General features: G+C 63.8%; 107 protein-coding genes, 1 tRNA gene and 1 pseudogene (2 of these 109 only partly in view). 42 read left to right on the forward strand and 67 right to left on the reverse strand.

Annotation, left to right across the window (positions count from 1 at the left end; translation table 11 throughout):
- The 3 genes in view from ASF04_RS03190 to ASF04_RS03200 are tightly spaced (at most 29 nt apart) and all read right to left on the reverse strand, a layout consistent with a single transcriptional unit that may run on beyond the window.
- On the reverse strand, positions 1-210 hold the 5' portion of the coding sequence (locus ASF04_RS03190) for an aspartate aminotransferase family protein (protein WP_056138051.1). It extends 1,203 nt beyond the left edge of the window; only the first 210 of its 1,413 coding nucleotides appear in the window; its start codon is at positions 208-210; the stop codon falls past the left edge of the window.
- 29 nt (positions 211-239) lie between these two features.
- Positions 240-1,610, reverse strand: a complete 1,371-nt coding sequence (locus tag ASF04_RS03195; RefSeq protein ID WP_056138053.1) for a glutamine synthetase family protein — start codon at positions 1,608-1,610, stop codon at positions 240-242.
- Positions 1,611-1,628: 18 nt separating this feature from the next.
- Positions 1,629-2,387, reverse strand: a complete 759-nt coding sequence (locus ASF04_RS03200) for a gamma-glutamyl-gamma-aminobutyrate hydrolase family protein (RefSeq protein ID WP_056138055.1) — start codon at positions 2,385-2,387, stop codon at positions 1,629-1,631.
- Between the two features lie 111 nt (positions 2,388-2,498).
- Between ASF04_RS03200 and ASF04_RS03205 the strand changes: the two genes are divergently transcribed.
- Entirely contained in the window at positions 2,499-3,638 is a 1,140-nt protein-coding gene (locus ASF04_RS03205) for an MFS transporter (RefSeq protein WP_056138057.1), read from the forward strand.
- A gap of 32 nt (positions 3,639-3,670) precedes the next feature.
- Here ASF04_RS03205 and ASF04_RS03210 read toward each other — a convergent pair whose 3' ends face one another.
- From ASF04_RS03210 to ASF04_RS27890, 16 genes are all read right to left on the reverse strand, one after another.
- Entirely contained in the window at positions 3,671-4,516 is an 846-nt protein-coding gene (locus ASF04_RS03210; RefSeq protein ID WP_019923761.1) for an ABC transporter permease, read from the reverse strand.
- A complete protein-coding gene (locus ASF04_RS03215; RefSeq protein ID WP_056138059.1) occupies positions 4,513-5,406 on the reverse strand; it encodes an ABC transporter permease subunit in 894 nt (297 codons plus the stop codon). Before ASF04_RS03215 ends, ASF04_RS03210 begins: the two co-directional genes overlap by 4 nt.
- 9 nt (positions 5,407-5,415) lie before the next feature.
- Positions 5,416-6,543: an ABC transporter ATP-binding protein gene (locus ASF04_RS03220; protein WP_056138061.1), complete on the reverse strand. Its 1,128-nt coding sequence runs from the start codon at positions 6,541-6,543 to the stop codon at positions 5,416-5,418.
- Between the two features lie 94 nt (positions 6,544-6,637).
- Positions 6,638-8,008, reverse strand: a complete 1,371-nt coding sequence (locus tag ASF04_RS03225) for a glutamine synthetase family protein (RefSeq protein ID WP_056138063.1) — start codon at positions 8,006-8,008, stop codon at positions 6,638-6,640.
- Positions 8,009-8,083: 75 nt separating this feature from the next.
- Positions 8,084-10,828 carry a nitrate reductase gene (locus tag ASF04_RS03230; protein ID WP_056138064.1) on the reverse strand — a complete coding sequence of 915 codons (2,745 nt, stop codon included), beginning with the start codon at positions 10,826-10,828 and terminating at the stop codon, positions 8,084-8,086.
- Positions 10,829-10,856: 28 nt separating this feature from the next.
- Positions 10,857-12,095, reverse strand: a complete 1,239-nt coding sequence (locus tag ASF04_RS03235; protein ID WP_056138065.1) for an NAD(P)/FAD-dependent oxidoreductase — start codon at positions 12,093-12,095, stop codon at positions 10,857-10,859.
- A complete protein-coding gene (nirD, locus tag ASF04_RS03240; protein WP_056138066.1) occupies positions 12,092-12,439 on the reverse strand; it encodes a nitrite reductase small subunit NirD in 348 nt (115 codons plus the stop codon). Before nirD ends, ASF04_RS03235 begins: the two co-directional genes overlap by 4 nt.
- Before the next feature lie 10 nt (positions 12,440-12,449).
- On the reverse strand, positions 12,450-14,978 hold the full coding sequence (nirB, locus tag ASF04_RS03245) for a nitrite reductase large subunit NirB (RefSeq protein ID WP_056138067.1): 2,529 nt from the start codon (positions 14,976-14,978) through the stop codon (positions 12,450-12,452).
- A 23-nt stretch (positions 14,979-15,001) separates the two neighbouring features.
- A complete protein-coding gene (locus tag ASF04_RS03250; RefSeq protein WP_056138069.1) occupies positions 15,002-16,306 on the reverse strand; it encodes an MFS transporter in 1,305 nt (434 codons plus the stop codon).
- Positions 16,307-16,610: 304 nt separating this feature from the next.
- On the reverse strand, positions 16,611-17,381 hold the full coding sequence (gene cobA, locus ASF04_RS03255; RefSeq protein WP_056138071.1) for a uroporphyrinogen-III C-methyltransferase: 771 nt from the start codon (positions 17,379-17,381) through the stop codon (positions 16,611-16,613).
- 11 nt (positions 17,382-17,392) lie between these two features.
- Positions 17,393-18,061 carry a methyl-accepting chemotaxis protein gene (locus ASF04_RS03260; RefSeq protein ID WP_056138072.1) on the reverse strand — a complete coding sequence of 223 codons (669 nt, stop codon included), beginning with the start codon at positions 18,059-18,061 and terminating at the stop codon, positions 17,393-17,395.
- Positions 18,061-18,867 (reverse strand): ABC transporter ATP-binding protein, encoded by an 807-nt coding sequence (locus tag ASF04_RS03265; RefSeq protein ID WP_056138073.1) that lies wholly within the window; start codon positions 18,865-18,867, stop codon positions 18,061-18,063. Before ASF04_RS03265 ends, ASF04_RS03260 begins: the two co-directional genes overlap by 1 nt.
- An 11-nt stretch (positions 18,868-18,878) precedes the next feature.
- Positions 18,879-19,781 (reverse strand): nitrate ABC transporter permease, encoded by a 903-nt coding sequence (gene ntrB, locus ASF04_RS03270; protein WP_056138074.1) that lies wholly within the window; start codon positions 19,779-19,781, stop codon positions 18,879-18,881.
- 39 nt (positions 19,782-19,820) lie between these two features.
- Positions 19,821-20,993, reverse strand: a complete 1,173-nt coding sequence (locus tag ASF04_RS03275) for a CmpA/NrtA family ABC transporter substrate-binding protein (RefSeq protein WP_056138075.1) — start codon at positions 20,991-20,993, stop codon at positions 19,821-19,823.
- Positions 20,994-21,377: 384 nt separating this feature from the next.
- Positions 21,378-22,007, reverse strand: coding sequence for an ANTAR domain-containing response regulator (locus ASF04_RS03280; RefSeq protein WP_056138076.1), 630 nt, complete (start codon positions 22,005-22,007; stop codon positions 21,378-21,380).
- A 156-nt stretch (positions 22,008-22,163) separates the two neighbouring features.
- Positions 22,164-22,955: a TauD/TfdA family dioxygenase gene (locus ASF04_RS27890; protein ID WP_373922116.1), complete on the reverse strand. Its 792-nt coding sequence runs from the start codon at positions 22,953-22,955 to the stop codon at positions 22,164-22,166.
- Between the two features lie 277 nt (positions 22,956-23,232).
- Between ASF04_RS27890 and ASF04_RS28615 the strand changes: the two genes are divergently transcribed.
- Positions 23,233-23,391 carry a type II toxin-antitoxin system RelE/ParE family toxin gene (locus tag ASF04_RS28615; protein ID WP_307139206.1) on the forward strand — a complete coding sequence of 53 codons (159 nt, stop codon included), beginning with the start codon at positions 23,233-23,235 and terminating at the stop codon, positions 23,389-23,391.
- A 59-nt stretch (positions 23,392-23,450) separates the two neighbouring features.
- Here the strand turns inward: ASF04_RS28615 and can are convergent, their stop codons facing one another.
- From can to ASF04_RS03325, 7 genes are all read right to left on the reverse strand, one after another.
- Positions 23,451-24,128 carry a carbonate dehydratase gene (can, locus tag ASF04_RS03295; protein WP_056138078.1) on the reverse strand — a complete coding sequence of 226 codons (678 nt, stop codon included), beginning with the start codon at positions 24,126-24,128 and terminating at the stop codon, positions 23,451-23,453.
- A 98-nt stretch (positions 24,129-24,226) separates the two neighbouring features.
- On the reverse strand, positions 24,227-25,354 hold the full coding sequence (gene dnaJ / locus ASF04_RS03300; protein ID WP_019923741.1) for a molecular chaperone DnaJ: 1,128 nt from the start codon (positions 25,352-25,354) through the stop codon (positions 24,227-24,229).
- A gap of 142 nt (positions 25,355-25,496) precedes the next feature.
- A complete protein-coding gene (gene dnaK / locus ASF04_RS03305) occupies positions 25,497-27,446 on the reverse strand; it encodes a molecular chaperone DnaK (RefSeq protein WP_026637619.1) in 1,950 nt (649 codons plus the stop codon).
- A gap of 68 nt (positions 27,447-27,514) precedes the next feature.
- Entirely contained in the window at positions 27,515-28,054 is a 540-nt protein-coding gene (gene grpE / locus ASF04_RS03310) for a nucleotide exchange factor GrpE (protein ID WP_019923739.1), read from the reverse strand.
- A 277-nt stretch (positions 28,055-28,331) separates the two neighbouring features.
- The gene (gene hemH / locus ASF04_RS03315; protein ID WP_056138080.1) at positions 28,332-29,441 is read right to left on the reverse strand and encodes a ferrochelatase; all 1,110 of its coding nucleotides are present in this window, start codon (positions 29,439-29,441) and stop codon (positions 28,332-28,334) included.
- Between the two features lie 78 nt (positions 29,442-29,519).
- Positions 29,520-31,166, reverse strand: coding sequence for a DNA repair protein RecN (gene recN, locus ASF04_RS03320; RefSeq protein WP_056138081.1), 1,647 nt, complete (start codon positions 31,164-31,166; stop codon positions 29,520-29,522).
- A 19-nt stretch (positions 31,167-31,185) separates the two neighbouring features.
- Entirely contained in the window at positions 31,186-32,094 is a 909-nt protein-coding gene (locus ASF04_RS03325) for an NAD kinase (RefSeq protein WP_056138083.1), read from the reverse strand.
- Positions 32,095-32,352: 258 nt separating this feature from the next.
- On the opposite strand from ASF04_RS03325, the gene ASF04_RS03330 reads away from it, so the two are divergent.
- The 4 genes from ASF04_RS03330 to gloA all read left to right on the forward strand — a co-directional run bounded on the left by ASF04_RS03330 (position 32,353) and on the right by gloA (position 35,025).
- The gene (locus ASF04_RS03330; RefSeq protein WP_056138085.1) at positions 32,353-32,607 is read left to right on the forward strand and encodes a hypothetical protein; all 255 of its coding nucleotides are present in this window, start codon (positions 32,353-32,355) and stop codon (positions 32,605-32,607) included.
- A 26-nt stretch (positions 32,608-32,633) separates the two neighbouring features.
- On the forward strand, positions 32,634-33,998 hold the full coding sequence (locus ASF04_RS03335) for a sorbosone dehydrogenase family protein (protein ID WP_156368516.1): 1,365 nt from the start codon (positions 32,634-32,636) through the stop codon (positions 33,996-33,998).
- Between the two features lie 23 nt (positions 33,999-34,021).
- Positions 34,022-34,453, forward strand: a complete 432-nt coding sequence (locus ASF04_RS03340) for an OsmC family protein (protein WP_056138087.1) — start codon at positions 34,022-34,024, stop codon at positions 34,451-34,453.
- Positions 34,454-34,617: 164 nt separating this feature from the next.
- Entirely contained in the window at positions 34,618-35,025 is a 408-nt protein-coding gene (gene gloA / locus ASF04_RS03345) for a lactoylglutathione lyase (protein ID WP_026637618.1), read from the forward strand.
- A 146-nt stretch (positions 35,026-35,171) separates the two neighbouring features.
- On the opposite strand, the gene ASF04_RS03350 is transcribed toward gloA, so the two are convergent.
- The 5 genes from ASF04_RS03350 to ASF04_RS03370 all read right to left on the reverse strand — a co-directional run bounded on the left by ASF04_RS03350 (position 35,172) and on the right by ASF04_RS03370 (position 40,237).
- Complete coding sequence (locus tag ASF04_RS03350; RefSeq protein ID WP_056138089.1) at positions 35,172-36,830, reverse strand: DUF4394 domain-containing protein; 1,659 nt, start codon at positions 36,828-36,830, stop codon at positions 35,172-35,174.
- Between the two features lie 136 nt (positions 36,831-36,966).
- Positions 36,967-38,319 (reverse strand): TolC family outer membrane protein, encoded by a 1,353-nt coding sequence (locus tag ASF04_RS03355; RefSeq protein WP_056138091.1) that lies wholly within the window; start codon positions 38,317-38,319, stop codon positions 36,967-36,969.
- Positions 38,320-38,426: 107 nt separating this feature from the next.
- On the reverse strand, positions 38,427-38,750 hold the full coding sequence (locus ASF04_RS03360) for a rhodanese-like domain-containing protein (protein WP_056138094.1): 324 nt from the start codon (positions 38,748-38,750) through the stop codon (positions 38,427-38,429).
- 11 nt (positions 38,751-38,761) lie between these two features.
- Positions 38,762-39,415 carry a protein-L-isoaspartate O-methyltransferase gene (locus ASF04_RS03365; RefSeq protein WP_056138096.1) on the reverse strand — a complete coding sequence of 218 codons (654 nt, stop codon included), beginning with the start codon at positions 39,413-39,415 and terminating at the stop codon, positions 38,762-38,764.
- A gap of 177 nt (positions 39,416-39,592) precedes the next feature.
- Entirely contained in the window at positions 39,593-40,237 is a 645-nt protein-coding gene (locus ASF04_RS03370) for a TetR/AcrR family transcriptional regulator (protein ID WP_056138098.1), read from the reverse strand.
- Positions 40,238-40,367: 130 nt separating this feature from the next.
- Between ASF04_RS03370 and ASF04_RS03375 the strand changes: the two genes are divergently transcribed.
- Complete coding sequence (locus ASF04_RS03375) at positions 40,368-40,931, forward strand: sugar O-acetyltransferase (RefSeq protein ID WP_056138100.1); 564 nt, start codon at positions 40,368-40,370, stop codon at positions 40,929-40,931.
- A 329-nt stretch (positions 40,932-41,260) separates the two neighbouring features.
- The gene (locus ASF04_RS03380) at positions 41,261-42,991 is read left to right on the forward strand and encodes a methyl-accepting chemotaxis protein (RefSeq protein ID WP_229204894.1); all 1,731 of its coding nucleotides are present in this window, start codon (positions 41,261-41,263) and stop codon (positions 42,989-42,991) included.
- Positions 42,992-42,993: 2 nt separating this feature from the next.
- Here the strand turns inward: ASF04_RS03380 and ASF04_RS03385 are convergent, their stop codons facing one another.
- The 5 genes from ASF04_RS03385 to ASF04_RS03405 form a co-directional block, all read right to left on the reverse strand.
- Positions 42,994-44,085, reverse strand: a complete 1,092-nt coding sequence (locus tag ASF04_RS03385) for an SGNH/GDSL hydrolase family protein (RefSeq protein WP_082488516.1) — start codon at positions 44,083-44,085, stop codon at positions 42,994-42,996.
- Positions 44,086-44,087: 2 nt separating this feature from the next.
- Positions 44,088-44,525: a PaaI family thioesterase gene (locus tag ASF04_RS03390; protein WP_019923722.1), complete on the reverse strand. Its 438-nt coding sequence runs from the start codon at positions 44,523-44,525 to the stop codon at positions 44,088-44,090.
- Positions 44,526-44,659: 134 nt separating this feature from the next.
- Complete coding sequence (locus ASF04_RS03395; RefSeq protein ID WP_229204895.1) at positions 44,660-46,084, reverse strand: glycoside hydrolase family 105 protein; 1,425 nt, start codon at positions 46,082-46,084, stop codon at positions 44,660-44,662.
- A 72-nt stretch (positions 46,085-46,156) separates the two neighbouring features.
- On the reverse strand, positions 46,157-46,954 hold the full coding sequence (locus ASF04_RS03400) for a DUF2145 domain-containing protein (protein ID WP_056138104.1): 798 nt from the start codon (positions 46,952-46,954) through the stop codon (positions 46,157-46,159).
- A complete protein-coding gene (locus ASF04_RS03405) occupies positions 46,951-47,421 on the reverse strand; it encodes a hypothetical protein (RefSeq protein ID WP_056138106.1) in 471 nt (156 codons plus the stop codon). Before ASF04_RS03405 ends, ASF04_RS03400 begins: the two co-directional genes overlap by 4 nt.
- Positions 47,422-47,579: 158 nt before the next feature.
- On the opposite strand from ASF04_RS03405, the gene ASF04_RS03410 reads away from it, so the two are divergent.
- From ASF04_RS03410 to recQ, 6 genes are all read left to right on the forward strand, one after another.
- Positions 47,580-48,596 carry a M14 family zinc carboxypeptidase gene (locus ASF04_RS03410; RefSeq protein WP_056138107.1) on the forward strand — a complete coding sequence of 339 codons (1,017 nt, stop codon included), beginning with the start codon at positions 47,580-47,582 and terminating at the stop codon, positions 48,594-48,596.
- A gap of 4 nt (positions 48,597-48,600) precedes the next feature.
- Complete coding sequence (locus ASF04_RS03415) at positions 48,601-49,377, forward strand: alpha/beta fold hydrolase (RefSeq protein ID WP_056138109.1); 777 nt, start codon at positions 48,601-48,603, stop codon at positions 49,375-49,377.
- Between the two features lie 12 nt (positions 49,378-49,389).
- Positions 49,390-49,683 (forward strand): YkgJ family cysteine cluster protein, encoded by a 294-nt coding sequence (locus ASF04_RS03420; RefSeq protein WP_056138111.1) that lies wholly within the window; start codon positions 49,390-49,392, stop codon positions 49,681-49,683.
- 61 nt (positions 49,684-49,744) lie between these two features.
- Positions 49,745-50,467 (forward strand): ABC transporter substrate-binding protein, encoded by a 723-nt coding sequence (locus tag ASF04_RS03425; protein ID WP_056138112.1) that lies wholly within the window; start codon positions 49,745-49,747, stop codon positions 50,465-50,467.
- Between the two features lie 214 nt (positions 50,468-50,681).
- Complete coding sequence (locus tag ASF04_RS03430) at positions 50,682-51,524, forward strand: undecaprenyl-diphosphate phosphatase (protein WP_056138113.1); 843 nt, start codon at positions 50,682-50,684, stop codon at positions 51,522-51,524.
- A gap of 42 nt (positions 51,525-51,566) precedes the next feature.
- Positions 51,567-53,384 (forward strand): DNA helicase RecQ, encoded by a 1,818-nt coding sequence (gene recQ / locus ASF04_RS03435; protein ID WP_056138114.1) that lies wholly within the window; start codon positions 51,567-51,569, stop codon positions 53,382-53,384.
- A gap of 3 nt (positions 53,385-53,387) precedes the next feature.
- Here recQ and ASF04_RS03440 read toward each other — a convergent pair whose 3' ends face one another.
- Positions 53,388-54,329: an AraC family transcriptional regulator gene (locus tag ASF04_RS03440; protein ID WP_082488517.1), complete on the reverse strand. Its 942-nt coding sequence runs from the start codon at positions 54,327-54,329 to the stop codon at positions 53,388-53,390.
- A gap of 101 nt (positions 54,330-54,430) precedes the next feature.
- Between ASF04_RS03440 and ASF04_RS03445 the strand changes: the two genes are divergently transcribed.
- Genes ASF04_RS03445 through ASF04_RS03455 form a run of 3 tightly spaced genes read left to right on the forward strand, consistent with a single transcriptional unit; the run spans position 54,431 to position 57,704 of the window.
- The gene (locus tag ASF04_RS03445) at positions 54,431-55,327 is read left to right on the forward strand and encodes a DMT family transporter (RefSeq protein ID WP_056138432.1); all 897 of its coding nucleotides are present in this window, start codon (positions 54,431-54,433) and stop codon (positions 55,325-55,327) included.
- Between the two features lie 14 nt (positions 55,328-55,341).
- Positions 55,342-57,150 carry an amidohydrolase gene (locus tag ASF04_RS03450; protein WP_056138115.1) on the forward strand — a complete coding sequence of 603 codons (1,809 nt, stop codon included), beginning with the start codon at positions 55,342-55,344 and terminating at the stop codon, positions 57,148-57,150.
- Positions 57,151-57,191: 41 nt separating this feature from the next.
- A complete protein-coding gene (locus tag ASF04_RS03455) occupies positions 57,192-57,704 on the forward strand; it encodes a hypothetical protein (RefSeq protein ID WP_056138117.1) in 513 nt (170 codons plus the stop codon).
- An 11-nt stretch (positions 57,705-57,715) separates the two neighbouring features.
- On the opposite strand, the gene trmB is transcribed toward ASF04_RS03455, so the two are convergent.
- A complete protein-coding gene (gene trmB, locus ASF04_RS03460; protein ID WP_056138119.1) occupies positions 57,716-58,393 on the reverse strand; it encodes a tRNA (guanosine(46)-N7)-methyltransferase TrmB in 678 nt (225 codons plus the stop codon).
- A gap of 267 nt (positions 58,394-58,660) precedes the next feature.
- Here trmB and ASF04_RS03465 point away from each other — a divergent pair, with 267 nt between their 5' ends.
- Both ASF04_RS03465 and ASF04_RS03470 read left to right on the forward strand, forming a co-directional pair.
- Entirely contained in the window at positions 58,661-60,016 is a 1,356-nt protein-coding gene (locus ASF04_RS03465) for a GH1 family beta-glucosidase (RefSeq protein WP_056138122.1), read from the forward strand.
- 117 nt (positions 60,017-60,133) lie between these two features.
- A complete protein-coding gene (locus tag ASF04_RS03470; protein WP_229204896.1) occupies positions 60,134-61,510 on the forward strand; it encodes an MFS transporter in 1,377 nt (458 codons plus the stop codon).
- Here ASF04_RS03470 and ASF04_RS03475 read toward each other — a convergent pair.
- Complete coding sequence (locus ASF04_RS03475; protein ID WP_056138124.1) at positions 61,498-61,743, reverse strand: hypothetical protein; 246 nt, start codon at positions 61,741-61,743, stop codon at positions 61,498-61,500. The genes ASF04_RS03470 and ASF04_RS03475 overlap by 13 nt on opposite strands.
- A gap of 76 nt (positions 61,744-61,819) precedes the next feature.
- Complete coding sequence (locus ASF04_RS03480; RefSeq protein WP_056138126.1) at positions 61,820-62,611, reverse strand: ABC transporter substrate-binding protein; 792 nt, start codon at positions 62,609-62,611, stop codon at positions 61,820-61,822.
- Between the two features lie 246 nt (positions 62,612-62,857).
- On the opposite strand from ASF04_RS03480, the gene ASF04_RS03485 reads away from it, so the two are divergent.
- The 5 genes from ASF04_RS03485 to crtB are packed head-to-tail and all read left to right on the forward strand — an operon-like array spanning position 62,858 to position 69,078.
- Positions 62,858-63,799 (forward strand): polyprenyl synthetase family protein, encoded by a 942-nt coding sequence (locus tag ASF04_RS03485; protein WP_056138127.1) that lies wholly within the window; start codon positions 62,858-62,860, stop codon positions 63,797-63,799.
- A complete protein-coding gene (locus ASF04_RS03490) occupies positions 63,796-65,391 on the forward strand; it encodes a glycosyltransferase (RefSeq protein WP_229204897.1) in 1,596 nt (531 codons plus the stop codon). Before ASF04_RS03485 ends, ASF04_RS03490 begins: the two co-directional genes overlap by 4 nt.
- Entirely contained in the window at positions 65,388-66,590 is a 1,203-nt protein-coding gene (crtY, locus tag ASF04_RS03495; protein WP_056138130.1) for a lycopene beta-cyclase CrtY, read from the forward strand. Before ASF04_RS03490 ends, crtY begins: the two co-directional genes overlap by 4 nt.
- Positions 66,587-68,086, forward strand: coding sequence for a phytoene desaturase (locus ASF04_RS03500; RefSeq protein WP_056138132.1), 1,500 nt, complete (start codon positions 66,587-66,589; stop codon positions 68,084-68,086). The genes crtY and ASF04_RS03500 overlap by 4 nt, the downstream gene beginning before the upstream one ends.
- Positions 68,083-69,078, forward strand: a complete 996-nt coding sequence (crtB, locus tag ASF04_RS03505) for a 15-cis-phytoene synthase CrtB (RefSeq protein WP_056138135.1) — start codon at positions 68,083-68,085, stop codon at positions 69,076-69,078. The genes ASF04_RS03500 and crtB overlap by 4 nt, the downstream gene beginning before the upstream one ends.
- 40 nt (positions 69,079-69,118) lie before the next feature.
- Here crtB and ASF04_RS28005 read toward each other — a convergent pair.
- Positions 69,119-69,556, reverse strand: a pseudogene (locus tag ASF04_RS28005) (sterol desaturase family protein); the annotation flags it as partial.
- Between ASF04_RS28005 and ASF04_RS03510 the strand changes: the two are divergent.
- Positions 69,555-69,989 (forward strand): DUF2141 domain-containing protein, encoded by a 435-nt coding sequence (locus ASF04_RS03510; protein WP_056138136.1) that lies wholly within the window; start codon positions 69,555-69,557, stop codon positions 69,987-69,989. The pseudogene ASF04_RS28005 and the gene ASF04_RS03510 overlap by 2 nt on opposite strands.
- A 146-nt stretch (positions 69,990-70,135) precedes the next feature.
- Here ASF04_RS03510 and ASF04_RS03515 read toward each other — a convergent pair whose 3' ends face one another.
- Positions 70,136-71,275 (reverse strand): MFS transporter, encoded by a 1,140-nt coding sequence (locus ASF04_RS03515; RefSeq protein WP_056138138.1) that lies wholly within the window; start codon positions 71,273-71,275, stop codon positions 70,136-70,138.
- 269 nt (positions 71,276-71,544) lie between these two features.
- Here ASF04_RS03515 and ASF04_RS03520 point away from each other — a divergent pair, with 269 nt between their 5' ends.
- The 6 genes from ASF04_RS03520 to ASF04_RS03545 all read left to right on the forward strand — a co-directional run bounded on the left by ASF04_RS03520 (position 71,545) and on the right by ASF04_RS03545 (position 75,792).
- Positions 71,545-72,279 carry an SDR family oxidoreductase gene (locus tag ASF04_RS03520; RefSeq protein WP_056138140.1) on the forward strand — a complete coding sequence of 245 codons (735 nt, stop codon included), beginning with the start codon at positions 71,545-71,547 and terminating at the stop codon, positions 72,277-72,279.
- 84 nt (positions 72,280-72,363) lie between these two features.
- The gene (locus ASF04_RS03525; RefSeq protein WP_229204898.1) at positions 72,364-73,305 is read left to right on the forward strand and encodes an NAD(P)-dependent alcohol dehydrogenase; all 942 of its coding nucleotides are present in this window, start codon (positions 72,364-72,366) and stop codon (positions 73,303-73,305) included.
- Positions 73,302-74,000 carry a YafY family protein gene (locus ASF04_RS03530; RefSeq protein ID WP_056138142.1) on the forward strand — a complete coding sequence of 233 codons (699 nt, stop codon included), beginning with the start codon at positions 73,302-73,304 and terminating at the stop codon, positions 73,998-74,000. The genes ASF04_RS03525 and ASF04_RS03530 overlap by 4 nt, the downstream gene beginning before the upstream one ends.
- A 108-nt stretch (positions 74,001-74,108) precedes the next feature.
- Positions 74,109-75,005 (forward strand): hypothetical protein, encoded by an 897-nt coding sequence (locus ASF04_RS03535; protein WP_056138144.1) that lies wholly within the window; start codon positions 74,109-74,111, stop codon positions 75,003-75,005.
- Between the two features lie 218 nt (positions 75,006-75,223).
- Positions 75,224-75,514: a CopG family ribbon-helix-helix protein gene (locus ASF04_RS03540; protein ID WP_056138440.1), complete on the forward strand. Its 291-nt coding sequence runs from the start codon at positions 75,224-75,226 to the stop codon at positions 75,512-75,514.
- Positions 75,502-75,792 carry a type II toxin-antitoxin system RelE/ParE family toxin gene (locus ASF04_RS03545; protein ID WP_056138146.1) on the forward strand — a complete coding sequence of 97 codons (291 nt, stop codon included), beginning with the start codon at positions 75,502-75,504 and terminating at the stop codon, positions 75,790-75,792. The genes ASF04_RS03540 and ASF04_RS03545 overlap by 13 nt, the downstream gene beginning before the upstream one ends.
- Positions 75,793-75,798: 6 nt before the next feature.
- Here the strand turns inward: ASF04_RS03545 and ASF04_RS03550 are convergent.
- Positions 75,799-75,872, reverse strand: a tRNA-Gly gene (locus tag ASF04_RS03550).
- Positions 75,873-76,008: 136 nt separating this feature from the next.
- On the opposite strand from ASF04_RS03550, the gene ASF04_RS03555 reads away from it, so the two are divergent.
- Complete coding sequence (locus ASF04_RS03555) at positions 76,009-77,136, forward strand: glycosyl hydrolase (RefSeq protein WP_056138148.1); 1,128 nt, start codon at positions 76,009-76,011, stop codon at positions 77,134-77,136.
- On the opposite strand, the gene ASF04_RS03560 is transcribed toward ASF04_RS03555, so the two are convergent.
- Positions 77,124-77,840 (reverse strand): LysR substrate-binding domain-containing protein, encoded by a 717-nt coding sequence (locus ASF04_RS03560; RefSeq protein WP_229204899.1) that lies wholly within the window; start codon positions 77,838-77,840, stop codon positions 77,124-77,126. The two genes, ASF04_RS03555 and ASF04_RS03560, sit on opposite strands and share 13 nt — an antisense overlap.
- Positions 77,841-77,855: 15 nt before the next feature.
- On the opposite strand from ASF04_RS03560, the gene ASF04_RS03565 reads away from it, so the two are divergent.
- Both ASF04_RS03565 and ASF04_RS03570 read left to right on the forward strand, forming a co-directional pair.
- A complete protein-coding gene (locus tag ASF04_RS03565) occupies positions 77,856-78,167 on the forward strand; it encodes a tautomerase family protein (RefSeq protein WP_229204900.1) in 312 nt (103 codons plus the stop codon).
- A gap of 80 nt (positions 78,168-78,247) precedes the next feature.
- The gene (locus ASF04_RS03570; protein ID WP_056138150.1) at positions 78,248-79,531 is read left to right on the forward strand and encodes a M28 family peptidase; all 1,284 of its coding nucleotides are present in this window, start codon (positions 78,248-78,250) and stop codon (positions 79,529-79,531) included.
- Between the two features lie 2 nt (positions 79,532-79,533).
- Here the strand turns inward: ASF04_RS03570 and ASF04_RS03575 are convergent, their stop codons facing one another.
- The 11 genes from ASF04_RS03575 to leuS form a co-directional block, all read right to left on the reverse strand.
- Positions 79,534-80,553 (reverse strand): TraB/GumN family protein, encoded by a 1,020-nt coding sequence (locus tag ASF04_RS03575; RefSeq protein ID WP_156368517.1) that lies wholly within the window; start codon positions 80,551-80,553, stop codon positions 79,534-79,536.
- 146 nt (positions 80,554-80,699) lie between these two features.
- Complete coding sequence (locus tag ASF04_RS03580) at positions 80,700-82,313, reverse strand: tetratricopeptide repeat protein (RefSeq protein WP_056138154.1); 1,614 nt, start codon at positions 82,311-82,313, stop codon at positions 80,700-80,702.
- A 10-nt stretch (positions 82,314-82,323) separates the two neighbouring features.
- Positions 82,324-84,564, reverse strand: coding sequence for an EAL domain-containing protein (locus ASF04_RS03585; protein WP_056138155.1), 2,241 nt, complete (start codon positions 84,562-84,564; stop codon positions 82,324-82,326).
- 4 nt (positions 84,565-84,568) lie between these two features.
- On the reverse strand, positions 84,569-86,770 hold the full coding sequence (locus ASF04_RS03590; protein WP_056138443.1) for an HDOD domain-containing protein: 2,202 nt from the start codon (positions 86,768-86,770) through the stop codon (positions 84,569-84,571).
- Between the two features lie 138 nt (positions 86,771-86,908).
- Positions 86,909-88,189, reverse strand: a complete 1,281-nt coding sequence (locus ASF04_RS03595) for a multidrug effflux MFS transporter (protein WP_152884950.1) — start codon at positions 88,187-88,189, stop codon at positions 86,909-86,911.
- Between the two features lie 62 nt (positions 88,190-88,251).
- Positions 88,252-89,454, reverse strand: a complete 1,203-nt coding sequence (locus ASF04_RS03600) for a class I SAM-dependent RNA methyltransferase (RefSeq protein WP_373922117.1) — start codon at positions 89,452-89,454, stop codon at positions 88,252-88,254.
- Between the two features lie 40 nt (positions 89,455-89,494).
- A complete protein-coding gene (locus ASF04_RS03605) occupies positions 89,495-89,911 on the reverse strand; it encodes a CopD family protein (protein ID WP_056138157.1) in 417 nt (138 codons plus the stop codon).
- A gap of 18 nt (positions 89,912-89,929) precedes the next feature.
- Positions 89,930-91,195 carry a glutamate-5-semialdehyde dehydrogenase gene (locus tag ASF04_RS03610; protein WP_056138444.1) on the reverse strand — a complete coding sequence of 422 codons (1,266 nt, stop codon included), beginning with the start codon at positions 91,193-91,195 and terminating at the stop codon, positions 89,930-89,932.
- Between the two features lie 39 nt (positions 91,196-91,234).
- The gene (gene holA / locus ASF04_RS03615) at positions 91,235-92,251 is read right to left on the reverse strand and encodes a DNA polymerase III subunit delta (RefSeq protein ID WP_019923676.1); all 1,017 of its coding nucleotides are present in this window, start codon (positions 92,249-92,251) and stop codon (positions 91,235-91,237) included.
- A 9-nt stretch (positions 92,252-92,260) separates the two neighbouring features.
- Positions 92,261-92,875 carry an LPS assembly lipoprotein LptE gene (gene lptE / locus ASF04_RS03620; protein WP_056138159.1) on the reverse strand — a complete coding sequence of 205 codons (615 nt, stop codon included), beginning with the start codon at positions 92,873-92,875 and terminating at the stop codon, positions 92,261-92,263.
- A 9-nt stretch (positions 92,876-92,884) separates the two neighbouring features.
- A complete protein-coding gene (gene leuS, locus ASF04_RS03625; RefSeq protein ID WP_056138161.1) occupies positions 92,885-95,512 on the reverse strand; it encodes a leucine--tRNA ligase in 2,628 nt (875 codons plus the stop codon).
- A gap of 263 nt (positions 95,513-95,775) precedes the next feature.
- Here leuS and ASF04_RS03630 point away from each other — a divergent pair, with 263 nt between their 5' ends.
- A complete protein-coding gene (locus ASF04_RS03630) occupies positions 95,776-96,852 on the forward strand; it encodes a Fic family protein (protein ID WP_056138163.1) in 1,077 nt (358 codons plus the stop codon).
- A gap of 119 nt (positions 96,853-96,971) precedes the next feature.
- Here ASF04_RS03630 and ASF04_RS03635 read toward each other — a convergent pair whose 3' ends face one another.
- A complete protein-coding gene (locus tag ASF04_RS03635) occupies positions 96,972-97,385 on the reverse strand; it encodes a helix-turn-helix domain-containing protein (protein ID WP_056138165.1) in 414 nt (137 codons plus the stop codon).
- Positions 97,386-97,491: 106 nt separating this feature from the next.
- Between ASF04_RS03635 and ASF04_RS03640 the strand changes: the two genes are divergently transcribed.
- From ASF04_RS03640 to map, 3 genes are all read left to right on the forward strand, one after another.
- Positions 97,492-98,235, forward strand: a complete 744-nt coding sequence (locus ASF04_RS03640; protein WP_056138167.1) for an SDR family oxidoreductase — start codon at positions 97,492-97,494, stop codon at positions 98,233-98,235.
- A 79-nt stretch (positions 98,236-98,314) separates the two neighbouring features.
- Complete coding sequence (locus ASF04_RS03645) at positions 98,315-98,686, forward strand: VOC family protein (protein WP_056138168.1); 372 nt, start codon at positions 98,315-98,317, stop codon at positions 98,684-98,686.
- Between the two features lie 58 nt (positions 98,687-98,744).
- Positions 98,745-99,554, forward strand: a complete 810-nt coding sequence (gene map / locus ASF04_RS03650) for a type I methionyl aminopeptidase (protein ID WP_056138170.1) — start codon at positions 98,745-98,747, stop codon at positions 99,552-99,554.
- A gap of 82 nt (positions 99,555-99,636) precedes the next feature.
- Here the strand turns inward: map and ASF04_RS03655 are convergent, their stop codons facing one another.
- Genes ASF04_RS03655 through ASF04_RS03675 form a run of 5 tightly spaced genes read right to left on the reverse strand, consistent with a single transcriptional unit; the run spans position 99,637 to position 102,529 of the window.
- The gene (locus ASF04_RS03655) at positions 99,637-99,963 is read right to left on the reverse strand and encodes a barstar family protein (protein WP_019923669.1); all 327 of its coding nucleotides are present in this window, start codon (positions 99,961-99,963) and stop codon (positions 99,637-99,639) included.
- Complete coding sequence (locus ASF04_RS03660; RefSeq protein WP_056138172.1) at positions 99,963-100,394, reverse strand: biopolymer transporter ExbD; 432 nt, start codon at positions 100,392-100,394, stop codon at positions 99,963-99,965. The genes ASF04_RS03655 and ASF04_RS03660 overlap by 1 nt, the downstream gene beginning before the upstream one ends.
- Complete coding sequence (locus ASF04_RS03665; protein WP_056138175.1) at positions 100,391-101,050, reverse strand: MotA/TolQ/ExbB proton channel family protein; 660 nt, start codon at positions 101,048-101,050, stop codon at positions 100,391-100,393. The genes ASF04_RS03660 and ASF04_RS03665 overlap by 4 nt, the downstream gene beginning before the upstream one ends.
- 14 nt (positions 101,051-101,064) lie before the next feature.
- Complete coding sequence (gene dapB, locus ASF04_RS03670; protein WP_056138176.1) at positions 101,065-101,874, reverse strand: 4-hydroxy-tetrahydrodipicolinate reductase; 810 nt, start codon at positions 101,872-101,874, stop codon at positions 101,065-101,067.
- A gap of 13 nt (positions 101,875-101,887) precedes the next feature.
- Positions 101,888-102,529, reverse strand: coding sequence for an outer membrane protein assembly factor BamE (locus tag ASF04_RS03675; protein ID WP_056138179.1), 642 nt, complete (start codon positions 102,527-102,529; stop codon positions 101,888-101,890).
- A gap of 216 nt (positions 102,530-102,745) precedes the next feature.
- Between ASF04_RS03675 and fur the strand changes: the two genes are divergently transcribed.
- Positions 102,746-103,177, forward strand: coding sequence for a ferric iron uptake transcriptional regulator (fur, locus tag ASF04_RS03680; RefSeq protein ID WP_056138182.1), 432 nt, complete (start codon positions 102,746-102,748; stop codon positions 103,175-103,177).
- Here fur and hrcA read toward each other — a convergent pair whose 3' ends face one another.
- Together hrcA and ASF04_RS03690 are read right to left on the reverse strand one after the other, a co-directional pair.
- Positions 103,178-104,194 carry a heat-inducible transcriptional repressor HrcA gene (gene hrcA, locus ASF04_RS03685; RefSeq protein ID WP_200931061.1) on the reverse strand — a complete coding sequence of 339 codons (1,017 nt, stop codon included), beginning with the start codon at positions 104,192-104,194 and terminating at the stop codon, positions 103,178-103,180.
- Positions 104,195-104,205: 11 nt separating this feature from the next.
- Entirely contained in the window at positions 104,206-104,940 is a 735-nt protein-coding gene (locus tag ASF04_RS03690; protein ID WP_056138186.1) for an HAD family hydrolase, read from the reverse strand.
- A 217-nt stretch (positions 104,941-105,157) separates the two neighbouring features.
- On the opposite strand from ASF04_RS03690, the gene ASF04_RS03695 reads away from it, so the two are divergent.
- Positions 105,158-105,778 (forward strand): hypothetical protein, encoded by a 621-nt coding sequence (locus ASF04_RS03695; RefSeq protein WP_056138187.1) that lies wholly within the window; start codon positions 105,158-105,160, stop codon positions 105,776-105,778.
- A gap of 42 nt (positions 105,779-105,820) precedes the next feature.
- On the forward strand, positions 105,821-106,459 hold the full coding sequence (locus ASF04_RS03700; RefSeq protein WP_056138190.1) for a hypothetical protein: 639 nt from the start codon (positions 105,821-105,823) through the stop codon (positions 106,457-106,459).
- Positions 106,460-106,623: 164 nt separating this feature from the next.
- On the opposite strand, the gene rsmA is transcribed toward ASF04_RS03700, so the two are convergent.
- The 4 genes from rsmA to ASF04_RS03720 all read right to left on the reverse strand — a co-directional run bounded on the left by rsmA (position 106,624) and on the right by ASF04_RS03720 (position 112,432).
- Positions 106,624-107,400, reverse strand: a complete 777-nt coding sequence (rsmA, locus tag ASF04_RS03705) for a 16S rRNA (adenine(1518)-N(6)/adenine(1519)-N(6))-dimethyltransferase RsmA (protein ID WP_056138192.1) — start codon at positions 107,398-107,400, stop codon at positions 106,624-106,626.
- A gap of 12 nt (positions 107,401-107,412) precedes the next feature.
- The gene (gene pdxA / locus ASF04_RS03710; protein WP_056138446.1) at positions 107,413-108,507 is read right to left on the reverse strand and encodes a 4-hydroxythreonine-4-phosphate dehydrogenase PdxA; all 1,095 of its coding nucleotides are present in this window, start codon (positions 108,505-108,507) and stop codon (positions 107,413-107,415) included.
- Between the two features lie 62 nt (positions 108,508-108,569).
- On the reverse strand, positions 108,570-110,009 hold the full coding sequence (locus ASF04_RS03715; RefSeq protein ID WP_056138447.1) for a peptidylprolyl isomerase: 1,440 nt from the start codon (positions 110,007-110,009) through the stop codon (positions 108,570-108,572).
- A 143-nt stretch (positions 110,010-110,152) separates the two neighbouring features.
- Positions 110,153-112,432 (reverse strand): LPS-assembly protein LptD, encoded by a 2,280-nt coding sequence (locus ASF04_RS03720; RefSeq protein ID WP_056138194.1) that lies wholly within the window; start codon positions 112,430-112,432, stop codon positions 110,153-110,155.
- A 99-nt stretch (positions 112,433-112,531) separates the two neighbouring features.
- Here ASF04_RS03720 and ASF04_RS03725 point away from each other — a divergent pair, with 99 nt between their 5' ends.
- A protein-coding gene (locus ASF04_RS03725) for an aminoglycoside phosphotransferase family protein (protein WP_056138196.1) crosses the window boundary here: on the forward strand, positions 112,532-113,160 show its 5' portion. Its footprint extends 415 nt past the window's final position; only the first 629 of its 1,044 coding nucleotides appear in the window; it begins with the start codon at positions 112,532-112,534; the stop codon falls past the right edge of the window.

The following is a 113,160-nucleotide window of genomic DNA, read 5'->3' on the forward strand; positions in this document are numbered from 1 at the left end:
GTAACCGACATTCACGCACCACAGCCCCGACATGCCGTCGAGGATCTTGTTGCCTTCCGAGTCCCACAGGTAGATGCCCTCGCCGCGCACCATCACGCGCGCACCTTTTGCGCCAAGCGCCTTGTGGTCGGTGAACGGGTGCATATAGTGCGCCGTGTCGAGCTTCTGGATGGCAGCGGTGTCGTACAGTTCTTTGAGCTGGATGGTCATGTTCTGGTCTCCGTGTGTCTGTTACTGGGTCAGACGTGCAGCAGCAGGTGCTCGCGCTCCCATGGGCTGATGACGGTCATGAATTCCTGGTGTTCGAGATCCTTGATGGCGGCATAGACATCGATGAAGCGCTCACCGAGCACGGTGCGCAGCCGGTCTTCGCGGCGCAGCAGTTGCAGCGCCTCGGGCAGTCCCTGCGGCAGTTCCACGTCAAGGTCGTAGGCGCTGTCGGTGGTCATGGCCGTGGGCTCGATCTGATCGATCATGCCCAGGTAGCCGCAGGCCAGCGTGACGGCCAGCGCCAAATAGGGGTTGGCGTCGGCGCCGATGATGCGGTTTTCCACGCGGCGATCGTTCACGCCCGATTCCGGCACGCGGAAGCCGACGGTGCGGTTGTCCATGCCCCACTGGATGTTGATCGGTGCGGCCGTGTGGCGCACGATGCGGCGGTACGAATTGACGTACGGCGCCACGATCGCCATCGCCGACGGCATGTAGCGCTGCAGGCCGCCGATGTAGTGCTTGAAAATCGGCGCGGCGGAACCGTCGTCGGCGCTGAAGATGTTTTTGCCGGTCTTGATATCGACCACGCTCTGGTGCACGTGCATGGCCGATCCCGGTTCTCCGGCCATCGGTTTGGCCATGAAGGTGGCGTACATATCGTGCTTGAGGGCCGCCTCGCGCAAGGTGCGCTTGAAGAAGAACACTTTGTCGGCCAGGCCCAGCGGATCGCCATGCAGGAAGTTGATTTCCATTTGCCCTGCGCCGATTTCGTGGATCAACGTATCGACGTCGAGATTCATCGTTTCGCAGTAATCGTAGATGTCCTCGAACAGCGGATCGAACTCGTTGACGGCGTCGATGCTGTACACCTGGCGGCTGGTCTCGGCGCGGCCGCTGCGGCCGATCGGCGGGCGCAAGGGCAGATCGGGATCGGTGTTCTTGGCGGTGAGGTAGAACTCCAGCTCGGGCGCCACCACCGGCTTCCAGCCCCGGTCCGCGTACAGCTTGAGCACGCGGCGCAGCACCGAGCGCGGGGCGAAGTCCACCAGGCGGCCGTCGGCGAAATAGCAGTCGTGGATCACCTGCGCGGTAGGGTCGCTGGCCCACGGCACCATGGTAATCGTGGTGGGATCGGCCTTGAGGATCATGTCGCGGTCGGTGCTGGAAATGGCGCGGTCGTAGGCTGCATCATCGACCGGGTAGTTGCCGGTGACGGTCATGCCCAGCACTGCTTCCGGGATGCGCATGCCGCGCTCCTGGGTGAATTTTCCGCGCGGGAGGATCTTCCCGCGCGCCACGCCGGTCAGGTCGGGCACCAGGCATTCGATTTCGGTGACGTGCTTTTCGTTGAGCCACACGTCCATGTCGGTGTAGGTGAAGTTTTCGCGTATCGCCATCAAATCTCTCCGGTGATGTTACGTTGTTCTGGTGTTTTTATAGTGGCGGCAGGCGTCACCGAACGCTTGCAGCAGTCTCAGGGAATCAGGGTTGTCCATCAGCTTCCATTCTGGGTGCCACTGTACCGCGAGCGTGAATCCGGTGGCGTCCTGCACGCGGTAGGCTTCGACCAGGCCGTCGTCGGCGCGGGCCTCGATCGCCAGCCCTGGCGCCAGCCGATCGAGGCCCTGGCCGTGCAGCGAGTTGACCATGATCTGCTCCACGCCACCCAGTGTGCGCGCCAGTACGCCGCCCGGTTCCACCAGCACGCGGTGGATTGGCGCGTACTGCTCTTCCATCGTATGGCCCTTGTGTTCGCGATGGTCGCTCATGCCGGCCACGCTGTGCACCAACTGGTGCAGCGTGCCGCCCAGCGCCACGTTCACCTCCTGGAAGCCGCGGCAAATCGCCAGCAGCGGAATGCCGCGCGCGATGGCGGCGCGGATCAGGGGCAAGGTGGTGGCGTCGCGCGCGGCGTCGAGCGGCAGCGCCGGATCGAGCACCGCCTGGCCGTACAGGCCCGCGTGGACATTCGATGGAGAGCCGGTGAGCAGGATGCCGTCGGCCAGATCGAGCAGCGCGTCGAAATCGGTGGCATCCCCCAGCGCCGGCATGATCAGCGGCGCGCAGCGGGCGCCATCGGCAACGGCAGCCACGTACTTGAACTGCGCGGTATGGGCCGCATGGGCGCCAACCGGATTGACGCAGGCGGGAACGAGAACGATGGGGCTGCGCATATTGCTCTGTGAAATATGAAGCAGATTTGATCATAAGCCTAATTTGGTATGATTGCCATTACTGCTACTTGACCCAGGTTAAAACCTGCCGCGCATGACCTTCTTCACCCCATGAAAAACCTGCCGTGGCGCGACTTCATCGCGCTCGTTGCCAGCATCGGCGTGGTCGGGCTGGGACTCGGCGCAACCATTCCGCTGACCGCCCTGCGGCTCGACCAGCGCGGCATCGGCACCGACATCATCGGCATGGTCACGGCAGTGAGCGCGCTGGGCATCCTGGCCGTCACGCCGTTCGTCTCGCGCTGGGTGGCGCGGTATGGCGCGCGCGCTTGCATGATCGCGGCAATCGTCGTCGGCGGCCTGTCCACCGCGCTGATGGAAGCCACTGACAATCTGCTGGTGTGGGGCTTGCTGCGCTTTATCTTCGGTGCCTGCATGGGCGTGCTGTTTACCGTGGGCGAAGCCTGGGTCAACCACCTGGCGCCGGGCAACGCGCGCGGGCGCGTGGTGGCCATGTACACCACTGCGTTTACGCTGTTCCAGCTGGTCGGTCCCGCGCTGGTGGCGGCGGTGGAAGATCAGATCAGCTGGGCCTTTGCCGCTGCCGGCGCGCTGTTCTTGCTCGCCCTGCCCGGCATGGCGCTGATACGCGGTGGCGCACAAAACGCCGACGATGAAGCACAGGCGCCGTGGCGCCTGGTGCTGCCGCAGATGCCGATGATCGCCATGGGCGCGGCATTCTTCGCGCTGTTCGATACGCTGGCTTTGAGCCTGTTGCCCTTGTACGCGATCCGCCAGGGCATCGCCACCGAACTGGCGCTGCTGTCGGCCACGGTGGTGCTGGTGGGCGACACGCTGCTGCAATTTCCGTTCGGCTGGCTGGCCGACCGGTTCGGGCGCCGCCGCGTGCATACCGGCTGCGGCATCGCCGTGTGCGTGCTGCTGCCGGTGCTGCCGTCTGCTGCAGGCACGCCGTGGCTGTGGTGGACGGTGCTCCTGATGCTGGGCGCGGCGGCGGGGGCGATCTACATGCTGTCGATCGTGGCCTGCGGCCAGCGTTTTACGGGCGCACGGCTGGTGGCGGCCAGCGCCATTCTCAATGCCAGCTGGGGCATCACCAGCAGCGGCGGGCCGCTATTGACCGGAGTGCTGATGCACTCGGTGGGGATCAACGCGCTGCCGGCAGTGATGTGGTGCGGCGCGGCGGCGTTTGTCGCCTGCGCCTGGTGGGAGTATCGCCGGCGCCCTTAATTCGCCAAGAGCGCCTGCCGAGGCAGTTGCTGTTAATCCTTGCCGGCTGAGGAGATTTGCTTCTGTCTTAAACGTTCGGCACGAGCGATGTACAGGCTCGAGGCGATCACACCGATGGTCACGACCAGGATGGTCAGCGCGGCCACCGCATTGACGCGGGGATCGAGCCCCAGCCGTGCGCGCGAGAAGATCACGATCGGCATGGTCGATGAACCGGGACCGGACAGGAACGCCGACAGCACCACGTCGTCGAGCGACAGCGTGAACGTCAGCAGCCACGCGGAGCCCAATGCCTGCTTGATGTTGGGCAGCGTGACCAGGAAGAACACCTGGTACGGCCGGCAGCCGAGGTCCATCGCCGCTTCTTCCAGCGACTTGCTCATCTCCTGCAAGCGCGATTGCACCACCACTGCCGCATAGGCCATGCCCAGCAAGGTGTGGCCGATCCAGATCGTGGTCAGTCCCCGCTCGGGAAAACCGAACGCCTTTTGCACCGACACCAGCATCAGCAGCAGCGACAGGCCGATGATCACCTCGGGCATGACCAGCGGCGCGCTGACCATGCCGGCAAAGATCGTGCGGCCGGTAAAGCGCCGGTAGCGATCGAGCACGAACGCGGCAAAGGTACCCAGCACCACCGAGGCGAACGCCGTCATCACGGCGATGCGCAAGGAGAGCCCCAGGCCGTTGATGATTTCCGTGTCCTGCATCAGCGCCGCGTACCATTGCAGCGAAAAACCGCTCCACACCATGTCCTGGCGCGAGCTGTTAAACGAAAACACCACCAGCACCACGATGGGCAGGTACAGGAACAGGTATCCCAGCGACAGCCAGCCGCGCCCGAACCAGCGCTGCATGAAACTCGTATTGGTTTTCATCGGCCGTCCTCCTGTTCCGACTTGTACTTGTTGAAGATCGCCATCGGCACGAGGATCAGCATGATCACAACCACCGTCACGGCGGAGGCCAGCGGCCAGTCGTTATTGGTGAAGAATTCGTCCCACAGCTGGCGGCCGATCATCAGCGTGTCCGGGCCGCCCAGCAGCTCGGGTATCACGTACTCGCCCACCGATGGAATGAACACCAGCATCGAGCCGGCGATGATGCCGGATTTCGATAGCGGCACCGTCACGCGCCAGAATGCCTGGAACGGCGTGGCGCCCAGGTCGGCCGCCGCTTCCAGGAAGCGCACGTCCATCTTGACCAGGTTGGCGTACAGCGGCAGGATCATGAACGGCAGATACGCGTATGTCATGCCGATGATCAGCGAGAACTGGGTGTTCATCAGTTGCAGCGGCTCGGTAATCGCCCCGATCCCGATCAAGAAGTTATTCAGGATGCCGTTGTTGGCCAGGATGCCCTTCCACGCGTAGATACGCAGCAGGAACGAGGTCCAGAACGGCATCATCACCAGCATCAGCAGCACCGGGCGGATCGACGGTTTGGCGCGCGCCATGAAGTAGGCGAACGGGTAGCCGATGAACAGGCACAGCGCGGTGGTAATCGCTGCGAACTTGAGCGAGCTGAGATACGTCAGCACGTACAGGTCGTCCTGCAGGATGAACAGGTAGTTCGAGATCTTGACCTTGAGCGTCATCACGCCATCGGCCACCGTGACCAGGGTGCCGAACGGATCGCCGACATCGGCTTCCGCAAAGCTGATGCGCAGCACGATCAGGAACGGCACCAGGAAGGCGAACGTGAGCCACAGCGACGGCACGGCGATGACGAAGCGGCGTCCCGTGAAAAAGTTCTTGAGGAAGTTCATGGCCGCGCCCTAGCTGGTAAGCACCACGACATCGGCGCCGTCCCACCATGCATACACGCGCTGGTCGCGCTTGAGCGCGGCGGCGTCGTGGCGGGCGGCGTTGGTGCGCGAGACCTTGATGCTCATGCCGGTATCGAGCTGCACGTGATACAGCGTCTCGTTGCCGAAATACGCCAGCGCGGTAATCGTGCCCTGCACACAGTTGTAGCCATGCTCGCTGGCGTTGGCGCGCTGCTCGAGGGTCGGTGCCTCTGCCTGCACCGCGATTTTTTCGGGGCGCACGGCCACCGCCACCGGCATGCCCAGCGTGCCGGTGATGCCGTGGGTGATGTAGTGCCGCCCTTCCGGCGAATCGATGATCACGTGATCGGGTTCGTCCTCGGTCACGCTGCCGTTGAACAGATTGACGCTGCCGATGAAGTCCGCGACAAAACGGCAATTGGGCGTCTCGTAGATTTCGTCGGGGGCGCCCACTTGCAGGATGCGGCCGGCGCTCATGACGGCGATGCGGGTGGCCATGCTCATAGCTTCGTCCTGGTCGTGGGTGACCATCACGCAGGTCACGCCCACTTCCTCGATGATGGACACGAGCTCCATCTGGGTGCGTTCGCGCAGCTTTTTATCGAGCGCGCCGAGCGGCTCGTCGAGCAGCAGCAACTGCGGCCGCTTGGCCAGGCTGCGCGCCAGCGCCACGCGCTGCTGCTGGCCGCCGGACAGCTGGTGCGGCTTGCGTTGGCCGTATTCGGACAGCTGCACCAGCGCCAGCATTTTCTCCACTCGGACGGCGATTTCGTCTTTTGGCAAACCGTCGCGGCGCAGGCCGAAGGCGATGTTGTCCCACACCGACAGGTGCGGGAACAGCGCGTACGACTGGAACATCATGTTGATGGGCCGCTGGTACGGCGGCACGCCGACGATGTCCTGGCCGGCCAGGATGATCTCGCCGGCGGTGGGCGCTTCGAAACCGGCCAGCATGCGCAGCAGCGTCGATTTGCCGCAGCCGGAGCTGCCGAGCAGCGCGAAGATCTCGCCCTTGTTGATCGCCACGGAGACATCATTGACGGCGCGTACGCCATCGAAGTCCTTGACCAGGTTGCGGATCAGGAGAAAAGGTTCAGCAGCTCGCTCTGGGGTCATATTGTAAAAATATAAATGGATGGATGAAAGCGACGACGGCTGGCCGCTGCGCCGTCATCGTTTTTTTCGAACCCGTGATTATAAATGCAGCGCTTCAAACATGTAGCAACAAGTGTTCCCGCTCCCACGGGCTGATCACGGTCATGAACTCCTGGTGCTCGAGTTCCTTGATCGCCGTGTACACGTCGATGAAGCGTTCGCCCAGGATGTCGCGCAGCCGGTCTTCGCGGCGCAGCCCCTCGAGCGCCTGCGGCAGGCCTTGCGGCAGTTCGTGGTCGTGGTCGTAGGCGCTGCCCGTGATCATCGGCGACGGGTCGATCTGGTCCACCATGCCCAGGTAGCCGCACGCCAGCGTAACGGCCATGGCCAGGTACGGGTTGGCGTCGGCGCCGATGATGCGGTTTTCCACGCGCCGCTGGCCGGTGCCGGAAATCGGAATGCGAAAGCCCACGGTGCGGTTGTCGATGCCCCACTGGACGTTGATCGGTGCGGCCGTGTGGCGCACCATGCGCCGGTACGAATTGACATACGGCGCCAGGATCGCCATCGCCGCCGGCGTGTAGCGTTGCAGGCCGCCGATGTAGTGGCGGAAGTGCTGCGACGACGCGCCGTCGGCATCGGTAAAGATGTTGCGGCCGGTGGCCAGGTCGTTCACGCTCTGGTGCACGTGCATGGCCGATCCGGGCTCGCCGGCCATCGGCTTGGCCATGAAGGTGGCGTACATGGAGTGCTTGAGCGCCGCCTCGCGCAAAGTGCGCTTGAAGTAGAACAGGTTGTCGGCCAGGGCCAGCGCGTCGCCGTGCTGGAAGTTGATGCCCATCTGGCCGGCGCCTGTCTCGTGGATCAGCGTATCGACATCGAGGTTCATCAGCGCGCAGTAGTCGTAAATGTCCTCGAACAGCGGGTCGAACTCGTTGACGGCGTCGATGCTGTAGACCTGGCGGCTGGTTTCGGCGCGGCCGCTGCGCCCCACCGGCGCGCGCAGCGGCAGGTCGGGGTCGATGTTTTTCTCGGTGAGGTAGAACTCGAGTTCCGGCCCCACCACGGCCTGCCAGCCGCGGTCGGCGTACAGCTTGAGCACGCGGCGCAGCACCGAGCGCGGCGCGTAATCGACCAGGGTGCCGTCGGAAAAATAGCAGTCGTGGATCACCTGCGCGGTGGGGTCCTGCGCCCACGGCACGGTGGTGATGCTGCCGGGGTCCGCGCGCAGGATCATGTCGCGGTCGGTGGCGGAGATGGCGCGGTCGTAGGCGGCGTTGGCGGTGGGGTAGTTGCCGGTGACGGTCATGCCCAGCACCGCTTCGGGGATGCGCATGCCGCGGTCTTGCGTGAATTTCGCGCGCGGCAGGATTTTGCCACGCGCCACACCAGTCAAATCAGGTACCAGGCATTCGATTTCAGTGACGCGGTTCTCGTTGAGCCACGCGTCCATATCGGCATCGGAGAAGTTTTCACGGATTGACATGTTCGCTCTCTGGTGGTGATCAAGCGATCGGTGATCTAATTTACCATATTTGGTAAATAGTTAAACCCCGCCTGGTCAACCAGCAGCCAGCTCCGCCCTCGTGTGCACGAGGATCTTCTTGATCTCGGGGACGCACGAACCGCAGTTGCCCCCCGCCTTCAGGCACGCCGTCACCTGCGCCACTGTCTCCAGGTTCTGCTCGACAATGGCGTTGCAGATGGTATTGCGGCCCACGCCAAAGCACGAGCACACGGTCGGACCGGTGTCGGCGCCCTTCTCCACCGGCATGCCCACCAACAGGCCCACGCGGTCGATCTCGCTCAGTTGATCCTTGGCGAACAGGCTGGCCAGCCATGCGCGCGACGGCATGTCCTGGCGCGGCGACAGAAAAATGCACTGCTCGATGCGATCGTCCACCACGTGCACGGCGCGATAGACGCCGGCGGTTTTGTCTTCGTATTCGAGCCAGTCGGCATCGAGGTCCGCCACGCCCAGCAGCGCGCGCGCCCAGGCGCCGAAGTCGCCGATGTTGTTGCGGCCCGCCAGCTCGTAGCGCGCAAACGCCTTGCCCTGGATGCGGGTCCAGTGCGCCACGCTGTCGAGATTCACTTCGGTACGGCTCAGAATAAAACTGTGCCAGTTGACGCGGAACTGGTCGATGCGCACCGGCGTGTGCTTGAACTCCGGCTCGCCCGACACCGGATCGACCACCGGGTTGACCAGGGCGCCCACGCGCGCGTCCGACGACGTCTGGCCGTTCCAGTGGATCGGGATGAACACGCTGCCACGGGCGATGCCGCCGCCGTGCTGCACGCGCGCCACCATGGCGCCCCAGGCAGAGCTGATGCGCGCCAGTTCACCCTCGCGCACGCCGTGCAGCAGTGCGTCCTGCGGGTGGATATCGACAAACGATTCCGAGATGTGGTCGGCCAGCGTGTGCGACTTGCCAGTGCGCGTCATGGTGTGCCACTGGTCGCGCACGCGGCCCGTGTTGAGCGTGAGCGGATAGTCTTCGCACACGGCATTGGCCGGCGCCCGGGTAGCGGTAGCGATGAAGCGCGCCTTGCCGTCGCCGTGGGCGAAGCGGCGGTCGGCAAACAGCCGCGCTTCGCTCTGGATGGCACCGGCGGCATCGCGCCGCGCCGGCCACTGCACCGGTTCCAGTTCCTGGTACGCGTCGCGCGACAGGCCGGCAAGACCGGACATGTCGAACGCGCGCGGGATAGCTTCGGCGTGGTTGCGGAAACCGCTCAGGCGTGCGTGCTCGTCGAACACGGCAGCGGCGTCAGGAAAGTCGAAACCGGCGTAACCCATGCGCTGCGCGAACAGCGAGATGATCTTCCAGTCGCCCAGCGCCTCGCCCGGCGCCGGCAAAAAGGCACGCTGGCGCGAGATGCGGCGCTCGGAGTTGGTGACCGTGCCGTCCTTCTCGCCCCAGCCCAGCGCCGGCAGCAGCACGTGGGCGTACGCATTGGTGTCGGTGTTCTGCATGATGTCGGATGCCACCACCAGCTCGCACTTGGCCAGGGCGCGGCGGGCCTGGTCGGCGTCGGGCAGACTGACGATCGGATTGGTCGCCATCACCCACACTGCCTTGACCTTGCCGTCTTCGATGGCCTGGAACAGGTCGACGGCTTTCAGGCCGCCCTTGTCGGCCATGGCCGGCGAGTCCCAGAAGGTCTGCACCACGTCGCGGTGGTCGGCGCGCTCGAGGTCCATGTGCGCGGCCAGCATATTGGCCAGGCCACCGACTTCACGCCCGCCCATGGCGTTGGGCTGGCCCGTAATCGAGAACGGCCCCATGCCCGGCTGGCCGATGCGGCCACCGATCAGGTGGCAATTGATGATGGCGTTGACCTTGTCGGTGCCGGCAGACGACTGGTTGACGCCCATAGAGTACGCGGTGATGGTCCTGGCGGTCGCTGCAAAGGCTTCATAGAATTCGAGGAGCAAAGCCGGATCGATGCGGCATACCTTGGCGACAGCTGCCGGATCGGCGCAGTCGATGTTGGCGGCGGCCAGCGCGGCATCGAAGCCGTTGGTGTGCTCAAGGACGAAATTGGGAGCGACCGCGCCGATGCGCGACAGGTAGCTCAACAAGCCATTGAACAGCCAGACGTCGGTGCCGGACTTGATCGGCAGGTGCAGGTCAGCCAGCTCGCAGGTGGCGGTGCGGCGCGGGTCGATCACGACCAGCTTCATGTCCGGGCGCGCCTCCTTCGCCTTCAAAATGCGCTGGAACAGGATCGGGTGGCACCACGCGGTGTTCGACCCCACCAGCACCACCATGTCGGCCAGTTCCAGGTCGTCGTAGCACAGCGGCACCAGGTCTTCGCCAAACGCGCGCTTGTAGCCCGCCACCGCCGACGACATGCACAGGCGCGAGTTGGTGTCGATATTGGCGCTGCCCACGTACCCCTTCATCAACTTGTTGGCGACGTAGTAGTCTTCGGTGAGCAGCTGGCCCGAAACGTACAGCGCCACCGCATCCGGTCCATGCTCGTCGATGACGGCGCGCCACTTGGCGGCCATCTGGTCCAGCGCCGCGTCCCACGACACACGGCGCAGGCCATCAGCCTCGCGCACCTGCGGATACAGCAGGCGGCCGTCGAGGCTCACCGTCTCGCCCAGTGCCGAGCCCTTGACGCACAGGCGTCCCAGGTTGGCGGGATGGAGCTTGTCGCCGGCAATGGCGACCGTGCCGTCGGCCTGCGGCGTGGCGCTCACGCCGCAGCCCACGCCGCAATAGGCGCAGGTGGTGCGGACGGTACCCACCGGCGAGATCGGGCGGATGGCAAGATGGTCTTGGGACAGGTTCAAGGTTGGCTCGCTATCTGGAAAAGTTTTGCTACGCGGCCCTGGCGCTGAGCGCCTCGCCGAACAACAGGTTTTGGCGGATGGCGCTGATGTCGGTGCGGTTCTGGATCAGGCCGAAATACCACGGACCGTCTTTCACATCGCCATACAGCACGGCGCCGGTCACGCGATTGTCCTTCAATACCAGCCGCTTGTACACGCCGCGGCGGGCATCGCGCAGCACCAGGTCTTCGCTGCCCTCGCCGCCGATGAAGTCGCCGACCGAGTACAGGTCCACGCCGGTCACTTTCAGGCGCGTGGGCGAGGTTTGCTGCACGTAGCGGCGCACGCCGGCGCCAGCCAGGTGGGCGCCGCACACGCGCGCCTGGTCCCAGATCGGCGCGACGAGGCCAAACGTGGCGCTGCGATGCTGCACGCATTCGCCCACGGCATAAATGCGCGGATCATAGGTTTGCAGGGTGTCATCGACCACGATAGCGCGGTCGCAATGCAGGCCAGCCGCCTTGGCCAGCTCGATATTGGGACGCACGCCGGCGGTCATCACTACCAGGTCGGCCGGGATCTCGGTGCCGTCCTTGAAGCGCACGCCGGTCACGCGGTCGGTGCCGGTGATTTCGGCGGTATGGGCGTTCATCAGAAATTGTAAGCCCTTGGCTTCCAGCGCCTTTTGCAGCAGCAGCGCAGCGGGCTTGTCGAGCTGCTGGTTCATCAACGCGTCGCCCACGTGCACCACCGTGACCGACATTCCCTGGCGTTGCAGGCCGTTGGCCGCTTCCAGTCCCAGCAAGCCGCCGCCGATCACGACCGCGTGGCGGTGGTTGCGGGCCATGGCCAGCATGGTTTCCACGTCCTGAATGTCGCGGAAGGCCAGTACGCCGTGCAGCTGGTGGCCGGGCACGGGAATGATGAACGGTTTGGAGCCGGTGGCGATCAGCAGGCGGTCGTAGCGCACCTCCAGGCCCGAGCGCGCGCGCACGATGCGCTTCTTGCGGTCGATGTGCAGGACCGGGTCGCCGGCGTGCAGCGTGATGCCATGCTGGACATACCATTCGCGCGTGTTGAGCATGATGTCGTCCATGCTCTTTTCGCCGGCCAGCACCGGCGAGAGCAGGATGCGGTTGTAATTGCCATGCGGCTCGGCGCCGAACACGGTGATGTCGTACAGGTCAGGCGCCAGCTTGTGCAGCTCCTCGACCGTGCGCATGCCGGCCATGCCGTTGCCGATGACGACCAGCGCCTGCCTGGCGGCGGGGGCCTCGGACGTATTCACAGGCCTACCCACACTGTGCCGTCGGCGATGCGCGCCGGGTACGTGACCACCGAGTGCGCCGGCGATTCCAGGCATTCGCCGGTCTGCAAATCGAAATGCTGCTTGTAGATCGGCGACGCGACCACGATGCGTTCGCCCACGCTGCCCACCAGGCCGCGCGAGAGCACCGAGGCTTCCGAGTTGGGATCGTAGTTCTCGATGGCGAACACACGTGAGTCGCCGTCATCGACGTGGAACACGGCTACCTGGGCGCCGTTCAGCAAGGCGCACACGCCCGTGTTGGGGACGATGTCGTCCAGTTGGCAGACGGCGATCCAGTGGTCGGTTTGAATATCGCGATGCATGGCATTCTCCTCAGGCGGTAACGGCAATCGGAATCACGCGCTTGCGTTCTTCCACGGTGGCTGGGCGGATCTGGCCGCGTTCTTCCATGAACAGCACGTTCTCGTCGCCCTTGTCGCTGTTGACGAAATGGCGGAAGCGCTTGCGCGTCTCCGGGTTTTCCACGGCTTCCTTCCACTCGCACGCGTAGGTGTTCACCACGTGCTGCATGTCCGCCTCCAGGTCCGCCGCGATGCCCAGCTTGTCGTGCACCACGACCTGTTTCAGGTAATCGAGGCCGCCTTCTAGGTTTTCGCGCCAGGTGCTGGTGCGTTGCAGGCGGTCGCCGGTGCGGGTGTAGAACATCAGGAACCGGTCGATGTACTGCACCAGCGTGGCTTTATCTAGGTCGGTGGCCAGCAGCTCGGCGTGGCGCGGCTTCATGCCGCCGTTGCCGGCCACGTACAGGTTCCAGCCCTTCTCGGTGGCGATGATGCCCACGTCCTTGCCCTGCGCTTCCGCGCACTCGCGGGTGCAACCCGAGACGCCGAACTTGATCTTGTGCGGCGTGCGCAAGCCCTTGTAGCGGTTTTCCAGTTCGATGGCCAGGCCAATCGAATCGTCGACGCCATACCGGCACCAGGTGGAACCCACGCACGATTTGACGGTGCGCAGCGACTTGCCGTACGCATGGCCCGATTCGAAGCCGGCCGCGATCAGCTCTTCCCAGATCAGCGGCAACTGGTCCACGCGCGCGCCAAACAGGTCGACGCGGGCGCCGCCCGTGATCTTGGTGTACAGGCCGTACTTCTTGGCCACCATGCCGACCGCGATCAGGCCGTCGGCCGTCACCTCGCCACCCGGCATGCGCGGCACGACCGAATACGTGCCATCCTTCTGGATATTGCCGAGGAAGTAGTCGTTGGTATCCTGCAGGCTGGCGTGCTCCTTTTTCAGCACGAAGTCGTTCCACACCGACGCCAGGATGCTGGCGGCCAGCGGTTTGCAGACGTCGCAACCGAGGCCCTTGCCATGTTTGGCCAGCAGGTCGCCGAACGATTTGATCTGACCGACCTTGATCAGGTGGAACAGCTCCTGGCGCGAGTAGGCGAAGTGTTCGCACACGTGGTTGTTGACCGCCATGCCGAGCTTTTTCATTTCGGCCTTCATCACCTGCGTCACCAGCGGCACGCAGCCGCCGCACGACGTGCCGGCATTGGTACAGCTTTTGACATCGCCGATGGTGGTGGCGCCGCCGGCCACGGCCGCGCAGATCGCACCTTTCGACACGTCGTTGCACGAGCAGATTTGCGCGCCTTCCGGCAGCGCATCGACACCGAGGCCCGGCTTGGCCGCACCATCGGACTGCGGCAGGATCAGGAACTCCGGCGACTCGGGCAGCTCGATCTTGTTGAGCATCATTTGCAGCAGCGTGCCGTATTCGGCCGCGTCGCCCACCATCACGCCGCCCAAAAGGTACTTGCCGCAGTCGGAGACCACGATCTTCTTGTAAATCTGTTTGCGCTCGTCGGTGAACTGGTACGAGCGGCTGCCTGCCACGTTGCCGTGCGGGTCGCCGATGCTGGCCACGTCCACGCCCATCAGTTTGAGTTTGGTGCTCATGTCGGCGCCGGCGAACTCGCCCGCTTCGCCCAGCATGTGCTTGGCCGCCACGCGGGCCATCTCGTAGCCCGGCGCCACCAGGCCGAAAATCAGGCCGCCCCACAATGCGCATTCGCCGATCGCATACACGTCCGGGTCGGACGTCACGCAATTGTTGTTGATCTCGATGCCGCCGCGTGGCCCCACCGTCAGGCCGCACTCGCGCGCCAGCATGTCGCGCGGGCGGATGCCGGCCGAGAACACGATCATGTCGGCATCGAGGTGGCCGCCGTCGGCGAATTCCATCCGGTGGGTGCCATCGACACCGTCAACGATGGCCGTGGTGTTCTTGCCGGTATGGACGGTCACGCCCAGTTCTTCGATTTTCCGGCGCAGCACGCGCGCGCCGCCTTCATCGACCTGCACCGCCATCAGGCGCGGCGAGAATTCCACCACGTGGGTTTCGAGCTTTAAATCGCGCAGCGCCTTGGCGCATTCCAGGCCCAGCAGGCCGCCGCCGATGACCACGCCGGTCTTCGAGCGCGCGCCGCATTCGAGCATCGCTTCCAGGTCCTCGATGGTGCGGTACACGAAGCAGTCCTTGCGGTCCTTGCCCGGCAGCGGCGGCACGAACGGGAAAGAGCCGGTGGCGATCACCAGCTTGTCGTACGGGAGCACATCGCCGTCGCCGGTGGTCACGGTTTTATTGGCGCGGTCGATGGCGGTGGCGCGGGTGTTCAGGCGCAGCACCATGTCGTCGCGCTCGAAGAAGCCCGGTTTGACCAGCGAGAGATCCTCCGCCGTTTTACCGGAGAAGAATTCCGACAGGTGCACGCGGTCGTAGGCGGGACGCACCTCTTCGCACAGCACGGTCACTTGCAGGTTCGGGGCGCCGCCAGTGGCCAGCGACTCGAGGAATTTGTGGCCGACCATGCCGTGGCCGATGACGATGATTTTCATATTTTTCTTCCTTGACGTTGTAACTACGCTGCCAGCTTGGAGGCGATGACGTTTTCTTCGATGGTGCTGCTGGAGAAGCGCGCCGCCAGTGCGCACAGGGCGGTGGCTGCCACCACGATGCCGAGGATGGAGAGCGTCTGCTGGACGTCGCCCATTCCCTTCATCAGGAAGCCTGCGGCCACCGCGCCGACGTTGCCGCCGGCGCCGATGATGCCGGCCACGCCACCGAGCGCGCGTTTATCGACGAACGGCACCACGGCGTAGGTCGCGCCGCAGGCCATGTGGGTGAACAGGCCGAAGATCAGCATGGCGCCAATCGCCAGGACGGCAGTGCTGGCGTGGGCGAACATCAAGAGGCCCGCACCTTCGCCAAGCATCAGCACGAACAGCAGCGTGACGCGATGATTGAGGTTGCCGCGTGCGGCGAATTTGTCCGAAGCCCAGCCGCCCAGGGCGCGGGCAAACAGCGCCAGCAAACCGAAGCTGCCGGCGGCCATGCCGGCCTGGCCCAGCGTGAGATTGAAATGATCGACGTAGTAAATGGCGGCGATGTTGTGGATGAAGATTTCGATACCGAAGCAGGCGCCGTAGGTGATGAACAGCAGCCACACGCGGTAGTTGGCGGCAGCCAGCTTGAAGCTCTCCCAGCCGCCCTTCTTGCCGCCGTCGATGGCAATCCCGGCGGCGCGCAGCTCGCTGAAATTACCCTGCGGGCAGTCCTGCGTGTAGCGATAATAAACAAAGGCCATGACGATCATCAGCACGCCCGGCACGATCAGCGCAGCGCGCCAGCCGAAGGTGTCGGACACGCCCAGCATGATCATCGCCGTCATCAACAGCGGCATCACGGCTTGCGCCACGCCACCGCCCGCGTTACCCCAGCCGGCAGCTGCCGCGTTGGCGGTGCCCACCACTTTCGGGCCGAACATGACGGAGGTGTGGTACTGGGTGATGACAAAGCTGGCGCCAGCCGCGCCGATCCCCAGGCGGAAGAACAAAAAGCTTTCGTAGCTCTGGGCAAAGGCGACGCCGATGACCGGGATGGAACCGAGCAGCAGCAGGCCGGTGTAAGTCTTGCGCGGGCCGAAGTGGTCGCACAGCGGGCCGACGATCAGGCGCACCAGGATCGTGATGGCGACGGCAGCGATATTGATGTTGGCGATCTGCGCGCCGGAGAGGTTGAACTCCCCCTTGATGACGGGCATCAGCGGCGCGCAGGCGAACCACGCGAAGAAGCAGACGAAGAACGCCATCCAGGTCAGGTGGAACGCCCGCATCTGCGGCGTTGAAATCGAGAGGAGCTTGATGCTGTTAGCTTTGCTGGCCATTTTTTATCCCGTTCAGAAAACAAAAAGGCGCCCGCGCAACCGGGCCATAAAGACCGGGTTGGGCGGACGCCGTTGTCCTGCCAGTCCGTCTTTGGACCGGCTATGTATTCGTGTGCTGCAGGGAGATCGCCGTTGACCTCTTGCTTTAGCTATTGCAAGAGGCGTGCCAGATGGGGTTTTGAGGGCGCTACAGAGGGAGAATGCGGCTTTGCGGGGAATTGGTGCGCAGATGACAATACCAGCTGGTGCGAGCTGGCGGTGCATGGCGCACGGTATCAGTGCGCCATGGCGGTGCAGCCAGCCGTCAGGCGCTGGCCTGCAGCGGTGCGGCCGCTGCCAGGTCCTGCCAGTCGTCGGCGCAGCGCACCACGTCACCGACCACGATGATGCTCGGGCTACCGAGGCCGCTCTCGCGCAGCGCGACGGGCAGCTCGCCCAGGGTGGTGAGCAGCTTGCGCTGGTTGTCGCGCGTGGCTGCCTGCACCACCGCCACCGGCGTGTCCCGCGCTGCGCCACCGCCCAGCAGGCCGGCCACGATGGACTCGACGCGCGCCACGCCCATGTAGATTACCAGTGTCAGCCGGCTTTGCGCCAGGGCCTGCCAGTTCGGCTCCGATGCCGCATCCTTGCCGTGGCCGGTGACGAACGTGGCGCCCTGGCTCCACGACCGGTGCGTGACCGGCACGCCGATGCTGGTCGGCGCGGCCAGGCCGCTGCTGATGCCGGGGATGACGTCCACCGCGATGCCCTGCGCGCGCAGGGTGGCGCGTTCCTCGCCGCCGCGCCCGAACATGTACGGGTCGCCGCCCTTGAGGCGCACCACGTGGCGGCCGGCGCGCGCTTCGGCCACCATCAGCCGCTCGATGAATTCCTGCGGCGTCGATGCGCAGCCGCCGCGTTTCCCTACCTGGACCACGCGGGCACTCGCCGGTGCGTAGTCCAGCACCTGCGGGTTGACCAGGTCGTCGATCAGCAGCACGTCGGCGCGTTCGATGGCGCGCACGGCCTTGATGGTCAACAGTTCCGGGTCGCCGGGTCCGGCGCCCACCAGGGTGACACTGCCTTGGGTAGTCATCATTTATTCCTTCAAGCTGCCGCGGCCAGCGCGGTATTGACCATCTGGTCGATTTCATCGGTGATCCCGGACAGCACGCCCGCCACCACCGCAAATTCGCGCCCGGCCTGGCCGGCGCGCGCTGCCACCACGCGCGCATTGAAAGCCACCATGCGCGCCTGCTTGTTGATCTTCTCGATATCGGTGATCACGCCGCGCAGCTGCTTTTTCATCAGCCGCGCATGCAATTTCGCCTGTTCCTCATAGACGCTGGTGATCTGGTTGAGGATCGCCAGCGTGGGCGTGGTCAGGCGCACCAGTTCGGCCAGCAGGCCGGCGGCCGCGCCCTTGTCGTGCGGGCTGGCGATGGCCGCCAGCGTGCGGTCGGCCTGCTCGGCAAAGGCGACGATCTCGCGGTCGCCGGCCAGCTTGCCGAAATAGGCTTCGCGCAGTTCGGCGCAGAACACGCCGGGCAAGCCGTCGGCGTCCGCCAGCAGCGCCTTGTGGGCGCCCCGGAACAGGGCCAGCGCCTCGCGGGCGATGGCCTCGGCCCCGTCCTGCCCCTGCGACGCCAGCACCGCGTACAGCACGATGCGCTGCGACGTGAAGCGGCGCCGGCCCGACAGGTTGATCATGGCGCCGAACACTTCGCCCGACAGCGCCTTGGCCTCGCTTTCCAGGTGGCGGGTGTTCATGTCCATCAGGCGGCATCCTTGGCCGGATGCGCCTGTTTGCGGTACAGGAACTCCAGCACGGCCGTGCGGTATTCCATGTAGCGCGCATCCTGCGCCAGCGCCACGCGGTCACGCGGACGGTCCAGCTGCACCGCGACGATTTCGCCGATGGTGGCGGCCGGGCCGTTGGTCAGCATGACGATGCGGTCCGACAGCAGCACCGCCTCATCGACGTCGTGGGTCACCATCACCACGGTGGACTTGGTGGCCGCGACGATCTTGAGCAGCTCGTCCTGCAGGTGGGCGCGGGTCAGCGCGTCGAGCGCGCCGAACGGTTCGTCCATCAGCAACACTTTCGGTTCCATCGCCAGCGCCCGGGCGATGCCCACGCGCTGCTTCATGCCGCCCGAGATTTCGTTGGGACGCTTGGTTTCGGCCGCTGTCAAGCCGACCAGCGCCAGCGCCGCCATGGTGCGCTCGCGCAACTGCGCTTTCGATTCGGTCTTGCCGAACACGCGTTCGACGCCCAGGTAGATGTTCTCGTAACAGGTGAGCCACGGCAGCAGCGAGTGGTTCTGGAACACCACCGAGCGCTCGGGCGATGGCCCGGCGATCTCGCGGTTGGCGCACAGCAGCACGCCGTCGGTGGGCTTGGTCAAGCCGGCGATCAGGTTGAGCAGGGTCGATTTGCCGCAGCCCGAGTGACCGATCAGGGTGATGAACTCGCCCTTGGCGACGGTGAGGTCGATCTCGCGCAGCGCGTGGAATACACCCTTCTTGGTGTGGAAGACCATCTCCACGCCCTCGATGTCGATGAATTTCGATTCGTCCATGGCCATGCTCCTTAGTTCGACACTTGTTCGTAGGTGAAGGCACGGGCCAGCGCCATCAGGGCTTGTTCCAGCAGCAGGCCCACGAAGCCGATGGCCACGATGGCGATGATGATGTGCGGGACATTCAAATTGTTCCACTCGTCCCACACCCAGAAGCCGATGCCCACGCCGCCGGTCAGCATTTCGGCCGCGACGATCACCAGCCACGCAGTGCCGATCGACAGGCGCACGCCGGTCAGCACATACGGCAAGGCCGATGGCAGCAGGATCTTGGTCAGGATCTTCCACTCCGACAGGTTCAGTACGCGCGCCACGTTCATATAATCCTGCGGCACGCGCTGCACGCCCACGGCGGTGTTGATGATCATCGGCCAGATCGAGCAGATGAAGATCGACCAGATCGCGGCGGGGTTGGCCGACTGGAACACCAGCAAACCAATCGGCAGCCAGGCCAGCGGCGACACCGGTTTCAGCAAGCTGATAATGGGGCTGAACATGGCACTGACAAACTTCACGCGACCGATCACGAAGCCGAGCGGGATGCCGACCAGCGCGGCCAGACCGAAGCCCACCGCTACCCGCTGCAACGAGGCCAGCAGGTTCCAGCCGATGCCCTGGTCATTCGGGCTATTGCGGTAAAACGGATCGGAGAACATTTTCACCGCTTCGTGAAACGTCACCAGCGGTGTCGGGAAGGTGGCGTTCTTGATGGTGATCAGCTGCCAGATCAGCACCAGCAAGGCGGCGCCCACCAACGGCGCGACGATTTTCATGGCGGTGGCCGAAAGCTGCTGGCGCACGCGCGCGCTGGAATTGGCGGCCAGCGCGCGGCGCGGGCGGCGCGCCGGCTTTTCAGCTTCGAGGACTTCGGTATTGAGCGGCTTGGCGCTGTCGGGTTGGAGCATGGCGTTCATGGCTTTCCTTCAAAGGACGATGAATCGGACTACTGCAACTTAAGCGCGGATCTTGAACGAGGCAGCAAACGCTTTCGGATTCGAGCCATCCCACACTGCGCCGTCCACCAACTTGGACGTGCGCAGCGGGCTTTTGGGCACCGGTGTCTTGGTCATTGCCGCCGCATCCTTGTACAGGTCGATCTGGTTGACCGACTTGGCCACGGCCAGGTAGTCCGGGTCGTCCTTGAGCAGGCCCCAGCGGCGGTGCTGGGTCATGAACCACATGCCGTCCGACAGGTAGGGGAAGTTCACCAGGCCGTCGTTGTAGAACTTCATGTGATTGGCGTCGTCCCAGGTCTTGCCCAGGCCATTCTGGTAACGGCCCATGATGCGCTGGTCGATGGCGTCCTTGCTGGTGTTGACGTACGACTTGTCGGCGATCACTTCGGCCATCTTGTTCTTGTTGGCCAGCGAGGCGTCGATCCATTTGCCCGCATCCAGAATGGCGGCCATCATCGCGCGGCAGGTGTTCGGATATTTTTTGGCAAATTCCAGGGTGGAGCCCAGCACTTTTTCCGGGTGGTCCTTCCAGATGTCCTGGGTGGTCGTCGCGGTGATGCCGATGCCGTCCATGATGGCGCGGTGGTTCCACGGTTCGCCCACGCAGAAGCCGTCCATATTACCCACGCGCATATTGGCCACCATCTGCGGCGGCGGCACCGTGATCACTTTCGCGTCCTTCATCGGGTTGATACCGTTGGCCGCCATCCAGTAGTACAGCCACATGGCGTGGGTGCCGGTCGGGAAGGTCTGGGCAAACGTGTACTCGCGCTTGTCGGTGCGCATCAGCTTGGCCAGGCTGGCGCCATCGACGGCGCCCTTGTCGGCCAGCTTTTTCGACAGCGTGATGGCCTGACCGTTGTTGTTCAGGCCCATCAGCACCGCCATGTCCTTCTTCTGGCCGCCAATGCCCATCTGCACGCCGTACAGCAGGCCGTACAGCACGTGGGCGGCATCGAGGTCGCCATTGGACAGCTTGTCGCGCACGCCGGCCCACGAGGCCTCCTTGCTCAGCACAAACTTGACGCCGTATTTCTTGTCGAAGCCCAGCACCGACGCCATCACCACCGACGCGCAGTCGGTCAGTGGAATGAAGCCGATCTTGACTTCTTCCTTCTCCGGTTTATCGGAACCTGCCGCCCACGCACCACCACTTGCCAAACCCAACATGCTTCCTCCTGCGACCAGACTTGCGCCATGAATGATTTTCCTGCGCGTGACATTAACGTCGGCCGGGGTCGGTGGCAAGGCGTTGTCGGCGATATTTGGTGTTTCTTTCATGGCGTTCCCTTAGTAGTCAGCAAAACCGTTGGACCAAAAAAAACGCCTACCCCCGCGAACGCATTCGCGTGATGGTAGACGTCGTTGTCTTGTGACCCTCACCGCCGTTGGCGAGGTTCAGCAGCGCAGCGTTGCGCTTGGTTTAAGACTATGCAATGTCTGTGCCAGCGAGCTGTCACAGGAGGAAGGTAAGGGAATTGACGGCAACGCACCGCACCCGCGCACCGTTGGTGAGCACGCGCCTCATTTTGGACGCGAAAAACAAAATAAAGATTATCCGAGCAAGTCTTCCACATCCAGAATACGCTGCGCGACTTCCGAGAGCTTGAGGTTCTTGCTCATGGCCATGCTGCGCAGCTTCTGGTACGCCTGCTCTTCGCTGAAATGTTGGCGCTCCATCAAGAGCCCCTTGGCGCGTTCGATGATCTTGCGCTCGGCCAGTTTGCTCTTGGTGTCGGACAGTTCGTCGAGCAGTTTCTGCTCGCGCTTGAACCGCGCCAGCGCCACGTTGAGCACCGGCTTGATGCGGTCGCTCTGCAGTCCGGCCACGATGTACGCCGACACGCCGGCAGCCACGGCCGCCTCCATGCTGGCGGTGTCTTCGCTTTCGGTAAACATCACGATGGGGCGGCGCTCGTCGCGGGTGGCAATGACGATGTGCTCGAGCACGTCGCGCGCGTCCGATTCCGCATCGACGATGATCATATCGGGCTGCAACTGGGCTATGCGATCGGGCAAATACATGTCCGGCGGCAGCGAAGCAACGATGTCGTAGCCAGCCTCGAGCAGTCCAATGCGCAATATCCGCGCCCGCTCGACCTGGGCGTGCACAGCCTCGTCATCCTCGTTGCCTGCATGGATGATGGCGTTGACGACAACAATGCGCAGGTTACGCGTGGTCATGGGAGGTGGCAGCGGGTTGGTTCTGGGCTGTAGAGCAAGCAAGAACCAAACCAGTCGTTTTGATGTGCATGCGCAGATTCTAAGGCACAACACCAAATTTTTGCCAGTTTATCGGCGCCAGCGACGTCGATTTGTTGCCGCCACCACCAGTGCGGTCTACTTGGCGAGATTCAGGTACGGGATCGGCGCGTTGCTGTACATGTTTTGCGGCAAGGCGCCATCCCAGCGTTCAGCCTTGATTTTCCCGACCTCGATGCGGCGCAGTTCCAGCACTTCCTTGCTGCGCGCCAGCGCATCGTTTTGCACCCGCAGCGCCTCCGCCTGCGCGGTGGCGGTCTTGACGCTGGCGTACGCTTCGCCGTCGGCCTTCGCTTCCAGCGCCGACGCCTCCACCACAGCAACCTTTTGCTTTTGCTCGGCTTCCACCGTCTTCAGGCGGTTCTCGGCGCCCAGGTGTAACTGCTCCTGCGTGACCTTTTCCGCGATCGCCTTCATATAGTCGTCGGAAAACGAGAAATTGGTCATGTCGATATTGATCACCTGGGCGTCGTACACGGCCAGCTTGGTGCGCAGCGCACTGCTGATTTCTGTCGACACCTTGGCGCGCTGGCTGATCAGGTCGGGCGCCGAATAGCCGGCATCACCGAGGCCGATCGGCTGGCCGTTCTCGATGATATTGGAAATGACCAGTACTTCCGGGTTGGACGGCAGCTGGAAGTTGCGCGGCACGTGGATTTGCAGCAGCCCGAAACGGCGGCTGAAATCGACCTGCTGCTGCGGTGTGACGCGCTGGTCGCGGAACACCAGCAAGTGGCGATCGAGGTGCGCCTGGTCGATGCGCTGGAAATCGCGCGCAGGCAGCGGATGATGCAAATCGAGGCCGAGGATCTCCGCACCCAACGGCGCATCGAACACTTCGACCTCGATCGAGGCTTGGATATTCGGCACTATGCCCTTTCGTCGGTCGATCTGGTGTAACCTTAAGCCTATGAATACCGTCTTCTCCCTATCACGTCGAAGAAGAAAAATGCGGGGTCGAATAGCTCGTCGTGATGCCTGCCTGACGACAGCTTCGTTACGCCGTATGTTCTGGAGGATTAATGCTTCCCGTTCATTGGCTTGCCAACGCAAGCAACAACCTGGCCACCATCATCGAGTTCATTGCCGAGCGCAATGCAGCTGCTGCGGCCCATCTGCTCGATGACATCGAGCGTGCCACCCCCAGTTGCCACAGCATCCATACTGGTATCGCCCGGGGCGAGTCGCAGGCACGCGGGAAATCGTCGTGCATCCTAACTATATCGTGGTGTACCAGGTCTGCCCGAACGTGATTGAAATCATCGCGGTCTTGCACTCGCGCCAACAGTATCCGCCCAAGGCTTAACAAAGCAAAAGGGGAAGCATGAACATGCTTCCCCTTTGAGTGTCGCCCGTCCCGCAGTTTTACGCAGCAGCCGTCTCGTACCGCGCCAGCGACTGCTCCACGCGCGGCGCCAGTTCGGCCAGCGATGCGACGCTCATGCCCAGTTCCTGCAACTTGCCGTCCTGGATGCCGTACACCCAGCCGTGCACCGTCAGTTCCTGGCCACGGTCCCAGGCGTCCTGCACGATGGTCGTGCGGCAGACGTTGGAGACTTGCTCGATCACGTTCAGTTCCACCAGGCGCTCCGAGCGGCGTTGTTCGTTGACCACGGTGCCCATGTAGCGTTCGTGCTTCTGGTGCACGTCGTGGACGTGGCGCAGCCAGTTATCGACCAGGCCCACGCGGGTGCCGGTCATGGCTGCATGCACGCCCTTGCAGCCGAAGTGGCCGACGACGATCACGTGCTTGACCTTGAGGATGTCGATGGCGAATTGCAGCACCGACAGGCAGTTCAGGTCGGAGTGCACGACCACGTTGGCGATATTGCGGTGAACGAACACATCGCCCGGCGCCAGGCCCAGCAGTTCATTTGCAGGGACCCGGCTGTCCGAGCAACCGATCCACAGGTACTCGGGCGCGGCCTGGTTGGCCAGGCGGTTGAAGAAATCGGGATCGCGCTCAACTTCCGAAGCGGCCCAGCGTCGGTTGTTTTCCAGCAGGCCGCGCAGGGGGGAAGTGCTTTGTTCCAGGTCTTTCATGGTGTCCTCTCTACATAAAGAGACCGCCGGTCCACCCGGAATGGGCGGCGCGGCGGTCAGATATTACCGGTGCTGCATGGCGCGATGTTTACAAGCGGTTACTCGAAGAAATCTTTCACCTTGTCGCGCCAGGTCTTGGTCTGCGGGCTGTGCTTGTTGCCGCCTTCGGTGGTCGACTTTTCAAACTCACGCAGCAGGTCTTTTTGCTTTTCGGTCAGCTTGACCGGCGTTTCAACCGCCACGTGACAGAACAGGTCGCCCGCGAAACCGGAACGCACGCCCTTGATGCCCTTACCTTTCAGGCGGAAGGTCTTGCCCGACTGGGTACCTTCGGGAATCGTAAACGATACTTTACCAGACAAGGTCGGCACTTCGATTTCGCCGCCCAACGCTGCCTTGGTAAACGAGATCGGCATTTCGCAATGCAGGTCGTCGCCTTCGCGCTGGAACACCGCGTGCGGCTTGATGTGGATTTCCACGTACAGGTCGCCCGATGGCCCGCCATTGGTGCCCGGCTCGCCGTTGCCCGACGAGCGGATGCGCATGCCGTTGTCGATACCGACCGGGATTTTGACTTCCAGGGTCTTGTTGCGCTTGATGCGGCCCTGGCCCGAGCATGCCGGGCATGGTTCCGGGATGATCTTGCCGGTGCCGTGGCACTTGGGGCAAGTCTGCTGGATGCTGAAGAAACCCTGCTGCATGCGTACCTGGCCGTGCCCGGCACAGGTGGTGCAGGTGACCGGCGACGTGCCGGGCTTGGCGCCGCTGCCGTGGCAGGTGTCGCACTTGTCCCAGGACGGTACGCGGATCGTGGTGTCGAAGCCGTGGGCCGCTTGCTCCAGCGTGATCTCGAGGTTGTAGCGCAAGTCGGCGCCGCGATAGACCTGCGGGCCGGCGCTGCGGCCGCGGCCTGCCCCGCCACCGAAGATGTCGCCAAAGATATCGCCAAAGGCATCGCCGAAACCGCCGGCGCCACCGAAGCCGCCACCACCATTGTTCGGATCGACGCCGGCGTGACCGTAACGGTCATACGCCTCGCGCTTTTCCGGATTGGTCAGCATCTCGTAGGCTTCCTTGACTTCCTTGAACTTGCCTTCAGCCTCGTTGTCGTCCGGATTGCGGTCGGGATGGTACTTCATGGCCAGCTTGCGGTAGGCCTTCTTGATTTCGTCTTCCGACGCGTTTTTTGCGACACCGAGTGTCTCGTAGAAATCACGCTTTGCCATATTGGTCGGGACCTTGCTGTATTAAATATTCGGTACTGATTATGCGAAAAAGCCGAGCCGGCAGCGTGGGGAACGCCCGCTCGGCTCGGCGGAATACTGGCGGCGGGGCCGTGATGGGCCCCGCCACAACGATCAACAACAATTACTTGTTGTCTTTGACTTCCTTGAAGTCAGCGTCCACCACATCGTCTTGTGGCTTGGCTTGCTCGGCGCCTGGCGCACCTTGCGCGCCAGCTGCGCCGGCGTCACCGCCAGCTGCCTGCTGCGCCTGCATGTCGGCGTACATCTTCTCGCCCAGCTTTTGCGAAGCGGTCGTCAGTGCGGCCACCTTGGCGTCGATGTCGGCCTTGTCGCCCGATTTGATCGAACCTTCGAGGTCCGTGATCGAGGCTTCGATCGCTTCCTTCTCCGACGCTTCCAGCTTGTCGCCGTATTCGGTCAGCGATTTGCGGGTCGAGTGGACCAGCGCGTCAGCCTGGTTGCGCGATTCGGCCAGTTCTTTCACTTTCTTGTCTTCTTCGGCGTTGAGCTCGGCGTCTTTCACCATTTTCTGGATTTCCGCTTCGGTCAGACCGGAGTTGGCCTTGATCGTGATCTTGTTTTCCTTGCCGGTGGCCTTGTCCTTGGCGCCCACGTGCAGAATGCCGTTGGCGTCGATGTCGAAGGTCACTTCGATCTGTGGCGTACCGCGCGATGCTGGCGGGATGCCTTCCAGATTGAATTCGCCCAGGCCCTTGTTGCCGGCCGCGATTTCACGCTCACCCTGGTAGACCTTGATGGTCACGGCAGGCTGGTTGTCGTCGGCGGTCGAGAACACTTGCGAGAACTTGGTCGGAATCGTGGTGTTCTTGTGAATCATCTTGGTCATCACGCCACCCAGGGTTTCGATACCCAGCGACAGCGGAGTCACGTCCAGCAGCAGCAAGTCCTTGCGCTCGCCCGACAGGACCGAACCTTGAATCGCGGCGCCAACAGCCACGGCTTCGTCCGGGTTCACGTCCTTGCGTGGATCCTTGCCGAAGAACTCTTTGACTTTCTCTTGCACCTTCGGCATACGGGTCATACCGCCGACCAGGATGATGTCGTCGATGTCCGATACCTTGACGCCGGCATCCTTGATGGCGATGCGGCATGGCTCGATGGTGGCGATGATCAGCTCTTCCACCAGCGATTCCAGCTTGGCGCGGGTCATTTTCAGGGTCAGGTGGACCGGCGCGCCGTTCGCCATGGCGATGTACGGCTCGTTGATTTCGGTCTGCTGCGACGACGACAATTCGATCTTGGCGCGCTCGGCCGAAGCCTTGATGCGCTGCAGGGCGATCGGATCTTTTTTCAGGTCCAGGCCGTTGATCTTCTTGAATTCGTCGATGATGTAATCGATGATGCGCTGGTCGAAATCTTCGCCGCCCAGGAAGGTGTCGCCGTTGGTGGCCAGCACTTCGAACTGCTTTTCACCGTCAACGTCGGCGATTTCGATGATCGAGACGTCGAACGTGCCGCCGCCCAGGTCATACACGGCGATCTTGCGGTCGCCCTTTTCGTTCTTGTCCAGGCCGAATGCCAGAGCAGCAGCGGTTGGCTCGTTGATGATGCGCTTGACGTCCAGGCCAGCGATACGGCCGGCGTCCTTGGTTGCCTGACGCTGCGAGTCGTTGAAGTACGCTGGTACGGTAATGACCGCTTCGGTCACTTCTTCGCCCAGGTAGTCTTCAGCGGTTTTCTTCATCTTGCGCAGCACTTCGGCCGAGATTTGCTGTGGCGCCAGTTTTTTGTCGCGCACGCCGATCCATGCATCGCCGTTGTCGGCTTTGGTGATCGTGTAAGGCATCAGACCGATGTCTTTTTGCACTTCTTTTTCGTCGAATTTACGACCGATCAGGCGCTTGACCGCGAACAGGGTGTTCTTCGGGTTGGTCACGGCCTGACGCTTGGCCGGCGAGCCGACGAGAATTTCACCATCTTCTTGATAAGCAATGATCGACGGCGTCGTACGTGCGCCTTCGGCGTTTTCGATTACCTTTGGCTGACCATTTTCCATGACGGAAACGCAGGAATTCGTGGTTCCCAGATCGATACCGATAATTCTACCCATGATTTTCTTCCTCTTTGCTATGTTCTAGATGGTACTAATATGTGGAATTACTTTGTCTTTTCAAGTGCTTACTTTGCTTGCGCAGCGGTCACGATGGCCGGACGCAACAGGCGGTCGGCGATCATATAACCTTTTTGCAAGACAGCAACAACAGTATTGGCTTCCTGGTCCGCCGGCACCACGGCAACGGCCTGGTGCTTGTTCGGGTCCAGTTTCTCCCCTTGCGCCGGCAGGATTTCCAGCAGGCGGTTTTTCTCGAAGGCCGCGTTCAGCTGCTTGAGGGTCATTTCAACCCCCTCCTTCAGCGATTCGAGCGTTGGCGCCTCGACCTTCAGGGCCATTTCCAGGCTGTCCTTGACCGGCACCATGGCTTCGGCAAAGCTTTCTACCGCAAACTTATGGGCCTTGGCCACGTCTTCCTGGGCACGACGGCGCATGTTTTCGCAATCGGCCTTGGCGCGCATGAACGCGTCGTGGGTTTCCGCCAGGCGCGCTTCGGTACTGGCCAGTTGCTCTTCCAGGGAAGACTGCTGGTCCGGAGTCGATGGCGCAGCCGTTTCGGCGGCGTTTTCTGGATTAGGCACTGCTTGATTTTCCTGATCTTGCATCTAAAGACTCCTACGATCGTATTTGTTTGACATGACGATTTTGTTTGTCATAGCGAATATCACTGCACTGGCCGTAAATGGAGCGGTATCCCCGTATTTCAAGGGGGTACGGTTCAACAGTGACGATGTAACAAGCTGGGTATTTTAACAGGCTGGCACTCGCCACCCGCAAGTGCTGATTATCGAAAGCGGGGGTGGTGCACGCGGAGATGTGGCTTTTTCGCCGATCAGGCTTTGTTGGCGCGCCGCAGCGGGGCGGCGGGCGCCGGATGGTCGGTCAGTCGGCAGCGCCGCGTGCCAGGGCAGCGGCGCGCCCCACATCGGCGTCCTTGCGGCGCGCCTCGTGCTCGGACGGACCGGCCTGGGTGGGCCAGCCGATCATATGGTGCTCGGCAATTTCGGCCAACGCCGCGATCCACTTGCGCGACGCATTCAGGCACGGGATGTAATGAAACTCGCGGCCGCCGTTCTGCTCGAAGTCGTGGCGCACTTCCATCGAGATTTCTTCCAGCGTTTCCAGGCAATCGCTGGTAAAGCCCGGGCACAGCACGTCGATGCGACGGACGCCATCGCGCGCCAGTTGCGCCACGGTCGGTGCGGTGTACGGTTGCAGCCATTCGGCCTTGCCGAACCGCGACTGGAAGGTCACGATATATTGTTCCGGTTTCAGGCGCAGCGCAGCAGCCAGCAGGCGTGCCGTTTTCAGGCACTCGCAGTGGTACGGGTCACCCAGCATCAGCGTGCGCTTCGGTACGCCGTGGAAGCTGAGCACCAGCTTTTCCGGGCGGCCATGCTGGTCCCAGTGCGCCAGCACCGAATCGCGCAGCGCGTGGATGTAGCCCTCGTCATCGTGGTAGTTGCGCACGAAACGCAGCTCGGGAATATTGCGCACCGAGCCGTAGTGCTTGAACACGGCGTCGTAAATCGAACCGGTCGTCGTGCCCGAATACTGCGGATAGGCAGGCAGCACCAGGATGCGGTCGTGGCCATCGGCCTTCAATTTGTCTAGCACATCGGGCAACGCCGGCGAGCCGTAACGCATGGCCATCGCCACGGTCAGGTCCTGGTGACCGCGATCTTCCAATGCGCCGATCAGCTTGCCGGCCTGGGCGTCGGTATTGACCTTTAACGGCGAGCCTTCGGCAGTCCAGATGGTGGCGTACTTCTTGGCCGACTGGCCCGAGCGGAATGGCAGGATGATCAGGTTGAGGATGAACCACCACACCGCGCGCGGAATTTCCACCACGCGGCGGTCGGACAGGAACTCCCGCAAATAACGCCGCACCGCCGAACTGGTGGGCGCATCGGGCGTGCCGAGGTTGACCAGCACCACCGCGGTGCGGCCAACGGCGCCATGTTTATAGGGAGGTTCTTTTTTGAATGTCATGTGGCGGGCCGGCAATGAAATTGGATTAACGCGCCATTATAGATAAGAACGCGCGCAACCACCGGACCCCACGGCAGTTCAGGACGCCAGCAACTCGCGCGCATGCTGGCGCGTGGTGGCGGTAATCTCGAGGCCGCCCAACATGCGCGCCACCTCCTCCACCCGCGCGCCTGAATCGAGCACGTCGATGCGCGATGCCGTCTTGCCATTGGCCAGCGTGCGCTTGGCCACCTGGAAGTGCTGGCCGCCCTGGCTGGCCACCTGCGGCAGGTGGGTCACGCACAGCACTTGGCGCTCCTGGCCCAGCCGGCGCAGCAAACGTCCCACCACCTCGGCCACGGCGCCGCCGATGCCGCTGTCGACTTCGTCGAAAATCAGCGTGGGCGTGGTGGCAGCCTTGGACGTGATCACGGAAATCGCCAGCGAAATACGCGCCAGTTCGCCACCGGAGGCCACCTTGGCCAGCGGCCGCGCCGCCACGCCGGCATGGCCGGCCACCAGGAATTCTACCTGTTCCACGCCGTGCACGCCCGGCTCGCACGGATTCAGGGCGATATCGAAACGTCCGCCCGTCATGCTCAGTTCCTGCATCGCTTTGGTGACGGCATCGGCCAGCTGGCGGCCGGTGCGGGCGCGCACGGTACTGAGTTTTTTTGCCACGTCGAGGTAGGCGTTCTTGAGCTTTTGTTCCTGCTTGCGCAAGCCTTCGATGTCGCTGGCGTCGGCCAGTTGCGCCAGGCGCTCGGCCTGCCTGGTGTGCTCGTCCGGTAACTCTTCCTCGGTCACGCGGAACTTGCGCGCGGCCGAGTGGATCGCCTCCATGCGCGATTCCACCGAGCGCAGCCGCTCTGGGTCGAGATCGACACGGTCGAGGTAATCGTTGATCGCGTACACCGCCTCCTGCAACTGGATGCGCGCTGGTTCGATCAGATCGACGACGACCTGCATGCCGGAATCGACCGCCGCCAGCTTGCCCAGTTTTTGGTTCAGTGACGACAGTTGCGAGATGATCGGATGCTCTTCCGCCTCGGACAGCACGGTCAAAGCCTCCTGCGCGCCTTCGAGCAGGCTGGCCGCGTGCGACAGCCGGCTTTGCTCATTGGTCACCTCGGCCCACTCGCCCGGTTTGACAGCCAGCTTTTCCAGCTCGTTGACTTGCCATTCCAGCCGCTCGCGCTCGTATAACACGTTGGCGGCGTTGGTTTCGAATTCTTCCAGCTGCTTAGCAACCGCACGCCAGGTTTTATAGGCGGCCGCGACGGCACGCGTGTCGGCGCCGGCCTGGCCGTCGAGCAGCGCGCGCTGGGCGTCGGCCTTCATCAGCGACTGGTGGGCGTGCTGGCCGTGGATGTCCACCAGCAGGTCGCCCAGTTCGCGCAGCTGGGCGGCAGTGGCGGCCACACCGTTGATGTAGGCCTTGCTGCGGCCGGCGTTGTCGATCACCCGACGCAGCAGCGCGCCGCCCTCTTCCACTGCGAACTCGTGCGTCTGCAACCACTCGGCGGCCTGGGCCGAGGGCGCAAAATCGGCGGTGATGTCGGCCTTGGCCGCGCCTTCGCGCACCACGCTGGCATCGCCCCGGCCGCCCAGGGCCAGGGTCAGCGCATCGATCAGGATCGATTTGCCGGCCCCGGTTTCGCCGGTGAAGACGGTAAAGCCTGCGGAAAATTCCAGTTCGATCGAATCGACGATAACGAAATCACGGATGGACAGGGTGCGGAGCATGGATGCCTGAAAGTAGGGGTTAACTAAGTTTGCCTTCGCCCGACGGATACTCGTTCCAATGGAGTTTTTCGCGCAGGGTGTTGTAGTAGCTCCAGTTTTCCGGATGCAGGAAGTTGATCGTGTGCGGCGAGCGCCGGATCACGATCTGGTCTTGCGGCATCAGGCTGGCAAAGGTTTGCATGTCGAAGTTGACGCTGATATCGCGCCCGCGCACGATTTCCACCATGATCTCGCTCGACTCTGGCAACACGATGGGCCGGTTGGACAGCGCGTGCGGCGCAATCGGCACCATCACGATGCCGCCCAGGGCCGGGTGCAGCAGCGGGCCGCCGGCCGACAAGGCATACGCGGTGGAACCGGTGGCGGTGGAAATGATGAGGCCGTCCGAGCGCTGGTTGTACATGAACTGGTTGTCCACGTCCACGCGCAGTTCGACCATGCCGGCGCCGGCGCCGCGCGCCACCACCACGTCGTTGACGGCCAGCCCCAGGTGGATGCTCTTGCCTTCGCGCAGCACGCTGCCTTCCAACAAGGTGCGGCGTTCGGCCTTGAAACTGCCGGCCAGCATGCGGGTAAGCACCTCGAACATGCCCTCGAGCGGGATGTCGGTGATAAATCCGAGGCGGCCCTGGTTGATGCCGATCAGCGGCACATCGTAGGGCGCCAGCTGGCGGGCGATACCAAGCATGGTGCCGTCGCCGCCCATGACGATGGCCAGGTCCGCCTCGGCGCCGATCTCGGCGGCGGTCATGGACCGGATGCCGGAAAAATGCGGCGCCAGGTCGAGCGCGGTTTGCTCCTCGAACACCACCGTGTAGCCGCCAGCCTGCAAAAAATCGACCACGCTGCCCACCGAGTCGGCGATGCCGTCGGTATTCTTGCGCACGGCCAGTGCGATGGTGTGAAAGACGGCGTGCTTGGTAGTCATAAAAATCTCGGCAAAAGTTGGCGGCGGCGACACGCAGCAGAGTAACCGATTACGTCGGCTTCTGCCATCACCGGCCAACCCACGGCCCGCACTGGTTTGCTGTACATATGAACAGTATTTTGCGCAGTATAGTGTGCACTTGCCCGGAGTGCAAGCGCGCACCGACGTGGCGGTTGGAAGTTGTCAAGATTCAAGGTGGCGACCAAGGCCATAACAACTCGCTAATATCGATCGCACAATAAAACCCCGGAGGGCACGATGTCTACCCAAGAAAAAGTCAATACCGACGAAAAGATTGAAAACGACGGCGGCAAGCGCCTGCCACACGAGCGTGACGAATCGCCCGAGGGCCAGAAACCCAAGGAACGCACCATCATGAAACAAGCCGCTGCCGATATCGACAGCGGCATGGTCGATACCGACCTGCGCAACAAGCCCGGCGTGCAACAGCTCCAAACCCCGGCCCCGCGCGAGGCTACTGCCAAGCCGCTGCCCGACACCAAGCAAGACTAACAATACCAAACAGGACCTGCCACTTCATGAACCACGCCACCGCACGCACCGTCGTCTTCACTCTTACCGCGCTCGCTTCCGCTGTCGCGCTGGCGCAAACCGCTCCAGCAGCCCCGGCAGCACCGGCCGGCAGCGCCGCCTACCCGGTCGGCTTCGGCCCCAACCCGGTGCTGCCCAAGCCCGACAAATCGCTGATCCCCACCGTCAACGTGGCAGCGGTCGATCGCTGGACCGCGCAGGAAACCCCGCGCCCGCCCGCCGGTTTCACCGTCACGGCTTACGCACGCGACCTCGACCACCCGCGCTGGATTTATACCTTGCCCAACGGCGACGTGCTGGTAGCCGAAACCAACGCTCCTCCCAAGCCCGACGACAGCAAGGGCATCAAGGGCAAGATCATGCAGCACCAGATGAAAAAAGCCGGCGCGGTCACTCCGTCCGCCAACCGCATCACCTTGCTGCGCGGCGTCGATGCCAAGGGCGTGGCGCAAAGCCGCACCGTGTTCCTGCAAGGCTTGAATTCGCCGTTCGGCATGGCCCTGGTCGGCAACAACCTGTACATCGCCAACAGCGACGCACTGGTGCGCTTCCCGTACAAGGAAGGCGACACCACCATCACCGCTGCCGGCACCAAGGTCATGGACTTGCCAGCCGGCACCCGCAACCACCACTGGACCAAGAACGTCATTGCCAGCCCCGACGGCAAGTCGCTGTATGTCACGGTCGGCTCCAACAGCAATGTCGGCGAAAACGGCATGGAAGAGGAAGAAGGCCGCGCCGCGATCTGGCAGTTCGACATCGCCAGCGGCAAGGGCCGCCTGTTTGCTACCGGCCTGCGCAATCCCAACGGCATGGGCTTCGAGCCGCAAACCAAGGCGCTGTGGACGGTCGTCAACGAGCGTGACGAACTGGGCAACGACCTGGTACCTGATTACATGACCTCGGTGCGCGACGGCGGCTTCTACGGCTGGCCGTACAGCTATTTCGGCCAGAACGTCGATGTGCGCATCACGCCTGCCAAGCCCGAGCTGGTGGCCAAGGCCATTGCGCCCGACTACGCGCTCGGTGGCCACACGGCCTCGCTGGGGCTGGTGTTCTACGAGGGCAAGTTGCTGCCGCAGGCTTACCAGGGCGGCGCCTTCATCGGCCAGCACGGCTCGTGGAACCGCAAGCCGCACAGCGGCTACAAGGTGGTGTATGTGCCGTTCGCCAACGGCAAACCTTCGGGTCCGCCGCAGGACTTCCTCGGCGGTTTCCTCGACGCCAAAGGCAAGGCGCAAGGCCGTCCGGTGGGCGTCGCCATCGACAAACCGGGCGCCGTGCTGGTGGCCGACGACGTGGGCAACATCATCTGGCGCGTGGCTCCCGCAGTTGCCACCACCAGCAAATAACCATTCAACCCAAGGAGAAATATATGAGCAGTCAACATAGCGGTTCGGCAGTCTGGAGCGGTGGCCTGAAAGACGGCATCGGCAGCATTTCCACCCAGACCGGGGTGCTCAAAGATGCCCCGTACGGTTTCAAGGCCCGTTTCGAGGACGGCCCTGGCACCAACCCGGAAGAACTGATCGGCGCCGCCCACGCCGGCTGCTACACGATGGCATTGTCGGGCGTGCTGGCTGAAGCGGGCCTGACCGCGCAAAAGCTGGAAACCACCGCAGCGGTCACGCTCGACAAGGTCGATGGCGGCTTTGCCATCACCAAGGTACACCTGACCTTGCTGGCGACCATTCCAGGTGCCGACCAGGCCAAGTTCGAGGAAGCCGCCAACAAGGCCAAGGTCAATTGCCCGGTCTCGAAGCTGCTCAACGCAGAAATCACCTTGGACGCAAAACTCCAAGCATAAGCGGTTTGACAAACCCGCCATAGCGGCGTTGCAGGGCCTCGCCGTACATTCGTACTGTCTTCGTCCCTGCGCCTTGCTCTGAAGGGTTTGTCAACCGCTAAGGCGCGCAGCAGCGTCCGCTCAAATCGCATAAAATCGCCGCTTGTTCATCACGAAAGACCACCATGCGAATTCTGCATACGATGCTGCGAGTCGGCGATCTTCAGCGCTCCATTGATTTCTACACCAAGGTGCTGGGCATGAAACTGCTGCGCACCAGCGACAACCCGGAATACCAGTACACGCTGGCATTCCTCGGTTACGGGTCCAATCCCGAGCACGCGGAACTGGAACTGACGTACAACTACGGCACCACCAGCTATGACCTGGGTACCGCCTACGGCCATATCGCCATCTCGGCCGACGACATCTACGCCGCCGCCGAATCGGTGCGCGCCAATGGTGGCGCCGTTACCCGCGAACCAGGTCCGGTCAAGGGCGGCAACACCGTGATCGCGTTTGTTACCGATCCCGACGGCTACAAGATCGAGCTGATCGAACGCCGCTTCGACGGCGCCGGCGCCGGGCTGTAACTTTTAACCTTTAACCCGCATGGCCGCCCTGGCATCGGCACCCGTACGGGGTTCGACGCCAGGCATGGCGGTGGCGGATCGGAGCGCGCAATACCGGGCGCAAAAAAATGGCGGGCTGCGCAGCCCGCCATTTTTACGTCCGGCGCTTACCTGATGGCGATCGCCAGGTCGGTCAGCCCCACCGCACCGGCGCCGATCGCCGACGTTGCCGGGGTGGTCGCGCCATTGACCAGCACCGCCGCACCGGTCGCCAGGTCGATCCGGTACAGCGCGCTCGGACCGCCAGCCGTGGTGCGCAAGGCTGCCAGGGCCAGGCCGTTGGCGCCGCCGGCGATATCGAAACCGGCGTCTCCCGCCACCGCCACGTTCAACAGCCCCACATTGACCAGCGTGCCGTCATTGGGTGGATTTTGCAGCGCCAGGCTGGCGCTGGTCGTGTCGATGTCGAACAATTGGGTGGCCGTGGTGCCGGCGTAGCTGTTGGTGTAGGCGGCGGCCGTCACCACCGGCGCCAGGCCAGCGCGGTTGAGGGCGCCGTCGGTGGTGGTAGCGCCCGTATCGACATTGATGCGCAGGCTCTGGCCGGTATTGCCGATCACGCGCAGGCGGTCGGCCACCGGGTTGAAGTCCACGGCAAACGCGGTGCCGGTAATGGCCGTGTATGGCGCGGTCGTGTCCGTTGGGTCCGCGGCCAGCGTGGCACGGGCGGTGGCAGCGCCGGTAACAGGGTCGATGGTGACGATGCGGCCGGTCGAGGACATGCCGTACAGCAGGCCGTCCTTCGGCCGGATGTCGATGCCCAGCAGGCGCTCGCCCGATGCCAGGCCGGAGATGGCGACGTTGGCGTCGAGCGTATTCGGGGTGGCCGTTTTAAAAGTGACCAGGCGGGCGTCGTCGGTCAGGCCGTAGGCGATGGGTGCGGCCGGCGCCTTGAGGGCAACGCCGCGCAACTCTTCTGTCACATTGATCGCGGCCACCAGAGTGGCTTGCGTGGCAGGCGCAACGGGTGTGGCCAGGTTGAGCGTGTAGAAGCCGCGCACGCCGCCCACCGTCATCACGGCGTAACCGGTGTTGGTGCGCGCATCGATATCGAAGCCGGCCACGGCGGTGGCGGTCAGGCCAAGCGGCAGCGGGAGGGTCAGGGTGCCGTTGTTGGGCGGGTTCTGGGTGTACAGGGTGCCGTTGGCGGCATCGATCACGAACAAGGTGGTGCTGCCGGTACCGGCAAAGCTGTTGGTGTAGGCGGCGGCCGTGATAGCGGTGTTGACCGCGCCGCCATTGATGGCGCCGTCAGTGGTGGTGGCGCCGGTATCGACATTGATGCGCAGGCTTTGGCCGGTGTTGCTCACCAGGCGCAGGCGGTCGGCCACGGGGTTGAAATCGACGCCGAACTCGGTACCGACCAGCGCCGTGAACGGCAAGGTGGTGTCGGTCGTGTCGGCGGCCAGCGTGGACTTGAGGGTGGCCGCGCCGGTCGTGCCATTGAGGGTATAGATGCGGCCGGTGCTGCCCACGCCGTACAGCATGCCATCGGCCGGGCGATAATCGATGCCCAGCAGGTTTTCGCCCGCTTGCAGACCGGTCACGGTGGCCGTGGTACGGATGGTGCCGGGCGTGGCGCGGTCGAACGACAGCAGCTTGTTGCTCGCGGTCAGCACGAACACGTCGCCCGCCACGGCAGCCACCGGCGGCGTGGTGGTCGGTGGCGTGACGGTGCCGATATCGTCATCGCTGCCGCCGCAGGCAGCCAGCGAAAGAGAGACGGCGGAGACGAGCAACAGTTTCGAAAATGGCAGGGTGGGCATGGTCTTGGCTCCTGTAGTGGTGGTTTTGGGCGCCGCCCGCCTTGAACAACAGCGGGCGTACCCCAGCACTACACATGACCAGCCGGTTTGGATGCAGTAAAAATAAAATAATTATTTCGGCTGCATCCGGAACTTTTTAATGTTGCAGAAGAGCATTAATCGGCGCCAGGTCATCCTCGCGCAGGGTGCCGGCAGCGGAACGCAGGCGCAGGCCGTTCATGACGGTGTCGTAGCGCGCCTTGGACAGGTCTTTCTGGGTCGCGTACAGCTGGCGCTGGGCGTTCAGCACGTCGATATTGATCCGCACGCCCACCTGGTAGCCGAGCTTGTTGGAATCGAGCGAGGACTTGCTCGACACTTCCGCCGCTTCCAGCGCTTTGACTTGCGCCAGGCCGCTGTTCATGCCGAGGAATGCCACCCGGGCGTTTTGTGCTGCCAGCCGCTTGGTGGCTTCCAGGTCGTTGCGGGCCTTGTCTTCCAGCGCGATCGCTTCGCGCACCTGGCTGGTGACGGCAAAGCCGCTGAAGATCGGCACGCTCCAGGTGACGCCGATGGCGTTGTTCTTTTGCGTGCCGGACGCGGTAGTGCTGACATGGCTGGTGGACGCCGCCAGGTTCAGGGTCGGCATGTGGCCGGCGCGGTTGCGCGAGATGTCGCGCTTGGAAATTTCCAGCTGCAGTTGCGAAGCGATCACCGAGAAGTTCTGGCCTTCGGCCGACGACACCCACGGATCGATGGCGGCCGGCTCCGGCGCCGAGATGGTCACGCCGGCACGCAGCGGCGCCAGTTCGCCAGTCGGCTTGCCGGTGATGACTTGCAGCGCGGTGCGCTTGTTATCGAGGTCGGTAATCGCGGCAAACTCCTGCGCTACCACCAGGTCGTACGCTGCTTGCGCCTCGTGGGTATCGGTGATGGTCTGGGTGCCCACTTCGAAGTTGCGCTTGGCCGAGGCCAGCTGTTCGGTGGTCGCGGTTTTTTGCGCCTGGGTGGCGGTGAGGTTGTCCTGCGCCGTGAGCACGTCGAAATATGCTTGCGCCACGCGGGTGATTAGGTCCTGGCGGGCCTGGGCAAACGTGGCTTCGGAGATGGCCTGGACCAGCTTGCTCTGCTGGTAGGTTTGCCAGGCGGCCCAGTTGAACAGCGGCTGGCTCAGCGTGACGGAATAGCTGTTGACGTGGTTGTCCGTATCGCGCCGGGTGACAAAGCCGATGCCACTACCGTCGGTAATCAGTTGTCCCTCGTTGAACGGGCGGAAATCGCCATTGTTACGGGTGTTGCTCCCCTGCGCCGAGACCGACGGCAGCAGGCCGGCGCGTCCCTGGGTGGTGCGCTCGCGCCCCGCATCCAGTGACGAGCGGGCGCTGGCGTACGTGGCGTCGTTCGCCAGTGCTTGCTGATAGACTTGGATAAGATCGGCGGCCTGTGCGCCAGGTAAAGCCAAGGTCATCCAAGCGCTGGACAGCAGCACGGCGATAAGGGATTTCTGCATTGCTTTCTCCGTTGGAGTCTTTTCAAGTTGATCGAATCAAACACTGCTCTCGCAGCGCCGGTGATGGCCGGCGCTTGCGTTCTCTACCTTTAGTACCTTTAGTACCTTTAATACTTTTTCATAGCCGGATCAACTTGCAGGGCCCAGGCATGAATGCCGCCCGTCAGGTTGACCATCTTGCCAAAGCCGTGACGCTCCAGGAACGCGGCCACGTTCATGCTGCGCGCACCGTGGTGGCAGATGCAGACGATCTCGGCATCTTCATCGAGGTCGTCGATGCGTCCGGGGATGGTGTTCATCGGGATCAGCACCGAGCCGTCGATACGGCACTCGTCGAATTCCCACGGCTCGCGTACATCGAGCAGCACCGGCTTGGCGCGCGTTTCGTCGGCCAGCCAGGCCGCCAGCTCCGGCGCGGTGATCATCTGCATGCCGGCCCCGCTCAGAACTTGAACGCCGACGGCCTGGAAGCCAGCAGCAAAGGCTTGACCGAGGTCTCGAACAGCGTGCGCGTGTCGTAGCCGGCTTCGCCGGTACGGGTGATCAGTTGCGCCTTCATCGCCGGCGCCTGGCCGATGATGACCGCCAGGCGGCCGCCGACCTTGAGCTGCTTGAGCAGCGCTTCCGGCAGTTCCGGCAGCGAACCCGACACCACGATCACATCGAACGGTGCGCCGTTGGTCCAGCCCTGCGCGCCATCGCCCAGTTCGACCGTGACATTGGCCACGCCGTTGGCGGCCAGGTTCTGCTCGGCCAGGGCTTTGAGTTCCGGCGAGATTTCCACGGTGGTCACGTGGCGGGCGCGGTGCGCCAGCAGCGCAGCCATGTAGCCGGAACCGGTACCGATTTCCAGCACCGACTCATGTTTCTTGACCATGACGTCTTGCAGCAGGCGCGCTTCGATCTTCGGGAACAACATGTTCTCGCCGCCTGGCAGTGGAATTTCGGTATCGGCAAAGGCCAGCGCCTTGTGGGCGACAGGCACGAAATTCTCGCGCTTGACCACGTGCAGCAGGTCCAGCACTTCGGTGTCAAGGACGTCCCAAGGGCGGATTTGCTGTTCGATCATGTTGAAGCGGACTTGTTCAATATTCATCTTAAGACTCGGTCGGGATTAAATAATCCGTCATTTTATCGTTGAACTGACATCGGGGGACATATTAACGATATGACGGTCGGATCGCGGGAAATTGCGACAGGCTGCAATTTGAGGGGGTTGAACCGGCGGAAACGGCAAGCTGGCCGCGCAGGGGCATGACGCTGCGGCGCCGGCTCACTGCGCGGGGGCGGCCAGGCCGGCCAGGTTTGTGGTGATAAACAGGTCCATGTAGGCGTGCGGATCGATCGGTGGCATCTCGCAGGCGGGCATGAAGGACTGGGTCCACATCATGAGCATCATTACCGGCGCCACCAGCACCGGCGTCATGACGTCGGGATCGACAGCGCGAAACTCGCCGCGGTCGATCCCGCGCACCAGCACGCTGCGGATCAGGCTGGTACCGCGCGCCACCACTTCTTCGTTGTAAAAATGCGCCAGTTCCGGAAAGTTGTTACCTTCGGCGAACATCAGCTTGGTGATCCCGGCCAACTGGCTGGAGCAGCACTGGTTCCACCAGCGCATCAGCAGCTCGCGCATCAGCGCGGCGCTGTGGCCTTCGAAACCGGCGGCATCCTGCTCGGCCTCGCCGATAACTTCGACAATGGTGCCGCGCACCACGGCCTTGAACAGCTCTTCCTTGTTGGTGAAATACAGGTACAGCGTGCCCTTGGACACGCCGGCGCGCTTGGCCACGTCTTCCAGCCGGGTGGCAGCGTAGCCACGTTCGACGAACTGGTCGAGGGCAGCGGCCAGCAACTCCTGCGGGCGCGCATCCTTGCGCCGCTCCCAGCGGGGCTTGTTGTCTTGAGGGGCTTGCATGGGGATTGACTCTTGCCTGACTGTTACTTACTTGTAAGTCATTAATATAAGCGCAAGGCCGGGGGACGTCAAGGTACGGTGCCTGAACCTGCTGACAACTATGGCAAAATCCACACTCTTGCAAACGGAGATGCTGACGATGCCCAATATCAAAACTGAAAAACAGAAAATGCTGGCCGGCGAGTTTTACACTGCCGTCGATGACGAACTGCAGGCCGACCAGGCTGCCGCCCGCCACTGGATGGAACGCTACAACCGCAGCATCGGGCTGACGCCGCAACAGCATGCGGACCTGCTGCACGAAGGCCTGGGCGCCGTCGGCAAGCACTGCGTGGTGCGTCCGCCCTTCCACCTCGACTACGGCTACAACATCACGCTTGGCGACGGCGTGTTCATGAATTTCAACTGCGTCATTCTCGACGTTGTACAGGTGGACATCGGCGACGGCACCCAGATCGGGCCCGGCGTGCAAATCCTCACCGCCGACCATCCACGCGAACCGGCGCTGCGCGCCCAGGGGCTCGAATTCGGGCGGCCGATCAAGATCGGCAAGAATGTCTGGATCGGCGCTGGCGCGCTGATCATGCCCGGCGTGACCATCGGCGACGACGCCCTGATCGGCGCCGGCAGCGTGGTCACGCTCGACGTCGCACCGGGCGTGACCGTGGTCGGCAATCCGGCGCGGCCGCGCTGAAGTGTCGCAAAATCATCTGCAATTCAATTTGTTTCATTTGCCCACCAGAAATTAATCAGCTAGACTGGCGGCGTTCGCTGTCACACTGCCGGTCTTTCAGACTACGCGCATGCAAGTCTACGGCCTTATCCCTGCCGCAGTGACCGAACCCTCCATGTGGCCCATTCCCCTGCCGCATCGCTGCCCACCGCCATCCCGGCGCACAGCGTAGAGACCGATTTTCCGCAACCGGCCACCATGTCCCCTGGTCCGTTGCCGCTGTTGACATTGCAATCCTGCTTCCGTTGACCGTATTTTGGCCTTGCGACACTTCTCGAATGGAACACACCATGTTTTCAAACCTCACTATCCGCACCCGCCTGATCGGGACCATGCTGCTGCTCGGCGCCTTGATGATCTTTATCGGCGTGCGCGGCATCTCGGCGCTGCACACCACCAACGGCGTACTCAAGGACGTCTACGAAAATTCCATGGTGTCGATGAAGGCCATTGCCGACACCCAGATCCAGATCGACCGCGCGCGCCTGTCGATCGACCGCGTGGCGCTCAAGCCGGACGCGGCCAATGCTGAAGAAACGCTGGCCCGCTCGCAAGGCTTCCTCGACGCCAGCGACAAAGCCTGGGCGCGCTATACCGCACTGCCTTTCGGCGACGGTGAAAAAGCGCTGGCCGACCAGACCGGCGCCGCGCGCACCGCGCTGATCAAGGACGGCATCCAGCAGGCATTCAAGGCGCTGCGCGAGAAGAACCAGCCGGAAATCGACCGCCTGATGCTCACCGAAGTGACGCGCCTGTTCCGCCTGTACACCGACAGCGCTGAAAAGCTGTCGGTGTACCAGCTCGAATCGACCGCCAAACAGTACGCCGACAGCCAGGCCGCCTACAGCCGCAACATGACGTTTGCCATCGTGGCCATCGTGCTTGGCCTGATCGTGGCGCTGGTGTCGTCGATCATGCTGCTGCGCGCCGTGATGAACCCGCTGGGCGAAGCATTGAAGCACTTCAATGCCATCTCCGACGGCAACCTGGCCAATACCATCGACCTCGGCCGCCAGGATGAAATGGGCGCGCTGATGACCGGCCTGCACCAGATGCAGGACCGCCTGGCCGACACCGTGCGCAGCGTGCGCGACGGCAGCGACGCCATCGCCACCGCCAGCAATGAAATCGCCGCCGGCAATATGGACCTGTCGCGCCGCACCGAGCAGCAGGCCGCCAGCCTGGAAGAAACCGCTTCGTCGCTGGAAGAACTGACCTCGACCGTCAAGCAAAACTCGGACAACGCCCGCCAGGCCAACCAGCTGGTCGGTTCCGCGTCGGACATCGCCGTCAAGGGTGGCGAGCTGGTCGCGCGCGTGGTCGATACCATGGCCTCGATCACCGAATCGTCGGACAAGATCGCCGACATCATCGGCGTGATCGACGGCATCGCCTTCCAGACCAACATCCTGGCGCTGAACGCAGCCGTCGAAGCGGCCCGCGCCGGCGAGCAGGGCCGCGGTTTCGCGGTGGTCGCCACCGAGGTGCGCAACCTGGCGCACCGTTCGGCCAGCGCGGCCAAGGACATCAAGCAGCTGATCACCGATTCGGTCGAAAAAGTGGGCACCGGCAGCGCGCTGGTCAACGAGGCGGGCACCACGATGACAGAAATCGTCACCAGCGTGCGGCGCGTGACGCAAATCATGGGCGAGATCAGCTCGGCCGGCCGCGAGCAGGAACTGGGCATCGAGCAGATCAACACCGCCGTCGCCGAGATGGACACCGTCACCCAGCAAAACGCCGCACTGGTGGAAGAAGCCGCCGCCGCGTCGCAAGCGATGCAGGAGCAGGCAGTCAAACTGGCGGAAATGGTGAGCGTATTCCAGATCTCTGGCAGCCCGGCCCGCGCAGCAACAGCACCGCGTCCGGCAGCAGCCAAAGCTGCAACCCCGGTCGCCCGCCCTGCCATCGCCAAACCGGCAGCCAGGCCAGCGGCCAAATCGCCACCGTTAAAACTGGCCGACAAACCGGCCCGCACCAAACCCGCCGCCAGCAGCGACGGCGACTGGGAAGAGTTTTAAAGTTACCAGCCCATCTTTTGCCGGATAAACGCCGTCAGCTTGGCGGCGTTGGCCTGGTGGTGCTTTACGCGCGGGTGCTTGTCGAAGCCCGTGTAATCGAAAAACAGCGTGTCGATGCGTTCGTCCTGCTCGGCGCGTAGTTGCGCCACTGCGCTGCTCACATAGCCCGGCCACTTGCTGCCCGGGCTCACCGCGTCCATGCTGCCGAGCGCGCAGACGATATAGGCGCGCGGATACTCGGCGCGGATCTTTTTCACCAAATTCTTGTAGGCGGCAATGCGCTGCGCGTCGGTCGGCACCGGCTGCAGACGCTTTTCGCGGTCGATCAGCCATTTGTCGTTCTGGAACAGGTTGATCACCACCACGTCCGGCGTCCACTGGCTGAAATCCCAGCGGCTGTCGTTGTTGCCCACCGCGCTCAACTGGTCGTAAAACTGCGGCATGATGAACGGGAACCAGCTGATCATCACGCCGATGCCGCTTTGCGACACCACGTGCATTTCCGCGTCGAGCGCGCGTGCGGTGATGGCGTCGTACGCCATGAAGTTGTTCTTGTCCTTGAGCTCGTGATCGGGGCCGTCGTCGGGCGCCTCGTTACCCATGCCGCTGGTGATCGAGTCGCCAAAAAAGGCGATGCGGCGCGCCTTGCGCGGCGGCGGCGCCAGCAGCTTGCCGCCGTCGGCCAGTTCCAGGCCACGGAACACGGTCGCACCCTCCTCGCCCTCGGTGCGCTTGGTGATCAAAAAGCGGTGCGGGCCGGCCGGCAAGCCGGTGGCGACCGGGTAGGTCTTGCCGCCCTTGGCGGCGCTGATGATCACCGGTTTATCGAGTTTGCCGTCAATAAAAACGTTAAACCAGTTCTTGCCGTGCTGGTCATCGAGCGTGATCGCCAGGCTGCTGCCGGTGAAGTTGCCTTCGATGCTGGTACCGGGCCAGGAGATCACCGGCGCCGCCTTGTCGGCAAAGTCGATGCGGCCCGTGTATTGCAAGTTGGCGTCATCGGCGCCGACGGTCACGGCAGCCCAGGCGCTGCTGGAAGCGACCAGCGCGGCCAGGCCGGCGGCGCGGAAGAATTGTCGGGTCAGGGTCAACATGGTCAGTCGCGGCGCAAAATAAAACAGGTGGCGGTAGCGTGGGCCAGCAGCTTGCCGTCGGCAGTCTTGAGCGTGCCTTCGGACACGCCAAGGCTGCGCGAGAGGTTGATGATCTTGCCTTCGACGATCAAGGTTTCGCCCTTGGGCACCGGGCGGAACATTTTGACGCTGAGGTCGGTGGTGCCATAGCCCACGCCCGCTTCCAGCATCGAGTGCACGGCGCAGCCGGTGGCCGAGTCGAGGATGGTGGCGGCAAAGCCGCCGTGGATGCCGCCCATCACGTTGATGTGGCGCTCGTCGGCGCGCGCGGTGCCGAGGATGTAGCCGGCCTTGGCCTCGGTGATTTCCATCGGCATGGTGTCCGACATCGGTGGACGGGGAAACTTGCCGTCTATCGCTGCCTGCAGCAATTCCAGGCCGGTCATTTTTTCGGGATGCATCAGTAATTCCTTCGGTAAGGATGGGCTTGGCAGCCACTATAGCGAAGCCTCCCGCGCTCTGCTAGAGGTAGCGCTCAGGTTCAACCGGCAAAAAAAAAGCGCCGCTCGCGGCGGCGCCTCGGACAGGCTGGCGATCAGTGATCGCTGATGGCCTTGCCGTGTTCGCGTGGCACGTAGTGATACGTGCGCAGCTTGTGCTGGATGTCGATCTCGGGATTTTTCAGCATGCGCAGCATTTCTGCCCCCGCCAGCAACACCGGACCGTAGCCGTGCATGGCATCGACGCTGGTCGGACGGTTGTAATAGTAGATGTGGTCGCTGGCAAACGTGGTGCCCACGCACGTGCCCTCGACCTGGCCCTTGGCGTTGATGCGCGTGCTCAGGCCCACCCAGCCCGCCTGGGCGATGGAGCCGTAGGTGGTCGGGCTGATCCAGCCTTCGTTGATCGCATGGGCAAACACGTACACGAAGATGGCGGTGGCCGAGGTTTCCAGGTAGGAGTCGTTACGGTCGAGCATCTGGTGCCACAGGCCGGTGCCGGACTGGGTTTCGGCAATGCCGTGCAGGCTGGCGCGCAGTTGCGCCAGCACCTTGTTGTACGACGGATGGTCTTTCGGCAGCACGTCGAGCAGGTCGCTCATGGCCAGCACTGCCCAGCCGTTGGCGCGCGCCCAGTAGAAGCGCGGCGCGTCCGGATTGTTGGCGTTCCAGCCGTGGGTAAACAGGTTGTTCTGCTTGTTGTACAGGTGCTCGGCCATGGTCAGCACGTTCGATGCGGCATCGTCGAACCAGGCTTTGTCGCCGGTCAGGTGGCCCATCTCGGCCAGCGCCGGAATGCCCATGTACATGTCATCGGCCCACAGCGACGACGCTTGCGGACGCTTGCGGGCAAACGTGCCGTCGGCCAGGCGGTACTGCTGCTTTTGCACGTACTGGCTGCAGGTGTCGATCATGTCCTTGAGGTCGGGACCAACCTTGGCAAAGCGCGCGCGCACCAGCGCCGCGCACATCGAGCCGCTGTCGTCGAGCGACATCGGCTGCAGGAAGCGGGTGAAGCTGTTGGAACGGCCCAGCTTGAACTGGTCTTCCTGGGCGCGGAAGTACGGCTTGCTATCCTTGAAGAACTGGAAGTGGCGGCGCGTCATGTCGGTATAGCGCTTGTCGCCGGTCACTTCGGCAGCCTTGATCAGGCCCGAGTGAATCACGCCCATCTCGTAGACCATCAGGCCGAAATCGTTGGACGACGGCTCGAACACGGCGCCAGCGACAGGTTTTTTCAGGTCGGTGACCGGCTTGCCGGTGGCCTTGTCGATGATGCGGGTGGGAGTGATGCTGTCCACGTAGCCGCGCACGCGGTCGAGTGCGCCGGTGATCTCGGCGACGGTGGGCTTTTTGTAGGGAACAGGGTACGTGCCTTCGCTCGCATCCTTGAGGTTTTTGTTGTCAGTGTTGCGGAAAGATCCGCCAGGCTGGATGTCGAGCGCCGTGGCGGCATGGACGGCCCCGGTGGCCAGGATGGCGGTCAGCAGCAACGCCAGGCGGCTTGAAACGTGTGTCATCGTTTACCCTTTTTTAATTGTGAATTGAAGTCTCCAACAGGAAGGCTATGGAAGGTAAACGATTTCGTCAAGTTACTTTTTCACTTCCTGCATGGTCCAGCCTTGTTGCCTGCGTAGAAACTCGCTGATCGAATCGACGGTCACGGTATTGATGCGGCCAGCATAGCGCAAGTTATTCGGATGGTCATCGAACGCAACATTGGCTTTGAACATGCGCCCGCCTAGCCGCTTGAAGGCCCCAATACGCATTTCGCTGGGGCGGTAACCAGCTGCCTGCAACCACTGCTGCGCTTCCTGCCGGGTTGCGACCCGCCCCTGGTCAGCGGCAGCATGCGCCAGCACTTCCAGTATCCACTGGTTGGAGTTCTGGTAGGTGGTGGCAAACGGGTAAGCCACCATGCTGTAATGCGGCTGGTGCAGGCGTTGCAGTTGCACCGTATCGCGCAAGGCCAGTGTCAGGCGCTCGGCAGCTGCGGCCGGGGGGACCAGGATCAACGCGTCGTAGCTGAAGGGCCCCTCAAGAAAGAAATTGGCCAACCCATCGACCCACAGACCAGACGCTGCGGTGCCGCATTCGTTGAGCAATTCATACACCCGCCATGGCTGCCCGGGTCCGGAACGATACGCCAGGCCGGCATGCGAGTATTTCAGCCCGTAAGCGGACAGGTCTTGTCCCTGTCGCGCGATCAGCGCCACGTCGCTGCCGGTGGCATTCAATTTGGCCTGCAAGCGCGCCCCCGTTGCCAGCCCGTCGCGCAAAGCCTCGAAACTCATGGCTTGTTCTTCACACGCGCGGCCAGCGTGGGCCGGCATGGCGCAGGTTGCCCACAGCATCAGCGCCAGCGGAACCGCATGATGGCGCGCGCTCATGGTGCTGCCAGCCGTTGTTGTGACAACAACGCTTCGCCCAAAGCATTGGGGACGAAGGCCAGTACTTTTCCTGATGTCACCAAAATCGTACCGCTGCTTTCAGCCAGCACCTGTACGGTGGCGCCAACGGCCAGACCTACAGCATTGGCGGCTGCGGCACTGACAGTGACCGAGTAGTGACCGACGGACCCAACCGCCGTCAATAATACTTCGGCCATATTGTCGTTATGCGCCAAGCCGCTGACGATCAAAGACACGCCACTGACCAATACCACCGGCCCGGCCGAGAGCGCGGCGCCGCCTTGCACAGAGCCAACTGCGGAGACGACCGGTGACGCCACGATCGACAGCGTACCGATCGAAATTTTGCTGGACAACTCGCCGTACAGCGAAGAAGCGCTGGCCCCGTGCGCAGTACCCAACAGGCCAAGTAATAGCACCATCCGGCAAACCATGCTTGGTTTCATAATATCCTCCAGAGTAAGTTTCCAAATCGAAATGAACGCCCAGCGTATTGGCGGCGGATTGCCAAGTCCTGTATCTGCCTCAAACAAACCGTGCGCAGCGCTGGCGCGAAATCAATTTCAGCTACACTTGATGGTCCCCGCTTCCAGTGTCCCTGCACATGCCCGAGAAGAATCTGCCAGAACTGATCACCCTGAAACGTCTGATCGACGCCGGCGGCAAGCATATGCAGGTGGACACCCATTGCACCGTATCCATGGACGGGCGCGACTTTCCCGTGTATTCGATCGCGCTGGGTAATCCCAGCCTGGATGTGCCGGCGCTCGGATTCTTCGGCGGCATCCACGGCCTCGAGCGCATTGGCACCCAGGTCATCCTGTCGTTCATGGAAAGCATCCTGGCGCGGCTGCGCTGGGACAGCACGCTGCACCAGCAGCTCGAATCGATGCGGCTGGTCTTCATGCCGCTGGTAAATCCCGGCGGCATGTGGCAGGCCACGCGCTGCAATCCGCAGGGTGTCGATCTCATGCGCAACGCGCCGCTGTCGGCCGTGGACCGGGTGCCGTTCATGCTGGGCGGCCAGCGCTACAGCCACCACCTGCCCTGGTATCGCGGCCCGGCCGGCGCGCCGATGGAGCCGGAAAGCCTAGCCGTGTGCGACGTGGTCGAGCGCGAGCTGCTCACCCGCCAGTTCAGCATGGCGCTCGATTGCCACTCGGGCTTCGGCCTGCGCGACCGCATCTGGTTCCCCCATGCGCACACCGCCGCGCCAATCGCCCACCTGGCCGACATCGGCGCGCTCGAAGAACTGTTCAGCGAGAGCTATCCCAACCATAACTACGTGTTCGAGCCGCAAAGCCGCCAGTACCGCACCCACGGCGACCTGTGGGACTACCTGTACCTGAACGGCACCAGCTACACCGAGCGCACTTTTTTACCGCTCACGCTGGAAATGGGGTCGTGGCTGTGGGTCAAGAAGAACCCGCGCCAGTTGTTCGACCGCGTGGCCATGTTCAACCCCACCGCCGCACACCGGTTGCAACGGGTGCTGCGCCGGCACCTGATCTGGTTCGATTTCCTGATGCGGGCCGTCAACAGCCACGGCCGCTGGGTGCCGGAAGGGATGGCGCGCAAGCAGCAGCGGCGGCGCTCGCTTGCGCACTGGTACGGAGCGTGAGCCGATGAGCACCTGGATCCTGCTGCGCGGCCTGATGCGCGAACAGCGCCACTGGGGCCGCTTCCCCGGCCAACTGGCGCGGGCGCTGCCGGGCGCCACCATCATCACCCCGGATTTACCCGGCAACGGCGTCCATCACGCTGCCATCAGTCCGACTTCGGTGTCGGCGATGGTGGAAGCATGTCGCGCCGAGCTGCGCGCACGCGGGGTACGGGCACCCTATTCGCTGCTGGCGTTGTCGCTGGGGGGCATGGTGGCGGTGGAATGGGCCAGCCGCTATCCGAACGAGATCGACCGCGCCGTGCTAATCAATACCAGCATGCGGCCGTTCAGCCGCTTCCACCAGCGCCTGCGCTGGCGCAACTATCCGGCCATCGTGCGCATGCTGCTTGAGGGCGGCGTAGATGCGCAGGAACGGCTGATCCTGCGCCTGACCAGCCGCCATGGCGACAATGCCGAACGCGAGGGCCTGCTGCGGCGCTGGCTCGGCTACCAGCATGAATTCCCGGTCAGCCGCCGCAACGCGCTGCGCCAGCTGGTAGCTGCAGCGCGCTTCCGCGCGCCGGCCGCGCGCCCCGCCCTGCCGCTGCTGGTGCTGTCATCGAGCGGCGACCAGCTGGTCGATCCGCGCTGCTCGCAACAGCTGGCGCAGGCGTGGCAGGCCGAGCACCGCATCCACCCCAACGCCGGCCACGACCTGCCGCTCGACGATGGCGAATGGGTGGCGCAGCGGGTGGCGGCGTGGGTGACCGCCGGCGACGTCGTCGCAGAAGCGCGGTAAAATACCGCCCCTATGACCATCCTGCTCAACTCGGCCACCACGCGTCCGGCCTTCGCCTGCCGCCCGCACTGCGGCGCCTGCTGCACCGCGCCCTCGATTACCAGCCCGATTCCTGGCATGCCCAATGGTAAGCCGGCCGGTGTCCGCTGCGTGCAGTTGGGCGACGACCAGCGCTGCCTGATCTTCGGCCGCCCCGAGCGGCCAGCCTTTTGCGGCGGCCTGCAACCATCGCATGAGATGTGCGGCGACAGCCGGGAAATTGCAATGCACTGGCTGGGAGAATTGGAACGCCTCACGGCGCCATAGATAATTGACGCCCTAACAAGAATCGGCTACGGTTGTACCAACTTCCTCACCGGACCGCCACATGACCGCACTGATCCGTATTTTCTCCGTGGCCTTGCTGGTGGCGGCGCCGTTGGCGGCGGTGGCTGCCAGTCCGGCGGCCACGATCCGCTATGTCCACAAGGTCGAAGATGCGCCGGGCGAGACTGTCGTATCGCGCCGCTCGGGGTTCCAGGAGGCCCTGGGAGCGGCGCTGGCGCGCCAGCTCAAGCGGCCGGTGCGCTTCATGCCGCTACCGCGCAAGCGCATGATGGGCGCGCTCGAAGCGGCCGAGGGCGATATCGTGTGCGGCTATTCGCCGGCCTGGTTCCAGGGCAAGGTCGATTGGACCCGCCCCTTCATTCCCACGTCCGAAGTGTTGATCGCCTCGCGCCGCGTGCCGCCGCCGGTCTCGCTCGAAGACATCCGTGGCAAGACCGTCGGCACCGTGCTGGGCTTTAACTATCCGCAAGTGCAGGGCCGCCTTGGCGACGGTTTCGTGCGCGACGACGCGCCCTCGCTCGAACTGACCTTGCGTAAATGGCAAGGCGGCCGTTTCGATTACTTCCTCGCTACCGGCGTCACGGTCGAGCGCCAGTTTGCCAGCGGCGAGCTCGATGCCGGGTTCAGCCAACTGGTCATCAGCGAGGAAAAGACCGGCTGCGCGATTTCCCGCAAAGGAACCTTGCGCGTGGGCCAGGTCAACGCGGCCATCGACGCCATCGAAAAAAGCGGTGAACTGACACGTTTGCTGCGGCTGCGCTGACATATTTCCTGAGGCGCGGATGCTGCAACGCGGCGGTTGCGCCCTCCCGGCGTGACGCGCTTGGGACCACTCGACATTTCCGCAGCGCACCATTCAACATTACCGCTTAGTCAGATTGCAAATAGTGCACGCCGAACATGGTAAGCTTCGCCCCCGGTGCGTCACCATTTGCAGCCATTCCCTCTCACTTCCAACCCTTTATATACTTAACTTCATGGATATTGTTCTCGTCATTAAAGCCATCATCATGGGCGTGGTTGAAGGTCTTACGGAATTTCTGCCGATCTCTTCCACCGGTCATCTGATCCTGACCGAACACCTGCTGGGGTTTGCAGGCATGGAAGACAAAATGAAAGTGTTTGAAATCGTGATCCAGGCCGGTGCCATGATGGCGGTGATCTGGGAGTTTCGTGCTCGTATCGGCCTGGTATTGTCGGGCATCTTCAGCGATCCGGTGCAGCAGCGCTTTGCCCTCAACGTGCTGATCGCGTTCCTGCCGGCCGCCATCCTGGGCCTGATCTTCGCCTCGTCGATCAAGAAGCACCTGTTTGCACCGACCCCGGTCGCCGCCGCTTTCATCATCGGCGGCTTCATCATCCTGTGGGTGGAAAAGCGCGCCAAGGACAACCCGGCCGTGGAACGCATCACATCGCTCGACCAGATCACCCCGGTCGATGCCTTGAAGATTGGCATCGCCCAGGCCTTCGCGCTGATCCCCGGCACCAGCCGTTCGGGCGCGACCATCATGGGCAGCATGATCTTCGGCTTCTCGCGCAAGGTCGCCACCGAGTTCTCGTTCTTCCTGGCGATTCCGACCCTGGTCGGCGCGACGGTGTATTCGCTGTACAAGGACCGCGCGCTGCTGTCGATGGACGACGTCTCGTTCTTTACCATCGGCACCGTTTCGGCCTTCATCTCGGCCTTCCTGTGCATTCGCTGGCTGCTGCGCTACATCATGACCCACACGTTCGTGATTTTTGCCTGGTACCGGATTGTGTTCGGCCTGATTGTCCTCATAACCGGTTATTATGGCGTGATCGTCTGGGCCGATAAATGACGGTCACTCAAGACATCACTTTGTTGTAGGAACGAGCAGTAAATGAATCAGGAAAACCAGGAGCGCGCTCTCCATTTGCTGGAAACCGTGTTCGGCTACCCGGCCTTTCGCGGTCACCAGGCCGAGATCGTCGATCATGTCAGCAACGGCGGCGACGCCCTGGTCCTGATGCCCACCGGCGGCGGCAAGTCGCTGTGTTACCAGATTCCCGCCCTGCTGCGCGACGGCGTGGGCGTGGTGGTTTCTCCCCTGATCGCGCTGATGCAGGACCAGGTCGATGCGCTGGAAGAAGTGGGCGTGCGTGCCGCCTTCCTCAATTCCACCCAGACCTACGAAGAAGCCAACCGCATCGAGCGGCTGGTGCGCACCGGCCAGATCGACCTGGTGTACGTGGCGCCCGAGCGCCTGATGACCGAGCGCTGCCTGAATTTATTCCAGGACTCGAAGATCGCGCTGTTTGCCATCGACGAGGCGCACTGCGTGTCGCAATGGGGCCATGATTTCCGTCCCGAATACATCCGCCTGTCGGTGCTGCACGAGCAGTTCCCCGACGTGCCCCGGATTGCCCTCACCGCCACGGCCGACCCGCAAACGCGCGCCGAGATCGTGCACCGCCTGCAACTGGGCGACGCGGCGCAGTTCGTCTCGTCGTTCGACCGTCCCAACATCCGCTACCAGATCGTCGAAAAGGCCAACGGCCGCAAGCAACTGCTGGACTTCATCACCACCGAGCACACGGGCGACTGCGGCATCGTGTATTGCCTGTCGCGCAAAAAGGTGGAAGAGACTGCCGAATTCCTCAACGAAAACGGCATCCGCGCACTGGCCTACCACGCCGGCATGGACCACGCCAAGCGCGCCGCCAACCAGGCCCGCTTCCTGCGCGAAGAAAACATCGTCATGTGCGCCACCATCGCCTTCGGCATGGGCATCGACAAGCCGGACGTGCGTTTCGTCTGCCACCTCGACCTGCCGAAAAGCATCGAGGGCTATTACCAGGAGACCGGCCGGGCCGGCCGCGATGGCGGTCCCGCCAGCGCCTGGATGGCCTACGGCTTGCAGGACGTGGTGCTGCAACGGCGGATGATCGACGAGTCCGAAGCCGACGAAACCTTCAAGCGCGTGCTCGGTACCAAGCTCGACGCCATGCTGGGCCTGTGCGAAACCCTGAGCTGCCGCCGCGTGCGCCTGCTTGATTATTTCGGCGAGCAATCGGGACCGTGCGGCAACTGCGATACGTGCCTGATTCCGCCGGTGTCGTTCGACGGCACGGTGCCGGTGCAAAAACTGCTGTCGGCCGTGTATCGGGTCGATCAGCGCTTTGCCGCCGGCCACGTGATCGAAGTGCTGCGCGGGATCGAAACCGACCGCATCAAGACCTGGCACCACGACAGCCTGTCGGTGTTCGGCATCGGCGCCGACCGCAGCGAGCACGAATGGCGCGCCATCCTGCGCCAGATGATCGCGCTGGGCCTGCTCACGGTGGACCACGAACAATACAGCTCGCTGAAACTGACCGACGCCGCCCGCCCCGTACTCAAGGGCGGCCAGAAGGTGCAGCTGCGCCAGTATCAAAAGCCGGTCAAGCAGAAGACCCCGCGCGCCTCGAAAGGCTACGTGGAAAGCGATTTGTCGGCCGCCGAGGAAAAAATCTTCGACCGCCTGCGCAGCTGGCGCATGGGCACGGCGCGCGAGCACAATGTCGCCGCGTACATTATCTTCAACGACGCCACCCTGCGCGAAATCGCCAAGGCCCGCCCCACCGCGCTCGACGACCTGCGCGGCATTTCCGGGGTGGGCGAGAAAAAGCTGGCATCGTACGGCGACCAGATCGTCGAGCTGATCCGCGAGTTCGAGTAACGCTTACCCCGTCACCACGCTGCGATAACGCCCCGGCGCGGCGCCTACCGCAGCGCGGAAGCGGTGGCTGAAGTGGCTCAGGTCGGCATAGCCGCACGCATCGGCGATTTGCTGCAGCGGCTGGCTGGTTTGCTGCAACAGCCGGCGCGCGTGCTCGATGCGGCGCGCGGCGATCCATGCCGACGGCGTCATGCCGAACGAGACCTTGAACATGCGCAGCAGGTGGTATTCCGACAGGCAGGCCAGGTGCGCCAGGGTTTGCAAGGTCAGCGGGTGCGCCAGGTGCGCTTCGATATAGTCGGCCAACAGCCGCCGCACGGCTGGCGCCAGGCCGCCGCACACGCGGCCCTGGTGGCGCGGCAGCGACTGCGCGTGCAGCAGGTGCGACAAGGTTTCGTGCGTCATTTCATTGGCGCACAGCCGGGCGTCGGCACCGTTCCAGTCCATGCCGGCCAGTTGCGCGCACAGTTGGCCGATGCGCGCGTGCTCGAAATACGTGCGGTCGGCCAGGGTCAGTTCGCGCGGTTCGCGGTCGAGTTCCACCACGGCGCGGCGAGTAAAATGCGCGGGCAGGAAATACACGTGCAGGAAACGCAGCGGTCCCCGCACGGTCCAGCTCGATTCGTGCCAGTCGGGCAAGGTGCACAGGCGCTGCGGCGCGCCGTACAGTCCGGGCAGTTCGCCGCGCTCGGTGCGGTAGCCGCCGCCCATGTAGTACGACAGCGTGTGGTGGCCCGGCTGGCAATACGATGTTTCGGCGCACGGCGTGTCGCGCTGCCAGATCGCCAGCGCCAGTTCGTCGCCGAGCCAGGCAAAGCGCTCAAGCACGGCGTCGGTCTCGGACATGGTCTTGAACACCGAGTGCGACAGCGGGCCTTCCGGCAAACCGGGTGCAGGCAGCAAAGTGGCAGGCAGATCAAGTGGGCGGCGGTTGGGGAAATCCATGGATAAAGTCTAGCACGGGCCATGGTACCGAAAGCCGGCCCTGCAACGATATGCGCAATTTCAGACAAGCGCCGGCGCCGCCCTGCCGTCATGCTGGCGCCATGAATATCCTCCTCTACCTGCTTACCGTCCTGATCTGGGGTACCACCTGGATCGCCATCACATTTCAACTGGGCGTGGTACCCGCGCCAGTCTCGATTGCGTACCGCTTCTGGATCGCTGCCGCGCTGCTGCTGGCGGCGTTACTGGTCACGCGCCAGCGCTGGTGGCCGCCGCGCCAGGCCTGGCCATACCTGTTTGCCCAGGGCATCGCGCTGTTCTGCCTGAATTTCCTGTGCTTTTATTATGCAGCGCTGTATATCACCAGCGGCCAGGAGGCCGTGGTGTTTTCCACCGCACCGCTGTGGATTGCGCTGGCCGGCCGGCTGTTCCTCGGACGCCCGATCCGGGGCCAGGTGATGGTAGGCGCGCTGTTCGGCCTGGCCGGCATCGTGTTGCTGTTCGCGCCGCAGATGCAGGGCCACTGGAACGACAGCGGCGTGCTGCTGGGCCTGGCGCTGTCGCTGGCCGGCACCTGGTGCTTCGCCTGCGGCAACCTGCTGTCCTCGCGCATGCAGGCGCTGGGTCTCACGCCCTGGCTCACCAACACCTGGGCCATGCTGATCGGCGCCACCACGCTGGGCGTGGCCGCGCTGGCGCTGGGCATGCCGTTTGCGCTCGATCCGTCGCCGCGCTACTTGTGGGCGCTGTTATACCTGGCCATCCCCGGCTCGGTGATCGGCTTTACCGCCTACCTGCTGCTGGTCGGGCGCATCGGCCCCGACCGCGCCGCCTATTCCACGGTATTATTCCCCATCGTCGCGTTGACGATTTCAACCATTTACGAAGGCTACCAATGGACGCCGGTCGCGCTGTGCGGGCTGGCGCTGGTGCTCGCTGGGAATGTGCTGGCGTTTCTGCCACCGACCCTGCGGGCCCGCCTCAAGGCAGCCTTCTGATTACTGGAGACTGCATGACCCGATCCGGCTTGTTCGCCCTGCTGGCTTTCACCTTTGCCGCCGCCCACGCCGCGTCGGCCACCGCGCCGGCCGATACCGTCTACCGCAACGGCTACATCTACACGGTCGATGCCAGAGACAGCGTGCAGCAGGCGCTGGCCGTGCGCGGCGGGCGCATTGTCTACGTGGGCGATGACGCGGGCGCCGCCAAACTGCAAGGCCAGAACACCATGGTGATCGACCTGGACGGCAAAATGCTGATGCCGGGCCTGATCGACGGCCATATGCACCCGCAGTCGGGGGGCAGCCGCCTGCTCAATTGCAGTCTCGACTACGCACCGCTGACGGTGCCGCAATTCCAGCAGCGCATCCAGGCCTGCATCGACAGCGACGTCCGGCTGGGCAAGGCCGACCCCAAGCGCTGGCTGGTGGTGGTCAACTGGTTCCAGCAAGGCATGCTGCCCGACGGCGTGACGACCTCCGCTGCCACACTGGATGCCCTCACGACCGACCGGCCAATATTGGTACGCTCGTCGTTCGGCCACTCGCTGCAACTCAACAGCAAAGGCATCGCGGTGGCCGGCATCACGGCCGCCACGCCGGATCCGGCCGGCGGCAAGATCGCGCGCGATGCCAGCGGCCATGCCACCGGCCTGCTGGAAGACGCCGCGCAAGACATGGCCATGAACCTGCTGCCGCCACTCACGGTGGCCGAGAACCTGGCGGCATCGACCAAGGCACTGGAAGCGATGCGCCGGCAAGGCATTACGTCTTTCCTCGACGCGTACACCGATCCCGAAACCATGACGGCGTTTACCGACCTGCAGCGCCAGGGCAAGCTCACCGCCCGCGCCCACTTCGCCGTACTCATCGACCTCGACAAGGGAAGTACGCCGCAACGCGCCGTGGCCGACCTGCTGAAACAGAAAAAACAGTTCGACCAGGGCCCGACCACGGTGGCGCCGTCGCTGCAGGTGCGCCACGCCAAGCTGTTCATGGACGGCGTGATTTCGGCGCCGGCCTTTACCGGCGCCATGCTCGAACCGTACCTGGTAAACAAGGGCACCGAACAGCAGCCCGACTGGCAGCCGGGCACCAGCAACGGCCCGCCCACGTATTTCTCGCAAGCGGCGCTGCGCTCCACGCTTGATGTGCTGGCGCGCGCCGGCATCGATCCGCACATCCACGTCGATGGCGACCGCGCCGTGCGCGAGACGCTCGATGCGATCGCGTGGCTGCGCGGCACGCCGGCCGGCAAGAAAGCGCGCCCTGCGCTGGCCCACGACGAAATCGTGGCCCCAAGCGACTACGCCCGCTTCGCCAAACTCGATGTGACGCCGGTGCTGTCGTTCCAGTGGGCCAAGCCGGCGCCCGACACCCTCGGCGCGCTGCAACCCTACATGGGACCGCAGCGCTACCCGCTGGTGCAACCGCAGTCGGTGCTGCTGGACGCCGGCGCGCGCATCGCCTACGGCAGCGACTGGCCGGTCGATCCGCTCGACGAATGGTTCGCCTTGAAAGTGGGGGTCACCCGCACCGCCGCGCCCGACGCGGGCGCCGAGTACGCGGGCCGGCTGGGCGACGTGCCAGGCATGCCGCGCGCGGCGGCCCTGCGCGCGATCACGCTCAACGCGGCATACACCTTGCGCCAGGAAAAGCTGACCGGTTCGCTCGAAACCGGCAAGCTGGCCGACCTGATCGTCCTCGACCGCAATTTCTTCACGATACCCGCCGAGGACATCGCCAACATCAAGGTGCTGCAAACGGTGGTGGGCGGCAAGGTGGTGTACCAGGCGGATGCCATGCAGTCGGTCGCACCCTGATCGGTTAAGATGGCGGCCTGATTGTCCGCCCCTGTTACCTCATGCAACTGCTTATCTCCATCCTGATCATTGCCGTCACCGCGCTGGTGGTGTACTGGATCGTCAAATCGAACCCGGCGCAAAAAGTGGCGCTGCCGCCGCTGCCGGCCGCGCCGTACACGCCGGTGCTGCCCGACACGCCGGTGGCCCACTACTGGTCCGACGGCGGCCGCTTCCTGGTGGAGGTGGTCAACGAATCGCGCTACCAGCCCGTATTGAAAGCGCTGGCCGGCGAGCATGGCGATGCTGCCGCGCGCGCGCCGCACACGGCGATGCTGTTCTGCGACGACCGCAATGCGTATGAAGACGCGGCGGTGGCCGTGTTCCTGCAAGGGCAGATGGTGGGATACCTGGAAGCCAAGGCGGCGGTGATCTTCCGCGCCCGCCTCAAGCGCGACGGCTTTGCCGGCCAGCTGACCAGCTGCGACGCGCAGGTGCGCGGCGGCGGCCTGTGGCAGACCGCGCGCCTGTCGTACAACGTGGTGCTCGACCTCGAACCGCTCGAAAAGCGCTAGGCCGAACGCCTTTATTTTTTAGAGAACACCAGGTCCCACACCCCGTGGCCCAGCTTGATGCCACGGTTTTCGAACTTGGTCAGCGGGCGGTAGGCTGGCTGCGGCGCGTAGCCGTCGGCGGTGTTTTGCAAGCCCTCTTCCGCGCTAAGCACTTCCAGCATCTGCACCGCGTAGTCTTCCCAGTCGGTGGCGCAGTGGATGTAGCCGCCCGGCGCCAGTTTTTGCACCAGCAGTTTGACAAACGGCGCCTGGATCAGGCGGCGCTTGTTGTGGCGCGCCTTGTGCCACGGGTCCGGGAAGAAGATGTGCACGCCATGCAGCGAGCCATCGGCAATCATGTGGTTGAGCACCTCGACTGCATCGTGCTGGATCGCCTTGAGGTTGGTGAGGTTTTGCTCGCCGATCAGCTTGAGCAGGCTGCCCACGCCCGGGGTATGCACTTCCACGCCAATAAAATCCTTGTCCGGCATGGCGGCGGCAATGTGGGCCGTGGTGCCGCCCATGCCGAAGCCGATTTCCAGCACCGTTGGCGCCTGGCGGCCGAATGCCTGCGCGTAATCGAGCGGCGCCTTCTCGTACTTGATCAGGAACTGCTGCTGCTCTTCCAGCGCACGCGCCTGGGCGGTGGACAGGCGGCCGGCGCGGGTGACGAAGCTGCGGATGCGGTGTTCGGTCGGATCGTAGAGCATGCCCCGCGCTGGGGGTTCTTTTGGAGTATCGGAAGACATGGTGGCGGTGCAGTGAAAGAATGAGGCGGCATTATATCAGTGCCGGTCCGTGACAAACCCGCCTGCCATGCCATGCGCGGGCCGCTGTTGCGTGCCGGCGCCGCTGAACAATGCCATGAAGTTATCAATTGATTGACACTGGATTCGAGTTCGGGTTTAATCTCTGCATCCATTTGAAATCGTTTTCAAGCCTCCTTCACCCGCATCTTGCCGACCCATAGCCGACCCATGACCGACATCCGCCACGAATTCACTCAATTTCCGCCATCGTTTACCTGGGGCATTGCGACCAGCGCCTTCCAGATCGAGGGCGCCGCCACCGCCGATGGCAAGGGCGCGTCGATCTGGGACACCTTCAGCCACACCCCGGGCAAGATCATCGACGGCACCAATGGCGATGTCGCGTGCGACCACTACAACCGCTACCCCGAAGACGTGGCGATCATGGCCAGCCTGGGCGTGGACGCCTACCGCTTCTCGATCGCCTGGTCCCGCGTGCAGCCGCAGGGCAAGGGCGCCTGGAACGAAGCCGGTTTCGCGTTCTATGACAAGCTCCTGACCGAACTGGAAAGCAAAGGCATCAGCGCCCACGTCACGCTGTTCCACTGGGACCTGCCGCAGGCGCTGCAGGACGAAGGCGGCTGGCTCAACCGCGATACCGCTTACCACTTCGCCGGCTACGCGGCCGAGGTCACGCGCCGCTTCGGCAACCGGGTGAAAACGATTGCAACTCATAACGAGCCATGGTGCACGGCCAACCTCGGCTACGGCAACGCCCAGTTCGCACCGGGCGTGGCCGACATCAAGCAGTCGGTGCAAGTGTCGCACCACCTGCTGCTGTCGCACGGCCTGGCCATGCGCGCCATGCGCGACGTCGCCAGCTCGGCCCAGCTCGGCATCGTGCTGAACCAGTGGCCAGCGCACCCGGCCACCGACAGCGCGGCCGATATCGCCATGGCCGAGTTTGAATACTCGCGCTCGGTGGAATGGTTCATGGACCCGATCTTCAAGGGCCACTATCCGGCACTGGCGCTCAAGGTCCACGGCGACAACGCGCCGGACGTGCAGGACGGCGACATGGACATCATCTGTGGCAAGCTCGACTTCATGGGCCTGAATTACTACTTCCGCTCGTTCTGCAGCGCCGAAGTGCCGCCGCGCCAGCCCGAAAACAAGCTGGGCACCACCGACATGGGCTGGGAGATTTACCCGGACGGCCTGACCGAACTGCTGCTCAAGCTGCACGCCGACTACGATCTGCCGCCGATCTACATCACCGAAAACGGCATGGCCAACGCCGACACCATCGTCGATGGCGAAGTGCCGGACGAGGCCCGCATCGACTTCGTGCTGCGCCACCTGAAGGCCATCAATGACGCCCGCCTGCAAGGCGTCGATGTGCAGGGTTACTTCCTGTGGAGCCTGCTCGACAATTTCGAATGGAACTCGGGCTACGCCAAGCGCTTCGGCATCGTCCACGTCGATTACGCTACCCAGAAGCGCACGCTCAAGCACAGCGCCCTGTGGTACCGCGACTATCTGGTGCAGCAGCGCGCCGGCGGCCAGCTGGAACAAGCCGCATAATCAACCGGGCAACGCAACCGTAGTACCCCTCCGGCGTACGCGCCGGAGGACCCGCAGAGCCGGCCGCAGAGCCCGCCTGCAAAGCTATACTCCGCAGAGAACAACGAGGACGACACCATGCACCAAGAATCCACGCAGCCGCCGGCACCATCGGCAGCCAAGCCGCAGCGCCTGCCGCCCGGCGCCGAGCACCCGTCGCTGCTGGCCGCCATGTTCCGCCCCGGCACGCCAATGTTATGGGTGCCGAGCAGCTATTTCGCCATGGCGCTGACCTACATGATGCTCACCAGCGTGACGTCGATCATGTTCAAGAACCTGGGCATGGACAACGGCAAGGCTGCGGAGTACGCCAGCTACCTGATCCTGGCTTACACCATCAAGCCGCTGTTCGCGCCGTTCGTGGAAATGTACCGGACCAAGAAATTCTTCGTGCTGTGCACGCAGGTCATTGTCGGCATCGGCTTTGCCGGCGTGGCGCTGGCCATGTCGCTGCCCAATTACATGGTGGTGATGGTGTTCCTGTTCGGCCTGCTGTCGTTGGTGGGCGCGACGCAGGACATCGCGTCCGACGGCGTGTACGTCACCTCGCTCGACTCGCGCGCGCAATCGCTGTTCTGCGGCATCCAGAGCCTGAGCTGGAATGTCGGCCCCATCGTTGCCTCGGGCGGCATGGTGTACCTGAGCGGCTGGCTGCACACCCATTATTTCGGCCACCCGGCCGGCGAGTTCGGTCCGCAGTGGATCGAATCGTGGCGCGTGATCTTCTTCATCGTTGCGGCCATCATCATCGTCTCGGCGATCTGGCACGCGCGCGTGATGCCGGACGGCGCCAAGGCCGAGAACGCCCCCAGGTCGGTTGGCGAAGCCGGTTTCATCCTGTGGGACTCGTTCGTCACGTTCTTCCAGAAGCGCGACGTGTGGCTGATGGTGGGCTTTGCCTTCCTGTTCCGCCTCAGCATCGGCCTGCTGGAAAAAATCGGTCCGTTCTTCATGGTCGATCCGGTCGCCAAGGGCGGCCTGGGCCTGTCGAATGAATTGCTGGGGCTGGTCTATGGCACCTACGGCCTGATCGCCGTGCTGGTGGGTTCGCTGCTGGGCGGTATTTTCGTCTCGCGCCGGGGCCTGCCGTCCACCCTGTTCATCCTGTGCTGCGCAGTGAACATTCCGAACGTGACGTTCCTGCTGATGGCCATGTACCAGCCGGAGAGCCTGTGGGTAATCAGCGCCGGCGTGGCGATCGAGAAATTCTTCTACGGTTTCGGCTCGGTGGGCTTCATGATTTACCTGATGCAGCAACTGGCGCCAGGGAAGTACAGCACCACCCACTACGCGTTCGGCACCGGCCTGATGGGCTTGTGCATGATGGTGACCGGCGTGGTGAGCGGCCACCTGCAACAGGCGCTCGGCTATGTGCATTATTTTTGGCTGGTGATGGTGGCAACCATCCCGTCATTCCTGGTGACGTGGTTCGCGCCGTTCCATCACAAGGACTGAGCGACCGCCCGGAGGTCCTCGGCGCGGACCTGGCGCTCGGGGCTCAGCACGCGGGCGATCACCTGCGGGTTGAGCCCGATGTTTTGCAGCATTTCCACGGCACCGGGGGTGCCGATGTCGCGCTGCACCTGCAAGGCCTGGCGCACGATAAATTCGAAGGAGTGCCAGCCTGCCGTTTCTGATGTCTGCGACGTTTCCGGCCGTCGCTGCCGCCTGTCGAGCTCGGGAATCATGGCGCTCTCCTGTTTGACCAGGCGCCAGCTTAGCGCAAGCGCCGCCGTCGTGCACGCGTGCGTCAGGCGTGCGCGCTTACTTGCATGCCGCATTGGACATCGAAGCGGCCTCGCCAGCCGGTACCTGTACCCCGTTCTTTGCGCCCAGCTTCTGCAACTCGCCCGCGCGCACCATCTGGCCAAACAGCAGGTTGTACTGCTGGCGCGCGGCCGCAAACTTCGGCGTGCGCGGAAACGCCAGGTAGCCGTCGATGCGGCCGATGTCGGGGCACAGCACGGTAATCGTACCGTCCAGGCGCAACTCCTTGACCAGCGCGTCGGTATTGCGCTGGTTGCTGGCAAACAGGTCCACGCGCCCCAGCGCCAGCATGCGCAAGCCGTTATCCACTTGCGATACCTCGCCCAGGTCTAACAGCGGCCGCGCCACGTCGAAACTGTCGCCATAGTGCCAGCCGCGCACTGCCACCACGCGCTTGCCCGCCAGGCTGCGGAAGTCGCCCTGCCAGGTGGCGCCGCCCTTGCTGCGCGCATAAAACACCAGGCGGTCGCGGTAAAACGGCTGGTCGAGGAAGTCGAAGCGCTTGAGCCGCTCGGCCGACCGGTAGGGACCGACCAGGATATCGGCCTGGCCGCGCTCCACCATCGCCTGCGCACGCGGCCAGGGATAGAACTGGAAGCGCACCGTGTCGCCGGCACGCGCGGCCAGCGCACGCAGCACGTCCACCGCCAGACCGGTGGGCCGGCCAGCCGCATCCTGCTCGTACACGAGGTGAAAGCTGGCCCCGACCGCCACCCGCTCGATGGCGACGGCGGGCGACCACACGCCAGCGCTGAGCAGTACGGCAAGAAACCAGTTCGTTACCCGCATCCCTTTATCTTTCCGATAAGAAACCATTGCATGGTAGCACAGCATTTGGGGCCATGCCGAGGGCTGCCGCCGCGCTGATGACCCGCTGATGACCCGCTATTTTTAACTGGCGCACGATTGGATCGGCAGGGTAGGATATGCAAAGCTTGAGTATGATGATTCTATGAGGTCTAAAGCAACTTTTACATAATTTTCGGCAACGTCAAACATCCCGCCGCATCACATTACAGCACAAGGAAATGCGCCATGGCTACCAAGATTTTACGGTCCATCAACGTCGGTAGCGAGCCTGGCCATGATCCATCAGCATCGGACATGGAAGATATCCGCCGGCAGATCGAAGAGCGTCTCAGCCAGGCGCTACCCGACCAGGGCCGGTCCGATCCGCTCACGGCCGCCATGCGCGCCGCCACGCTCGGCACCGGCAAGCGTATGCGTCCGCTGCTGCTGATGCTGGTCGCGCGCGACCTCGGCTGCACCTCGCCAGCACTGCTCGACGCCGCCTGCGCGGTGGAACTGGTGCACGCCGCCTCGCTGATCCTCGACGACCTGCCGTGCATGGACGATGCCAAGCTGCGCCGTGGCCTGCCCACCGTGCACCGCCAGTTCGGCGAACATGTCGCCATTCTGGCGTCGGTCGCCCTGCTCAGCCGGGCATTCCAGCTGTTGTCGCAGGCGCCCGACATTCCGGCCCACGTCCGCACCCGGCTGGTCGGCGCGCTGGCCGACACGGTCGGCGCCCAGGGCCTGGTGCGCGGCCAGTTCCTCGACCTGCACGGCAACCCGCAGCGCTCGCTCGACGACATCGCCCGCACCAACGAACTGAAAACCGGCGTGCTGCTGGGCCTGTCGGTGGAAATGGCCGCCATCATTGCCGAGGCCGACGAGCGCGTGCTGCACGCGTTGCGTGCGTTTGCGCTGTCGGCAGGCCAGGCGTTCCAGATCAAGGACGACCTGCTGGACGACACCGACGCCGCCATCACCGGCAAGGATGCCGGCCAGGATGCCGGCAAGGCCACTTTCAACGCCACGCTGGGGCGCGAACGCACGGCCGGCCGCCTGGCCGACCACCTGCGCGAGGCGGACACCTACCTGAGCGACGCCATCGGCGGCAAGCAGGGCACGCGCGGCCTGGTAGGCACGCTGTTCCGCAACGCCGGCCCACTGGCCGCTGCGCGCGCGTCGTGACCGACGGGCAGGTCGCAGCGACCGGCCTGCGGCAGGCTAACGGAGGAGCGCCTGAACTTCCACCCGCGTCCGGCACGGGCGCGCCGGCGTTTCCGCGCCACGCTGGCGTGGTAGCGCCGGCCGTGCCATCAGTGGCAGGTGCAGAGGCGTCCGCATCGGCGCGCCCGCCAGGCGTGGCGGCGTCAATCTGCCCGCGCCATTTCGGCGTGGTGGCGCCGGCGTTTCCCAGTCACTTCAGCGGGCTGGCCGCGCTGGCTGGCGAACTGGTGCGTCGCGGCCACCGCGTGACGTTCCTGCACCGGCCGGATGCGGCCGCCTACCTTGGCGCCAGCATTGCCGGCGCATTGAACGGTGGTGCCGGCCACGCCGCAGGCAATGGCGCTGTCAACCTGGGGGGCAATCGCGCAAACACCCAAAGCGCCGCAGCCCCCCTTGTTCCCGCCATCGCTTTTTACGCGCTGGGCGCCCGGCGCTTTCCGCCCGGCTCGCTGGCAGCAGCGCTGCGCCGTGCCGCCAATCCCGGCAGCCCGCTGGGCCTGCGCAAGGTCATCCTCGACATGGCCGACGCCACCGACATGCTGTGCAAGGAGCTGCCTGCCGCCATTGAGGCGCTGCGCATCGATGCCCTGCTCGGCGACCAGATGGAAGCGGCAGCGGGCCTGGTGGCCGAGGCGCTGCAACTGCCGTTCGTCTCGGTCGCGTGTGCCCTGCCCGTCAACCGCGAAGCAGCCGTGCCGCTGCCGGTGATGCCGTTCGGTTACGACGCCAGCGCGCGCGGCCTGCAAATGGTGGCGGGCAGTACCAGCGTGTACGACTGGATCATGACACCGCACCGGCGCGCCATCGAACGCCAGGCGCGCAACCTGGGGATCTCCCCGCGCGACGCCATGCACGAGTGCCTGTCGCCGCTGGCGCAGATCAGCCAGACGATCGCCGGCTTCGATTTCCCGCGTCGGCACCTGCCCGACCATTTTCACCACGTCGGCCCACTACGTGGCGGTGCCGGAGTCCAGGCGGACATCACGCCACTGCCCGCTTTCGATCCGGACCGGCCGCTGGTGTTCGCCTCGCTCGGCACCTTGCAGGGCCAGCGCTTCGGCGCCTTCGAGCGCATCGCCAGGGCCTGCCGCGCGCTGAATGTACAGCTGCTGGCGGCCCACTGCGGCGGCCTGACCGCGCGACAGGCAAAGGCGATCGAGCAAGCCGGCACACCAGGCGCCACCACCGTGTGCGCCTACGCGCCACAGCAGGCAGCCCTGGCCCGGGCCGACGCCGTGGTTACCCACGCCGGCCTCAATACCGTGATGGATGCGATCGCCACCGGTACGCCGATGCTGGCACTGCCGATCGCCTTCGACCAACCGGGCGTGGCCGCGCGCGTGTGCCATGCGGGCATCGGCCGGCGGGCATCGGCGCGCATCACCGGCGCGGGCGCACTGGCGGCGCACCTGCGCGCCCTGCTCGATGATCCGTCGTACCAGCGCCGCCTGGCGCCGTTATCGAGCGAACTGGCCCGGGCCGGTGGCGCTGCGCGCGCGGCAGATATCGTGGAACAGGCCCTGGCCGACGTTTCTGCCGGAGCAGCAACATGAGGCCTGCCGGCACCAGCGCCACGCTGAACGCGAAGCCGTACGACCTGATCCTGGCCGGCGGCGGCCTGGCCAACGGGTTGATCGCCTGGCGCCTGCGCACGGCGCGCCCTGACTTGCGCATCCTGCTGCTGGAACAGGATGCGCAGATCGGCGGCAACCACACCTGGTCGTTCCACGACAGCGATCTCGATGACGCCCAGCGCGCCTGGATCGCGCCACTGGTCTCGGCCCGTTGGCCGCACTACGAAGTGATTTTTCCGGAACTGAAACGCACGCTGGCCGGCGGCTACGCCAGCATCGCGTCCGACGATTTCGCCCGCGTGCTCGCACCGATACTGGGCGGCACGCTGCGCACCAACACCACCATTGCCTCGATCACTCCAACCTCGGTCACGCTGGTCGATGGCACCGTGCTGCACGCCGGCGCCGTAATCGACGGTCGCGGCCCGGTCCATAGCGACCGGCTGGCGCTGGGCTTCCAGACTTTCCTCGGCCAGGAAGTTCGACTGGCAGCACCGCACGGCCTGACGGCGCCGATCCTGATGGACGCCAGCGTGGCCCAGCAAGGCGGCTACCGCTTCGTGTACGTGCTGCCGTTCGGGCCGGACCGGCTGCTGATCGAAGACACCCATTACGTCGATGCGCCCGAGCGCGATCCCGAACGGCTGCGCGCCAACATCGCCGCCTATGCCGCCGCGCGCGGCTGGACCATCGTCGACGTGCTGCGCGAGGAACGGGGCGCGCTGCCGATTACCCTGGCGTCCGACCACGACGGCTACTGGGACGACCTGCGCGGCCAGCCAAGCAGCGGCCTGCGCGCCGGCCTGTTCCACCCGACCACCGGCTACTCGCTGCCGCACGCGGTGCGGCTGGCCGAGCGCATCGCTGCGCAACCAGATTTACACGCACCAAAACTGTTTGACGCCATCCGCGCGCACGCCACCGGCGAGTGGCGCCGCCAGCGCTTTTTCCGCCTGCTCAACCGCATGCTGTTTTTGGCCGGCGAAGCCGATCACCGCTGGCGCGTGATGCAGCGCTTTTATACGCTGTCCGCGCCCCTGATCGCCCGCTTCTATGCCGGCCGCCCGACGCTGGGCGACCAGCTGCGCGTGGTCTCCGGCAAGCCGCCGGTGCCCGTGGGCCAGGCCGTGGCAGCCGCACTTAAAACCCAACCTCAACAGATCAGGACTTCCGCATGAACCAAGCAAAACAGGCCGTGGTGATCGGCGCCGGCTTCGGCGGCCTCGCGCTCGCCATCCGCCTGCAGGCCTCCGGCATCCAGACCACGCTGCTAGAACAACGTGACAAACCGGGCGGCCGCGCCTACGTGTACCACGACCAGGGTTTCACGTTTGACGCCGGCCCTACCGTGATCACCGATCCGTCCGCCCTCGAAGAACTGTTTACGGCCGCTGGCAAGCGCCTGTCCGACTACGTGGAGATGCTGCCGGTGACGCCGTTCTACCGCCTGTGCTGGGAAGACGGCAGCCACTTCGATTACGCCAACGACCAGGAAGCGCTCGACCGCCAGATCCATGCCCGCAACCCGGACGACGTGGCCGGCTACCAGCGCTTTCTCGCCTACTCGAAAGCCGTGTTCGACGAGGGTTATCTGAAACTGGGCGCGGTGCCGTTCCTGTCGATCCGCGACATGGTGGCCGCCGGCCCGCAACTGGCCAAGCTCGAAGCGTGGAAGAGCGTGTACGGCATGGTGTCGCGCTTCATCAAGGACGAGCAGCTGCGCATGGCGTTCTCGTTCCACTCGCTGCTGGTTGGTGGCAATCCGTTTGCCACCTCGTCGATCTACACGCTGATCCATGCGCTCGAGCGCAAGTGGGGCGTGTGGTTCCCGCGCGGCGGCACCGGCGCCCTGATCAACGGCATGGTCAAGCTGTTCGAGGACATCGGCGGCAAGATCGAACTCAATGCCAAGGTGGCGGCGATCGACACGGCCGGCAACCGCGTGACCGGCGTGCGGCTGGAAGATGGCCGCGCCTTTGCTGCGCAGGCGGTGGCGTCGAACGCCGACGTGGTGCACACGTACGGCAAGCTGCTGGGCCAGCACCCGCGCGGCCCGGCGCAAGCGAAAAACCTGGCCGGCAAGCGCCATTCCAACTCGCTGTTCGTGCTGTACTTTGGCCTGAACCACCACCACAGCCAGCTGCAGCACCACACCGTGTGCTTCGGCCCGCGCTACCAGCCGCTGATCACGGAAATCTTCAACGGCAAAACGCTGGCCGAAGATTTTTCCCTGTACCTGCACGCGCCGTGCGTGACCGATCCGTCGCTGGCGCCCCCCGGTTGCGGCAGCCATTACGTGCTGGCGCCCGTGCCGCACCTGGGCAATGCCGACATCGACTGGGACGTGGAAGGTCCGCGCTACCGCGACCGCATTCTCGCCTACCTGGAAGAGCGCTACATGCCGGGCCTGCGCAGCCAGCTCGTTACCAGCCGCTTCTTCACGCCGTTCGATTTCCGCGACCAGCTCAATGCCCATGTCGGTTCGGCCTTCTCGCTGGAGCCGATCCTCACCCAAAGCGCGTGGTTCCGCCCGCACAACCGCGATGCCGACCTGGCCAACCTGTACCTGGTGGGCGCCGGCACCCACCCGGGCGCCGGTGTACCCGGCGTGGTCGGTTCGGCCAAGGCCACCGCCGGCCTGATGATCGCGGAACTGGCGGGGACGGCGCGATGAACGAAGCGTTGATGGACCACGCCACCGAGACCATCAAGGTGGGCTCGAAAAGCTTTGCGGCCGCCGCCACGCTGTTCCCGGCCGACGTGCGGCGCAGCGTACTGATGCTGTACGCGTGGTGCCGCCATTGCGACGACGTGGTCGATGGCCAGGAACTTGGCTTCGCGCCGGCTGCCGCAGCCCCCGCCCACGACGCGTATGCCGAACTGGCCACGCTGGAAGAACAAACGCGGCGTGCCTATGCGGGCGAGCCGATGACCGAGCCGGCCTTTGCGGCCTTCCAGGAAGTGGCGCTGGGCCACGCGATTGCGCCGCAATACGCGTACGACCACCTGGCCGGTTTTGCCATGGACGTGCACGACGCGCAGTACGAAACCATCGACGACACGCTGCGCTACTGCTACCACGTGGCCGGCGTGGTGGGCCTGATGATGTCCACCATCATGGGTGCCAAGGATGCGGATGTGCTGGACCGCGCCTGCGACCTGGGCCTGGCCTTCCAGCTGACCAATATCGCGCGCGACATCGTCGCCGACGCGGACATCGGCCGCTGCTACCTGCCAGCCGCCTGGCTGCGCGAGGCGGGCATCCCGCCGTCCGAACTGGCGCTGCCCGAACACCGGGCGGCGCTGGCCACCGTGGCGGCCCGGCTGGTCGATTATGCTGAACCGTATTACGACTCGGCCAATGAAGGCATCGTCGCGTTACCCCTGCGCTCGGCGTGGGCGATTGCCACTGCGCGCAATGTCTATCGGCAGATCGGCATCGAGGTCAAGGCGCGTGGCGCGCACGCGTGGGACGAGCGGGTCGGTACGTCGAAAGCGGCCAAGCTGTGGTTGCTGGCCAAGGGGGGCGTGAGTGCGCTCACTTCGAGGTTGCGGAAGATGCAGCCGCGTCCTGCCGGCCTGTGGCAGCGCCCTCCGCCGGAACGGCGTCGCGCTGAAGACGGCCTTCGAGCGCCCCGCCATGCAGCGCCTGCAGCTGGCGCTTGAGCTCGGCCACGGGCGGCGCATACAGGAAGCCGAACGACACCGCGCCGTGCTTGCCCGGCACCGCGTGGTGCATGCGGTGGGCTTGGTACAGGCGCTTGAGGTAACCGCTGCGCGGCGTGTACGAAAACGGCCAGCGCCGATGCACCAGGCCGTCGTGGGCGATGAAGTACAAGGCGCCGTAGGCCGTCATGCCGGCGCCGATCCATTGCAGCGGCGCATGGCCTTCGGTGCCGAAATAAATCAGGGCAATCGCCACGCCGGCAAACACCACGGCAAACAGGTCGTTTTTCTCGAACCAGCCGGTGCGCGGCTCGTGGTGCGACTTATGCCAGCCCCATCCGAAGCCGTGCATGATGTACTTGTGCGCGACGATGGAAAACAGTTCCATGAACACCACGGTCAGCAATACGATAGCTGTATTCAATAACATCGCCACTCCAACACACTCAACACACTTATTACACAAGGAAAACCACATGCGTACAGCCTACCACAAGCCCTCCTTCTCTCGCGCCATGCTGTGGCTGGCCTGCGCCCTGTTTGCCGGATCGGCCTCGGCCGCCAGCGTCGAGGTCAAAGTGAGCGGCGTGGCCGGCGGCAAGGGCAAGATCAATGCGGCCGTCTGCGACAAGGAACACTTCCTCAAGGATTGCACGTACTCCGGCTCGGCGCCGGCGCAAGCGGGCCAGACCACCGTCACCATCGACAACGTGCCAAAAGGTACGTGGGCCGTGCTGGTGTACCAGGATGAAAACCAGAACAACAAGCTCGACCGCAATTTTATTGGCGTGCCGAAGGAAAATTATGCGTTCAGCCGCGATGCACGCGGCAAGTTCGGTCCGCCGGACTTTACCGACGCGGCCATCGAGATCGGTGACGACAAGGTGGTGGTGCCGGTCACGCTGAAATAAAAAAAGCCCCCACGGCAAAGCGCAAGGGCTGAAGACCACAGACAACACTGGATCACATGACATGCATAAGCCATGAAATCGTTTTCATACTACCGAGTATCGGTTAAGGCTGTCAACGTCAGTTTGATGACAATGTTGTTTGGTGGTCAGCTTTTTGCCGGTGCGCCAAGGCGGGCGCTGGCAGCGATCACCAGCATCGCGCAGCCGAGGCCCGCAAACGCCAGGTTCAGGCTCGATGCGTGGGCCACAAAACCGATCACTGCCGGTCCGGCCAGGATGCCAGCGTAGCCGAGCGTGGTAATGGCGCCGATCGCCAGTCCGGCCGGCATGGCCTGCTGGTTGCCGGCGGCGGTAAACAGGATCGGCACCACGTTCGAGGCGCCCAGGCCCACCAGCAAAAAGCCCAGCAGCGCCAACGGCACCGAACTGGCCATCACGGCCGTGAAGAAGCCGAGCGCACCGCACAGGCCGCCCAACAGCAGCACCCGCTTGCCGCCGAGCCGTGCCACCACGCGGTCGCCGGTCAGGCGGCCGATGGTCATGGCCACCGCGAACGCGGCGTAACCGAGGCCGGCGCGCGCCGCATCCATGCCCTGCTCGGCGGTGAGCAGCAAAGCGCTCCAGTCAAGGATGGCGCCTTCGGCCAGGAAGCACAAGAAGCACAGCACGCCGATGAAAATCACGGCGCCGTGCGGCACCACGAACACCGGCGCCTCGCGGTCGGCCGCTTCCGGCTCGCGCAGGAAATGCTGCGCGCCGAACAGCAGCGACAGCGCCACCAGCGCGGCCACGATCACCGTGGCCAGCACCGGGCTCAAGCCCAGCCACAGCATGGCCGCCATCAGGCCGGCGCCGACGAAACCACCGACGCTGAACAGGCCGTGGAAGCCCGACATCAACCGTCCGCCGCTCTCGCGCTCGACGATCACGGCTTGCACATTCATGGCCACGTCCAGCGCACCGAGCGAGGCGCCAAAGCCGAACAGCGCACAACCGAGCGCCAGCGGCGTGGGCGCGAACGCCAGCGCGGGCAGGATCAGGCACACGCACAAGCCTGCCACCAGCATCACGATGCGGCAGCCGTAGCGCGACGTCATCAGGCCAATCGCCGGCATCGCCATCAGCGACCCGGCGCCCAGGCACAGCAGCAGCAAGCCGAGGTCCGCCTCACCGAGTCCCAGCCGCGCCTTGGCGAACGGCACCAGCGGCGCCCACGCCGCCATGGCAAGGCCGGAGGCGAGAAAGGCGAGGCGGGTGGACAGGCGTTGCTGGGGACCGACGTGCATGGGGATTCCGGGAGGTGAGCGAAGTGAACCGTGAAGTATACGGCAACATCGCTTGGGGTGTGCAACGTGGCAAGAAACCTGCTATAACTGTGCTGTCGAAAGAGCGCAGACCAGATGGTAGCCCGGTCACCGCCCCGCTCCGGGGTGGCAGCTTTTCCCTACAGGGTATCCGCGACACCTGATCCGGCTTTTGCCGGTAGTCCAGGTGTGCCTGCGGCATCCGTCCTTTCGTAGGCACGCCTTTCTTAAACCTTGAGAAAGACAGCGACATGAATCTGACCAATAACACCATCCTTATCACCGGCGGCGCTGCCGGCATTGGCTTTGCGCTGGCCCGCGCCCTGGCGTTGCGCGGCAACCGCGTGATCATCTGCGGCCGCAACCAGGCGGCGCTGGACTCGGCCCAGGCGCAGGTACCGGAACTGGTCACGCGCGTATGCGACCTCAACGACAGCGCCAGCCGGGACGCGCTGGTCGGGTGGCTGCGCGCCGCCCACCCCGACCTCAATGTGCTGGTCAACAACGCCGGCGTGCAATACCGGCGCCAGCTGGTCGAGCCGGATGCGCTCGACGGCCTGGAGCTGGAAGTGGCCACCAACTTCACCGCGCCGGTGCTCCTGATCGGCGCCCTGCTGCCAACGCTGCAACGCCACCCGTCGGTGATCATCAATGTCAGTTCGGGCCTGGCGTTTGCGCCGATGGCCGACGTGCCCGTGTATTGCGCAACCAAGGCTGCCCTGCACTCGTACACGCTGAGCCTGCGCCACCAGTTGCGTCACACCAGCGTGCGGGTGGTGGAAATGGCCCCGCCCATCGTCGATACCGGACTGGGCGGCGGCGCGCGCAGCAGCGGCACGGCCAGCGCGCCGATGATGTCGGCAGGCGACTTCGCTGCCGACGCGCTGGCGCAACTGGCCACCGGCCAGGACGAGGTGCTGGTAGGCCTGTCGGCCGGTTCGCGCAAGATGGGCGAGGCGCTGTTTGCGCGCATGAACGGCGCATGAGGTAAATGTGCGCACGATGGTGACAGGAACTGGCACCAGCGTGCGCTACATTGAAGCCTTACCAGCCCAACAGTGAGCATGACCATGATGAAACGACTCGAGTACCAGCAATACGGCGGCCCGCAAGTGATGCGCGTGGCCCCTTTCACCCTGGATGTTCCGGGCAAGGGCCAGGTGGCAGTGCGCGTCACCTCTGCCGCCATCAACCCGATCGACTGGAAAATGCGCCAGGGCGACATGAAAATCGTCACCGGCAAGCGCTTCCCGCGCGCCATGGGCATGGACCTGGCCGGCACAGTGCTGGCGGTGGGGCCGGGCGTGACCCGCTTCCAGGTTGGCGACGAAGTGTTCGGCCAGTCGCGCTTCAAGGAATGCGGCGCGCTGGGCACGGCCGTCATCGCCAACGAAAACGCACTGGCGCGCAAGCCCGCCGGTCTCGACTTCGACCAGGCCGCCTGTCTTGGTTCACCCGGCATCACGGCCTGGAATGCGCTGTTCGACAAGGCCGGTCTGACCGCCGGCCAGCAGGTGTTCATCAATGGCTGCATGGGCGCGGTGGGTGAAGCGGCGGTGCAACTGGCGCGCAGCGCCGGCGTGCGCGTCGCGGGCACGTGCAGCGAGGCCGACATGGAACGGGCGCGCGCGCTCGGTGTCGAGCAGGTGTACGATTACCGCCGCACCGATTTGACCGGCATTGCCACCCGCTACGACGCCGTGTTCGACACGGCCGCCAATCTGACCGGTGCGGTCGGCTTCGGCCTGCTCAAGCCGAGCGGCGTGCTGCTGGACCTGCATCCCACGCCGGGCAAGTTCCTGCGCGCCGTGTTCAACCGCCAATTGAAACTGGTGCTGTGCACGCCGCGCGCCGAATTGCTCGACCAGCTGGCGCGCAAGGCCGGCGACGGCGCGCTGCGCCTGACAATCGGCAAGGTCGCACCGCTCGATGACGCCATCGCCATGATCACGGCACTGGAACAGGGACAACGGCTGGGCGGCAAGGCCGTCATCAGGATGGATGGACCATGACGCGCAGCCACCGCTTGCAGGACCTGATGCAGGTGATGCGCCGTCATCGCGGCACGGTGGCGGGCGCGGTGCTGGCGCGCGAGACCGGCGTGTCGCTGCGCACGCTGCGGCGCGACATCGCCACCCTGCAAACCATGGGCGCCGATATCGCCGGCGAAGCAGGCGTGGGCTACCTGCTAAAACCCGGCTACACCCTGCCGCCGCTCACCTTTACCGAAGAAGAACTGCAGGCGCTGGTGGCCGGTGCGCAATGGGTAAGCCGCCACACCGACGAGGGCCTGGCGCGCGCGGTGCACAACGCGCTGGCCAAGATCGACGCCGTGCTCACGCCCGAGCTGCGCCGCACCCTCGACGACAACGCACTCTACATCAGCCGCCACCAGGACCATGCCAGCGTGGACCTGGGCCGCCTGCGGCGCGCAGTGCGCGAACAGCGCAAGGTACTCATCAGTTCGCTCGACGATGCCGCGCCGCGCACCGCCACCGTGCTCTGGCCGGTGATGCTGGGCTTTGTGGAATCGCGCTGGTCGGTGGCGGCGTGGTGCGAAACCAGCGGCGCATTCCGCGTGCTGCGCGTGGACCGCATCGCCACGCTCGAGTTTCTCGACGACTGCTACCCTGGTCACCGGCGCCAGCTGGTCAAGCAATGGCGTACGGACGTCAACAACCCGTGCACCCGGCGCGATTGCGGTTGATGTTGTGTTGTCAAACTAACTTCGCCCAAAGTTGGTGCGCGAACATACGATGGGTCATCCTTGCCCCATGATCGGTCCTGCCTGATAACACAATCATAAGGAGCAATCATGCAAGCACAACCAGCAGGACCAGGGACCACGGTGGTCAGCCGTGAATCCAGTGACAATTTATCTTCGGGTGTCTCGTGGGGGGCCATCCTGGCCGGCGCCGCAGCGGCCGCAGCCCTGTCGTTCATCCTGCTGATACTCGGCATGGGCCTCGGCCTGTCGTCGGTATCGCCGTACGAATACAACAACGGCGGCGCCCTCGGCACTGCCGCCATCGTCTGGATCGCCTTCACCCAGCTTGCCGCTGCCGGCATCGGCGGCTACATGGCCGGTCGCCTGCGCGCCAAGTGGGCCGGCGTGCAAAGCGATGAAGTGCACTTCCGCGACACCGCCCACGGCCTGCTGGCCTGGGCCGTGGCCACGCTGGTGACCGTTGCCGTACTCGCTGGCGGCATGCGCGCTGTCATCGGCGGCGCCATCGACACCGCCGGCGCCGCCGCACCAGCCGTGACGGCCGGTGTTGCAGCTGCCGGCGCCAACAACGACGACGGTACCAACTACTTCTCCGACATGGTGCTGCGCTCGCCGAACGGCACGCCAGCAACCGACGCCGAACGCGCCGAGATCAACCGCATCCTGCTGGCCGACCTGGCCAACGGCAAGATCAACGCCGACGACCGCAACTACCTGGCGCAAACCATCGCCAAGCGCACCGGTCTGACCCAGGCCGAAGCCGAACAGCGCGTGGACCTGATCTACGCCCAGGCCAAGCAGGCTGCCGCCGACGTCAAGGCCAAAGCCAAGGCTGCTGCCGAAGAAGCACGCAAAGCTGCCGCCCACTCGGCCCTGTGGATGTTCGTGGCCCTGCTGCTGGGCGCCTTCGTTGCCAGCCTGCTGGCCACGGTCGGCGGCCGCCACCGCGACCATGCCCGCGTATACGTACGCACCACCATTTAATCGAAGGAGAACGCCATGCGCTCGATATTGTTACTGCTGATCGGCATTCCGCTGCCCATCGTGATTCTGATTGCGTTGTTCGTGCATTGATTTTTTGCTGACGACGTAGCAGGGCTTCAAGCTGCGCCCTCGTGGTTCTTTGGACTGCGGGGGCGTTGTGCCGTTTACGACGAAGTATGCTAAGGTAATACCTGTCAATACTACAGATGGACCTCGACATGACAGCCAACACTTCCCGGCCAGTATCGGTCAAGCTGGACCCGGAAACCCGCGCCCGCTTGGAGCTGCTTGCGCAGTCCCGCCGCAGAACCCCGCACTGGATGATGCGAGAAGCCGTTGCCCAGTACCTGGAGCGCGAAGAGAAACGCGAATCCTTTCGACAAGACACCCTTAAAGCATGGGAAGAATTCCAGGCCACGGGTTTGCATGCCACCGCCGAAGAAGCCGATGCATGGCTGGCACAACTGGCTGAAGGCAACGACATCGAGCCCCCGGAATGCCACCGCTGATCTGGTCACCGCCGGCGCTGCGCGATGTGCAGCGCCTGTATCGCTTCCTGGCAGACAAAAATCCGGGGGCTGCGAAGCGTGCTGTCCAAGCGATCAGGCAAGGTGTAACGGTCTTGGAAAAGCGGCCGCAGATCGGTAGGCCAGTGGAGGATATGGATGAAGCATTCCGCGAATGGCAAATCGATTTCGGGGACAGCGGCTACGTGGTGCGGTATCGCGTGGCGACTTCTGCAGTGACGATATTGGCGGTGCGACACCAGAAAGAAGCTGGCGGCTGAGGCGCCTGGAGCGGGTGAAGGGAATCGAACCCTCGTATGAAGCTTGGGAAGCTGCCGTTCTACCATTGAACTACACCCGCGTGCCCCGCATTTTACGCGCTGGCGGTAAACAACACCAGCATCACCGCTAAACATGGGCGCCAGGCGAACCGATCGCTTGAACACCCTGCCCCCACCCGCTACATTGGGCGCAACTCACCTCAAGCGGATCCCCCTATGCGCTTCACCACCCAGCTGGCCGCCGGCCTGTTCGCCCTCTCGGCAATATTCACTACCTGCACCACCGCCGCCCCGCTGCGCACCGCACCGGTCGATCCGGCTGCCACACCGACAACCCGCGCCATCTATACTTACTTGCGCGACACCTGGGGCAAGGCCGTCATCGCCGGCCAGTCCGACCTGAGCTGGGACGACAGCATCGACATGGCCGAGCGCGTGCATGCGGATACGGGCAAATACCCGGCCCTGATGGGCTACGACTTCATGGACTATGGCAAGACCGGTCCCGGCCAGTCGGGCCAGCACCAGGTAGAGGAGGCGATCGCCTTTGCTGCCAGGGGCGGCCTGGTGAGTTTTCACTGGCACTGGCGCGATCCGGCGCTGCTCAAGACAGCGCAGGTGAACCAGGCGAATTTCTATGCCGGCGGCGACGATCCGGCCAAGCGCACCAACTTCACCATTCCCATGGCCGATGGCAAGCTCGACCGGCGCAGCCCGGCGTTCGGGCAACTCAACGACGGTATCGACCTGGTCGCCGTGCAGCTCAAGCGCTTGCAGGATGCCGGCGTCACCGTGCTGTGGCGCCCGCTGCACGAGGCGGCGGGCAGTCATGGCGAGGGCTGGTTCTGGTGGGGCCGCGTGCGCACCGATGGCCAGTCTGCCGCCACGGCCCATATCGCGCTATGGCGTCATATGTACGACCGGCTGGTGCGCGTCCACGGCTTGCACAACTTGATCTGGGTGTGGAACGGCCAACACGCAGCGTGGTATCCGGGCGACGACGTGGTCGATATCGTCGGCTACGACGTCTATGACACCACCGACAACCGCACCTACCGCTCGCAAATCGAGACCTACCGCAAGACCGCCGCCATGACGGGTGAACCCAAGCCGGTGGCGCTGACCGAAACCAGCTATATACCCGATCCCGATGCGATGGCGAAAGATGGCGCGTGGTGGTTGTGGTTCATGGTGTGGAACGATGGCGGCGGGCCGGCAGGTGTGACCGATGCCAACAACTTCTGGACCGGCGAGCAGTACAACACCAGTGCCCACAAGCGCGAGGTATACCAGCATCCGAATGTGATCACGCTCGACAAACTGCCGCGCTTTCAGAATCCCTGATTCGTCCAGGCAGACGGTACGCTGCCCGCCGCCGCCAGCGCGGGCGCCACCGCCTCCAGCACGATGTCGCGCAGGCGCTGCGTCACCGGCGCCGGCTGCGCTTCCGCTTGCAACAGCGTGATGCCAATGGTGGGCAACGGCGGCAAGGCGGACGGCGGCAGCAAGCGCACGGTGGCAGGCACGCCCACCGCCGTGCGCACCGTCACGCCAAGGCCGGCGGCCACCGCCGCCCACACTCCGGACAAGCTGGTACTGGTGAACGCGATGCGCCAGGCGATGCCGGCCCGGTCCAGCGCGTTGATGGCGGCCGCCCGCATCAGGCATGGCGCATCGAGCACCACCAGTGGCAATGGCGCCGGGCCCGGCTGCGTTTGTGCCTGCGTTTGCGGCAGCAGCAACGGCTCGCTGGCGGCTGCCAGCCAGCGCAGCGGCAACCGGCCCAGCGCTGCTGCATGGGGCCATGTCACCCCACCGTTATCCCAGGCCAGCGCCAGGTCGAGCTGGCCGGCCGTGATCTGTTCCAGCAACTGGACGTTGCGCGCAACCCGGGCGTCGATGCACACCTGGGGATGGGCGCGGGCGAAGCGCCCCAGCACGTCGGTGAGCAAGTGCTCGCCGAAGTCCTGCTGCATGCCGAGCCGCACGCTGCCCGCCAGCGTGGCGCCGCGCAGCGCCGTCACCGCCTCGTCGTTGAGCGCCAGCAAACGGCGGGCGTAGATGTGCCGCCCACCGACCGCTTCCAGCTATTCCACCAGCACGAGGCGCACGAAATGAGTTGCGATCCCCATTACGAGGTGGCCGATGGTGCGCAGCGCTCAGCCGGCTGGCTGGTGTTTGCAATTACCATCGGCAAGCCCCGCACGGCAGCCGTCAAGCAGGCGTTCTACCGCAAGCTGGTGCAAAAGCTGGCGCAATCGCCGGGCGTGCGGCCGCAGGATGTGATGGTCACCATCCTGCCCGCCCAGCCCGAGGACTGGTCGTTTGCCGATGGCGCGCCGGCCAGTTCGCTGGGACCGGTGGCCGGCTCATAGGCCGCGCACGCTTGAACTGTTCAAGCGTGCCACACTGATGCAAAATGGCAAAGCTTCCACCATCGACCAGAGGACTTTCCATGAAATCAGTTGTTTCGCTCAGTGTTGCGCTCGCTCTCGCCGCACCGCTGGCACTGGCCCAGCCCCCCACCTCCCAGGCTCCGGTTCAAACTGCTGCGCCCGTTGACCCGATCGCCACCCTGGTCGGCCAGCTGGAGCTGGAAAAATACAAGGCCACCATCAAGAGCCTGACCCTGTTCGGCGACCGCCGCCAGGGCACCCAGCGCAACCGCGATGCACTCGACTGGATCGAGGCGCAACTGAAATCCTATGGCTGCACCAACACCGAACGGCTGCAATACCAGTACACGGAACTGGCCAAGGATGCGCCGCGTCCCAAGCGCGCGCCGGGCATTGCCAGCGGCGGCGCCGGCGGCCCGCCGGGCCAGGGCGGCAGCACGCTGTTCGGCAACCGCATCAAGACCGGCGTGAATAACGATCCGATGCTGCAGCCCGACGAAAAGCTGCGGGCGCTGAACGCCGAGCAAACGCCGGTGGGCACATCGCTGCGCGAGAACGTCTATTGCACCAAGGTAGGCAGCAAGCATCCCGAGGAAATGTACATCGTCAGCGCCCACATGGACGGCATCGGGTTCGGTGAGGCCGCCAACGACGACGGCTCGGGCACGGCGCTGGTGATGGAACTGGCGCGCATCTTCAGCGCACCGGGTGTGGAAACCGACCGCTCGATCCGCTTCATCCTGTGGAACAACGAAGAGACCGGCCTGAACGGCGCCGCCGCCTACGTCGAGCAGCGCAAGGGTTTGCAGGGGAAAGAGTCGCCGAAAGGCTCGGGCAAGTACCCGGAACCGAAATGGCTGGGCATGATCCAGCACGACATGATGTTGTTCGACCATGGCATGCCGTTCCAGAAGATCGATGGCTATGGCAAGCCGGTGGTCGATGAACACGGCGAGCCGGTGTTCGTGGCGCCGCCGGAGCAGCGCCTGGAAGCCGATGTCAACATCGAATACCAGTCGCAGTCGAAGCAGGCCGAAGGCTCGGCCAAGCTGGCCTGGCACTTCCGCAGCGCCAACGACAAGTACGCCACGCACTACCCGGCAGCGGTCGGCTTCCACATGACCAACACCGATTCGACGCCGTTCATGGACCTGGTGCCGTCGATTTCGCTGCGCGAGAACGAACGCGGGCAACAGATCGGCGCCGGCTGGGATCCGCACTGGCACCAGCCGACCGACCTGTATAAAAACTTCTCGGACAAGGACTTCATGCTGGGACTGAACGCCGCCCAGACCACGCTGTCGGGCGTGGCGCAACTGGCCGGCGTGCGGATCAAGCAGTAAGGTTATTCCGGCTTTTCCACCACGTAGCCCCTGGCCTGCAAGGCCGCCATATAGCCTTTCGGGTCGAGCAGGTCGTTCAGCGACAGCGTGGCGAAGGTCGAGGTATTGGCCGCCAGCGATTTTTCGGCAGCGGCCAACCAGCGTTCCTGCATGCGCGCCTCGATCGAGCGCATGCCGGGGCGGTTCTGCATCACCGCGCTGTTGAGGACGGCCGCATTGCAGGCGCCGCGACGGTCGGCATAGCTGAGCTTTTCGATGGCGGCCAGGTCGCCCCTGGCCCAGGCATTGGCGCGCACGCGCATGGCGTCGACGTCTTCCTCGAGCCGCGCCAGCGTGTTGGCGAAACAGGTGGCGTCCTCCAGCGGCGTCTTCTTGAACTCGCGCAGCATGGTGACCGGATCGTCCACCTCGAGCTGCACCTGGGTGCCGGTTTGCTTGATGCCGCTTTGCTTGATCAACTTGCCCAGTGACCTGCTCAGTTCCCCTTCGTACAGGCCGGCCTGATTGATCGCCTTGTCGTACAGCGTTGCCGCGGCAAAGATCGGCCGTTCGCGCTCGACACCATCGTCGTCGCCCAGGTACTTCGCCTTGAGCACCAGCCAGCGCGCATAGACCGGCTCCGGCACCAGGTCCTTCAACCGGGCGCCGTCGGGGCTTTTCTTGAAACCGATGGCGAACGGCAGCATCGCCGCCTGCTTGAGCCAGCCCACTTCCGCGTGCGCGCCCGGCGGTTGCAGGTATTCCTGCGACTGCGCCAGGATCGATTCCACCTGCTGCGAGCGCCATTCCATGTTCTTGGGCAGCGGACCATAGGTGCCAAACACCCACAGCACGTGGTCGCCCTTGCTCACTTTCCACAGGCCGGGGCCCGGGCGCTGGCCCGTGACCAGGATGGTGTCGAGCAGTGGCGCCTGGTCGGCGGTGGTGTCGGCGGCAACCTCGGGGACGACATTGGCCGCCGGCGCCGGCGGTGCTTCGGTCTGCGCCCGGGCCGGCAGCCCCGCCAGCGACAAAGAAACCATGAAGATCAGACGGGACCACAATGACAAGCGCAACATATTGTCCTTTCAGGAACGATGATGTTGCTGATTGTATATTTCAATATAGCAACCAGGCGATAGCGGACGTAAAGTATCGCCCGCCGCTACCGCGCGTAGCGTTTTCCGGCTCAGGCGCTGGCGATCGCTGGCAGGTTGTCGAGCCGGGCGTGCGCCTGCGCCAGTTGTTCGGGGTCGAGCCGGGCGGCGGCGCTGGCCAGGTAGCGGGCGGCGGCCGCGTGGCCGCTGCGGTGGGCCAGCGCCAGCCAGGTCCAGGCCTGGGCGGCGTCGGCGCGGGCGCCCTGGCCTGCCAGGTACATCAGCCCCAGGTTGAACTGCGCGCGCACGTGGCCCTGCGCGGCGGCCAGCGCATACCAGTGCAGCGCCTGGGCGTAATCCTGCGCCACGCCCTGGCCGTTGTCGTAGCGCAGGCCGAGCGCGAACTGCGCCAGCGTGTGGCCCTGGCGCGCCGCACGGGCGTACCAGTGGCCGGCCTGTTGCGGGTCTGGCTGCGGGCTGACATCGCGGTCGTACAGCAGGCCAAGGTGGTACTGGGCGGCCGCGTAATCCTGCTCGGCGGCGCGGCGGTACCAGGCCTGCGCCTGGCGCAGGTCGTGCGGCGCGCCGCGTGCCGTCTCGTAGCGCAGGCCCAGGTCGAACTGGGCGCGCAGGTGGCCCTGCTCGGCGGCCTTGCGGTACCAGTCGGTCGCCGCTTGCGCATCGGCCGGCACGCCGTGGCCGGCGTCATGCAACTGGCCCAGGTGGTACTGCGCGCCGGGGAAGTTCTGCGCGGCCGCCTTGCCGTACCAGGCGTGCGCTTCCACGTAGTCCTGTACCACGCCCTGGCCGTGGTGGTAGCGCAGCCCGAGGTTGTTCTGCGCGCCTGCGTGGCCCTTGGCGGCGGCCTTGCGATACCAGTCCAGCGCCTTCTGTTCGTCGCGCGGTACGCCCTGGCCGTTATCGTAGATCAGGCCCAGGTTGAACTGCGAACTGGCGTGGTCCTGTTCGGCCGCGCGGCGATACCAGAGGATGGCCTTCTGGCTGTCCTGCGCCACGCCGTCGCCCTTGTCGAAGCGCAGCGCCAGGTTGAACTGCGCCGGCGCGTAGCCCTGTTCGGCCGCCTTGCGGTACCACGACATGGCCTGCCCCACGTCGGCCATCTCCGGGGTCAGGCCCTGGCTGTTTTCGTAGCGCAGTCCCAGCTGGTACTGGGCGCGCGCATACCCTTGCTCGGCAGCCTTGCGGTACCAGTGCAGCGCTTGCGCCGGGTCTTGCGGCACGCCCTTGCCGGTGTCGTACATCATGGCCAGGTTGTTCTGGGCGCCGGCGTCGCCCTGGGCGGCGGCCTTGCTGAACCAGTGCATGGCCTGGCGCGTGTCGGCCGCCACGCCCTGCCCCCTGGCGTACAGCCAACCGAGGTTGTACTGGGCGGCAGCGTAACCCTGGCTTGCCGCCAGCTGGTACCAGGCGGCGGCCTCCTGAAAGTCCTGCGCCACGCCCTGCCCTTTCTGGAACATCACGCCCAGGTTGTACTGCGCCTGCGGCATGCCCTGCAATGCCGCCTGGCGGTACCACACCACGGCCAGCTCGTAGCTGGGCGCCACGCCCTGGCCGTTGAAATACATGAAACCCAGGCTGTGCTGGGCGCCGGCCACACCGCGTTCGGCCTGGGCCTTGGTGCGCAGGAATTCGGCCGTCGGCTGCTGCACGGCAGTGGGTGGCTTGGTAGGAGTGGTCATGCGCATCGGTCGGTTTTCACGCCTGCACCGCCATCAGAAACGGCTGCGCATGCAGCATGGGCGGCACGCCGGGCAGCGGCGCGGGGCCCGCCTGGTTTTCCAGCACGGCCATGAACTGCGCCAGCGGAATCGGCCGGTGGTACAGGTAGCCCTGCATGGTGGTGCAGCCGTTCGCTTGCAGGTAGCGGGCCTGCACGGCAGTTTCCACGCCCTCGGCCACCAGGTGCAGCCCCAGGCCGCGCGCGATGGAGATGATTGCCAGGATCACCGGGTAGTGGCCGTTTTCGTCGTGGATCTCCTTGACGAACGACTGGTCGATCTTGATGGTGTGGATCGGGAAGCGGTGCAGGTATGACAGCGACGAGTAGCCGGTGCCGAAATCGTCGATTGCTACCGACACCCCGAGCTCGCACAGTTTGTTGAGCTGTTCGATGGCGTCCTGCGGGTTGCGGATGCAGATGTTCTCGGTGATCTCCACCTCGATCTGCGCGGGCGCGATGCCGTAGCGGGTGAGCGCACCGCGCATCTTGTCGAAAAAGTCGCCACGATCGAGATATTGCGGCGACAGGTTGAGCGACAGCCGTATCTGCTCGCCGCCGACGGCATTCCAGCGCACCAGGTCGCGGCACAGGGCGCCCAGCATCCAGTCCGAGATCGGCAGCATCAGGCCATTGTCCTCGGCGAACGGCAGGAATTCGCCAGCCGACAGCACGCCGCGCTGCGGATGGTTCCAGCGCATCAGCCCCTCGGCGCCGACGATGCGGCCGGTGACGATGTCGATCTGCGGCTGGTAGTACATTTCCAGCTGGTTCAGTTCCAGCGCCTGGCGCAGGCTGCGCTCGAGCACGATCTTCTGGTGCGACACTTCCTGCATCGACGGGTGATAGAAGGTGTGACCGTTCTTGCCCAGCGCCTTCACCTGGTACATGGCGATGTCCGCGTGACGCAGCAGTTCGTCGATGCCGTCGCCATCGTGCGGGTAGATGGCGATGCCGATCGAGGCCGAGATGTGGACCTGGTGGCCATCGAGGTCGAACGGCGCTGACAGGCTCTCGATGAATTTCTCGGCGACGCCCCGGGCTTCCTGGCGGTCCTGCAATTCCGGCAGCACGATGGTGAATTCGTCGCCGCCCTGGCGCGCCAGCGTATCGCCGCGCCGCAGGCAGTCCTTGAGGCGGCGCGCCACCTGTTGCAGCAGCTCGTCGCCCTTCACGTGGCCCAGCGTGTCGTTCACCAGCTTGAAGCGATCGAGATCGATGAACATCACCGCCAATTCGGCTTGCTTGCGCCGCGCCTGGATCACGGCCAGGCCCAGGCGGTCCTTGAACAGCATGCGGTTGGGCAGGTCGGTGAGGATGTCGTGGTAGGCCTGGTACGAAATCATCTCCTCGGCGCGCTTGCGGTCGGTGATGTCGCGCGCCACGCCATAGGTGCCGTAAAAGTCGTGCGGGCCGATGGCGCTGGGCGTCATCGAGGTGAGCGTGATGCTGAAGGTGCGCTCGATGCCGCTCTTGCACTTGAGCCGCAGCTCGGCGGTGCGGCCGCCCGCATCGCTCACCCGCGTCCTGCCCTGGCCATGCCCCTGGCGTTCGCCGAAGGCGTAACGGGCGCGGTCCTGGTCCTCGTCGTGCACCAGCACCGAGTAGTGGCGCCCCACCACCTCGTCGCGGTCGAAACCGAGCAGGTGCTGCACGCGGTCGTTCACAAACGTGATGCGGCCATCGTGGGCCAGCGTGTAGATGATGTCGGGCGAGCTGTCCACCAGGTAGCGGTACATCTTTTCCGACGTTTCCAGCTGCGCGGCGATGCGCTCGTTGTCGATCGCCAGCCGGCGCTTTTGCAGCACATTGTCCACCGTCTTGAGCAACTCCTCGCGGCCGTACGGCTTGCGCAGGTAGTCGTAGGCGCCGCGCTTCAAGGCGCCGATGGCGGCGTCGATGCCCACCTCGCCGCTCATCACCACCACGTCGCCGCCGATGCCGCGCGCGTTCATGAAGTCCATGATGTCGTGGCCACTCATGTCGGGCAGGCGCAGGTCGAGCAGCACCAGGTCGAACGGTTGCTGCGCCAGGTGGGCCAGCGCCTCGGCGCCGGTGGCGGCGGTACACAGCAGGTAATCGTGCCCTTCGTGACTGCGCAGTAGTTCGTACAGCGACGACAGCAGGCGCGGTTCGTCGTCCACCAGCAGCAGGCGCGGCCTCGAATCATGGAGATGGGCGACAGGGGTTGGGTCGTCCTGGAAGTTCAGGTTCATCATGGCCTTAAACGGAATCCATCAACCGGGGGGGTTGGCCGGCGCTGGAACTTGCGAGGGGGCTTGCGGAGGTATTGCTGCCGGCGGCCGGCAGCAGGATTTCGAACGTGGTGCCGGCCTTGCCGGAACGGCAGGCGATCAGGCCGCCCATCTTGCTCACCAGGCTGTGGACGATCGACAGTCCCAAGCCGTGGTGGGAGCCTTCCTTGGTGCTTTTCACCGGCGCGAACAGGTTGGCCAGCAGCTCGGCCGACAGGCCCGGGCCGGTGTCGGCCACCACCAGCTCCAGGTACAGCTTGCGCTCGCGGTTGACCAGGCCACGGTTGGCGATCTCGATGCGCCCGCCCTCCGGCATGGCTTCCACCGCGTTCTTGACCAGGTTGACCAGCACCTGCTTGAGCAGGTCGGCGTCGCCCTCGATGGCGCCCGGGCCTTCCTGCATGCGCACCACCATCTGCACCGAGGCCGGCACGAAACCGGTGGCGCGGAACAGGCGCAGCACGTCGTCCACCACGCCGGCCACCTCGGTCACGCGCGAAGCCTCCGCCGGTTGCAGGTCGGCCAGGCCGTTGAGCAGTTGGCCCACGCGGTCGATTTCTTCGTTGAGGATCGACAGTTCGCCCACCACCGGCTCGCGCCGCGCCAGCTTGCTGTCGAGGATGGACAGGTAGTTCTTGATGATCGACAGCGGGTTGTTCACCTCGTGCACCACGCGGCGCGACGCGTCGCGGTATTCCTCCGCCACCTGCGCCAGCTGGCGCCGGGCGTGACCGCGCTCACTGAGCGCGGTCTCGAGCGCGCCCGCCGCCTGGGTGGCGTACGATTGCAGGAAGCGCTCGCGCTGCTGGCAACCGGCCAGTTGCCAGCCTGGTACGCCGCCGATCAGCACGCCCAGGCAGCGTTGATTCGCCACCAGCGGCAGGCATACCAGCGCCTCGCTGCCGAGGATGCGGAACAGCTGCTCTTCGGCCACCGACAGCGGCGCGCCGGCCTGCGCGTTCATGCCGGCGCGGCTGGCATACACGGGCTTGCGCGTGCGCGCCGACAGCGCCACCTGGCCGCCCTGCTCCGGGTCCAGCGCCAGCATGAATTCGGCCAGGCGCCCGGGCTGGTTGCCAGTGGCGGTGCCCAGCAGCGCCTGGCCGGTGGGATTTTCCAGCATCACCAGCACGTTTTCGAAATCGAACAGGATGCGCGCCGAGCGCGTCATGGCGTCGAGCAGGCCCGTTTCGCCATCCTGGCGCGCAAACGTCTGCGCCATCTCAGACACCAGCATCATGTTGCGCACTTCTTCCGACAGGCGCTGCTGCACCGGATCGACCGGCGGTGGCGGCGCATACGCCGCTGGCGCCACGATATCGTCGGCGCCGGCCAGCTCGATGCCCAGGTACCCGGCTGATTTTTCCACCTGGCGGGCGGCATTGGCGAGGATAGGCTCGAGCGCCGCGCCATCGAGGCCGCACAGTTGGGCCGCGTCTTCGATGGCGTCAGGCTCGTCGCCATGGCCGCACAGCAGGTGCGCCAGGCGCACCATGCGGATCAGAGGATGGGCGGAGGCCAGGCGCGCGACCGGCTCGTGGTGATACAGCACGCTGTCGGCCAGAAAGGAGTCGAGCTGCCAGCGTTCGATCAGCCAGGCGCCCGCCTCGGCATGGGTGATTTGCAGGGTGCGCTGCTCGACCGCGCACAGGTCTTCGTCATCGCGCGCCATGAAGTTGACGGCATATTCGCGCGGCGCGGTGGCCAGCAGCGCCAGGCGGCCCACGTTGTGCAGCAGGCCTGCCAGATAGGCTTCCTCCACGTGCGGGTAGTCCATCTTGCGGGCCAGGTCGCGCGCGATGACGGCCGTGGTGAGCGAGCTTTTCCAGAAGGCGCGCAGGTCGGTGCTGGCGGAATGAGGGAAGCTGCTGAAGGTCTGGAACACCGATTCGCTGATCACCAGGGTCTTGATCATGTCGGTGCCGAGTGCAACCAGCGACTGCTCCAGTCCCACGGCGCGCGCGCCGCTATTGCGGTGAAAAGCCGAGCTGCTGGCGACCGAGAAAATCTTGCTGGCCATGGCCGGATCCTTGGCGATCAGCGCGGCCAGTTCCGGCATGCCGGCGTCGTCGGCCTGCAGATGCTCGATCAGTTTGATCAGGATCTGCGGCATGGCGGGCAGGCGCGCAATCAGCAGCCGGTGGCGGATATCAAGGTCAGGTTGCAGCATCGTCATATACCAATAATCAAGTCAGACCGGAAACGAATAATGCCGAGAAAGAACTTATATTAGCATAAAGTATGATAGCAACTTAGCACTTGCAAGCCAATCGTGCAGGAGATCGCGCGCATTTCCTGATGTAAAGATTTATTGTCCCGGATGGGGTAACAGAATGCGCCGGTAATGGCGCGCGGTCAACCATAAAACCAGCGCGGAGCCTGTAAGTACCAGTTGTCCGAGGGCTAAAGACAACACCGAGTGCGACAGCGCGGGCGCCAGCACGCCGGCCACGATGGCGCCCATCATGGTGGTGGCGAACGACTGGCACGACGCCACCGTGCCGCGGATGTGCGGGAACAGGTCCAGCGCGAGCAGCGTGGCGCCCGGCGCCACGATCGACATGCCAAAGGTGTAGAACAGCATCGGCAGCACGGTCCACGGCAGCGCCGGCGGCAGGAACACGTGGTACAGCGTATTGCACACGGCGGCGGCGATCAGGAAGCAGAAGCCGATGCCGATCTGGCGCGAGAACGAGATCTTGCCGGCGATGCGGTTGGCCACCAGCGCACCGAGGAAAATCCCGCTCACCGACGGAATGAACAGCCAGCCGAACTGGCTCGCACCCAGCCCCAGCGAATTGGGCAGGAACTCGGGCGCCGCCGCGATGAACAGGAACAGGCCGCCGAAGTTGAGCGCCACCACGCCCGACTTCAGGTGGAACAGCTTGGAGCGCATGATCTCGCCGTAGTTGCGCGCCAGGTGGCGCGGGTTGAACGGCTGGCGCTTGTGGACCGGAAGGGTCTCGGGCAGGTTGCGGTAGCAGTAGATGAACAGCAGCACGCTGTAGGCCAGCAGCGACAGGAAGATCGCGCGCCAGTCGAACAGCGTGACGATCCAGCCGCCGAGGATCGGCGCAATCGCCGGGGCAATCGAAAAGATCATGGTCACCAGCGACAGCAGGCGCGCGGCCGCCGCATCGGAATACAGGTCGCGGATGATGGCGCGCCCCACCACCACGCCGGCGCCGGCCGAAATACCCTGCATGACGCGGAACGCCCACAGGTACGGCACCGAGTGCACCGACGCGCAGCCCAGGGTACCGATCGCGAACATCACCAGCGAGACCAGGATGACGTTGCGCCGGCCGAATGCATCGGACAGCGCGCCGTGCCACAGCACCATGCCGGCAAAGGCCAGCATGTAGAAGGTGAGGCTTTGCTGCACTTCGAGCGGGGTGGCGCCCAGCGTGGCCTGGATGTTGGGGAACGCTGGTAAATAGGCGTCGATCGAGAACGGCCCGAGCATCGACAGCAGGGCCAGGATCACCGCCAGCGCCGTGGCGCTGAGCACCTTGGGGGTCGATGGCGGCGGCGGGGGAACTTCCTTGACGGGATCGGGGAGAACGTTGTCGGGCGGGGTCGGGTACATAGGTTCCTTGACTGGGGTCCGTCCCCGCCCGGTGCTGCGGGGTCCGGCGGCGCAGCAGGTGGTTAAGCTTCTTTGGGCTTGGCAGCTTCGCGGCGGTTGAAACCGGCCACCATGTCGAAGCGGAACAGGCGGCATTCCAGCGCACCGTTGAAGAACGGTGTCTTGCGCGATTCCTTCAGGCGCAGCATCTTGGGCAGGCCCAGGTCGGCCGTGAACAGGTACACGGTCCAGCCGGCGAAGCGCTGCTTGAGGGTGCCGCTGAAGTCCGAGTAAAAACTCTTGGCCAGTTCGTCCTCGCCCAGCGAGCTGTCGCCGCGCACGCCGATCCGCTCGCCGTACGGCGGGTTGGTCAGCATGATGCCCGGCTGCTCGGTCGGCGCCTTGACTTCCTGCGCTTCGATCTGCTTGAGCGGCACGTCGAACATGATGCCGGCCGCGCGCAGGTTGTGGCGCGTCATGGCCACCATGTCGCCCGAGATATCGGAACCGAAGATGGTCGGTTCGCTCGGCAGCGGGTTCGGCTTGATGGCGTTTTTCATTTCCTGCCAAGGCGCCGGATCGAAGTCGTTGAAGGCTTCGAACGCGAAGCGGCGACGGGCGCCCGGTGGCACGCCCTGCACCATCTGCGCCGCTTCGCACAGGATGGTGCCGGAGCCGCACATCGGGTCGAACAGCGGCATGCCCGGCTTCCAGCCGGCCACGCGCAACAGGCCCGCCGCCAGGTTTTCGCGCAGCGGCGCGTCGCCGGTCTCTTCACGCCAGCCGCGCTTGAACAGCGCTTCGCCCGAGGTGTCGAGGTAGATGATGAACTGGTGGGCGTCGAGGAAACCGACGATGCGCATGTCGGGCTCGCGGGTATCGACCGACGGGCGCTTGCTGTACATGTCGCGGAAGCGGTCGCAGATCGCGTCCTTGATTTTCAGCGTGGTGAATTCCAGGCTTTTCAGTGGCGACTTGACGGCAGTAACGTCCACGCGGATGGTGTGGTCGTACGTAAACCAGTCTTCCCACGATTGGGCCAACACCAGGTCGTAGATGTCGTTCTCGGTCTTGTAGCCGGTGACGGCCATGCGCATCAGCACGCGCGACGCGATGCGCGAGTGCAGGTTGATGCGGTACGAATCAATCAGCTCACCCGAGCAGTGCACGCCGCCAGGAACCTGGTTGTGCACTTTCATGGTGGTGCTTTGCTGGGCGATTTCGCCCAGCTCTTCGGCCAGCGCCGCTTCCATGCCGCGCGGGCATGGGCAAAAATATGAAGCCATCTTAGGTGTACCTTTTATCCGTTAATAGTGTTGTGCATGGTCAGAAGGGTTTGACCACCACGAGTACGATAATTGCCAGCAGCAGGAACACCGGCACTTCATTAAACACGCGGAACCATTTATGGCTGCGGGTGTTGACGCCCTTCTCGAATTTTTTCAGGATGCTGCCGCACGCATGGTGGTAGCCAACGATCAGCACCACGAACAGCAGCTTGGCGTGCATGAAGCCCGGCATGCGCGGACCATACAGCATGTACACCAGGATCGCGCCGAACACTATCGCCAGCACCGAAATCCACATCGAAAACCGATACAGCTTGCGCGCCATGATCAGCAGGCGTTCGGTGACGGCGGTGTTGGTCTCCATGGCCAGGTTGACGAAAATGCGCGGCAGGTAAAACACGCCCGCCATCCAGGCGATGACGAAGAAGATGTGCAGCGATTTAATCCAGAGCATGGCGATCCTTTAGTGGAATTACTGGCGAATTTCGCCGTGACCGAACACGACGTACTTGAGTGAGGTGAGGCCTTCGAGGCCCACCGGGCCGCGCGCGTGCAGCTTGTCGTTGGAGATGCCGATCTCGGCGCCCAAGCCGTACTCGAAGCCATCGGCAAAGCGGGTCGATGCGTTGATCATCACCGACGCCGAATCGACTTCGCGCAAGAAGCGCATGCCAGCGCTGTAGTCTTCGGTGATGATCGATTCCGTGTGCTTGGACGAGTACTGGTTGATGTGGTCCATCGCCTCGTCGATGCCGTCGACAATTTTCACGGCCAGGATCGCGGCCAGGTACTCGGTGGACCAGTCTTCTTCGGTGGCAGCAGCGAGGTGCGGGTAGCCGGCCAAAATTGCCGCGGCTTCCGCGTCGGCACGCAGTTCCACTTCCTTGGTTGCGTACAGCTTGGCCAGTTCCGGCAGCACCTGGGCCGCGATCGGGCGCGAGACCAGCAAGGTTTCCATGGTGTTGCAGGTGCCGTAGCGGTGGCACTTGGCATTGAAGCCGATATCGACCGCTTTTTGCAGGTCGGCCTTGTCGTCGATGTACACGTGGCAGATGCCGTCGAGGTGCTTGATCATCGGTACCGTGGCTTCTTCCATCAGGCGCGCGATCAGGCCCTTGCCGCCGCGCGGCACGATCACGTCCACGTATTGCGGCATGGTGATCAGGACACCCACGGCGGCGCGGTCGGTGGTATCGACCACTTGCACGGCGTTTTCCGGCAGGCCGGCGCCCAGCAGGCCTTCCTTGACTAGCTGCGCCAGCGCGCGGTTGCAGTGGATTGCCTCCGAGCCGCCGCGCAGGATGGTGGCGTTGCCGCTCTTGATGCACAGGCCTGCCGCATCCACCGTCACATTCGGGCGCGACTCGTAGATGATGCCGATCACGCCGAGGGGCACGCGCATCTGGCCTACCTGGATGCCGCTCGGGCGGAATTTCAGGCCGGAGATTTCACCGATGGGATCAGGCAGCGCGACAATCTGGCGCAGGCCTTCGACCATGGTGGCAATCGCCTTGTCGGACAGCGCCAGGCGGTCGAGCATGGCCGGCGCCAGGCCGTTGGCAGCTGCCGCATCCATGTCGAGCCGGTTGGCGGCGCGCAGGGCGTCGGCCTCGCGCTCGATGCCGTCGGCGATCAGCGTGAGCGCGCGGTTGCGGGTGGCGCTGTCGGCACGGGCCATGGCACGCGACGCCTTGCGCGCCTGCTGGCCCAGTTGTTCCATGTACTGCTTGATATCCAGCTTCGTGTCCATTATCGTCTCGATTCTTTACAGGGCTGCTTACCCGCGCGCCACTTTGAGCCCCAGCTGCAGCATGGCATCCCATGCATCGCCGCTGTAGGCCTTGGCGCGCAGGCCCTTGATCATCTTGTCCACTTGCGCGGCGTCTTTCATGGCCGCCTCCAGCGTGGCCAGTGAAATACGCCGCAGCGCCGGGTCCATCATGCGCTCTTTCGGCCCCCAGATGCGGTACTCCTTGAGCAGCGCACCGAGCGGCCGGCCCTGCGCCATGCCCGCCTTGAGCTTGAGCAGCGTGCGGATTTCTTCCGACACGGCCCACAGCACCAGCGGCAGCGCTTCGCCCTCGCCTTTCAGCCCTTCGAGCATGCGCACGAGACGCGCCGGGTCGCCCATCAGCATCGCTTCGCTGAGTTTGAACACGTCGTAGCGGGCGACATTGAGCACGGCGTCGTGCACCTGCTCGTAGGTGAGCTTGCCCGGTTCGTGCAGCAGGGCGAGCTTTTGTATTTCCTGGTGGGCCGCCAGCAGATTGCCTTCCACGCGATCGGCGATGAAGTCGATGCTCTGCCGGTCCGCGCTTTGCCCTTGTGCGGCAAGGCGCTGGCCTATCCAGTTGGGCAATTGCGCCCGTTCGATTTGCGGGATGTCGATATACACCGCCGCCTGTTGCAACGCCCCCACCCACGCCGCCTTCTGGGTTTGCCAGTCGAGCTTGGGGAGCGTAATCAATGTCAGATTGTCGGGGCTCAGGTCTTTCACGTACGCTTGCAGCGCGGCGCCGCCATCCTTGCCCGGCTTGCCGGTGGGGATGCGCAACTCGATGAGCTTTTTATCGCCGAACAGCGACAGCGCCTGGTTGGCCGCCAGCAGTTCGCCCCACTTGAAGCTGCGCTCCACCGTCAGCACGTCGCGCTCGGAATACCCTTGTGCGCGCGCGGTACGGCGGATCTTGTCGGCCGCCTCCAGCGCGAGCAAATGCTCGTCGCTGGTGATCACATACAGCTGCGACAGCGACTTGTTCAGGTGGCCGTCGAGCGCGTCCAGGCGCAATTGCATGGTGCCGCCTTACAGGATCGGCACGGCCGGCGCGGCGGACGGATCCTGCGGCGCCGGGCCCGGGCCGGGCACCGACATGCGCGTGGTTTTCACGGCCGCCATGCGGCGCATCATCTGCTGCACCAGGTCGGTTTGCATGTCCTTGTACAGCAGCGCCTCTTCCTGTTCCTTGGCCAGCAACTGGGTTTCGTTGAAGTCGATCGGACGGCTCAGCGAAATCGTCGTGGGCCCCAGCAGCTCGTTACCTTGACGGTCAAGCACGCGGAACACGATGGTGTATTGCAGCAGGTACTGGCGCACGCGGCCATTGCTGTTCAGGGACAGGATGGTCTTGGTCTTGGTGGTTTCCGGGTTGGACAGCACTTCAACCACGCCGTCGGCATCCTTGGGGCTATTGACCACGGTGGTGTTGCCGTTGACGCGGATGTTGCGCTTGAGGTCAATCGCCAGTGGCGACGACTCCGGCAGTCCGATGTACATGGTCGGGAACGGCAGCGTGTAATGGCCGCCGTCGCCGCGCAGGTGGAAGCCGCACGCAGACAACGAGGTTGCCATTACCGCTGCCAGCAGCAGCGTCATGCCGGCCGCGCGGCCGCGTCGGAACAATCCGGAAGTAGTCGTCATGGCGTCCTCTTACACTACGATGTTGATCAGTTTGCCCGGGACGACGATGATCTTCTTCGGCGTGCCTTCGATGAACTTCTGCACCGCTTCGTTGGCCAATGCCAGCGCCTCGATGCTGGCCTTGTCGGCGCCCTTGGCCACGACCACGCTGCCGCGCAGCTTGCCGTTCACCTGGATCATCATTTCGATCTCGGACTGCTCGAGCGCGGCCGGATCCACTTGCGGCCATGGCGCGTTGAGGATGTCGCCGGCCGCAGTTGCATACCCCAGTTCCGTCCACAGCACATGGGTGATGTGCGGCGCGACCGGGTTCAGCAAACGCAGGAAAATCGCGTAGCCTTCGGCCAGCACGGCCGCTTCAACATCCTTGGCCGCTTCGATCGTGTTGAGCATCTTCATGCAGGCCGACACCACGGTGTTGTACTGGATGCGCTTGATGTCGTAGTCGGCCTGCTGCAGCAGCTTGTGCAGCTCGCGGCGCAGGGTTTTGCCGGCGTCGGTGGTAGCGGTTGCCGTCAACGGCGAACCGGCGGCGACGATGGCAGCCTGCTGCGCGTAGCCGAACGCCCACACGCGGCGCAGGAAGCGGTTGGCGCCTTCCACGCCGCTGCCCGACCATTCCAGCGTCTGCTCCGGCGGCGAGGCGAACATGGTAAACAGGCGCGCGGTGTCGGCGCCGTATTGTTCGATCTGCGCTTGCGGGTCGATGCCGTTGTTTTTCGACTTCGACATTTTTTCAGTGCCGCCGATGTGCACCGGTTGCTGGTCGTCGCGCAGGATTGCCGCTTGCGGACGGCCCTTGTCGTCCACCGTCAGATCGACGTCGGCCGGGTTGAACCACGTCTTTTTGCCAGCCGCGTCTTCGCGGTAATAGGTTTCGTTCAGCACCATGCCTTGCGTGAGCAGGTTGGTAAATGGCTCGTCGAACTTCACCAGGCCGAAGTCGCGCATGACCTTGGTCCAGAAGCGCGCGTACAGCAGGTGCAGCACGGCGTGTTCGATGCCGCCGATGTACTGGTCCATCGGCATCCAGTAGTCGTTGCGTTCATCGACCATGGCGTTGGCGCCTGGCGAGGTATAGCGCATGTAGTACCACGACGAATCGACGAACGTGTCCATGGTGTCGGTTTCGCGGCGCGCTGGCTTGCCGCACTGCGGGCAGTCGCATTTCAAAAATGCTTCGTACTTGTTGAGCGGGTTGCCGCTGCCGTCCGGTACGCAGTCTTCCGGTAACACCACCGGCAGGTCTTTTTCCGGCACCGGCACCGAACCGCAGTCCGGGCAGTTGATCATCGGGATCGGCGTGCCCCAGTAGCGCTGGCGCGAAATGCCCCAGTCGCGCAGGCGGAACGTGATTTTCTTCTCGCCCAGGCCTTTGGCGGCCATGTCGGCAGCCACGGCTTCAACGGCGTCGGCGTAGTTCAGGCCGTCGTAGTTGCCCGAGTTGGTGACGATGGAAATGCTCTTGTCGCCGTACCATTCCTGCCAGGCGGCGTCGGAGAATTCCTGGCCTTCGGCGCGGATCACCTGCTTGATGGCGAGGTTGTATTTTTTGGCGAACGCGAAGTCGCGCTCGTCGTGCGCCGGCACGCCCATCACGGCGCCGTCGCCGTAGGTCATCAGCACGTAGTTACCAACCCACACCTCGACTTGCTCGCCGGTGAGCGGATGGGTGACGAACAGGCCGGTCGGCATGCCCTTCTTTTCCATCGTGGCCATGTCGGCTTCGATCACGGAGCCCAGTTTGCATTCGGCGTTGAAGGCGGCCAGTTCCGGGTTGTTCTGTGCGGCGTGCACGGCCAGCGGGTGCTCGGCAGCGACGGCGCAGAAGGTCACGCCCATCACGGTGTCGGGGCGGGTGGTGAACACGTACAGCTTGCCGTCGCCGATCAGGGCGCCGTCGGCATCTTTAATTTGGTGCGGGAAGGCGAAGCGTACGCCGGTCGATTTGCCGATCCAGTTGGCCTGCATGATGCGCACGCGCTCGGGCCAGCCCGGCAGCTTGTCATCGACGTAGCCGAGCAGTTCGTCGGCGTAGTCGGTAATGCGCGCGTAGTACATCGGGATTTCGCGTTTTTCGATCGGCGCGCCCGAGCGCCAGCCCTTGCCGTCGATGACCTGTTCGTTGGCCAGCACGGTCTGGTCGATCGGGTCCCAGTTCACGGTACCGGTCTTCTTGTAGATGATGCCTTTTTCCAGCATCTTGAGGAACATCCACTGGTTCCACTTGTAGTACTCGGGCTTGCACGCGGTCATTTCGCGCGACCAGTCGATGGCCAGGCCCATCAGCTCCATCTGCGAGCGCATATGGGCGATGTTCGAGTAGGTCCATTGCGCCGGCGGCACGTTGTTGGCCATGGCCGCGTTTTCCGCCGGCATGCCGAACGCATCCCAGCCCATCGGCATGAGCACGTTGTAGCCGTTCATGCGCAGGTAGCGGTACATCACGTCGTTGATCGTATAGTTGCGCACGTGCCCCATGTGCAGCTTGCCCGATGGGTAAGGCAGCATCGAACAGGCGTAATACTTACCTTTGGGGAAACGCGGGTCGTGCTCGACCGCCTTGTAGGCGTCGATGGCTTTCCAGTGGGATTGCGCTGCGGTTTCTACGTCGGCGTGACTATATTTATCTTGCATGATGATGTGCGGCCAGAGTTGAATATAAACCGGCCATTATACCGGTTCATGCCCCAAATGAGCGGCAGGGCTCGGTCATGGTTCGCTGGAGCAAGGCAGAAGTGCTGAGCTAAGTGTCTGTTCGCTCGATATGGTGCAATTTTACGGCAGCCGGACATAGGATAAGATGCCAGTGTTCATACGTACTGCAAGCCTCGCACCATGATAGAAGACATCAAAAAGACAGCTCCAGAATTCGCTGGCATCTTACAAGAGGCAGCCTGATGGCTTTCGACCGCAACCAGCCCCATAACGATCTGCCGCTTTTGCCTCCGCTTGATGACCTGGAGACCAAAGCAGTACTCAAGCAAGCCATCGGCGCCAACCGAGCATTGGCCAACTTGCGCGGGCTGGCTGGCCAAATCCCTAATCAGGGCATGCTGATCAGTAGCATCACCTTGCAGGAAGCACGGCTGTCTTCGGAGATCGAAAACATCGTCACCACTAACGACGAGCTTTACCGTGCCGATGCCGATGCCGATGGCAAAACTGATCCGCATACGAAGGAAGTGCTGCGTTACCGGCAGGCGCTGCAGCACGGCTTCGCGGCCTTGCGCGAGCGGCCTTTGACGACCAACCTCTTCATCGAAATTGCCCGGTTAATCAAACAATCCGAAATCGGCATCCGGGCAATCCCCGGCACGGCACTCAAAAATGAGATGGGCGAGATCGTGTACACACCTCCCGTTGGCGATCACGTGATTCGAGACAAGCTCTCCGATCTCGAGCGTTTCATTCATGCGGAGGATGGGATTGATCCGCTGATCAAAATGGCCGTAATGCACTATCAATTCGAGGCGATCCATCCTTTCCCAGATGGAAATGGACGTACGGGGCGTATCCTGAATTTGCTTTACCTCGTGCAAGCGGGGCTGATGGATATTCCGGTGCTGTTTCTATCGCGTTACATCATTGCGAACAAGCGTGAGTACTATCTGGGGCTGCAGAAGGTAACAGAGCAGCAGGATTGGGAAAACTGGGTGCTGTTCATGCTGCGCGCTGTAGAAAGCACTGCGCAGCAAACGTTCGATCAAGTCAAACGCATTCTTGCGCTCATGGAAACTGTACGTGAAAAAGTACATCGTGAGCTTCCGGGTATTTACAGCAAAGACCTGATTGAAGCGATCTTCCGACATCCTTACACCAAAATCCAGTTCCTGGTAGATGCCAACATCGCAAAGCGTCAAACATCGTCGGGTTACCTTCAGGCGCTAGCGGCACATGGTGTGTTGGTTGAAAAGCAGATCGGACGAGAAAAATACTTTATCAACCAGGCATTGCTGGCAGAGTTGGCGCGATAGCAATAGGTTGATGCGATCGACAGATTCCAGAAACGTGTCGATTTTTCCGGTTTTTTTAACCATATTTGATCAATGTGTCGATTTGATCGACATATCCATGTCCGTGAAAAGCAATACGGCTAAGAACGCTGCGCAAACGCCGCCCGCGCCCGCATGATCTCGCCATGGTGGGTTTCGGCCCATACCCAGACCCCGCAAAACGCTGCGCCCAGGCTGTGGCCCAGCGGCGTGAGCACGTAGTCGACGTGGGGCGGAATTACCGGGTGCACGGTGCGGTGGACCAGGCCGTCGCGCTCCATCTGGCGCACGGTTTGCGTGAGCATTTTCTGGCTGATGCCGGGCACGGCCTTGCGCAACTGGGTGTAGCGCAAGGTGCCGCCTGCTTCGAGCGCTTCGAGGATCAGCATGGTCCAGCGGTCAGCCACCTGGCCGATGATGTCCTGTACCAGCGCTTCGATCACGGGGTCGAGCTGGTCGGGAATCGGCTCGTGCCGGCGCATTTCGATCAGCGCATCGGGTTCGGCTTTACGCATGGGCTACCTACACTCTCTTTTGGGTATGTATAAATCTTTTGGGTGCCTACTTTATCATCGCGCCTGTCCTTTGTACACTGGTCCCACATTCACAGGAGGACTGACCATGAAATCGACTGGAAACACCATCTTGATCACCGGCGGCGGCAGCGGTATCGGCGAGGCGCTGGCCCATCGCCTGCACGACCTGGGCAATACCGTCATCATCGCCGGCCGCCGGCTCGATGTGCTGCAACAAGCTGCCGCCGGCCGCGCCAACATCGTGCCGGTGCAATTCGACGCCGACAACGCCGATGCCATCGACGCGTTCGCACGCCAGGTCGTGGCCGACCACCCTGCCCTCAATGTCCTGATCAACAACGCCGGCATCATGCGCTTTGAGGATGCCAGCAAGCGGCGCGACCTGGCCGATGCCGAGGCGACAATTACCACCAACCTGCTGGGGCCGATCCGCCTGATCAACGCGCTAACCGATCACCTGCGCCAGCAAGCCGATGCCGCCATCATCAACACCACGTCGGGCCTGGCGTTCGTGCCGCTGCTGGTCACGCCCACCTACAACGCCACCAAGGCGGCGCTGCATTCGTACACGGTGGCACTGCGCGAAGTACTAAAAGGTGCGGTGGAAGTGATCGAACTGGCGCCGCCGGCCGTACAAACCGACCTGACCCCGGGCCAGGCCACGCGCGAGGGCTACCTGCCGCTGGCCGACTATATCGATGAGGTGATCACCCTGCTCACGGCCAGCCCCACACCGGCCGAAGTGCTGGTGCAGCGCGTGCTGTTCCTGCGCAACGCCGAAAAGGAAAACCGCTACGAGCAGACGCTCGCTGCCCTGAACAGCCACTAAAACGACCTTCCATTTTTACAATCGCCGGTCCCGGTTTTATGCCAAGATGATATTTTTCATATCATTGAGGGGGACAAGCATGATCAAGGGACTGCGCACGGTGGTGTACCCGGTGGCCGACCTGGCCGCCGCCCGCGACTGGTACGCCACCGCATTCGAGACGGCAGCGTATTTCGACCAGCCGTTTTACGTGGGTTTTGCCATCGGCGGTTTCGAACTGGGCCTGATTCCGGCCGAGAAATTCACCGCCGCCCACGCGGGCAGCATGGTGTACTGGGGCGTGGACGATATCGAGGCCGAGACCGACCGCCTGGTGGCGCTCGGCGCCACCGTGCACGGCGCCATCGAGGAAGTGGGAGAAGGCATCAAGACGGTGGAACTGGCCGACCCGTTCGGTAATTTGCTGTGCCTGATTTATAACCCGCACTTCGACCTGGCCGCCGTTCGCTGAGACTGATACCGGTGGTTTGTGGCAAACTACGCCCCTTTGCCCTAAGAAAGAGGTAGTCATGTCCCGCCGCAACGCCAATCTGATCAAGTCGCCCGAACAAATCGTCCTGGCGCGCGTCGCCGCCCAACTGGCGGCCGACGTGCTGACGATGATCGGGCCGCACATCAAACCCGGCGTGACCACAGCCTACCTCGACCAACTGTGCAATGACTACATCGTCAATGTGCAGAAAGTTACGCCAGCCAATGTCGGCTACGGCGGTTTCCCGGCCACCGTGTGCAGCTCGGTCAACCAGGTGGTGTGCCACGGCATTCCATCCGCGACCGAGATTTTAAAGGAAGGCGACATCATCAACATCGACGTGGCCGTCATCAAGGATGGCTGGCACGGCGACACCAGCCGCATGTACTACGTGGGCGAACCGTCCAAGGCTGCGCGCAAGCTGGTGGAAACGACGTACGCAGCGATGTGGGCCGGCATCCGCGCCGTCAAACCACGGGCAACGCTCGGCGACGTCGGCTTTGCGATCCAGACCGTGGCAGAAAAAGCGGGCTTCAGCGTAGTGCTCGATTACTGCGGCCATGGCATCGGCATGACCTACCACGAAGATCCGCAAGTGACGCATTACGGCCGTCCCGGCCAGGGACTGATCCTGAAACCGGGCATGCTGTTTACCATCGAGCCGATGATCAATGCCGGCCGCGCCGCCACCCGCGAACTTGACGACGGCTGGACCGTGGAAACGCGCGACCAGTCGCTGTCGGCGCAGTGGGAACACATGGTGACGGTGACCGAGACCGGTTTCGAAGTACTGACGCTGGCGCCGGGCGAGACCGGCGCCAAGGCCGACATTCCCATCGTCGGTTGAGGGGACCTCGAAAAACCTGCTGCGCGACCCGCTACGGTTTTTCGAGGTCTCCCAAGGCAGCCCCCGGTACGGTCGGGCAGGCTTATTTCAAGGTCAGCTTCAAGGCCGGCTTCTCGCCATAGTCGTCATAACGGTCGTTGATGCCGGCCACGCAGTAGCTGACTTCTTCCAGCAGATCGGGCGCGGCGGCCGTCAAGGCGGCCGAGTCGGTGATGACGATGTCCAGCACTTCGTTGGGCTTGAGCTTGAATTTGCTCATGTTGTCGTCGTCTCGCAGGTAGCTCAGGCAATCGATCCAGGCATCCATGGTGTTGCCGTAGCTGTCGGGAAAACCCAGTGCTGCCTTGCAGGCCGCATGGAAGCTTGCGGCATCAAGGATTGCTGCGCCGTTCAGTTGTGCGGTTGCCATTATTTACTCTCTGTTTTTCCGGGATCGGTAACGAAACCCAATTTGGTTAATCCGTGCGTTTGCGCGGCAGCCATGACCTGCGCCACCACCTCGTAACGGGTGTCCTTGTCGGCGCGCAGTTGCAGATCGGGCTGCACGTCCAGCTTGGCCGCCTCCACCAGGCGCTGCTCGAGCACCTTGGGCGCCACCGCCTCGTTGTTCCAGTACACCTGCCCCTTGGCGTCGATCGCCACCGTTATGGTCGTGGCCGGCGCGGGCGGCGCGCTTTGCGCCTGCGCCTTGGGCAACTCCAGTTGAACCGAACTGGTCCACACCGGCGCACCGAGGATGAAAATCACCAGCAGCACCAGCATCACGTCCACCATCGGCGTGACGTTGATGTCGGCCATGGGGCCGGGCTGGCGGTGGTGGTTGAAAGCGCCGAAGCTCATTTTTTGACCAGGTACGCGTGCAGGTCGTGGGCGAACGCGTCGAGTTCGGCCAGGGTCAGGCGGTTGACGCGGTTGAAGGCGTTATACGCAAGCACGGCGGGAATCGCCACCGTCAGGCCCACGGCCGTCATTACCAGCGCCTCGCCCACCGGGCCGGCAACCTTGTCGAGCTGCATGGCGCCGCTGGTCGAGATATTGGCCAGCGCATGGTAAATCCCCCACACCGTGCCCAGCAGGCCGACAAATGGCGCGGTCGCGCCGATCGAGGCCAGCATGGTCAGGCCGCCTTCGAGGCGGTTGGTGGAGTGCTGGATCGCCGCACGCAGCACGCGCGTGATCTGCGCCGAACGGTCCATCTCGCCACCGAGGGTGGGATGGTCGGGCACGACCAGTTGCGCCGCGCCCTGCCGGGCCAGCGGCACGAAGATGTTTTCGGGGTCGGCCAGCGCCAGGGTGGCGACGCCGTCGGCCATGGTGGGCGCGTCCCAGAACGCTTGCACGGCCGGCGCGCTGCGGCGAATGCGCACCGCGCCATACAGCTTGGCCAGGATGAAGAACCAGCTCACCAGCGACATGGCCAGCAGCACCAGCGCGACCGCGTGGCTGACCGCATCGGCTTGCGCCCAGAAGTGCGACAGCGAGAAGTTGCCGGCCACGGGTGCTTGCCCGCTTAACCGTTAAGGGACAGCACGTCGTACATGTCGAACAGGCCGGTCGGCTTGTCGGCCAGGAAGCGGCAGGCACGCAACGCGCCGTGGGCGTAGGTGACGCGGCTGCTCGATTTATGGCTGATTTCGATGCGCTCGCCGATGCCGGCAAACAGCACGGTGTGGTCGCCGACGATGTCGCCGCCACGGATGGTGGCAAAGCCGATCGACGACGGGTCGCGCTCGCCGGTCACGCCTTCGCGCGCGAACACGCCGCATTCTTTCAGGTCGCGGCCCAGTGCATCGGCAATCACTTCGCCCATTTTCAGCGCGGTGCCGGACGGTGCGTCCACTTTAAAACGGTGGTGGGCTTCGACCACTTCGATGTCGTAGCCGGTGGACAGCGCCTTGGCGGCCTGCTCGAGCAGCTTCATGGTGACGTTGACGCCCACGCTGAAGTTGGGCGAGAACACGATCGCGGTTTTTTTGGCCGCCTCGGCAATCGCAGCCTTGCCGGCTTCATCGAAACCGGTGGTGCCGATCACCAGCTTGATGCCGTGTTCGGCGCAGTAGGCCAGGTGGTCGAGCGTGCCTTCGGGGCGGGTGAAGTCGATCAGGTACTGGGCATCGGCCAGGCCGCGCGCCAGGTCCGATTCCACGATCACGCCGGCCGGCTGGCCGAGGAAGGCGGCGGCATCTTCGCCCACACCGGGTGCACCGGCGTGGTTGAGGGCGCCGGCCAGGCGGGCGTCGTCGGCCTGCTGGACGGATTCGATCAGGATGCGGCCCATGCGGCCACCGGCGCCGGCAATGGCGATATTCATCTCGGTCATGCTGTTTCCTTGCTTATTTCGTTTCTGTGCTGACGCCCACGCCAACCGGCGCGGCATTGGCCTTGTCGGTACCCGCTGGCAGTGGTGCGGTGGACGGGGCCGGCTTGTTCTCGGGCGCGTCCTGGTTTTTCTTGATCTTCGGCGCCGGGCCGGCGATGCGGGCAATGTATTCCTTTTCGGTCGGCAGGTTGCCGCCTTCCCAGCGCTCGACCTTGCCGTCCTTGTCGAAGAACACGATCACGCGGCTGGTGGTGATTTCGCCGCTGCCCTTGGCCATGCGGAACGCATAGTCCCAGCGGTTGGCGTGGAACGGGTCGGCCAGCAGCGCGGTGCCGAAGATGAAGCGGACCTGGTCGCGCGTCATGCCCACCTTGAGCTGGTTCAGCATTTCTTCCGAGACGAAGTTACCTTGCTGAATGTCGGGACGGTACGGCGAGAAGAACCACATGAAGCGTTGCAGCTTGGTGATGGTGGTGGTCTGTGCGCCCTTGCTGGCGTCCAGCGTCGGCTCGGCGTCCTTGACCTCGTTCGATCTTTCGCCCAGCGTGGTTTTGGAAGCGCAGCCACCCAGCGCTGCGGCCAGCACGACACATGCGACCACCTTGGAAGTAGAACCGTGCAACAACGACTGCGATAAAGCCTGGGTGACGCGCATAAATGTCCTCAATCTGGTCAAGCGGAATGCCAAAAAACGCCATATCATAAAGCACAATCCCTGATATGTCCTTGTTTTGCAAGGCGCAAGTGTAAAAGTTTGCAAATGCCAAAAAACCGCCAGGGCTGCAAGATGGCGGCAGATTGTGTGCGGCGCGGCGCGGAGTGCGTTAAACTACGGGCTAGCTAATCGCCAACCAGAATAAGAGTGTCCACCATGGGAAATAATCCAACCGATCTGAAGGCCAGCGGCCTGAAAGCCACGCTGCCTCGCCTTAAAATCCTGGACATCTTCCAGACCAGCGACGTGCGCCACCTGACCGCCGAGGATGTTTATAAAATCCTGCTGGCCGACAATATGGACGTGGGCCTGGCCACCGTCTACCGCGTGCTGACCCAGTTCGAACAAGCAGGCTTGCTCAACCGCAATCATTTCGAAACGGGCAAGGCCATCTTCGAACTGAACGCCGGTTCGCACCACGACCACCTGGTGTGCCTCGATTGCGGCCGCGTGGAAGAGTTTTACGACGAAGCCATCGAGGAGCGTCAGAACGCGATTGCCAAGGAGCGCGGTTTCAGCATCGCCGAGCACGCTTTAGCGATTTATGGTAACTGCACCAAGGTCGCCTGCCCCCACAAACCAAGCTAATCAATTATGGCTGAGCGCGTTCGATAGCAGCTTGGCCGTAATATCCACAATCGGTATCACCCGCTCGTACGCCATGCGGGTGGGGCCGATCACTCCCAGCGTGCCGACGATCTTGCCGTTGGCCGTGTACGGCGCAGTCACCACGCTCATCTCGTCCATCGGCACCAGGCTCGATTCGCCGCCGATATAGATTTGCACGCCACTGGCCTTGCTCGACATGTCGAGCAGTTGCAGCAAGCCGGTCTTTTGCTCGAACATGTCGAACATTTGCCGCAGCGACGACATGTTGCTCGACAGGTCGCTGACCGACAGCAGGTTGCGCTCGCCCGAGATCACCATGTCGTCCTTGTCGTCGGCCATCGCCTCGCTGCCCGCCGCCACCGCCACCTGCATCAACCGGCTCATATCGTCGCGCAACTGGCGCACTTCGCCTGCCAAGCGGCGGTGCACGTCGTCAAGCGACAGGCCGCCGTAGTTCTGGTTGATGTAATTGGCCGACTGCACCAGCTGCGACGGGCTGTAATCGACATCGGTGAGCAGCATGCGATTCTGGACGTCGCCAGTGGGGCCAACGATGACCAGCAGAATGCGCTTTTCGCCCAGGCGCAGGAACTCGATCTGCTGGAACACCGATTCGCGACGCGGGCTCAGCACCACGCCGGCAAACTGCGACAGCGACGACAGCATCTGCGCAGCATTGGAAATCATTTTTTGCGGCTGCGGCGCCTGCAGGCGCATGCGCGACTCCACCGACTGCTCGTCGAACGGTTGCACCGTGAGCAAGGTATCGACAAAAATCCGGTAGCCGCGCGGCGTGGGCACGCGCCCGGCCGAGGTGTGCGGACTGGCCACGTAGCCGAGATCTTCCAGGTCGGCCATGATGTTGCGGATGGTGGCCGGCGACAGGTCGAGACCGGAGATCTTGGACAAGGCGCGCGAGCCCACCGGCTGGCCGTCCGCAATATAGCGTTCTACCAGGGCTTTGAGCAGGGTTTGGGCGCGGGTGTCGAGTTGCATGGTGATTATCTTCAGTGTCCCTGGGGTTGGTCCTGCTTATTATGCCGCATCTGGTCCTTCACCCACACCAGCAGTTCGTCGAAACTGGCGCAGATGGCATCGGGCACGATGCCGGCGTCGAGATGGGCGGTGCTGCCACTGCGGTTGATCCACACCGCACGCATGCCGACCGCCTGCGCGCCCTGCACGTCGAGCCGCAAGTCGTCGCCCACGTAGATGGCATGCTCGGGCGCCACGCCCATTGCCGTGCAGGCGGCCAGGAAAATTTCCGGTGCGGGCTTGGCGCGACCGAAACTGTGCGAGGCCAGCGCCACTTCAAAATGGTGATGCAGGCCGATGACTTCAAGGTCGGCGTTGCCGTTGGTGATCACGCCAAGGCGCAACATGGTGCGCAGCTGTTCAAGTGCGGGCAACACGTCGTCGAACACGGTGACGGCGTTGCGCAGGGTGTGAAAATGGGCCATGGCGCCGTCGATATGGGCAACATCGGCGCCGGTCTCGAGAAACACGGCTTCCAGTGCGGCGCGGCGCAATTGGTACAGGTCGGCCACCATCTCCGGCTGGCGCTCGAGCAGCGCCATGCGCAGCGCGCGCAATTGCTCCACTGTATACTTGTCGGTCACCAGCGGCGCGCGTTCGGCCAGCCAGGCATGCCAGCCCAGTTCGGCCGCCGCGATCACGGGACCGATCGGCCACAGGGTGTCGTCGAGGTCGAACAGCATGGCTTGCGGGGTACGAGTGGTCATGATGGCATCGTTATGAGTCGGCAGAAGCCACTATTGTCGCACCGATCGCTGCCGGTCTCCCTCTGGCGCCACGTGCCGCACTAACACGCTGTTACATCCGTGGCGGCGACCGCTGTTACCAAATGCACTAAAATACCGCTCAAACCCGTGTAAGATGCTGCACCCGTGCTACCCACGTGCGTGCTGCCGGCCCCTATTCGTTTTGGAGAAAGATCTGATGAAAAATATGACTCTGCGCTCAAGCGTGGCCCTGCTGTGCGGCGCCATCCTGAGCGCCTGCGGCGGCAGCGACGGCAGCCTGCAAATTGCCGGTAGCATTACCGGATTGACCAAAACCGGGCTGGTGCTGGTCAACGAAGGCAACGGCGACACCCTCACCATCGCCGCCGGCCAGCCCACTTTCACGTTCCAAAAGCCGGTGTCGGTCGACGATAACTTTAACGTTGTCGTCCAGAAGCCCGGACCGGTCGGCGCCACATGCGCGGTCAGCGGTGGCTCGGGCAAGGCCAATGTCTATAACGCCTATAACGTGCAAGTTGTGTGCACCAACGATCCGCGCAAGCTTGGCGGCGCGGTAGTCAACCTCAAATCGGACGGCCTGGTCATGGCCAATGGCCCCGATACCGTGAGCGTAACCGCAGGCGCGGCCTCGTTCGTGTTCCCGCACACGATCGGCGATGGTTCGGTCTATGGCATCAATATCCTCGAGCAGCCCAAGACGCAGCGCTGCACCATCACTGGCACCGCCGTGGGTACGATAGGCAACCAGGATTTGATCGTTGGCACCGGCACCACCCCTGCTGTCACCATTACCTGTGCTGACGTTCCAGCCACCTGATCAATACGCTCAACACGTTATCGATAAACTCCGGAGAAATACATGAAATTTTCGTACGCGGGCGCGCTGGTCGCGCTGACCCTGGCCAGTCTGCTGTCGGCATGTGGCGGCAAAGCCCAATACACGGTGCAAGGTTCGGTGTCGGGCCTGACCGTGGATGGCCTGCAACTCATGAATGGCGGTCAGACGCTGGACGTACCCAAGGGCGCCTCGTCGTTTGCCTTCCCCCAGCAGATCGACTACGGCACCGAGTACGACATCACGATCAGTAAAAATCCGGAATTCTTTACCTGCGGCGTGGCCGGCGGCAAGGGCTCGGCCGGCTACACGGTCAGCATCGGCGCGGTGGTCAGATGCGATCCAAACTCTTATACCGTGGGCGGCACGTATTCGGGTCTGGTGTCGGTGGAAAAGGAACTTCTCACAGGCGCAACGGTAGAAACTGACGTCGCGAACAAAGTGACTCTGATCAACGGCAGCGGCAGCCAGGTCGAGCTCAGCAGTGCTACTGCCACCAGCGGCACGTTTACCGTAGCGACCCTGACCAACGGCGAGGTCTACAGTATCAGCATCCTGAAGCAGCCGAATAAACTGACCTGCACTCTGGCCAACCAGAATGGCGTGATCCGCGCCCCGAATTCGGTGACCAACCTGACCCTCACTTGCGTACCTTCCACCTGAACTGGTCGGTAGCGGAGGAGGCAACATTCACATTGATGATGTTGGATATGTGAAAAATAAAGTGGCGTGATATGCCGCGACGCAGCATACTGCACTTGTCTCCTCCACTTCTTGCAAAGGAATTGGATTTAGCCCGCTCCCTGAGCGGGCTTTTTTTTACCTGCTCAGACCGGCTTGAGGATATTTGCCAGCGCCACGTACTGCGCCAGGCCCACCACTTCCGGGCGGTGGGTAGGATCGATGCCAGCGGCAACGATTTGCTCTTCCGTGAACATGCCGGCCAGGCAGTTGCGAATCACCTTGCGGCGTTGCGAAAACGCTTTCTGCACGACCGCTTCCAGCGTCTCGCCGTCGCACGGCAGCTGGTTGGCGACCGGCACCATGCGCACGATGGCCGATTCGACTTTCGGCGGTGGGTCGAACGCTTCCGGCGGCACCACGAACAGCAGTTTCATGTCGTAGCGCCATTGCAGCATCACCGACAGGCGGCCGAAGGTCTTGCTGCCCGGTTCGGCCACCATGCGCTCCACCACCTCTTTTTGCAGCATGAAGTGCTGGTCCTCGACCTGGCTGGCAAATTCCGCCAGGTGGAACAGCAAGGGGCTGGAAATGTTGTACGGCAGGTTGCCGACGATGCGCAGTTTTTTGCCGGCCGGCACCGGGATCGCGCCGAAATCGAATTTCAGGGCATCGCCAGCGTGGATCGTCAGTTGTTCGCGTGAAAAATCCTTCTCCAGACGGGCGACCAGGTCGCGGTCCAGCTCCACCACGTGCATGTGCTTGAGCGTGCGCAGCAGTCCCTTGGTCATCGCGGCCAGGCCGGGGCCGATCTCGACCATCGTGTCGTCCGGTGCGGGGCCGATCGCCGAGGTGATGTCTTCCAGTACATATTTATCGTGCAGGAAATTCTGGCCAAAGCGTTTGCGGGCTACGTGTTTCATATTTTTCTATCTTTAAGTCGAAGTGTGGGGGCGGGCATTGCGGACCGCGTCGGCCATGCCGAGCGCGGCCGTGATCGCCGCGTCCATGCTGCCGCAGTCGGCGTGGCCGAGGCCACGTGCGGCCAGGTCGAGCGCGGTGCCGTGATCGACCGACGTGCGGATCAGCGGCAGGCCCAGCGTGATGTTGATGCCGTGGCCAAAGGTGGCGAACTTGAGCACCGGCAGGCCCTGGTCGTGGTACATGGCCAGTACGCAGTCGGCATCGCGCAGGTATTTGGGCTGGAACAGGGTATCGGCCGGGTACGGGCCCAGGGCGTCGATGCCGCGCGCGCGCGCCGCGTCCAGCGCCGGGGTGATGGTGTCGATTTCCTCGCGGCCCAGGTAGCCGCCCTCGCCCGCGTGCGGGTTCAGGCCGCACACCAGGATGCGCGGTGCGGCGATGCCGAACTTGGTCTTCAGATCATGGTCGATGATGTCGAGGATGCGGGCAAGACCATCCTGGTTCACCGCGGCCGGCACATCCTTCAAGGCCAGGTGGGTGGTGGCCAGCGCCACCCGGAACTGCCGGGCCGGTTCGTCGGCGGCGTTGAACGCAGCCGGCATCGGGCCGGCCAGCATCATCACCACCTGGTCGGTCCCGGTGTGCTCGGCAAAGTACTCGGTATGGCCGGAAAACGCCACGCCGGCGTCGTTGATGGTACTTTTTTGCAGTGGCGCGGTGACCACGGCCTCGAACCAGCCGGCCTGGACGCCTTCGATGGCGGCGTCAAGCGTGGCCAGCACGGCGCGGCCGTTGTCCTTGTCCAGCGTGCCCGGCACCACGTGGGCGCCGAGCGGCACGTCGATCACGCTGATACGCTCGGGACCGAAATGCGGCAGGCCGCCATTCCGTACCGCCATCAGGGACAGCGCCGAGACGCGGATGGCGGGATCGATGGCGGCGGCCGTCATGGCCAGGAAAGCGGCATCGCCCAGCAGCACGCAATTGACTTCGTGCCGGCGCGCCCAGGCGGCGCGCAGCGAGATTTCGGGACCGATGCCGGCGGGTTCGCCCACCGTCACGGCAATTGCCGGACGGCTGCGCCGTGGCTGGTGAGTGGACGGCAGGCCGGTGTGCGCAGTATGCGCGGTGTTCGCATGTGCGCTCACGGATGCTCCAGGTCAGTAGGTTACTTCGGCGGGGTGGCGACGGTGCCGTCTTCGTTGCGGAACTCGACGAAGGCGCGGTCGCGCACTTCGCGCTGCCAGCTTTCGGTTGCTTCTTCCAGCTTCTGATCGCGCAGGGCCTGGCGGGCCATATTGCGTTCGCGCTCTTTGGAAGCATCGTCCGATTTACGCTCGAGCACTTCGATCAGGTGGACACCGAAACTGGTTTCCACCGGGTCGCTGATCTCGCCGATTTTCAGGCCATTCATGGCGGACTCGAATTCCGGCGTCAGGTCGCCCGGGTAGAGCCAGCCGATGTCGCCGCCCTTGGAGGCCGAGCTGTCGTTGGAGAACAGGCGCGCCAGCTCCTCGAAGGTGGCGCCCTTGTTGACCAGGCGCTCCTTGAGTTCGGCCAGCTTGCGCTTGGCGTCGGCCGCGCTCATGGTGGGCGTGACCTTGATCAGGATGTGGCGTGCATGGGTTTGCTGTACGACGGCGGCGGCTTGCGCTTCGGCCACGCTGCGGCGATCGACGGCCTTCAGGATGTGGAACGCGCCCACGCTCTTGATGATCGGCGTGACCTGGCCCGGGGTAAGTTTGGACAGCGCCTCGGCAAACACCGGCGGCAGGCGCTCGGGCTGGCGCCAGCCGACTGCGCCGCCTTGCAGCGCATCGCTGGCGTCGGAATACGTGGCGGCGGTCTTGGCGAAATCGGCGCCGGTGCGCAGCTGGCGCATGACGTCCTCGGCACGGGCGCGGCGCTGGGCGATGATTTCGGCGGTGGCGTTGTCCGGGATGCGGATCATGATCTGCGAGATGTTGATCTCGTACTGCTCGGCAGCGGCAGCCTTCTGGGCGGCCAGGTAGCTGTCCACCTCGGCGTCCGAGATCTGGATCTTGGCATCGACCTCGTGCTCGCGCAGGCGCTGCATGATGATTTCTTCGCGGATCTCTTCGCGGAACGCGGCGAACGGCGTGCCGTCCTTTTCCATCTGGTTGCGCAAGTCTTGCACCGTGGCTTTTTGCGCCTCGGCAATCCGGGCGATGGCGCGGTCGAGCTGGTTGTCATCGACGCGCACGCCCATTTCCCTGGCCAGTTGCATTTGCGCGCGTTCGACGATCATGCGCTCGAGCAGCTGGCGCTCGAGGTCGACCGCCGGCGGCATCTGCACGTTCTGCTGTTTCATGCGGGCGGTCACGGTCTTGATGCGGTTGTTCAGTTCACGGCGGGTGATGACGTCGTCGTTGACCACCACCACGATCGAATCGATCGCCACATTGCTCGACGAACCTGGCGGCACGAAGCCGGAACCGTCGGCCTTGGCCACCGGTTTGGCGGCCGGCTTGGCGACGGGCGCGGCAGCGGCTGCCGGTGCGGCAGGCGCTGCGGGTTCAGGCTTTTTCGAGAACAGGCTGCAACCACTCAGGGCTACGCTGCACAGCAAGACGGCGAGGACTTTCATTTGGTACGCATTACGCATGGTGGAACGCTCATGAGTCAGGTAGTAAAAATCACACGGCATGAACAACGCGCACCGTGTGCCTTGCTGGAAAATATCGCAAAGCGCCAGGTAGCGGGCGCTTTGTTACATCTGCTTAATGCCGCTTAACGGCCTTCGTTCAGGCGTTGGTAGCCGGGAATACTGTTCTTCATCGCATCGAGCGGACTACCCACGCCCAGGTGCGACAGGCCGTTGAGTTCAAGCTGGAAGAAGATCGGCGTGGATGCCTTGGTCGAGGTAGTCACGAAGCGCTGCGCGCCCATGCGGAACACCCAGCAATCGTGGCTGTACTCGAGGCCGATCAGGCTTTCGAGGATCTTCTTGTCCTGGGCCGAGTAGCTGACCCGGCCCACGCCGTACCAGCGCTTGAACAGCGGCCACTGGCTCGACAACTCGATATTCTTGAAACTGTTGCGCAGGTAGCGGTAACCGAGGTTGAGCACTTTCTTTTGCGCCGGCGTCCACTGGAACGTATAGCTTTGCGACGACACCTGGCTCAGGCTCGGATTGTATTGCACCGCGCTGTCGAAGGTCCAGTGCTCGGAAATGCGGCCACTGGCGGCCAGCAAGATATCGGAGTGGGCATCGACCACCGGCGTGGAGGAATCGAGCTGCACGCGCTGGTCGTCGAAGTAGAAGCGCTGGCCGAACGACAGGCGCAACTGCTCGGCGCCGGAGCTGTCGAGGAAGCGCGACACCAGCGCAGCGGTCAGCTGGTTGGCGTCGCCGATACGGTCGGAGCCGACGAAGCGGTTTTCGCTGAAGATCTGGCTGAAGTTGAACGTGGCCGCGTCGGTATCGAAAGTGGGGAACTGGGTCTGGTCGCGGTACGGCGTGCGCACGTAGAACAGGCGCGGCTCCAGCGTCTGGGTCATTTCCTTGCCAAGGTAGTTGGCGTCGCGCTCGAACACCAGGCCCGAATCGATCGATACCGTGGGAATCGCGCGCGACAGGTTTTTCGAACCGCCGCCGGTCTGGTTGTCGAGCTGGTAACTGGCCGCGTTGAGCATCACCTTGGGGGTGATGAAGTAACTCGGTCCGATGATCGGGTAGCTGACTTGCGGGATGCCTACCAGGCGGGTGCCGTTGAGCAGGGTCGGGTGGTGGAAACGCGTGAGCTCGCTGTCGAACGCCCAGTCGAAGCCGCCCAGCACATCGTACTGCGCGGCATGGAAATTAATTGCCGGCAGGCGGTCGTACGGCCGCGAAACGAACAGCGAGCCATCGGTGGCCGCCTCCGGGTCTTGCAGCACCTGGTACTTCTGCACGCGCGCGGTCAGGGTCCAGAAGTCGCCGTGGTAGTCGGTGCGCAGTTCGCGCAACAGTTGACGCTCGGTCGAGCTCGACACCGTCTTGGAGAAATCGTTGGGATAGTTGTTATCCGACGAGGCGCGCACATTCCAGCCATACGACCAGTCTTCCGACAGCGCCTGCTTGTGTACCGACTTGACGGTCCAGCGGTCAGTCGAATCGCCTGGCGACGCTGGCACGTATTTCTTGTCGTGCGGCAGGTATTCCAGATAGGTTTCACCCGCGTACAGGCCGCCATCGGTCTCGCCCATGTAGCGGCCCTTGGCGCCCATTTGCAGGCCACGGCGCAGGATCACTTTCGGGTACAGGGTCAGGTCGCGGTTCGGCGCAATGTTGAAGTAGTACGGCACCAGCAGCTCGGCCTCGCCTTTGGAGCCGAAGCCCGGCGTGGGCGACAGCCAGCCCGAGCGGCGCGCGCCCGACAGCGAGAACGACAGCGCCGGCGTGCCCAGGATCGGCACATCCTTGAAATAGATGACGGTCTGGCCGGCGGTGCCCACGTCGCGACCGGAATCGAGGTTGAGCGTGTTCGAGCGCAAGTACCAGTCGGGGTCGGAACCCTGGCAGGTGCTGTACGTGCCGTTGATGACCTGGGCCTCGTCCGCGTTGATGAAGTTGATGCGCTCGGCCTTGCCCTGCGCATTGTTCGCTTCCATCTTGTAGGTCGGGTTGAGCATGTAGCCCTTGCCGCTGTCCATGTTCAGCTTGAGCTGGTCGCCGGTGAAATAGTCGCCGAAGCGCCAGATCTTGACGTTGCCATCGGCTTCGACTTCATTTTCCACCTGGCGGAAGCAGGCCGAGTCCGATTGCACCCTGGTCTGGTCCTTGACGATCTCGGCGTCGCGCACCAGGTTCAGTTCACGCTCGGGGCGGCCGTTGATTTCCTCGGCCTTGACGACGGTGGGCGCGTTGACGTCCTCCACCCGGGGGGCGCGCTGCTTGCCCGGCACGGGAGCCTGGGCTGGTACCAGGACCTGGGTCTGGGCGTAACTGGGCACTGCCGAAGCAGTGACGATGGCAGTCAGGGCAGTGGCCCAGCGGTGCGAGGGTGTGGGGGGCAGAAGCCAGCGCATGCAACTCATGAAAAGAAGGGTGGAAACACCGGGCGATTTGAAAATAATCCCTTATTATATGGGAATCTATCCTCAACGCCGGTTTCAACCGCTCGCTTCATGTCTTTATTACAGAATTTAACGCCAGATGTTCGCCTGGAGGCGCTGACCGCCTGGCTGGCCACCCTCAACGTCGTCGATACCGCCTCGGCACGCCCCGCGTCGAGCGACGCCAGCTTCCGCCGTTATTTCCGTGTCAACGTTCTGCCGGAACACCAGGCCAGCCTGGGCGCCACCCTGATCGTGATGGACGCCCCGCCCGAGCGCGAAAACGTGCTGGGCTTCGTCAAGGTTGACGAAATGCTCATTCACGCCGGCGTTTCCGTGCCGCGCATCGTGGCCACCGACTACGAACGCGGCTTCATGCTGATGTCCGACCTCGGCAACACCACGTACTTGCAGGTGCTCGACCACGACAACGCCTCGGCCATGTACGCCGACGCACTGGAAGCGCTGGTCAAGTTCCAGCTCACCAGCGAACCGGACGTACTGCCCGAGTACGACCGCGCCTTCATGGAACGCGAACTGGGCATCTTTACCGAGTGGTACCTGGGCCGCCACCTGAAGGCCACGCTCAACGACAAGCAGCAGCTTGAACTGAAAGCCGTGTTCGACGCCATCCTGGCCAACGTCACGGCCCAGCAGCAGGTGTATGTGCACCGCGACTTTCATTCGCGCAACCTGATGCA

This window comes from Duganella sp. Leaf61, assembly GCF_001421905.1.
Classification (GTDB): Bacteria; Pseudomonadota; Gammaproteobacteria; order Burkholderiales; family Burkholderiaceae_D; genus Rugamonas; species Rugamonas zoogloeoides.

Bases quoted from the DNA above. Each gene is read 5' to 3' on its own strand.
- recQ (WP_056138114.1), top strand. From the start codon at position 51,567: ATGAATCAGGAAAACCAGGAGCGCGCTCTCCATTTGCTGGAAACCGTG.
- ASF04_RS03485 (WP_056138127.1), top strand. From the start codon at position 62,858: ATGGCTACCAAGATTTTACGGTCCATCAACGTCGGTAGCGAGCCTGGC.
- ASF04_RS03470 (WP_229204896.1), top strand. From the start codon at position 60,134: ATGCACCAAGAATCCACGCAGCCGCCGGCACCATCGGCAGCCAAGCCG.
- ASF04_RS03325 (WP_056138083.1), bottom strand. From the start codon at position 32,094: ATGACTACCAAGCACGCCGTCTTTCACACCATCGCACTGGCCGTGCGC.
- ASF04_RS03205 (WP_056138057.1), top strand. From the start codon at position 2,499: ATGAAAAACCTGCCGTGGCGCGACTTCATCGCGCTCGTTGCCAGCATC.
- ASF04_RS03375 (WP_056138100.1), top strand. From the start codon at position 40,368: ATGCTGACGATGCCCAATATCAAAACTGAAAAACAGAAAATGCTGGCC.
- ASF04_RS03690 (WP_056138186.1), bottom strand. From the start codon at position 104,940: ATGACCACTCGTACCCCGCAAGCCATGCTGTTCGACCTCGACGACACC.
- ASF04_RS03425 (WP_056138112.1), top strand. From the start codon at position 49,745: ATGACCGCACTGATCCGTATTTTCTCCGTGGCCTTGCTGGTGGCGGCG.
- map (WP_056138170.1), top strand. From the start codon at position 98,745: ATGTCCCGCCGCAACGCCAATCTGATCAAGTCGCCCGAACAAATCGTC.
- ASF04_RS03590 (WP_056138443.1), bottom strand. From the start codon at position 86,770: ATGCTGCAACCTGACCTTGATATCCGCCACCGGCTGCTGATTGCGCGC.
- ASF04_RS03575 (WP_156368517.1), bottom strand. From the start codon at position 80,553: ATGGTTTCTTTGTCGCTGGCGGGGCTGCCGGCCCGGGCGCAGACCGAA.
- holA (WP_019923676.1), bottom strand. From the start codon at position 92,251: ATGCAATTGCGCCTGGACGCGCTCGACGGCCACCTGAACAAGTCGCTG.
- ASF04_RS03540 (WP_056138440.1), top strand. From the start codon at position 75,224: ATGACAGCCAACACTTCCCGGCCAGTATCGGTCAAGCTGGACCCGGAA.
- ASF04_RS03595 (WP_152884950.1), bottom strand. From the start codon at position 88,189: ATGTACCCGACCCCGCCCGACAACGTTCTCCCCGATCCCGTCAAGGAA.
- ASF04_RS03265 (WP_056138073.1), bottom strand. From the start codon at position 18,867: ATGGACGAATCGAAATTCATCGACATCGAGGGCGTGGAGATGGTCTTC.
- ASF04_RS03715 (WP_056138447.1), bottom strand. From the start codon at position 110,009: ATGAAAGTCCTCGCCGTCTTGCTGTGCAGCGTAGCCCTGAGTGGTTGC.
- ASF04_RS03525 (WP_229204898.1), top strand. From the start codon at position 72,364: ATGATGAAACGACTCGAGTACCAGCAATACGGCGGCCCGCAAGTGATG.
- ASF04_RS03480 (WP_056138126.1), bottom strand. From the start codon at position 62,611: ATGCGGGTAACGAACTGGTTTCTTGCCGTACTGCTCAGCGCTGGCGTG.
- ASF04_RS03515 (WP_056138138.1), bottom strand. From the start codon at position 71,275: ATGCACGTCGGTCCCCAGCAACGCCTGTCCACCCGCCTCGCCTTTCTC.
- ASF04_RS03210 (WP_019923761.1), bottom strand. From the start codon at position 4,516: ATGAAAACCAATACGAGTTTCATGCAGCGCTGGTTCGGGCGCGGCTGG.
- recN (WP_056138081.1), bottom strand. From the start codon at position 31,166: ATGCTCCGCACCCTGTCCATCCGTGATTTCGTTATCGTCGATTCGATC.
- ASF04_RS03475 (WP_056138124.1), bottom strand. From the start codon at position 61,743: ATGATTCCCGAGCTCGACAGGCGGCAGCGACGGCCGGAAACGTCGCAG.
- ASF04_RS03280 (WP_056138076.1), bottom strand. From the start codon at position 22,007: ATGACCACGCGTAACCTGCGCATTGTTGTCGTCAACGCCATCATCCAT.
- fur (WP_056138182.1), top strand. From the start codon at position 102,746: ATGGGAAATAATCCAACCGATCTGAAGGCCAGCGGCCTGAAAGCCACG.
- ASF04_RS03440 (WP_082488517.1), bottom strand. From the start codon at position 54,329: ATGGATTTCCCCAACCGCCGCCCACTTGATCTGCCTGCCACTTTGCTG.
- ASF04_RS03195 (WP_056138053.1), bottom strand. From the start codon at position 1,610: ATGGCGATACGCGAAAACTTCACCTACACCGACATGGACGTGTGGCTC.
- ASF04_RS03330 (WP_056138085.1), top strand. From the start codon at position 32,353: ATGTCTACCCAAGAAAAAGTCAATACCGACGAAAAGATTGAAAACGAC.
- ASF04_RS03410 (WP_056138107.1), top strand. From the start codon at position 47,580: ATGCCCGAGAAGAATCTGCCAGAACTGATCACCCTGAAACGTCTGATC.
- ASF04_RS03220 (WP_056138061.1), bottom strand. From the start codon at position 6,543: ATGACCCCAGAGCGAGCTGCTGAACCTTTTCTCCTGATCCGCAACCTG.
- ASF04_RS03585 (WP_056138155.1), bottom strand. From the start codon at position 84,564: ATGATGAACCTGAACTTCCAGGACGACCCAACCCCTGTCGCCCATCTC.
- ASF04_RS03415 (WP_056138109.1), top strand. From the start codon at position 48,601: ATGAGCACCTGGATCCTGCTGCGCGGCCTGATGCGCGAACAGCGCCAC.
- rsmA (WP_056138192.1), bottom strand. From the start codon at position 107,400: ATGAAACACGTAGCCCGCAAACGCTTTGGCCAGAATTTCCTGCACGAT.
- ASF04_RS03450 (WP_056138115.1), top strand. From the start codon at position 55,342: ATGACCCGATCCGGCTTGTTCGCCCTGCTGGCTTTCACCTTTGCCGCC.
- dapB (WP_056138176.1), bottom strand. From the start codon at position 101,874: ATGACCGAGATGAATATCGCCATTGCCGGCGCCGGTGGCCGCATGGGC.
- ASF04_RS03535 (WP_056138144.1), top strand. From the start codon at position 74,109: ATGCAAGCACAACCAGCAGGACCAGGGACCACGGTGGTCAGCCGTGAA.
- dnaK (WP_026637619.1), bottom strand. From the start codon at position 27,446: ATGGGTAGAATTATCGGTATCGATCTGGGAACCACGAATTCCTGCGTT.
- ASF04_RS03335 (WP_156368516.1), top strand. From the start codon at position 32,634: ATGAACCACGCCACCGCACGCACCGTCGTCTTCACTCTTACCGCGCTC.
- ASF04_RS03420 (WP_056138111.1), top strand. From the start codon at position 49,390: ATGACCATCCTGCTCAACTCGGCCACCACGCGTCCGGCCTTCGCCTGC.
- grpE (WP_019923739.1), bottom strand. From the start codon at position 28,054: ATGCAAGATCAGGAAAATCAAGCAGTGCCTAATCCAGAAAACGCCGCC.
- ASF04_RS03510 (WP_056138136.1), top strand. From the start codon at position 69,555: ATGCGTACAGCCTACCACAAGCCCTCCTTCTCTCGCGCCATGCTGTGG.
- ASF04_RS03660 (WP_056138172.1), bottom strand. From the start codon at position 100,394: ATGAGCTTCGGCGCTTTCAACCACCACCGCCAGCCCGGCCCCATGGCC.
- ASF04_RS03605 (WP_056138157.1), bottom strand. From the start codon at position 89,911: ATGCTCTGGATTAAATCGCTGCACATCTTCTTCGTCATCGCCTGGATG.
- ASF04_RS03250 (WP_056138069.1), bottom strand. From the start codon at position 16,306: ATGGCCAGCAAAGCTAACAGCATCAAGCTCCTCTCGATTTCAACGCCG.
- ASF04_RS03225 (WP_056138063.1), bottom strand. From the start codon at position 8,008: ATGTCAATCCGTGAAAACTTCTCCGATGCCGATATGGACGCGTGGCTC.
- ASF04_RS03355 (WP_056138091.1), bottom strand. From the start codon at position 38,319: ATGCAGAAATCCCTTATCGCCGTGCTGCTGTCCAGCGCTTGGATGACC.
- ASF04_RS03570 (WP_056138150.1), top strand. From the start codon at position 78,248: ATGAAATCAGTTGTTTCGCTCAGTGTTGCGCTCGCTCTCGCCGCACCG.
- ASF04_RS03600 (WP_373922117.1), bottom strand. From the start codon at position 89,454: ATGGCTTCATATTTTTGCCCATGCCCGCGCGGCATGGAAGCGGCGCTG.
- ASF04_RS03520 (WP_056138140.1), top strand. From the start codon at position 71,545: ATGAATCTGACCAATAACACCATCCTTATCACCGGCGGCGCTGCCGGC.
- can (WP_056138078.1), bottom strand. From the start codon at position 24,128: ATGAAAGACCTGGAACAAAGCACTTCCCCCCTGCGCGGCCTGCTGGAA.
- ASF04_RS03445 (WP_056138432.1), top strand. From the start codon at position 54,431: ATGAATATCCTCCTCTACCTGCTTACCGTCCTGATCTGGGGTACCACC.
- ASF04_RS03630 (WP_056138163.1), top strand. From the start codon at position 95,776: ATGGCTTTCGACCGCAACCAGCCCCATAACGATCTGCCGCTTTTGCCT.
- ASF04_RS03340 (WP_056138087.1), top strand. From the start codon at position 34,022: ATGAGCAGTCAACATAGCGGTTCGGCAGTCTGGAGCGGTGGCCTGAAA.
- ASF04_RS03555 (WP_056138148.1), top strand. From the start codon at position 76,009: ATGCGCTTCACCACCCAGCTGGCCGCCGGCCTGTTCGCCCTCTCGGCA.
- ntrB (WP_056138074.1), bottom strand. From the start codon at position 19,781: ATGAACGCCATGCTCCAACCCGACAGCGCCAAGCCGCTCAATACCGAA.
- ASF04_RS03215 (WP_056138059.1), bottom strand. From the start codon at position 5,406: ATGAACTTCCTCAAGAACTTTTTCACGGGACGCCGCTTCGTCATCGCC.
- hrcA (WP_200931061.1), bottom strand. From the start codon at position 104,194: ATGCAACTCGACACCCGCGCCCAAACCCTGCTCAAAGCCCTGGTAGAA.
- ASF04_RS03385 (WP_082488516.1), bottom strand. From the start codon at position 44,085: ATGTTGACCCTGACCCGACAATTCTTCCGCGCCGCCGGCCTGGCCGCG.
- ASF04_RS03500 (WP_056138132.1), top strand. From the start codon at position 66,587: ATGAACCAAGCAAAACAGGCCGTGGTGATCGGCGCCGGCTTCGGCGGC.
- nirD (WP_056138066.1), bottom strand. From the start codon at position 12,439: ATGCATCGCGATATTCAAACCGACCACTGGATCGCCGTCTGCCAACTG.
- hemH (WP_056138080.1), bottom strand. From the start codon at position 29,441: ATGACATTCAAAAAAGAACCTCCCTATAAACATGGCGCCGTTGGCCGC.
- ASF04_RS03260 (WP_056138072.1), bottom strand. From the start codon at position 18,061: ATGGACATGAACACCCGCCACCTGGAAAGCGAGGCCAAGGCGCTGTCG.
- gloA (WP_026637618.1), top strand. From the start codon at position 34,618: ATGCGAATTCTGCATACGATGCTGCGAGTCGGCGATCTTCAGCGCTCC.
- ASF04_RS03675 (WP_056138179.1), bottom strand. From the start codon at position 102,529: ATGCGCGTCACCCAGGCTTTATCGCAGTCGTTGTTGCACGGTTCTACT.
- ASF04_RS03645 (WP_056138168.1), top strand. From the start codon at position 98,315: ATGATCAAGGGACTGCGCACGGTGGTGTACCCGGTGGCCGACCTGGCC.
- ASF04_RS03640 (WP_056138167.1), top strand. From the start codon at position 97,492: ATGAAATCGACTGGAAACACCATCTTGATCACCGGCGGCGGCAGCGGT.
- crtB (WP_056138135.1), top strand. From the start codon at position 68,083: ATGAACGAAGCGTTGATGGACCACGCCACCGAGACCATCAAGGTGGGC.
- ASF04_RS03700 (WP_056138190.1), top strand. From the start codon at position 105,821: ATGAAATTTTCGTACGCGGGCGCGCTGGTCGCGCTGACCCTGGCCAGT.
- ASF04_RS03395 (WP_229204895.1), bottom strand. From the start codon at position 46,084: ATGACACACGTTTCAAGCCGCCTGGCGTTGCTGCTGACCGCCATCCTG.
- ASF04_RS03400 (WP_056138104.1), bottom strand. From the start codon at position 46,954: ATGAGCGCGCGCCATCATGCGGTTCCGCTGGCGCTGATGCTGTGGGCA.
- ASF04_RS03370 (WP_056138098.1), bottom strand. From the start codon at position 40,237: ATGCAAGCCCCTCAAGACAACAAGCCCCGCTGGGAGCGGCGCAAGGAT.
- ASF04_RS03405 (WP_056138106.1), bottom strand. From the start codon at position 47,421: ATGAAACCAAGCATGGTTTGCCGGATGGTGCTATTACTTGGCCTGTTG.
- ASF04_RS03530 (WP_056138142.1), top strand. From the start codon at position 73,302: ATGACGCGCAGCCACCGCTTGCAGGACCTGATGCAGGTGATGCGCCGT.
- ASF04_RS03455 (WP_056138117.1), top strand. From the start codon at position 57,192: ATGCAACTGCTTATCTCCATCCTGATCATTGCCGTCACCGCGCTGGTG.
- ASF04_RS03695 (WP_056138187.1), top strand. From the start codon at position 105,158: ATGAAAAATATGACTCTGCGCTCAAGCGTGGCCCTGCTGTGCGGCGCC.
- lptE (WP_056138159.1), bottom strand. From the start codon at position 92,875: ATGACGACTACTTCCGGATTGTTCCGACGCGGCCGCGCGGCCGGCATG.
- ASF04_RS03200 (WP_056138055.1), bottom strand. From the start codon at position 2,387: ATGCGCAGCCCCATCGTTCTCGTTCCCGCCTGCGTCAATCCGGTTGGC.
- ASF04_RS03720 (WP_056138194.1), bottom strand. From the start codon at position 112,432: ATGCGCTGGCTTCTGCCCCCCACACCCTCGCACCGCTGGGCCACTGCC.
- nirB (WP_056138067.1), bottom strand. From the start codon at position 14,978: ATGAAAATCATCGTCATCGGCCACGGCATGGTCGGCCACAAATTCCTC.
- ASF04_RS03655 (WP_019923669.1), bottom strand. From the start codon at position 99,963: ATGGCAACCGCACAACTGAACGGCGCAGCAATCCTTGATGCCGCAAGC.
- leuS (WP_056138161.1), bottom strand. From the start codon at position 95,512: ATGCAAGATAAATATAGTCACGCCGACGTAGAAACCGCAGCGCAATCC.
- crtY (WP_056138130.1), top strand. From the start codon at position 65,388: ATGAGGCCTGCCGGCACCAGCGCCACGCTGAACGCGAAGCCGTACGAC.
- ASF04_RS03360 (WP_056138094.1), bottom strand. From the start codon at position 38,750: ATGCAGATGATCACCGCGCCGGAGCTGGCGGCCTGGCTGGCCGACGAA.
- ASF04_RS03465 (WP_056138122.1), top strand. From the start codon at position 58,661: ATGACCGACATCCGCCACGAATTCACTCAATTTCCGCCATCGTTTACC.
- ASF04_RS03350 (WP_056138089.1), bottom strand. From the start codon at position 36,830: ATGCCCACCCTGCCATTTTCGAAACTGTTGCTCGTCTCCGCCGTCTCT.
- ASF04_RS03580 (WP_056138154.1), bottom strand. From the start codon at position 82,313: ATGCGCATGACCACTCCTACCAAGCCACCCACTGCCGTGCAGCAGCCG.
- ASF04_RS03275 (WP_056138075.1), bottom strand. From the start codon at position 20,993: ATGTTGGGTTTGGCAAGTGGTGGTGCGTGGGCGGCAGGTTCCGATAAA.
- ASF04_RS03430 (WP_056138113.1), top strand. From the start codon at position 50,682: ATGGATATTGTTCTCGTCATTAAAGCCATCATCATGGGCGTGGTTGAA.
- cobA (WP_056138071.1), bottom strand. From the start codon at position 17,381: ATGACTACCCAAGGCAGTGTCACCCTGGTGGGCGCCGGACCCGGCGAC.
- ASF04_RS03365 (WP_056138096.1), bottom strand. From the start codon at position 39,415: ATGAATATTGAACAAGTCCGCTTCAACATGATCGAACAGCAAATCCGC.
- ASF04_RS03635 (WP_056138165.1), bottom strand. From the start codon at position 97,385: ATGCGTAAAGCCGAACCCGATGCGCTGATCGAAATGCGCCGGCACGAG.
- ASF04_RS03380 (WP_229204894.1), top strand. From the start codon at position 41,261: ATGTTTTCAAACCTCACTATCCGCACCCGCCTGATCGGGACCATGCTG.
- ASF04_RS03545 (WP_056138146.1), top strand. From the start codon at position 75,502: ATGCCACCGCTGATCTGGTCACCGCCGGCGCTGCGCGATGTGCAGCGC.
- ASF04_RS03390 (WP_019923722.1), bottom strand. From the start codon at position 44,525: ATGCATCCCGAAAAAATGACCGGCCTGGAATTGCTGCAGGCAGCGATA.
- dnaJ (WP_019923741.1), bottom strand. From the start codon at position 25,354: ATGGCAAAGCGTGATTTCTACGAGACACTCGGTGTCGCAAAAAACGCG.
- trmB (WP_056138119.1), bottom strand. From the start codon at position 58,393: ATGCTCTACGATCCGACCGAACACCGCATCCGCAGCTTCGTCACCCGC.